The sequence below is a fragment of the Actinoplanes sandaracinus genome, from assembly GCF_030009775.1.
In the GTDB taxonomy this organism is placed as follows: domain Bacteria; phylum Actinomycetota; class Actinomycetes; order Mycobacteriales; family Micromonosporaceae; genus Actinoplanes; species Actinoplanes sandaracinus.
In genome coordinates, this window is the sequence record NZ_JASCTH010000005.1 from 115,343 (window position 1) to 230,685 (window position 115,343).

99 protein-coding genes and 1 pseudogene (2 of these 100 running past the window's edge) are annotated in these 115,343 nt (G+C 70.3%); 49 read left to right on the plus strand and 51 right to left on the minus strand.

Annotation, left to right across the window (positions count from 1 at the left end):
- The 16 genes from QLQ12_RS09260 to QLQ12_RS09335 all read right to left on the minus strand — a co-directional run.
- Positions 1–644, minus strand: partial view of a sugar phosphate isomerase/epimerase family protein gene (locus QLQ12_RS09260; RefSeq protein ID WP_282758639.1) — the 5' portion only. 367 nt of this gene lie to the left of the window's left edge; the window shows 644 of its 1,011 coding nt (coding positions 1–644); the start codon lies at positions 642–644; its stop codon lies beyond the left edge, outside the window.
- 245 nt (positions 645–889) lie between these two features.
- Positions 890–2,995 (minus strand): ThuA domain-containing protein, encoded by a 2,106-nt coding sequence (locus tag QLQ12_RS09265; protein WP_282758641.1) that lies wholly within the window; start codon positions 2,993–2,995, stop codon positions 890–892.
- Positions 2,996–3,015: 20 nt separating this feature from the next.
- Positions 3,016–5,823 (minus strand): PQQ-dependent sugar dehydrogenase, encoded by a 2,808-nt coding sequence (locus QLQ12_RS09270; RefSeq protein WP_282758642.1) that lies wholly within the window; start codon positions 5,821–5,823, stop codon positions 3,016–3,018.
- Between the two features lie 220 nt (positions 5,824–6,043).
- Positions 6,044–7,114 carry a polyprenyl synthetase family protein gene (locus tag QLQ12_RS09275; RefSeq protein ID WP_282758643.1) on the minus strand — a complete coding sequence of 357 codons (1,071 nt, stop codon included), beginning with the start codon at positions 7,112–7,114 and terminating at the stop codon, positions 6,044–6,046.
- Entirely contained in the window at positions 7,111–8,505 is a 1,395-nt protein-coding gene (locus QLQ12_RS09280) for an alkaline phosphatase family protein (protein ID WP_282758951.1), read from the minus strand. Before QLQ12_RS09280 ends, QLQ12_RS09275 begins: the two co-directional genes overlap by 4 nt.
- Positions 8,499–9,641, minus strand: coding sequence for a metabolite traffic protein EboE (eboE, locus tag QLQ12_RS09285; protein WP_282758645.1), 1,143 nt, complete (start codon positions 9,639–9,641; stop codon positions 8,499–8,501). Before eboE ends, QLQ12_RS09280 begins: the two co-directional genes overlap by 7 nt.
- Entirely contained in the window at positions 9,641–10,492 is an 852-nt protein-coding gene (locus tag QLQ12_RS09290; protein ID WP_282758647.1) for a TatD family hydrolase, read from the minus strand. The genes eboE and QLQ12_RS09290 overlap by 1 nt, the downstream gene beginning before the upstream one ends.
- 18 nt (positions 10,493–10,510) lie before the next feature.
- Positions 10,511–11,101 carry an EboA domain-containing protein gene (locus QLQ12_RS09295; RefSeq protein ID WP_282758648.1) on the minus strand — a complete coding sequence of 197 codons (591 nt, stop codon included), beginning with the start codon at positions 11,099–11,101 and terminating at the stop codon, positions 10,511–10,513.
- 11 nt (positions 11,102–11,112) lie between these two features.
- Positions 11,113–11,943, minus strand: coding sequence for a sugar phosphate isomerase/epimerase family protein (locus QLQ12_RS09300; protein ID WP_282758650.1), 831 nt, complete (start codon positions 11,941–11,943; stop codon positions 11,113–11,115).
- Positions 11,940–12,794: an SCO3242 family prenyltransferase gene (locus QLQ12_RS09305; RefSeq protein ID WP_282758651.1), complete on the minus strand. Its 855-nt coding sequence runs from the start codon at positions 12,792–12,794 to the stop codon at positions 11,940–11,942. The genes QLQ12_RS09300 and QLQ12_RS09305 overlap by 4 nt, the downstream gene beginning before the upstream one ends.
- Positions 12,791–13,939, minus strand: a complete 1,149-nt coding sequence (locus tag QLQ12_RS09310) for an inositol-3-phosphate synthase (protein ID WP_282758652.1) — start codon at positions 13,937–13,939, stop codon at positions 12,791–12,793. The genes QLQ12_RS09305 and QLQ12_RS09310 overlap by 4 nt, the downstream gene beginning before the upstream one ends.
- Positions 13,940–14,203: 264 nt before the next feature.
- On the minus strand, positions 14,204–15,379 hold the full coding sequence (locus QLQ12_RS09315; RefSeq protein ID WP_407651451.1) for a Gfo/Idh/MocA family protein: 1,176 nt from the start codon (positions 15,377–15,379) through the stop codon (positions 14,204–14,206).
- A gap of 55 nt (positions 15,380–15,434) precedes the next feature.
- On the minus strand, positions 15,435–16,496 hold the full coding sequence (locus QLQ12_RS09320; RefSeq protein WP_282758655.1) for a substrate-binding domain-containing protein: 1,062 nt from the start codon (positions 16,494–16,496) through the stop codon (positions 15,435–15,437).
- 93 nt (positions 16,497–16,589) lie between these two features.
- Positions 16,590–17,699 carry an ABC transporter permease gene (locus tag QLQ12_RS09325; RefSeq protein ID WP_282758657.1) on the minus strand — a complete coding sequence of 370 codons (1,110 nt, stop codon included), beginning with the start codon at positions 17,697–17,699 and terminating at the stop codon, positions 16,590–16,592.
- Positions 17,696–19,252, minus strand: coding sequence for a sugar ABC transporter ATP-binding protein (locus QLQ12_RS09330; protein ID WP_282758658.1), 1,557 nt, complete (start codon positions 19,250–19,252; stop codon positions 17,696–17,698). The genes QLQ12_RS09325 and QLQ12_RS09330 overlap by 4 nt, the downstream gene beginning before the upstream one ends.
- Positions 19,249–20,430, minus strand: coding sequence for an ROK family transcriptional regulator (locus QLQ12_RS09335; protein WP_407651442.1), 1,182 nt, complete (start codon positions 20,428–20,430; stop codon positions 19,249–19,251). Before QLQ12_RS09335 ends, QLQ12_RS09330 begins: the two co-directional genes overlap by 4 nt.
- A 461-nt stretch (positions 20,431–20,891) precedes the next feature.
- Here QLQ12_RS09335 and QLQ12_RS09340 point away from each other — a divergent pair, with 461 nt between their 5' ends.
- The 3 genes from QLQ12_RS09340 to QLQ12_RS09350 all read left to right on the plus strand — a co-directional run bounded on the left by QLQ12_RS09340 (position 20,892) and on the right by QLQ12_RS09350 (position 25,709).
- Positions 20,892–23,681 (plus strand): ricin-type beta-trefoil lectin domain protein, encoded by a 2,790-nt coding sequence (locus QLQ12_RS09340; RefSeq protein ID WP_282758662.1) that lies wholly within the window; start codon positions 20,892–20,894, stop codon positions 23,679–23,681.
- Positions 23,682–23,803: 122 nt separating this feature from the next.
- Positions 23,804–24,391 carry a TetR/AcrR family transcriptional regulator gene (locus QLQ12_RS09345; protein ID WP_282758663.1) on the plus strand — a complete coding sequence of 196 codons (588 nt, stop codon included), beginning with the start codon at positions 23,804–23,806 and terminating at the stop codon, positions 24,389–24,391.
- A gap of 172 nt (positions 24,392–24,563) precedes the next feature.
- On the plus strand, positions 24,564–25,709 hold the full coding sequence (locus tag QLQ12_RS09350) for an alkane 1-monooxygenase (protein WP_282758664.1): 1,146 nt from the start codon (positions 24,564–24,566) through the stop codon (positions 25,707–25,709).
- 78 nt (positions 25,710–25,787) lie between these two features.
- Here QLQ12_RS09350 and QLQ12_RS09355 read toward each other — a convergent pair whose 3' ends face one another.
- Positions 25,788–26,675, minus strand: a complete 888-nt coding sequence (locus QLQ12_RS09355) for a Gfo/Idh/MocA family protein (RefSeq protein ID WP_282758665.1) — start codon at positions 26,673–26,675, stop codon at positions 25,788–25,790.
- Between the two features lie 44 nt (positions 26,676–26,719).
- Complete coding sequence (locus QLQ12_RS09360; RefSeq protein ID WP_282758666.1) at positions 26,720–27,928, minus strand: ROK family protein; 1,209 nt, start codon at positions 27,926–27,928, stop codon at positions 26,720–26,722.
- Between the two features lie 367 nt (positions 27,929–28,295).
- Between QLQ12_RS09360 and QLQ12_RS09365 the strand changes: the two genes are divergently transcribed.
- The 11 genes and pseudogenes from QLQ12_RS09365 (at position 28,296) to QLQ12_RS09415 (ending at position 42,396) form a co-directional block, all read left to right on the plus strand.
- Complete coding sequence (locus QLQ12_RS09365) at positions 28,296–29,345, plus strand: zinc-binding dehydrogenase (RefSeq protein WP_282758668.1); 1,050 nt, start codon at positions 28,296–28,298, stop codon at positions 29,343–29,345.
- The gene (locus tag QLQ12_RS09370) at positions 29,342–30,160 is read left to right on the plus strand and encodes a sugar phosphate isomerase/epimerase family protein (protein ID WP_282758670.1); all 819 of its coding nucleotides are present in this window, start codon (positions 29,342–29,344) and stop codon (positions 30,158–30,160) included. The genes QLQ12_RS09365 and QLQ12_RS09370 overlap by 4 nt, the downstream gene beginning before the upstream one ends.
- On the plus strand, positions 30,157–31,476 hold the full coding sequence (locus tag QLQ12_RS09375) for an MGH1-like glycoside hydrolase domain-containing protein (RefSeq protein ID WP_282758672.1): 1,320 nt from the start codon (positions 30,157–30,159) through the stop codon (positions 31,474–31,476). Before QLQ12_RS09370 ends, QLQ12_RS09375 begins: the two co-directional genes overlap by 4 nt.
- Complete coding sequence (locus QLQ12_RS09380) at positions 31,473–33,281, plus strand: amylo-alpha-1,6-glucosidase (RefSeq protein ID WP_282758674.1); 1,809 nt, start codon at positions 31,473–31,475, stop codon at positions 33,279–33,281. Before QLQ12_RS09375 ends, QLQ12_RS09380 begins: the two co-directional genes overlap by 4 nt.
- A 53-nt stretch (positions 33,282–33,334) precedes the next feature.
- A complete protein-coding gene (locus tag QLQ12_RS09385) occupies positions 33,335–34,111 on the plus strand; it encodes an inositol monophosphatase family protein (protein WP_282758676.1) in 777 nt (258 codons plus the stop codon).
- Positions 34,112–34,225: 114 nt separating this feature from the next.
- A pseudogene (locus tag QLQ12_RS09390) lies at positions 34,226–34,997 on the plus strand (transposase family protein).
- A 316-nt stretch (positions 34,998–35,313) separates the two neighbouring features.
- Positions 35,314–35,691: a CU044_2847 family protein gene (locus QLQ12_RS09395; protein ID WP_282758677.1), complete on the plus strand. Its 378-nt coding sequence runs from the start codon at positions 35,314–35,316 to the stop codon at positions 35,689–35,691.
- Between the two features lie 44 nt (positions 35,692–35,735).
- Positions 35,736–38,231 (plus strand): S1 family peptidase, encoded by a 2,496-nt coding sequence (locus QLQ12_RS09400; RefSeq protein ID WP_282758679.1) that lies wholly within the window; start codon positions 35,736–35,738, stop codon positions 38,229–38,231.
- A gap of 10 nt (positions 38,232–38,241) precedes the next feature.
- Positions 38,242–38,919 carry a hypothetical protein gene (locus QLQ12_RS09405; RefSeq protein WP_282758680.1) on the plus strand — a complete coding sequence of 226 codons (678 nt, stop codon included), beginning with the start codon at positions 38,242–38,244 and terminating at the stop codon, positions 38,917–38,919.
- Positions 38,920–39,379: 460 nt separating this feature from the next.
- Complete coding sequence (locus tag QLQ12_RS09410; RefSeq protein ID WP_282758682.1) at positions 39,380–40,642, plus strand: KAP family P-loop NTPase fold protein; 1,263 nt, start codon at positions 39,380–39,382, stop codon at positions 40,640–40,642.
- Complete coding sequence (locus QLQ12_RS09415; RefSeq protein ID WP_282758683.1) at positions 40,639–42,396, plus strand: Hsp70 family protein; 1,758 nt, start codon at positions 40,639–40,641, stop codon at positions 42,394–42,396. The genes QLQ12_RS09410 and QLQ12_RS09415 overlap by 4 nt, the downstream gene beginning before the upstream one ends.
- Before the next feature lie 19 nt (positions 42,397–42,415).
- Here the strand turns inward: QLQ12_RS09415 and QLQ12_RS09420 are convergent, their stop codons facing one another.
- From QLQ12_RS09420 to QLQ12_RS09430, 3 genes are all read right to left on the minus strand, one after another.
- On the minus strand, positions 42,416–43,510 hold the full coding sequence (locus tag QLQ12_RS09420) for a glycosyltransferase (protein WP_282758684.1): 1,095 nt from the start codon (positions 43,508–43,510) through the stop codon (positions 42,416–42,418).
- A gap of 104 nt (positions 43,511–43,614) precedes the next feature.
- A complete protein-coding gene (locus tag QLQ12_RS09425) occupies positions 43,615–44,634 on the minus strand; it encodes an ABC transporter permease subunit (RefSeq protein ID WP_282758687.1) in 1,020 nt (339 codons plus the stop codon).
- Positions 44,631–45,614, minus strand: coding sequence for an ATP-binding cassette domain-containing protein (locus QLQ12_RS09430; RefSeq protein WP_282758689.1), 984 nt, complete (start codon positions 45,612–45,614; stop codon positions 44,631–44,633). The genes QLQ12_RS09425 and QLQ12_RS09430 overlap by 4 nt, the downstream gene beginning before the upstream one ends.
- 187 nt (positions 45,615–45,801) lie before the next feature.
- Here QLQ12_RS09430 and QLQ12_RS09435 point away from each other — a divergent pair, with 187 nt between their 5' ends.
- The 6 genes from QLQ12_RS09435 to QLQ12_RS09460 all read left to right on the plus strand — a co-directional run bounded on the left by QLQ12_RS09435 (position 45,802) and on the right by QLQ12_RS09460 (position 52,643).
- Positions 45,802–46,179 carry a YccF domain-containing protein gene (locus QLQ12_RS09435; protein WP_282758690.1) on the plus strand — a complete coding sequence of 126 codons (378 nt, stop codon included), beginning with the start codon at positions 45,802–45,804 and terminating at the stop codon, positions 46,177–46,179.
- Positions 46,180–46,226: 47 nt separating this feature from the next.
- On the plus strand, positions 46,227–46,637 hold the full coding sequence (locus QLQ12_RS09440; protein ID WP_282758692.1) for a hypothetical protein: 411 nt from the start codon (positions 46,227–46,229) through the stop codon (positions 46,635–46,637).
- Positions 46,638–46,714: 77 nt separating this feature from the next.
- The gene (locus QLQ12_RS09445; protein WP_282758693.1) at positions 46,715–47,242 is read left to right on the plus strand and encodes an NUDIX domain-containing protein; all 528 of its coding nucleotides are present in this window, start codon (positions 46,715–46,717) and stop codon (positions 47,240–47,242) included.
- A gap of 188 nt (positions 47,243–47,430) precedes the next feature.
- A complete protein-coding gene (locus tag QLQ12_RS09450) occupies positions 47,431–48,288 on the plus strand; it encodes a hypothetical protein (protein ID WP_282758695.1) in 858 nt (285 codons plus the stop codon).
- A 284-nt stretch (positions 48,289–48,572) separates the two neighbouring features.
- Positions 48,573–49,331 (plus strand): L-2-amino-thiazoline-4-carboxylic acid hydrolase, encoded by a 759-nt coding sequence (locus QLQ12_RS09455; RefSeq protein WP_282758697.1) that lies wholly within the window; start codon positions 48,573–48,575, stop codon positions 49,329–49,331.
- 462 nt (positions 49,332–49,793) lie between these two features.
- A complete protein-coding gene (locus QLQ12_RS09460) occupies positions 49,794–52,643 on the plus strand; it encodes a glycosyl hydrolase (RefSeq protein WP_282758699.1) in 2,850 nt (949 codons plus the stop codon).
- Positions 52,644–52,737: 94 nt separating this feature from the next.
- Here QLQ12_RS09460 and QLQ12_RS09465 read toward each other — a convergent pair whose 3' ends face one another.
- Positions 52,738–53,889, minus strand: a complete 1,152-nt coding sequence (locus QLQ12_RS09465; RefSeq protein WP_282758701.1) for a glycoside hydrolase family 5 protein — start codon at positions 53,887–53,889, stop codon at positions 52,738–52,740.
- Positions 53,890–54,098: 209 nt separating this feature from the next.
- On the opposite strand from QLQ12_RS09465, the gene QLQ12_RS09470 reads away from it, so the two are divergent.
- On the plus strand, positions 54,099–56,363 hold the full coding sequence (locus QLQ12_RS09470) for an ATP-binding protein (RefSeq protein WP_282758702.1): 2,265 nt from the start codon (positions 54,099–54,101) through the stop codon (positions 56,361–56,363).
- Here QLQ12_RS09470 and QLQ12_RS09475 read toward each other — a convergent pair.
- Positions 56,354–56,791 (minus strand): hypothetical protein, encoded by a 438-nt coding sequence (locus QLQ12_RS09475; protein ID WP_282758704.1) that lies wholly within the window; start codon positions 56,789–56,791, stop codon positions 56,354–56,356. The two genes, QLQ12_RS09470 and QLQ12_RS09475, sit on opposite strands and share 10 nt — an antisense overlap.
- A gap of 227 nt (positions 56,792–57,018) precedes the next feature.
- On the opposite strand from QLQ12_RS09475, the gene QLQ12_RS09480 reads away from it, so the two are divergent.
- The gene (locus QLQ12_RS09480) at positions 57,019–58,020 is read left to right on the plus strand and encodes an NAD(P)H-dependent glycerol-3-phosphate dehydrogenase (RefSeq protein WP_282758705.1); all 1,002 of its coding nucleotides are present in this window, start codon (positions 57,019–57,021) and stop codon (positions 58,018–58,020) included.
- Positions 58,021–58,023: 3 nt separating this feature from the next.
- On the opposite strand, the gene QLQ12_RS09485 is transcribed toward QLQ12_RS09480, so the two are convergent.
- Positions 58,024–58,362: an ArsR/SmtB family transcription factor gene (locus QLQ12_RS09485; RefSeq protein ID WP_282758706.1), complete on the minus strand. Its 339-nt coding sequence runs from the start codon at positions 58,360–58,362 to the stop codon at positions 58,024–58,026.
- A 63-nt stretch (positions 58,363–58,425) separates the two neighbouring features.
- On the opposite strand from QLQ12_RS09485, the gene QLQ12_RS09490 reads away from it, so the two are divergent.
- Together QLQ12_RS09490 and QLQ12_RS09495 are read left to right on the plus strand one after the other, a co-directional pair.
- The gene (locus QLQ12_RS09490; protein WP_282758708.1) at positions 58,426–59,499 is read left to right on the plus strand and encodes a flavin-containing monooxygenase; all 1,074 of its coding nucleotides are present in this window, start codon (positions 58,426–58,428) and stop codon (positions 59,497–59,499) included.
- A complete protein-coding gene (locus tag QLQ12_RS09495; protein ID WP_282758710.1) occupies positions 59,496–60,329 on the plus strand; it encodes a hypothetical protein in 834 nt (277 codons plus the stop codon). Before QLQ12_RS09490 ends, QLQ12_RS09495 begins: the two co-directional genes overlap by 4 nt.
- Positions 60,330–60,374: 45 nt before the next feature.
- On the opposite strand, the gene QLQ12_RS09500 is transcribed toward QLQ12_RS09495, so the two are convergent.
- Together QLQ12_RS09500 and QLQ12_RS09505 are read right to left on the minus strand one after the other, a co-directional pair.
- Positions 60,375–60,803, minus strand: coding sequence for a hypothetical protein (locus tag QLQ12_RS09500; RefSeq protein WP_282758712.1), 429 nt, complete (start codon positions 60,801–60,803; stop codon positions 60,375–60,377).
- The gene (locus QLQ12_RS09505) at positions 60,796–61,266 is read right to left on the minus strand and encodes a MarR family winged helix-turn-helix transcriptional regulator (protein WP_282758714.1); all 471 of its coding nucleotides are present in this window, start codon (positions 61,264–61,266) and stop codon (positions 60,796–60,798) included. Before QLQ12_RS09505 ends, QLQ12_RS09500 begins: the two co-directional genes overlap by 8 nt.
- A gap of 335 nt (positions 61,267–61,601) precedes the next feature.
- Between QLQ12_RS09505 and QLQ12_RS09510 the strand changes: the two genes are divergently transcribed.
- Complete coding sequence (locus tag QLQ12_RS09510) at positions 61,602–62,378, plus strand: hypothetical protein (RefSeq protein ID WP_282758715.1); 777 nt, start codon at positions 61,602–61,604, stop codon at positions 62,376–62,378.
- Between the two features lies 1 nt (position 62,379).
- Positions 62,380–63,768, plus strand: coding sequence for a glycosyltransferase (locus QLQ12_RS09515; RefSeq protein WP_282758717.1), 1,389 nt, complete (start codon positions 62,380–62,382; stop codon positions 63,766–63,768).
- A gap of 57 nt (positions 63,769–63,825) precedes the next feature.
- Here QLQ12_RS09515 and QLQ12_RS09520 read toward each other — a convergent pair whose 3' ends face one another.
- Together QLQ12_RS09520 and QLQ12_RS09525 are read right to left on the minus strand one after the other, a co-directional pair.
- Complete coding sequence (locus QLQ12_RS09520) at positions 63,826–64,803, minus strand: phosphotransferase (protein ID WP_282758718.1); 978 nt, start codon at positions 64,801–64,803, stop codon at positions 63,826–63,828.
- Positions 64,804–64,883: 80 nt separating this feature from the next.
- Positions 64,884–66,017 carry a glutamate--cysteine ligase gene (locus tag QLQ12_RS09525; protein WP_282758719.1) on the minus strand — a complete coding sequence of 378 codons (1,134 nt, stop codon included), beginning with the start codon at positions 66,015–66,017 and terminating at the stop codon, positions 64,884–64,886.
- Between the two features lie 117 nt (positions 66,018–66,134).
- Here QLQ12_RS09525 and QLQ12_RS09530 point away from each other — a divergent pair, with 117 nt between their 5' ends.
- Together QLQ12_RS09530 and QLQ12_RS09535 are read left to right on the plus strand one after the other, a co-directional pair.
- Complete coding sequence (locus tag QLQ12_RS09530; RefSeq protein ID WP_282758721.1) at positions 66,135–67,016, plus strand: hypothetical protein; 882 nt, start codon at positions 66,135–66,137, stop codon at positions 67,014–67,016.
- Positions 67,017–67,162: 146 nt separating this feature from the next.
- Complete coding sequence (locus QLQ12_RS09535; protein WP_282758723.1) at positions 67,163–68,608, plus strand: family 43 glycosylhydrolase; 1,446 nt, start codon at positions 67,163–67,165, stop codon at positions 68,606–68,608.
- 76 nt (positions 68,609–68,684) lie between these two features.
- Here QLQ12_RS09535 and QLQ12_RS09540 read toward each other — a convergent pair whose 3' ends face one another.
- The 4 genes from QLQ12_RS09540 to QLQ12_RS09555 form a co-directional block, all read right to left on the minus strand.
- Complete coding sequence (locus QLQ12_RS09540) at positions 68,685–70,949, minus strand: beta-L-arabinofuranosidase domain-containing protein (protein WP_282758724.1); 2,265 nt, start codon at positions 70,947–70,949, stop codon at positions 68,685–68,687.
- A 270-nt stretch (positions 70,950–71,219) separates the two neighbouring features.
- Positions 71,220–71,975 carry a sulfite exporter TauE/SafE family protein gene (locus tag QLQ12_RS09545; RefSeq protein ID WP_282758725.1) on the minus strand — a complete coding sequence of 252 codons (756 nt, stop codon included), beginning with the start codon at positions 71,973–71,975 and terminating at the stop codon, positions 71,220–71,222.
- Between the two features lie 55 nt (positions 71,976–72,030).
- Positions 72,031–72,447 carry a hypothetical protein gene (locus QLQ12_RS09550; protein WP_282758727.1) on the minus strand — a complete coding sequence of 139 codons (417 nt, stop codon included), beginning with the start codon at positions 72,445–72,447 and terminating at the stop codon, positions 72,031–72,033.
- 70 nt (positions 72,448–72,517) lie between these two features.
- Entirely contained in the window at positions 72,518–73,366 is an 849-nt protein-coding gene (locus QLQ12_RS09555; protein WP_282758728.1) for an AraC family transcriptional regulator, read from the minus strand.
- A gap of 35 nt (positions 73,367–73,401) precedes the next feature.
- Here QLQ12_RS09555 and QLQ12_RS09560 point away from each other — a divergent pair, with 35 nt between their 5' ends.
- Positions 73,402–73,821 (plus strand): DUF6157 family protein, encoded by a 420-nt coding sequence (locus QLQ12_RS09560; RefSeq protein WP_282758730.1) that lies wholly within the window; start codon positions 73,402–73,404, stop codon positions 73,819–73,821.
- Between the two features lie 218 nt (positions 73,822–74,039).
- Here QLQ12_RS09560 and QLQ12_RS09565 read toward each other — a convergent pair whose 3' ends face one another.
- Positions 74,040–74,531 (minus strand): type 1 periplasmic-binding domain-containing protein, encoded by a 492-nt coding sequence (locus QLQ12_RS09565; RefSeq protein WP_328518271.1) that lies wholly within the window; start codon positions 74,529–74,531, stop codon positions 74,040–74,042.
- A 108-nt stretch (positions 74,532–74,639) separates the two neighbouring features.
- Positions 74,640–74,780 (minus strand): LacI family DNA-binding transcriptional regulator, encoded by a 141-nt coding sequence (locus tag QLQ12_RS09570; RefSeq protein WP_282758732.1) that lies wholly within the window; start codon positions 74,778–74,780, stop codon positions 74,640–74,642.
- A gap of 219 nt (positions 74,781–74,999) precedes the next feature.
- On the opposite strand from QLQ12_RS09570, the gene QLQ12_RS09575 reads away from it, so the two are divergent.
- From QLQ12_RS09575 to QLQ12_RS09605, 7 genes are all read left to right on the plus strand, one after another.
- A complete protein-coding gene (locus QLQ12_RS09575) occupies positions 75,000–76,310 on the plus strand; it encodes an ABC transporter substrate-binding protein (RefSeq protein ID WP_282758733.1) in 1,311 nt (436 codons plus the stop codon).
- A gap of 70 nt (positions 76,311–76,380) precedes the next feature.
- Entirely contained in the window at positions 76,381–77,307 is a 927-nt protein-coding gene (locus QLQ12_RS09580; RefSeq protein ID WP_282758735.1) for a carbohydrate ABC transporter permease, read from the plus strand.
- Between the two features lie 3 nt (positions 77,308–77,310).
- Positions 77,311–78,132: a carbohydrate ABC transporter permease gene (locus tag QLQ12_RS09585; protein ID WP_282758737.1), complete on the plus strand. Its 822-nt coding sequence runs from the start codon at positions 77,311–77,313 to the stop codon at positions 78,130–78,132.
- Between the two features lie 5 nt (positions 78,133–78,137).
- Positions 78,138–80,036, plus strand: coding sequence for a glycoside hydrolase family 127 protein (locus tag QLQ12_RS09590; RefSeq protein ID WP_282758738.1), 1,899 nt, complete (start codon positions 78,138–78,140; stop codon positions 80,034–80,036).
- A gap of 298 nt (positions 80,037–80,334) precedes the next feature.
- A complete protein-coding gene (locus QLQ12_RS09595) occupies positions 80,335–80,640 on the plus strand; it encodes a trypco2 family protein (protein ID WP_282758740.1) in 306 nt (101 codons plus the stop codon).
- Positions 80,641–80,652: 12 nt separating this feature from the next.
- Positions 80,653–83,442 carry a tetratricopeptide repeat protein gene (locus QLQ12_RS09600; RefSeq protein ID WP_282758741.1) on the plus strand — a complete coding sequence of 930 codons (2,790 nt, stop codon included), beginning with the start codon at positions 80,653–80,655 and terminating at the stop codon, positions 83,440–83,442.
- Positions 83,443–83,497: 55 nt separating this feature from the next.
- Complete coding sequence (locus tag QLQ12_RS09605) at positions 83,498–84,037, plus strand: alpha/beta hydrolase (RefSeq protein WP_282758742.1); 540 nt, start codon at positions 83,498–83,500, stop codon at positions 84,035–84,037.
- 44 nt (positions 84,038–84,081) lie between these two features.
- Here QLQ12_RS09605 and QLQ12_RS09610 read toward each other — a convergent pair whose 3' ends face one another.
- Together QLQ12_RS09610 and QLQ12_RS09615 are read right to left on the minus strand one after the other, a co-directional pair.
- A complete protein-coding gene (locus QLQ12_RS09610) occupies positions 84,082–84,345 on the minus strand; it encodes a hypothetical protein (RefSeq protein WP_282758743.1) in 264 nt (87 codons plus the stop codon).
- A 59-nt stretch (positions 84,346–84,404) separates the two neighbouring features.
- Entirely contained in the window at positions 84,405–85,406 is a 1,002-nt protein-coding gene (locus QLQ12_RS09615) for a heme-binding protein (protein ID WP_282758745.1), read from the minus strand.
- A 342-nt stretch (positions 85,407–85,748) separates the two neighbouring features.
- Between QLQ12_RS09615 and QLQ12_RS09620 the strand changes: the two genes are divergently transcribed.
- Positions 85,749–86,096, plus strand: coding sequence for a hypothetical protein (locus tag QLQ12_RS09620; RefSeq protein WP_282758746.1), 348 nt, complete (start codon positions 85,749–85,751; stop codon positions 86,094–86,096).
- Positions 86,097–86,420: 324 nt separating this feature from the next.
- Positions 86,421–86,861 carry a hypothetical protein gene (locus tag QLQ12_RS09625; protein ID WP_282758748.1) on the plus strand — a complete coding sequence of 147 codons (441 nt, stop codon included), beginning with the start codon at positions 86,421–86,423 and terminating at the stop codon, positions 86,859–86,861.
- 75 nt (positions 86,862–86,936) lie between these two features.
- Here the strand turns inward: QLQ12_RS09625 and QLQ12_RS09630 are convergent, their stop codons facing one another.
- On the minus strand, positions 86,937–88,052 hold the full coding sequence (locus QLQ12_RS09630; RefSeq protein ID WP_282758749.1) for a glycosyltransferase family 39 protein: 1,116 nt from the start codon (positions 88,050–88,052) through the stop codon (positions 86,937–86,939).
- Positions 88,053–88,480: 428 nt separating this feature from the next.
- Between QLQ12_RS09630 and QLQ12_RS09635 the strand changes: the two genes are divergently transcribed.
- Entirely contained in the window at positions 88,481–88,954 is a 474-nt protein-coding gene (locus QLQ12_RS09635; RefSeq protein WP_282758750.1) for a MarR family winged helix-turn-helix transcriptional regulator, read from the plus strand.
- Positions 88,955–89,211: 257 nt separating this feature from the next.
- A complete protein-coding gene (locus QLQ12_RS09640) occupies positions 89,212–90,357 on the plus strand; it encodes a PQQ-dependent sugar dehydrogenase (RefSeq protein WP_282758751.1) in 1,146 nt (381 codons plus the stop codon).
- Between the two features lie 13 nt (positions 90,358–90,370).
- Here QLQ12_RS09640 and QLQ12_RS09645 read toward each other — a convergent pair whose 3' ends face one another.
- The 3 genes from QLQ12_RS09645 to QLQ12_RS09655 form a co-directional block, all read right to left on the minus strand.
- A complete protein-coding gene (locus QLQ12_RS09645; RefSeq protein WP_282758752.1) occupies positions 90,371–91,090 on the minus strand; it encodes an SDR family NAD(P)-dependent oxidoreductase in 720 nt (239 codons plus the stop codon).
- A gap of 73 nt (positions 91,091–91,163) precedes the next feature.
- Positions 91,164–91,793 carry a class I SAM-dependent DNA methyltransferase gene (locus QLQ12_RS09650; protein WP_282758753.1) on the minus strand — a complete coding sequence of 210 codons (630 nt, stop codon included), beginning with the start codon at positions 91,791–91,793 and terminating at the stop codon, positions 91,164–91,166.
- A gap of 77 nt (positions 91,794–91,870) precedes the next feature.
- The gene (locus tag QLQ12_RS09655; RefSeq protein WP_282758754.1) at positions 91,871–92,530 is read right to left on the minus strand and encodes a DUF402 domain-containing protein; all 660 of its coding nucleotides are present in this window, start codon (positions 92,528–92,530) and stop codon (positions 91,871–91,873) included.
- Between the two features lie 130 nt (positions 92,531–92,660).
- On the opposite strand from QLQ12_RS09655, the gene QLQ12_RS09660 reads away from it, so the two are divergent.
- From QLQ12_RS09660 to QLQ12_RS09670, 3 genes are all read left to right on the plus strand, one after another.
- A complete protein-coding gene (locus QLQ12_RS09660; RefSeq protein ID WP_282758756.1) occupies positions 92,661–93,155 on the plus strand; it encodes a MarR family winged helix-turn-helix transcriptional regulator in 495 nt (164 codons plus the stop codon).
- A 72-nt stretch (positions 93,156–93,227) separates the two neighbouring features.
- Complete coding sequence (locus QLQ12_RS09665; protein ID WP_282758757.1) at positions 93,228–93,857, plus strand: DsbA family protein; 630 nt, start codon at positions 93,228–93,230, stop codon at positions 93,855–93,857.
- Positions 93,854–94,357, plus strand: a complete 504-nt coding sequence (locus tag QLQ12_RS09670) for an MBL fold metallo-hydrolase (RefSeq protein WP_282758759.1) — start codon at positions 93,854–93,856, stop codon at positions 94,355–94,357. Before QLQ12_RS09665 ends, QLQ12_RS09670 begins: the two co-directional genes overlap by 4 nt.
- Positions 94,358–94,501: 144 nt before the next feature.
- On the opposite strand, the gene QLQ12_RS09675 is transcribed toward QLQ12_RS09670, so the two are convergent.
- From QLQ12_RS09675 to QLQ12_RS09700, 6 genes are all read right to left on the minus strand, one after another.
- On the minus strand, positions 94,502–95,122 hold the full coding sequence (locus tag QLQ12_RS09675) for a DedA family protein (RefSeq protein ID WP_282758761.1): 621 nt from the start codon (positions 95,120–95,122) through the stop codon (positions 94,502–94,504).
- A 108-nt stretch (positions 95,123–95,230) separates the two neighbouring features.
- Positions 95,231–96,430: an FxsB family cyclophane-forming radical SAM/SPASM peptide maturase gene (locus QLQ12_RS09680; protein ID WP_282758762.1), complete on the minus strand. Its 1,200-nt coding sequence runs from the start codon at positions 96,428–96,430 to the stop codon at positions 95,231–95,233.
- Positions 96,431–96,722: 292 nt separating this feature from the next.
- The gene (locus QLQ12_RS09685; protein WP_282758763.1) at positions 96,723–97,610 is read right to left on the minus strand and encodes a class I SAM-dependent methyltransferase; all 888 of its coding nucleotides are present in this window, start codon (positions 97,608–97,610) and stop codon (positions 96,723–96,725) included.
- Positions 97,611–97,718: 108 nt separating this feature from the next.
- Positions 97,719–98,645 carry a DUF1295 domain-containing protein gene (locus QLQ12_RS09690; protein WP_282758765.1) on the minus strand — a complete coding sequence of 309 codons (927 nt, stop codon included), beginning with the start codon at positions 98,643–98,645 and terminating at the stop codon, positions 97,719–97,721.
- A 119-nt stretch (positions 98,646–98,764) separates the two neighbouring features.
- Positions 98,765–99,604 (minus strand): ammonia-dependent NAD(+) synthetase, encoded by an 840-nt coding sequence (gene nadE / locus QLQ12_RS09695; RefSeq protein WP_282758766.1) that lies wholly within the window; start codon positions 99,602–99,604, stop codon positions 98,765–98,767.
- A 33-nt stretch (positions 99,605–99,637) separates the two neighbouring features.
- A complete protein-coding gene (locus QLQ12_RS09700) occupies positions 99,638–101,074 on the minus strand; it encodes a cellulose binding domain-containing protein (RefSeq protein WP_282758768.1) in 1,437 nt (478 codons plus the stop codon).
- A 173-nt stretch (positions 101,075–101,247) separates the two neighbouring features.
- On the opposite strand from QLQ12_RS09700, the gene QLQ12_RS09705 reads away from it, so the two are divergent.
- Positions 101,248–102,099 (plus strand): phosphotransferase, encoded by an 852-nt coding sequence (locus QLQ12_RS09705; RefSeq protein WP_282758770.1) that lies wholly within the window; start codon positions 101,248–101,250, stop codon positions 102,097–102,099.
- Positions 102,100–102,120: 21 nt separating this feature from the next.
- On the opposite strand, the gene QLQ12_RS09710 is transcribed toward QLQ12_RS09705, so the two are convergent.
- A complete protein-coding gene (locus QLQ12_RS09710; RefSeq protein ID WP_282758772.1) occupies positions 102,121–103,815 on the minus strand; it encodes a sigma-70 family RNA polymerase sigma factor in 1,695 nt (564 codons plus the stop codon).
- A gap of 498 nt (positions 103,816–104,313) precedes the next feature.
- Here QLQ12_RS09710 and QLQ12_RS09715 point away from each other — a divergent pair, with 498 nt between their 5' ends.
- From QLQ12_RS09715 to QLQ12_RS09725, 3 genes are all read left to right on the plus strand, one after another.
- Positions 104,314–105,939: a glycoside hydrolase family 27 protein gene (locus QLQ12_RS09715; RefSeq protein ID WP_282758773.1), complete on the plus strand. Its 1,626-nt coding sequence runs from the start codon at positions 104,314–104,316 to the stop codon at positions 105,937–105,939.
- Between the two features lie 39 nt (positions 105,940–105,978).
- A complete protein-coding gene (locus tag QLQ12_RS09720) occupies positions 105,979–107,331 on the plus strand; it encodes an endo-1,4-beta-xylanase (RefSeq protein WP_282758775.1) in 1,353 nt (450 codons plus the stop codon).
- Between the two features lie 85 nt (positions 107,332–107,416).
- A complete protein-coding gene (locus QLQ12_RS09725) occupies positions 107,417–107,839 on the plus strand; it encodes a GNAT family N-acetyltransferase (RefSeq protein WP_282758776.1) in 423 nt (140 codons plus the stop codon).
- 30 nt (positions 107,840–107,869) lie between these two features.
- Here QLQ12_RS09725 and QLQ12_RS09730 read toward each other — a convergent pair whose 3' ends face one another.
- From QLQ12_RS09730 to QLQ12_RS09745, 4 genes are all read right to left on the minus strand, one after another.
- Entirely contained in the window at positions 107,870–108,733 is an 864-nt protein-coding gene (locus QLQ12_RS09730) for a carbohydrate ABC transporter permease (RefSeq protein WP_282758777.1), read from the minus strand.
- On the minus strand, positions 108,730–109,698 hold the full coding sequence (locus tag QLQ12_RS09735; protein ID WP_282758778.1) for a carbohydrate ABC transporter permease: 969 nt from the start codon (positions 109,696–109,698) through the stop codon (positions 108,730–108,732). Before QLQ12_RS09735 ends, QLQ12_RS09730 begins: the two co-directional genes overlap by 4 nt.
- A 5-nt stretch (positions 109,699–109,703) precedes the next feature.
- Positions 109,704–110,999: an extracellular solute-binding protein gene (locus QLQ12_RS09740; RefSeq protein ID WP_282758779.1), complete on the minus strand. Its 1,296-nt coding sequence runs from the start codon at positions 110,997–110,999 to the stop codon at positions 109,704–109,706.
- 677 nt (positions 111,000–111,676) lie between these two features.
- Complete coding sequence (locus tag QLQ12_RS09745) at positions 111,677–112,780, minus strand: ricin-type beta-trefoil lectin domain protein (RefSeq protein ID WP_282758781.1); 1,104 nt, start codon at positions 112,778–112,780, stop codon at positions 111,677–111,679.
- 499 nt (positions 112,781–113,279) lie between these two features.
- Here QLQ12_RS09745 and QLQ12_RS09750 point away from each other — a divergent pair, with 499 nt between their 5' ends.
- Both QLQ12_RS09750 and QLQ12_RS09755 read left to right on the plus strand, forming a co-directional pair.
- On the plus strand, positions 113,280–114,398 hold the full coding sequence (locus QLQ12_RS09750) for a GH12 family glycosyl hydrolase domain-containing protein (protein ID WP_282758782.1): 1,119 nt from the start codon (positions 113,280–113,282) through the stop codon (positions 114,396–114,398).
- A gap of 171 nt (positions 114,399–114,569) precedes the next feature.
- Positions 114,570–115,343, plus strand: partial view of a cellulose binding domain-containing protein gene (locus tag QLQ12_RS09755; protein ID WP_282758783.1) — the 5' portion only. Its footprint extends 627 nt past the window's final position; the window shows 774 of its 1,401 coding nt (coding positions 1–774); the start codon lies at positions 114,570–114,572; its stop codon lies beyond the right edge, outside the window.

Sequence of the window (115,343 nt, forward strand, 5' to 3'; positions counted from 1 at the left end):
ACGAAGTGCGACGGGTCCCAGTTCAGGCCGAACTCGGGCCGGTTGCCGATCGCCTCCAGGGTCCGTTTCGTGGTCCAGTAGTCGTAGGCGATCTCGCTGGGGTGCACCTCGTGCGCGAACCGGACGCCCACCTCGGCGAAGACGTCGAGGATCGGGTTCCACCGGTCGGCGAAGTCGGCGTAGCCACGGTCGATCATCGCCGGGGGCACCGGCGGGAACATGGCCAGTGTGTGCCAGATCGACGACCCGGTGAAGCCGACGACGGTCCGCACGCCCAGCTTGGCGGCCGCACGGGCGGTGTCCTTCATCTCCTCGGCGGCACGCCGACGGACGCCCTCGGGCTCGCCGTCTCCCCAGATCCGCGCCGGCAGGATGTCCTGATGACGCTCGTCGATGGGATGATCGCAGACGGCCTGCCCGACCAGGTGGTTCGAGATGGCGAACACCTGCAGGTTGTGTTTTGCCAGTTGCTCGCGTTTGCGGTCGACGTAACCGTCGTCGGCGAGGGCCTTGTCGACCTCGAAGTGGTCGCCCCAGCAGGCGATCTCCAGGCCGTCGTAACCCCACTCCGAGGCCAGCCGGCACACCTCGTCGAACGGCAGGTCGGCCCATTGGCCGGTGAAGAGGGTGATCGGTCGCGACATGTTCTCACTTCCTCGCGGGTGTCCCGGGAAACGGTGTGCGGGATTCCGGTGCCGATGATCGGCGGGGCGGCGCGAGGGACCGCCCGGGCACGACGACACGGTGGCGGGGATGGCGGCGAGGTCGTGCCGGGTGGGTTTGCGCCTCCCACCCGGACGCCGGTCCGCGTCCGCGTTCGTCACGGACCACTCTAGGCAAAGTCCCGTGCCGGCGGAAGGCAGGCCGCGGCACGGGACTCACGATTTCGTCAGGCGCGGTTCCACTGCTGGTTGGCCGCGCCGAGGCAGTCCCAGATGTGGATCTGCCGGCCGTTGTCGGGCTTGGCCTCGGAGACGTCCAGGCACCGGTTCGACTGCGGGTTCCGCACGGTCCTGTCGCTCCGCACGCCCCAGTTCTGCGCCGCGCTGCCGTTGCAGGTCCACAACTGCACCTTGGTCCCGTTGGCGGTGCCACCACCGGCCACGTCGAGGCACTTGTTCGACGCCGGGTTGCGCCACACCTGCCCGCTGACCGCCCAGACCTGCGCGGCCGACCCGTTGCACGTCCACAACTGAATCCTCGTGCCGTCGGCGGAACCTCCACCGGCGACGTCCAGGCACTTGCCGGCCAGGCCCACCACCGGGCCCGGGCCGCCGCCACCGCCCGAGGCGGTGAGGGTGAAGTCGTCGACGTCGAAGAGCCCGGTGCCGGTGCCGGTGAAGGTGAGGTAGAGGTTGTGGGCGCCGGACGGCACGTGGGACAGGGCGGTGGTGACGTCGGCGTAGGTGCTCCAGCCGCCGGTGTTGGGCACCGCCAGCGAGCCGAGCAGAGGGCCCGCCGGCGAGCCGGTCCGCACACCGATGGCGCCGCCGGCCCCGCCGGAGACGACCCGGGCCCTGACGGAGGTGACCCCGGTGAGGTCGACACCGTTGTAGGCCGCCCAGTCGCCCGGGTCGACGTAACCGAGGGTCTGGCCGTTGTTGGCACCGGCCTTGGTGAACGCCTGGACGCCGTGGGCGGAGCTGAACGACTCGGCCTGGACGGTCCGGGTCGGGCCGCCTCCGCCGAGTTCCTTGATCCGGATGTTGCGGAAGGACACGTCGTCACCGTCGCCGTGGTTCTGCAGGCCGATGTGGCCGTCCAGGTTGCGGGCCGGATCGGTGTTGGTGAAGTCGTTGATCTTCACGCCGTTGAGGAGCACCTGCAGCCGCTGGCCCTCGACGAGCAGCTCGTAGGTGTTCCACTCCCCCGGCGGGTTCAGCGCCGCGTCGCGAGCGGCGGCGTTCGCGCCCTGGAAGCTGTAGACGGCACCGGTGGTGCGGTCGGCGGCGTCGGTGGCGTCGATCTGGATCTCGTAGCCGTTGTTCACCGCCGACCAGGGGTCGCTCGACGGCGGGAAGCCGATGAACACCCCGGAGTTGTCGTCGCCGGCCATCCGCCAGTCCAGTTTGAGGGAGTAGTCGGTGTACGCCTTCGGTGAGTACCAGAGCATGCCGAGCCCGCCGACCGAGGTGAGGGTGGCGTCGCTGTTGGTGAAGCTGCCCGGCCCCGCCTGGGACCAGCCGGAGGTCGAGCCGTTGTACAGCGTGGTGTAGCCGGTCTCCGGCCGGCAGTCGGCCTTGGCACGCCCGGCCGCGTACCGGATCCCGCCGAGCAGATGGCGCCGGAACGCGGTGTCGGCGTACGACTCGTTGGTGTGCCCGCCGCCGGTGTAGAAGGACCGGCCGGAGTCGAGCGTCTTGCACCAAGCGTGCGGGTGGTCGGCGCCCATGGCGCCGCCCGAGTAGGACCCCTCGTCGAGGGTCGCGAGCACGTGGGCGGTGCTGCGGGCGTTGGTGCGGTAGTCGTACCACTCGTCGGTGCGGGTCCAGGTCTGCGGCAGGTGGGCGGTGGCGGCGTGCGCCCGGTCCTCGACCTTGACGGTCGCCTGCTGGATGGCCGGGTGGGAGGCGAACCAGGCTCCGACGAGCTGGCCGTAGAACGGCCAGTCGTATTCGGTGTCGGCGGCCGCGTGGACGCCGGCGTAGCCGCCTCCGGCCCGGATGTACGACTCGAAGGCGGTCTGCTGGGCGCCGTTGAGGACGTCACCGGTGGTGTTGAGGAACACCACCGCCTCGTACTGGGCGAGGTTGGCGGTGGTGAAGGCGGCGGCGTCCTCGGTGGCGGTGACGGTGAAGTCGCCGGCCGCCGCCAGGTCCTTGATCGTCTGGATGCCGGTGCCGATGGAGTCGTGGCGGAAGCCGGCTGTCTTGGAGAAGACCAGGACGTCGTAGGCGGCGTCGGCGGCGGTGGCGGAGGTGGCCGGTACGGTGCACGCCAGGGTGGTCAGCACGGCGGTGGCCGCGCCGAGGAGGGTACGGATTCGTCTGCGCACGGGGATTCCCCTCAACGGGATCAGGGCAGGTTCCACTGCTGGTTGGTGGCGGCGAGGCAGTCCCAGATGTGGATCTGCCGGCCGTTGTCGGGCTTGGCCTCGGAGACGTCCAGGCACCGGTTGGACTGCGGGTTGCGCACTGTCTTGTCGCTCTGGGCGACCCAGTTCTGCGCCGCGCTGCCGTTGCAGGTCCACAACTGGACCAGGGTGCCGTTGGCGGTCGCGCCGCCGGCCACGTCCAGGCACTTGCCGGACGACGGGTTGCGCCACACCTGCCCGCTGACCGACCAGTTCTGCGCGCCGGTGCCGTTGCAGGTGTAGAGCTGGATCTTCGTCCCGTCGGCGGCGCCTCCACCGGAGACGTCCAGGCATTTGCCCGCCAGGCCCACCACCGGGCCCGCCCCGGCCGAGGTGGTGAAGGTGAACGCGTCGACGTCGAACAGCGCTCCGGCGCCGCCGGCGAAGGTCAGGTAGAGGGTGGTGGCGCCGGGCGGCGGGCCGGTGATCGCGCCGGTGACCGTGGTGAAGGTGTCCCAGCCGCCGGTCACCGGCACCGTGGCCGAGCCGAGCACCGTGCCGGTGGCCGAGCCGGCGCGGATCTGCAGCGTGCCGCCCGCCCCGGCGGAGGAGACCCGTGCGGTGAACGACGTCGCGTTGTTCAGCCGGTAGGTGTCGAAGGAGATCCAGTCGCCGTTGCCGATGTCGCCGACGGTCCGGCCGCCCTCGGCCGTGGTCTTGGTGAAGACGGTGACCCCGGAGGCGTTCCTGTAGTGCTCGGCCTGACGGTGCCGGGGCCGCAGGATGTGCTGGGTGTGGGTGGTCAGGCCACCCGCGTCGGTGTACTCGGCGTCGAACACCGCGAAGATGTTCGCCGCCGCGTCGTGCTCGCCGTCGATCGGGATGGTGAGCGAGCCGGAGCAGCCGGTGGCCGAGGTGATCTGGTGACCGTGCTGGTCGTGTCCAAGCACGTAGGTCATCTTGACCCTGGAACAGTCGATCGACGGCTCCTCCGGGTCGGTGACGGTCACCCGGTAGGGCACGGTGTCGCCGAAGGAGAAGAGCTGTCCGTCGCCGGGCATCGAGATGCCGACCGCCGGCGCCGTGTTGCCGACACCGATCTGGACGTCGTCGGTGCCGGTCGCACCCTGCGGGTCGGTGACGGTGAGCGTGACGTCGTACGTACCGTTGCCGGTGAAGGTCTTGGTGGGGTTGGCGGCGGTGGAGGTGGTGCCGTCACCGAAGTTCCAGGCGTAGGTCAGCGCGCCGCCCTCGGGGTCACTGGAGCCGGCGGACGAGAACCCGACCGTCAGCGGCGCCTGTCCGGAGATTCGGTTGGCCGTGGCGTTCGCCGTCGGGCTCCGGTTGCCTCCGCCGACGTGGTCGTACCGGTACAACGCCGAGTTCTCGTCGCCGTTGAAGTAGCCGGTGCCGTAGTCGAGCACGTAGAGGGAGCCGTCCGGCCCGAACGCCATGTCCATGACCTGCTTGCCGTTCCAGTCGAAGGTGGCGATCTCGCCGACCGCGCCGTCGCCGCCGACGTGGATCGGCTTGACCCATCCACGGCCGAGCTCACCGGCGAAGAAGTGGCCCTCGAACGACTGCGGGAACTTGGTGGCAGACGGCGACGCGGCGTTGTAGCGGTAGACCGGGCCGGCCATCGGCGACTCGGAGCCGCCGCCGAACTCCGGCGGGCTGCCGGTGTCACCGGCGTAGCGGATCCAGGCGGCCGAGGCCCGCGGAAGCCTGCTCTGGCCGGTGTTGCGGAACGAGTTGTTGACCGGCCCGCCCGCGCAGTCGTGCTTGGCTCCGGCCGTGCCGGTGGCGAAGTTCCATTCCGCGTACGTCTCGGTCGCGGTGTTGGCGCCGGTGCAGTAGGGCCAGCCGTAGTTGCCCGGTCCGGTCACCCGGTTGAACTCGACCTGGCCGCTGGGGCCACGGGCGGAGGTGGACCCGGCGTCGGGCCCGTAGTCGCCGACGTAGACCACACCGGTGGCCTTGTCCACGCTCATCCGGAACGGGTTGCGGAACCCCATGGCGTAGATCTCGGGCCTAGTGCTCGCGGTGCCCGGAGCGAACATGTTCCCGGCCGGGATCGTGTACGAGCCGTTCGCGGCGACCTTGATGCGCAGTATCTTGCCCCGCAGGTCGTTGGTGTTGGCGGCGGTGCGCTGCGCGTCGAAGGCCGGGTTGCGGTCGGCGCGTTCGTCGAGCGGCGCGTAGCCGTCGGACTGGAACGGGTTGCTGTCGTCGCCGGTGGAGAGGTAGAGGTTGCCGGCGGCGTCGAAGTCGATGTCGCCGCCGACGTGGCAGCAGATGCCGCGGTCGGCGGGGACGTCGAGGACCTTCGTCTCGGCGGAGAGCTTCCAGTCGCTGGTGAGCGTGAACCGGGAGAGCCGGTTGACGCCCTGCCAGGCGGACCAGTCGCTGCCGGTGCTGGGCGCGTCGCCGGCCGGGGTGCTCAACGGCGGCGCGTAGTACAGGTAGATGTGCCGGTTGGCGGTGAAGTTCGGGTCGACGCCGACGCCCTGCAGCCCTTCCTCGTCGTGGGAGTAGACGGCCACGGCGCCGACGACGGCGGTGTTGCCGCCGCTGTCCGTCCGGCGCAGGGTGCCGTTGCGTGCCGTGTGCAGCACGGAGCGATCCGGCAGGACGGCCAGCGTCATCGGCTCGCCGACCTCGGGCTCGCCCTTGGCGAGGGTGACCTGCTGGAAGTCGGCCGCGTGGACCGGATGAGCGCGCGCCGCCGCGGGGAGGCCCACGACGGCCGACGCGGCCAGCAGCAGGGAGGCGGCGACTGCCCGCCACCGGAACGACGATGGGGATGGCATAGGGATACGACCTCTTCCTGACTGGGACAGATCCAGGCAGGGCGCGCGCCGTCGCGCCGGATGCTCTGGCGAGTTGCCGACACCGCCCATGGGGAACCGCGCCGCCAGTTCACCTCGACGCAACATTCCGGTGTTGTGCCGGAAACAGTAAGGACTTCAAACAGAAGTGTCCATACTTTCGTACGCCCTATGTCGACTTTTGTCGATGGGAGCAAAACGCTCAGCTCTGCCGGTTGACGGCCCCGTCAGCCAGGCGCGCCAGGTGGGCCGCCACCTCCTCCGGCACCGGCGCCTCCGCCAGCGCCGTCAGCGCGGCGCTCAGGCGGGTCTCGATCAGCCGCTCGGTGCCGTCCCGCGCGCCGGTGTCGACGATGATCCGGCGCAGTTCGGCCGCGCCGTCCTCGTCGAGGCCGGGGCAGCCGAACAGCTCTTTGATCCGCGCCGCCTGCGCCCGGGTCGCCCGGTCCCGGGCGAACGCCATCATCACCGTGCGCTTGCCCTCCCGCAGATCGTCGAGCACCGACTTGCCGGTCACCGCCGGGTCACCGAACACGCCCAGCACATCGTCGCGCAACTGGAAGGCGTCACCGAGCGGATCGCCGAAGGACGCGTACGCCGTCAGGAGGTCCTCACCGGCGCCGGCCAGCGCCGCACCGATCTGCAGCGGACGGGTCACCGTATACCGGGCCGCCTTCATCCGGATGACGGTCAGCGCGCTGGCCGCCGACCCGTCGCCGACCCCGGAGACCAGGTCGAGGTACTGCCCGGCGATGACCTCGGTGCGCATGCCGGCGAAGACGGCATACCCCCGATGCACCTGCTCACGCGCCAGGCCGCAGTCGTGGAACATCTGATCCGCCCATGCCGCGCAGAGATCCCCGCAGAGCAGGGCCGTGTTGCGCCCGTACCGGGCCGCGTCACCACGCCAGGACGAGCGGGCGTGCCGGTCGGCGAAGAACTGGTGCACCGACGGCTCACCTCGGCGGCGCTCGCTGCCGTCCATGATGTCGTCGTGGATGAGCGCGAACGCGTGGAACAGCTCCAGCGCCGACGCGGCGGTGATGATGGCCTCGGTGTCCGCGCCTCCCGCGCTGCGCCAGCCCCAGTAACAGAACATCGGGCGCAGCCGTTTGCCGCCGGCGAGCACGAAACGGTTCAGCGTGCTCGGCAGTCCGCGCGGCGCCCCGTCCGGCCAGCCCGGCCCCTGCTGCCGCAGGAACTCGGCGAGCCGGGCGTCGAAACGGGCCCGCAGGTCCGCGCTGTCGAGCGGGCGGGCGGCGAGCTGGGTCACGGCCCCGTCCTCTCCAAGCCGGCCAACTCCAGCAGCAGCGCCTTCACCTCGGTCGCGGCGAGCCTGGAGCGCTCGCCGGACGCGTCCGAGCACAGCAGTACCGGCGCGTCGGCGGCATCGTCCGGCAGCCGTCCGTGCGAGCCGCGTACCGCCCGGGCACCCGCGTCGAGACCCACCACGTTCATCAGGTACCGCAGGCCGAGCTTCTTACGGGCCAGCGCGATCGCCGCTCGCCGCTTGGCCGCCGCCGGACCGGACGGGTCGAAGAACAACTCGGCCGGGTCGTAACCGGGTTTGCGGTGGATGTCCACCAGCCGCGCGAAGTCGGGAGCGCGGGCGTCGTCGAGCCAGTAGTAATAGGTGAACCAGGCGTCCGGCTCGGCCACGAGCACGACCTCACCGGAGCGCGGATGGTTCAGGCCGTGACGGCGCAGGCCCTCGGCGTCGAGCACCTCGGCGACACCGGGCAGGTCGGTGAGCAGCTTGGCGACCTGCGGCACGTCGGCCGGCCGGCGGACGTAGACGTGCGCGATCTGATGGTCGGCGACGGCGAACGCCCGGGACGTCCACGGGTCGAGATATTCCATGCCGTCCTGGGTGTACACCCGCAACAGGCCCTCGGCCCGTAACGCCCGGTTCACGTCGACCGGGCGCTGGACCGCAGTGATGCCGTACTCGGACAGCGCCACCACGGTCGCGCCCCGCGCGGTGGCCGCGCGCAGCAGCGGATCGAGGACCGCGTCCAGCTCGGCGGCCGCCGCGGCGGCCCGGGGATCCGCCGGGCCGTAGCGCTGCAGGTCGTAGTCGAGATGAGGGACGTAGACCAGCGTCAGGTCCGGGTCATGGGCCGCCATCACCCGCTGCGCGGCCTGACAGATCCACCGCGACGAGGCCAGGCCCGCGCCCGGACCCCAGTAGGAGAACAGCGGAAACGTGCCGAGCGCCCCGGTGAGCTCGTCGTGCAGCTCCGGCGGATCGGTGTAGCAGTCGGGCTCCTTGCGGCCGTCGGCCCGGTAGATGGGCCGCGGGGTGACGGTCCAGTCGACGTCGGCGCCCATCGCGTACCACCAGCAGATGTTGGCCACCGTGAAGCCGGGGTGGTGGCGGCGTGCCGCCTGCCAGAGCTTCTCCCCGCCGACGAGAGCGTGGTGCTGACGCCACAGCAGCACCTCCCCCAAGTCCCGGAAATACCAGCCGTTACCGACCACACCGTGCCCGGCCGGTGTCTCGCCGGTGAGCAGCGTCGCCTGCGCCGAGCAGGTGACGGCGGGCAGGACCGGATCGAGACGCGCCGAGAATCCGCGGTCGGCCACCGCCCGCAGCCGGGGCATGTGCGCCAGCAGCCTCGGTGTCAGCCCGACCACGTCGAGGACGACCAGCTTGTTCATGATCCCGCCTCCGCGAGCCGGCTCAGCACGTCACGGGTGTACGCCAGTTCACCGGCGATGCCGTCGGCCAGTTCCGCCGGGCTGCCCGGCCGGCGGCCGGGAGGCAGCACGTCCCAGGTGTACGTCTCGACGTCGAGGTGGTCGCACCACGGCTCGCCGGCTGTCATCAGGTCGCGCAGCGCCTCCTCCAGCACCGGCGTGGTGCTCGACAACGGGGGCGCCGGAGCCACGTGCAGGGGCACGTGGAAGTGCACCCGCCACGGCCCCGGCAGCTCTTCGGCGAGGGCGATGTCCAGGTCGTCGGCGCTGCCGCCGGTCGCCGAGCGTGTCTGGTGCAGGAAGCGCGGTTCCGCGTACTGGCGCAGCACCTGCCGGGCCGCTACCGGATCGGCGACCTCCAGAGCGGCGCTGACCTGTACCTTCACGATCGGCAGGCCGGCCTGTGCCAGGCGTTTCAGGGCCGCGGCCGGCTCCTCCCAGGCGCACGCCAGGTGCGCGAGGTCGAGGCAGACGCCGAGGCGGTCGGTGTCCACGGCGGCCAGCAGGCCGGACGCCTGGCCGGTGGTCTCGACGACGCAGCCGGGCTCCGGTTCGAAACCGACGCGGACCGTGCGCCCGGTCTCCCGCTCCAGCTCGGTGAGGCCGGCGGCGAGCCGGTCCAGCATGCGCAGCGCGGCCTCGTGCCGGCCGGGCGGCCAGGGATCGCGCCAGGCCAGCGGCAGCGTCGAGATCGAACCGCGGTCCACGTCGCCGGGCAGCAGGTCGACGAGCACCCGGGCCAGGTCGAGGGTGTAGTCCAGCCGCTCGGTGGTGGCCCAGTCGGGATGGTAGACGGCGTGCTTGACCACCGGGGCGTGGAAGGCCTGGTAGGGAAAGCCGTTGAGCGTCACCACCTCGAGCCCGCGCGCGTCGAGTTCGGCCCGCAGCCGCCGCCGGGCACCGGCGTCGCCGGCCAGCGCGGCGGCGGCCGGGGCGGCCAGCCAGAGTCCGAGGCCGAGCAGGTCGGCCCCGAGACGTTCGCGGACCGGGAGCGCGAACGCGTCGAGCTGCTCCACGATGCCGGGCAGGTCCTCAGCCGGGTGCACGTTGGTGCAGTAACTCACGTGCACCAGCCGGCCGCTGCTGTGCCGCAGCCGCATCAGCTACCACCCCGCAGGATGGAACTGCCCTGGAAGCTGACCTCGCCGGTGGCGGCCTCGGTCAGGTCGAGCCGCCCCGACTGGCCGAAGAACTCCACCGGGTTGCGCCATAGGACCCGGTCCACGTCGTCGTCGCCGAACCCGGCGGCGAGCATCGCCTCACCGGTGCGCCGGGTCAGCAGCGGGTCCGAGCGGCCCCAGTCGGCGGCCGAGTTGATCAGCATCCGCTCCAGTCCGTGCGTGCGCAGGATCTCGACCATGCGCGACGGCGACATCTTCGTGTCGGGATAGATGGAGAAGCCCATCCAGCATCCCGAGTCGTGCACCGCGCCGACCGTCACCTCGTTGAGGTGGTCCACGACGACCCGGCCGGGCGCGATGCCCGACTCGGCCACGACCGCGAGGGTACGGCGGACGCCACGCGCCTTGTCCCGGTGCGGGGTGTGCACGAGCGCGGGCAGTTCATGTTCGACGGCCAGTTTCAGCTGGACGACGAAGGCCTCGTCCTCCTCCCGCGTCATGGCGTCGTACCCGATCTCGCCGACCGCCACCACCGAGTCCTTGTCGAGGTAGCGCGGCACCAGGTCCAGCGCCTCCCGGCAGCGCGGGTCGTTGGCCTCCTTGGGGTTGAGGGCGATGGTGGCGTGGTGCCGGATCCCGAACTGGGCGGCCCGAAACGGCTCCCAGCCGACGAGCGAGTCGAAGTAGTCGGCGAACGAGCCGGCGCTGGTGCGGGGCTGGCCCAGCCAGAACGCCGGCTCGACCACGGCCCGCACGCCGGCGGCGGCCATGCGCTCGTAGTCGTCGGTGGTCCGTGACGTCATGTGGATGTGCGGGTCGAAGATGCGCATCGAACCTCCAGAAATCAGTCAGGTGGACTGGCGCAGCAGCGGGAGGGCATCGGGCGGGAGCCGGCGGCCGGCGGCTTCGCGCTCGTCGCGCAGTGCGGCCGTCATCGCCGCCAGCTCGTCGTCGGCCCGCTCGGTCAGGCCGTGCACCACCGACAGCGGAATGCCCATGAAGACGCATTTCAGGACGGCCTGCCGCCAGGCGGCCTGGTCCAGGTGCCGCGCGTACGGGCCGAGGGCGGCGGCGACCAGGCGGGTGTCGTTGGTGCGGACGGCGTCGTGCAGCAACGGCGCCGCGTCCGCGCCGATCGGCAGCAGGGGAAGGGCTTTCAGGACGGCGAGCTTCTCGCCCGCGTCGCCGTGCCGGTACAGGTCGCCGATGTACCGGCGCAGGTCGGCGGCCGGCAGGGCGAGCAGCAGCAGCGCCCGGGCCGCCTGGTCGCCGGTCCAGCCCGGGACGTGGGGCAGGGCGGCGCGGCCGCAGTGGCGGCCCGCGGCGGCGAACAGCCGGGTGATGCTCGGCGGATCGTCGCCGACGCGTTCCACGCCGGCGGTGAGCCAGCCGTCGCCGGGAGAGTCCTTCAGCGCCGTACGAAGCGTGCCGGGGTCCATGGCCTGTCCCTTCACCGAGCGGCTTGGAGGAACCGGAGGGAGTCGGCCGCAACGGCCGGAGCGGCGTGCGAGTGGCGGGGCAGTTCCACGGCGACCAGACCGCGGTAGCCGGCCGCCTCCAGCGCCGCCAGCACGGGCGGGAAGTCGATCTCGCCGGCGCCGAACTCCAGGTGCTCGTGCACTCCCCGGCGCATGTCGTCGATCTGCACGTTGACCAGGTGATCGGCCACCGCGGCGACGCAGTCCGGCACCGGGTCGGGCTCCAGGCAACGGCAGTGCCCGATGTCGAGCGTGATGCCGAATCCCGCCGGGTGACCGAGGGCGTCGTGGAGCCGCCGCCAGCCGGCGATGTCCTCGACCAGCATGCCGGGCTCCGGTTCGAAGCCGACGATCACACCGCGCTGCTGGGCGGTGGTGACGACGCCGGCGCACCCGTCGACGAGCCGCCGCCACGCGGTCGCCTCGTCGACGGTGTCCGGCCGCACTCCGGCCCAGAACGAGACCGCCTCCGCACCGAGGTCGGCGCCGATCGCCACGGCGCGGCGCAGGAAGTCGACGCGCAGGTCACGGTCGTCGTGCAGCAGCGTGGGCGCGTGTTTGCGCCATGGGTCGAGCAGGTAGCGGGCCCCGGTCTCGACGACCACCGACAGGCCGAGACGCGCGAGGCGCTTGGCGGTCGCGTCGACCCGGCGGGCCGCTCCTCTCGCGTACGGATTGAGGTGGCCGTGGTCGAGGGTCAGCGCCACACCGTCGTAGCCGAGATCGGCGAGCACGGCGAGCGCGTCGGACAGGCGGTGGTTGCCGAACCCGTTGGTGCCGTAGCCGAACCGCAGGCCGGTCATGTCGGACTCACCGCCCTGGCGAGCCGTGCCGCCGCCGGCGCGAGGACCGCGGTGGCCGCGCCGGCGGCCACCGCGCCGGTCGCCGCCGTCAGGGCGCCCTGCAGGACGGGGAGCGTGGTGATGCCGGCCGTGACCGCGTCGCGGACCCGTGCCGCGGTGGGATCGGCCGCCGCCCGGGCCTGCGCGGCGCCGTAGCGGGTCACGTACCAGGCGGCCAGCGCCGCCGGCACGAGCCCGGGCCGGCGAGCGCCGGTGGCCGCGGCCAGCGCCGCCGTGGCGGCGAGGGTGCGTCTCGGCAGCGACGGTGACGCCCCGTCCACCTCGCGGCGGGACAGCACCGTCACCGTGTAGGTGTGCGCGGCGATGGTCAGGGCCGCGGGCAGGACGGCGCGCGGCCGGCTCCGCCAGCCGCCGCCGGTGCCGAGCAGCACGTCCAGCCCCCGGCAGGCGGCCATCACGGCCGGTCCCGCCGCGGTGTTCTTGACGCCCAGGTCGTACGCCCAGATCGCGCCGGCCAGCGACAGCGCCACGGGAAGCTGCCGCCGCCCGCCGGCGACCGCGGCCACGGCGACACCGGCGGCGGTCAGGCCGACCGCGAGGCCCGCCGCCGTGGCCGGCGACACCCGGCCGGACGGGATCGGCCGGTGCGGGCGTTCCGCCGCGTCGACATGACGGTCGGCGAAGTCGTTGGCGGCCATCCCCGCCCAGTAGAGGCACACGGAGGCCCCGGCCATCGCCACCGTGCGCGGTCCCAGGACACCGGCGGCGGCCGCGCCGGCGACGACGTCGCCGGGCACGGACAACGCGGCGGGCGCCCGGGTGAGCTCGACGAGATCCCGCCAGCCGGTCATGCCGGCGATCCCGGGCCGAGCCGGGCGGCGAACGCGGTCAGGGCCCGCCACTGCTCGGCGAACCCGTGCGCGACGTCTCCGATCGGATCCTTGAAGAAGAAGGCCAGGTCGGTCAGTGGTCCGGCGTGCCCGGCGGCGTGCGCGGCCCCGGTGAGCCGGGCCAGGTCGAGCACCAGCGGCGCGGCCAGCGCCGAGTCACACCCGTGCCAGGTGAACTCCAGGCGCATGACGGTGCCCAGGAACCCGGAGAAGGTGACCAGGTCCCAGGCGGTCTTGAAGTCCCCGATGTCCTCGACGTACTCGATCCGGACCGCGCCCTGCGGCTGATAGCCGAGGGTCTCGGACAGGACCCGCTGTTTGCTGGCGCTCTTGGCGGCGTTGGCGCCCGGATCGGCCAGGTTGGCCCCGTCGCCGCCGCCGAGCAGGTTGACTCCGGACCAGGTGCGCACCTGCAGGTGGCGGTGCGCGAACATCGGCGCGAGCACCGATTTGAGCAGGGTCTCGCCGGTCTTGCCGTCGTTGCCGGCATAGGGCAGGCCCCGGTCGCGGGCCAGTTCCTCCAGGGCGGGCAGGCGTGCCCCGGTTGAGGGGGTGAAGTCGACATACGAGCAGCCGGCGGTGAACGCCGCGTACGCGTAGAGGGCGCTCGGTGGCAGGACCGTCTCGCCGCGCCGCAGGGCCGCTTCCAGTTCGGCGGCCGTGGCGTGGGCGGGGTGCGGCGCCGGGGCGGCCTCGGTGGACGACACGTTGATCACCACCACCCGGTCGAGGGCGTGCCGGCGGCGGAAGTCCACCAGGTCGGCTTCCAGCAGCGCGGCGGTCTCGGCCTGTGTGGCGCCGGCCGGGACCGGCCGGATCTCGGCGTCGACGCCGGTGAGGTCCGGGTGCAGCGCGCTCACCAGGGCGGCGGGCAGGACGCCGGCGGCGGCCAGTTGTTCGGCCTTCTTCGTCACCGGTGTGGACACCAGGTCGTGGCCGCCGAAGACGAGCTCGCCGAAACCGGCGAGGCCGGCGGCGCGCACCTCGGGGAGCTCCGTGACGCACCCGGTGGCCGGCATCAGGCCCGCGCGCAGCGCATGTGCTCCGACGATGCTGGTCACCGCGACGCTGCCGCGCCCGCCGACCAGCCAGACACCCAAAGTCATGCCAATCCTCCGTAATCGCGGCCGCGGCGATGGTGGACGTGCCGCCCGCCCGTACGCCGCAGTCGGCGGTATTCAGTGCCGCCGCCGGATCGGCGGCGCACGGGACGGGCGGGCAGGAGAGTCGAGGCCGCCCGGCGCGGGTCGGGGAATCCCGTCCGATCCGCGGCCGGCGGCCACCGGAGGCCGTCGACCGTCCGGACGGCGGGGCGCAACCGCGTCCGGACCCTCGCGGAAACGACGGCCGGTGGAATGAGGGTGTGCGGGTCAGGCAGCGATCTCGGTCAGAACCGGCTCCACCTCCGACCACATGGAGCCCAGCGCCGCGGAGCGCTCGACGGCGTCGAGGACGAGTTGCACCTGCAGCGCGTCGGCGAACGAGGGGGCCACGTCCGCACCGGTGGCGATCGCCTCGATGAAGTCACGGGCCTGGTGGGTGAAGGAGTGTTCGTAGCCGATGACGTGGCCCGGAGGCCACCAGCCCGACATGTACGGGTGGTCGGGCTCGGTGACGAGGATGCGGGCGAACCCCTGCTCCGCGGACGGGCGGGTGGCGTCGTAGAACTCGAGTTCGTTCATCCGCTCGAAGTCGAAGACCACCGAACCCTGCGAGCCGTTGATCTCCACTCGCAGACCGTTCTTGCGGCCGGTGGCGAACCGGGTGGCCTCGTACGTGGCGATCGCTCCCCCGTCCAGGCGCGCCAGGAACAGCGCGGCGTCGTCGACGGTGACCGCGCCGGTGCCGCTCAGCCCGTCGCCCGTCGCCGCGCTCAGGCCACTCGACGCGGCCGGCAAGGGCCGTTGTTTGACGAACGTCTCGGTCAGCGCGCTCACTCCGGCGATGCGCTGACCGGTGACGAACTGCGTGAGGTCGATGATGTGCGCACCGATGTCACCCAGCGCGCCGGAGCCCGCCCTGTCCTTCTGCAGCCGCCAGACCAGCGGGAACTGCGGGTCGGTGATCCAGTCCTGCAGGTAGACCGCGCGTACGTGCCGGATCTCGCCGATCCTGCCGTCGGCGATCAGCCGGCGCATCAGGGTGACGGCGGGCACCCGCCGGTAGTTGAATCCACACATCGATCTGACTCCGGCGGCTTCCGCCGCAGCCGCGGCGGTGGCCATGGCCCGCGCCTCGTCGATGGTGTTGGCCAGCGGTTTCTCGCACAGGACGTGCTTGCCGGCGGCCAGGGCCGCGATCGCGATCTCGGCGTGGCTGTCGCCGGGCGTGCAGACGTCGATGAGATCGATGTCGTCACGGTCGATCAGCGCTCGCCAGTCGCTGGTGTGCTCCTGCCAGCCGAGCTGGGCCGCCGCCTCGGCGACGCGCACCTGGTCGCGGCCGCAGATGGCCGCCATCCGGGCCCGCAGCGACAGGTCGAAGACGCGGTTCACGGTACGCCACGCCTGTGAGTGCGCGGTTCCCATGAACGCGTAGCCGACCATGCCGATGCGCAGCTCCGTGGTCTGCGTGGACAAGATGGGTCTCCCCCCGTGCTTTTCAGAACCCGAGCTTGAGGTATGTGCTCGCGTTCTCCTTGGTGATGGTCTCGGAGGCCAGGACGATCTCCTTCGGGACCTGCAGCTCGACCAGGTCGGCCATGCCCTTGCCCTGGCCGATGAGGCGAGCCAGCGAGATGGCCGACGACGCCATCGACGGGCTGTAGGTGACGGTGGCCTTGAGCGGGCTCTTGTCGGCCTGGATGTCCTCCATCGCCTTCTTGGAGCCGGCGCCGCCGACCATGACGAACTCGGTGCGGCCGGCCTGGTTCGCGGCCGCGAGCACACCGATGCCCTGGTCGTCGTCGTGGTTCCAGAGGGCGTCCATCCTGGGTACGGCCTGCAGGAGCTGGCTGGCCGCCCGCTGACCGGTGTCCACGGTGAACTCGGCCGGCACCCGGCGCTGAACCGTGAAGCCCGCCGCGCTCAGGGTGTCCGCGAAGCCCTTCGAGCGCTCCTGGGTCAACTCCAGGGAGTCGATGCCGGGGATCTCGCCGATGATCGGGCTGCTGACGCCCTTGGCCTTCATCTGGGCGATGATGTAGGTCGCCGCGGCCACGCCCATGCCGTAGTTGTCGCCCTTGATCTGGGTCCGGTAGGCGCGGGCGTCGGGGAACGCCCGGTCCAGGTTGACCACCGGGATGCCGGCGGCCATCGCCTCGAGGCCGAAGGCGTTGAGTTCCTTGCCGTCGTGGGGCAGCAGCACGATCACGTTGGGCTTCTGCGCGATCAGCGTGGACAGCGCCGCCCGCTGGGCCGCCGCGTCGGCGCCGGCCTCGACGGATTTGAACTCCACGTCGGAGTACGCCGCGGCCTGCGCCTTGGCGTTGCTGGTGATGGCCCCGATCCAGCCGTGGTCGGCCGCTGGGGCGGAGAAGCCGATCACCACCTTCGCGCCGGGGGCGGCGTTGCCCGCGCTGGCGCCACCCTCGGCGGGCTTGATCTGCGCGTCGGGCGCCTTCGACTCGTTGCTGGTGCACGCGGTGAGGAGGGTGCCCGCGCCGAGTGCGGCCCCGCCGAGCAAGAGGCGGCGCCGCGACAGGTCGCGACTGCTCTGGATCATGATTTCTCCTGAATTATCGGTAAGGATGGGGCGATGGAGGGTGCACGGAACCCGGCGTCCGTCGCGGGGACGGTCGCCTGGGAGGCCGGGAGCTCAGGTCTTGTTGCGGCTGAGGAACTGGCTGACGGCTTTGAAGCGGAACTGCTGCACCAGGACCGCGGCGATGATGATGCCGCCCTTGACCATGTTCTGAGCCTCGGTGGACAGCCCGTTGATGGCGAACAGGTTCGTGATGGTGGCGAAGATGATCACGCCGAGGAGCGAGCCGACGATCGTGCCCCGGCCGCCGCTGAGCAGCGTCCCACCGATGATGGCGGCGGCGATCGCGTCGAGTTCGTAGAGGTTGGCCATGGCGGCCTGGGCGGAGGTGCCCTGCGAGGTCAGCATGATCGCGGCGATGCCACAGCAGAGGCCGGACAGCCCGTACAGCAGCATGGTGTGCCGTTTGACGTTGATGCCGGCGAGCCGGGCGGCCTCGACGTTGCCGCCGACCGCGACCGTGCGCCGGCCGAACGTCGTGCGGTTGAGCAGCACCCACCCGACCGCGGCGACCACCGCGAGGATGTAGACCAGCAGCGGGATGCCGAGCAGCTTGTCGGCGGCGATGCCGTTGATGAGCGAGCTCTCGGACATCTGCGTCTGCTTGTCGGAGATCTCCGCGGCCAGGCCGCGGGCGGCCACCAGCATCGCCAGGGTGGCGATGAAGGGCACCAGCTTGCCGTACGAGATGAGCAGGCCGTTGATCAGGCCGACCGCCACCGCGACGGTGATCGCGGTGAAGACCATGCCGCCGGCGCCGTAGCTCTGCGTAGCGACCGTGGTGGCCCACACCCCGGCCAGGGCGACGATCGCCCCGACCGACAGATCGATGCCGCCGCCGATGATGACGAAGGTCATCCCGACCGTGACCACGCCGATGACCGACGCCAGCTGGAGGATCGACAGGATGTTGTTCCAGACCCAGGTGGAGTTGCTGTAGAGCTGCGGCTGGGTGACCGCGCCGATCGCGATGAGGGCGACCAGCACCGCGACCAGCACGAGGTTGCGTTTGACCGATTCGCCGGCCTCGCCGCCCCGGCTCGCACGGCGGCCCTTGAGGTCGTCTGGTCGTGGGTGCCCGGCGGCGGTCTGCGCCGGGTCCACCGGGGGCGACTGCGCCGGGAGGCCGGCGGCGGCGGTTCCCGTGCCATCGCTGAGGGTCATACCGGGGCACCTTCCATGAGCGACCCCGCCATGACGAGGTCGAGGACCGTGTCTTCGTCGAGTTCGGTGGCGGGCGCCGTGCGGATCACACGGCCCTCCCGCATCACCAGCACGCGGTCGGCGAGGCCGAGGACCTCGGGGACCTCGCTGGAGACCAGCAGCACGCCGACGCCGTCGGCGGCCAGGCGGCGGATGACCCGGTAGAGCTCGGCACGGGCGCCGACGTCGACCCCGCGGGTGGGCTCGTCCAGCAACAGCAGCCGGGTGTCGCCGAGCAGCCACCGGCCGACGACCACTTTCTGCTGGTTGCCGCCGGACAGGGTGCGCACCGGACGGCCGACGTCGCCGGGCCGCAGGTCGAGCGACTGCGCGACGCGGTCGGCGGCCTCGCGTTCCCGCCGGGAGCTGGTGAACCCCAGACGCGCGAGTTGCGAGAAGGTGGACAGGGTCATGTTGCGGTAGATCGGCTCGCCGAGCAGCAGGGCCTGGCTCTTGCGCTCCTCGGGGGCCATCCCCATGCCGGCGCGGACGGCCGCGCCGACGTCGCCGCCGGCCAGCCTCCGGCCGGCGACCGTGACGGTGCCGGCGTCGGCGCGGCGCGCCCCGTAGATGGTCTCCAGCAGCTCCGAGCGCCCGGAGCCGACGAGGCCGGCGATGCCGACGATCTCGCCGGGCGCGACCGAGAGGGAGACGTCGGTGAACTCGCCGGCCCGGCTGAGCCCTTCGACGGCCAGCAGCTCGGCGCGGTCGGCCGGTTCATCGGGCCGGGGCGGGAAGACGTACTCGATGGAGCGTCCGGTCATCCGGCTGACGAGCTCGCTGGTCGGGGTCTGGGCGGCGGGCAGGTCGGCCGCGGTGGTGCGGCCGTCCTTGAGGACGGTCACCCGGTCGCCGATCGTACGGATCTCCTCCAACCGGTGGGAGATGTAGACGACGGCGATGCCCTGGGCGGTCAGCTCCCGGATGATTCGGAAGAGGTTCTCCACCTCGTCGTGGGCCAGCACGGCGCTCGGCTCGTCCATGATCAGCAGGCGTGCCTCGTGCGACAGCGCCCGGGCCATGCTGACGATCTGCTTGCCGGCCGCCTGCAACCGGTGGACCGCGCGCCGCGGCGGGATCTCGCCGTGGCCGAGCCGGTCGAGGATCTCGGTGGTGCGGGCCGCCATGTACTTGCGGCGCACGAAACCGGCCCGCCGCGGCTCGTGGCCGAGGAAGACGTTCTCGGCGACGGACAGGTCCTCCACCAGGTCGAGTTCCTGGTAGATGGTGGCGATGCCGGCCTTCATCGCGGCCTGCGGGTTGGCGAACGTGATGGGACCGCCGAGCCACTCGACGGTGCCGGAGTCGGGGCGGTGCACCCCGGACAGCACCTTGATGAGTGTCGACTTGCCGGCGCCGTTCTGCCCCAGCAGGCAGTGCACCTCGCCGGCACGGACCTCCAGTTGCACGCCGTCGAGAGCACGCACGCCCGGGAACGTCTTGACCACGTCGGTGAGCCGGAGGACGACGTCGTCGTGTCCGGTGGTCGCGACGCCGGCCTCCGGCGCGGTCACGACGCCTGCTCGAACGCGACGTGGCTGGCCAGCACGGCGGCCCCGGTGACGCCGGCACGGGCGCCCAGCTCGGACAGGACGACCGGGAGGTTACCGGTGGCGAGAGGGAGCGAACGGCGGTAGACCGCGCTGCGGATCTCCGCCAGCAGGATGTGGCCCAACTGCGCGAGCCCTCCTCCGATAACGATCATGGACGGGTTCGAGAAGCTGACCAGCGCGGCGAGCACGGAGCCGATCCGGTGCCCCCCCTCGCGGATGAGCTTGATACAGGCCACGTCGCCCTCGGCGGCGCCGTCCGCGACGTCACGGGCGGTGAGCGGGCCTCCGGCGGCGAGCCGCTCGGCGAGGGCGGGCGAGGCGCCGGAGCGTGCGGCCGCCAGCGCGTCACGGGCCAGGCCGACCCCGCTGAACAGCGCTTCCAGGCAGCCGACGTTGCCGCACGAGCACATCGGACCCTGGGGGTCGACCTGGATGTGGCCGATGTCCCCGGCACAGCCGTCGGTGCCGCGGTAGACATCGCCGTGTAGATGGATGCCACAGCCGATGCCGGTGCCGATCTTGATGAACAGGAAGTCGTCGACGCTGTGCGCGACTCCCCCGTGCCGTTCACCGATCGCCATGATGTTGACGTCGTTGTCCACGACGGTCGGACAGCCGTGCTCACGGGTCATGAGCTCACGGACCGGGAAGCGGTCCCAGCCCGGCATGATCGGCGGGGAGACGGGAACACCGTCGCGGAAGCTGACCGGTCCCGGCACGCCGATGCCGATGGCGTCGAGCCGGTCGTAGACACCGTCCGCCCGGGCCTTGGCCAGCAGTTCGTTGACGCGGTGCAGGATGGCCTTCGGCCCGGACCGGATGTCGGCCGCTTCGGTGTAGGCCGCGACGGGCTCCAGCCGGCCGTTGGTCACCTCGACGTCGATCGAGCTGGCGCCCAGGTCGACCGCGGCGAAGTGCAGGCGCGGGTGCAGTTCCACCAGCGTGGACCGCCGCCCGCCACGGGAGGCGGCCATGCCCGCTTCGGCGACGTACTCGGCCGCGACGAGACGTTCCACCTCGGCGAGCAACCGCGGCCGGGTCAGCTCGAGACGGTCCGCGAGCTCGGCCCGGGAGATGGGCCCCTCGTCCCGCAGCATCTGGAGCAGCCGCAGGTAGGGGGGATCAACCGTCGTGCGCACGCGCAACCTCCGGATTCGCACGCCGTCGGCGTGGTCGTGGTGTCACATCGCGGTAATCGATGTGTTACTTGGGCCACACAGTAGAAGCCATCGATGGACGTGTCCATAGCTTCAACATGATCCGCACAAACTTTTGTCTCCGACGGCAAAAGAGGAATCGCGGTGTAGCCGGGTGCCCACATGCCGTCACCCGGAGGCCTTCGATCGATACACAGCGACCGTCTTTGCCAAGAGTCCGCGGCAACAAAGTTCTCGATCAACAAAACTTTTGCCCCTTACTGTAAAAGTTCTTTCGAATATCGATGGGCTTCTAGACGCTTCCATCGACGATCACTACCGTTTCCGCCACAACACGATCGTGTTGCGGGCACATGACAGCCCGTCTCCTCGCCGCAGCTCCCCGCGTCCCCCGGCGCTGAATCGGCGTGCCCAGAACCTGTCGCACCCCTAGGAGTGACCGGATGGCCCAACTGCGTCACCGCTTGTCCCGCCTGTCCGCCGTCGCCCTGCTGGCCGCGGCCCTGACCGGCGGCGTGCCGGCCGGAGCCGCCCACGCCCGGCTCGCGCCCCAGGAGCCCGGCGTGACCCTGCGAGTCTTCGACGTCCAGACGCCACTGACCAGGATCTGCACGCTGAAGCCCGCGCAGACGCCCAACATCGACAAACTGATGGCCACGATCAACTGGTCCGGCGCCGACTTCGGCATCGAGGACCACTTCGTGGCCCAGGCTCTGGCCAACCTCACCGTCCCGGTCACCGGCTCGTACACCTTCCGCCTCAGCAGCGACGACGGATCGCGTCTCACCGTCGACGACGTCGTGGTCGTCGACCACGACGGCCCGCACGGCACCACGGCGAAGGACGGCGCCGCCGAACTGACCGCCGGCGTCCACCCGTTGCGGATCGACCACTTCGAGCGCGACGGCGGCCAGCAGCTCACGCTGGAATGGCGACGACCGGGCGCCTCGGCCTTCGAGGTGGTGCCGAGCTCCGCGCTCAGCACCGAATCCGGCGTGGTCCGGGTGACCGCTCCCGGCCGCAAGGAGTGCGAGCAGGCCGGCGACACTCCCGGGGACGGACTGCCGCTGACCGGCGTCCATCCCGGCTACAGCCTCACCAGCCTGCGGCCGGCCGGCTTCGAGCCCCGGGTCACCGGAATGGACTGGCTGCCGGACGGACGGCTGGCCGTCCTGACCTGGGGCGGCTCGGACGACTCGGGATCCTCGGCGGCCGGCGAGGTCTACCTGCTCGACAACGTCACCGGCAGCACCGGTCCCGGCAGCGTCTCGCTGAAGAAGATCGCCGGAGGACTGAAGGAGCCGATGGGGCTCAAGATCGTCGACGGAGTCGTCTACGTCTGCGAGAAGGCCCGGCTGACACGGCTCGTCGACGCCGACGGCGACGAGGTCGCCGACCGGCTCCAGACGGTGGCCACCTGGCCGTACGGCGGGAACTTCCACGAATTCGCGTTCGGCCTGCTCTACGACGCGCCGAACTTCTACCTGAACCTGTCCGTCTCGATCAACTACGGCGGCAACACCACCGATCCCCAGCCGGCGCCGAACCGGGGCACGACGATCGAAGTCAACAAGGACACCGGAGCGATCTCGTACGTCGCCGGCGGTCTCCGGACGCCGCACGGCATCGGCTGGGGCCCGGAGAACGGCGTGTTCGTCACCGACAACCAGGGCGGCTGGCTGCCCTCGTCCAAGCTGGTGCACATCAAGCAGGACCGGTTCTTCAACCACTACACGAACCCGGCCGGCCCGTTCGACGCGAAGCCGGTGACGCCGCCGGCCCTCTGGATGCCGCAGAACGAGATCGCGAACTCCCCCAGCACGCCGGTCCTGCTCAAGCAGGGCGTGTTCGCCGGGCAGATGCTGATCGGCGACGTCACCTACGGCGGCCTCCAGCGGGCCTACCTGGAGAAGGTCAACGGCGAGTACCAGGGCGCCCTCTTCCGGCTCACCCAGGGCCTGGAGGCCGGCGTGTCGGAGGTCAGCCTGGGACCGGACGGGGCCGTCTACGCCGGCGGGCTCGGCGCCGGCGGCAACTGGGGCCAGACCGGCAAACTGAAGTTCGGGCTGCAGAAACTCACCCCGAACGGGAAGAACACCTTCGACATGCTGGCGATGCGGGCCCGGCCCGGCGGCTTCGAGATCGAGTACACGTCCCCGGTGTCCACCGAGACCGCCAACGCGCTCGCGGCGAAGTACACCGTCAAGCAGTGGCGCTACCAGCCCACCACCGCCTACGGCGGCCCCAAGATCGGCGAGCAGGCCCTGGCCGTGACGTCCGCGAGCCTGTCGGCCGACCGGAAGAAGGTCACTCTGGCCATCGCCGGACTCAAGCCCGGGCACGTGGTGCACCTGCGCTCGCCGCGTCCCTTCTCCAGCGCCACGGGCGAGACGTTGTGGAGCACCGAGGCGTGGTACACCCTCAACGCGCTGCCCGGCGTCACGCCGCCGGCCCCGAACACCTACCAGGCCGAGGAGGCGGCGAACCTCGGCGGCGCGGGCGTGAACACCAACCACGCCGGCTACACCGGGTCCGGTTTCGTCGACGGGTACGGCACGCCTGGCGCGGCCACCACGTTCACCGTCACCGCCGCCACCGCCGGCGCCTACGACGTGGCGCTGCGTTACGCCAACGGCCCCGACCCGTTCACCGGCACCAAGAAGATCAGTCTCCACGTCAACGGCGTCAAGCTCCGCCAGACCGCTCTCGCCGACACCGGAGCCTGGGCCACGTGGGCGCAGAAGACCGAGAGCGTGCCGTTGAACGCGGGAGGCAACACCATCACCTACCGGTACGACAGCGGCGACGACGGTCACGTCAACCTCGACGCCATCACGATCAGCGGCGGCGTCGGCCCGATCAGAGGCATCGGCGGCAAATGCGTCGACGTCGACAACGCCGGCACCGCGAACGGCACCAAGATCCAGCTGTGGACCTGCAACGGCTCCAGCGCTCAGCAGTGGAGCCGGGTGGGCGCCACGCTGCAGGCTCTGGGCAAGTGCCTGGACGTGGCCGGCAGCGGCACCGCGAACGGCACCAAGGTGCAACTGTGGACCTGCAACGGCAGCGGCGCGCAGGTGTGGCAGCCCCAGCCCAACGGCTCGGTGCTGAACCCGCAGTCCGGCAAGGTGCTCGACGCCGCGGCGGCGGCGACCGCGGACGGCACTCAGATCCACATCTGGGCGTACGCCGGTGGCGCCAACCAGCACTGGGTCCTCAGCGGCGCATCCTGACCACGCCGGGCGCCGTGCGGCCGCGCGGCCGGTCAGCCACCTGCTCCGGGCGGCTGACCGGCCGCGAGTGCCACGGCCGGCCGGCGCCCGCGCCGCGGCCCGTTGGCTAAACTGCGCCTGCCATGGAGATCGCCCCGTCCTACCGTGAGTCTCAGCGCGCACGGCTGCGTGACGCGCTGGTCAGCGCGGCCCGTGAGCTCACCGTCACCAACGGCTGGAACACCGTGCGCATGGTGGACGTCGCCCGGGCCGCCGGGGTCAGCCGGCAGACCGTCTACAACGAGTTCGCCGGCCGCGACGGGCTCGCCGAGGCCATCGCCGTCCGGGAGATCGAGCGGTTCACCACCGCCGTACACACCGCACTGTCCGCCCACGGCGGTGACGTGCGCGCGGCCGCCCATGCCGCCGTTCTGCACACGCTGCGGGAAGCGGCCGACAACGCACTGGTCCGCGCCATCCTGACCAGCTCGCGCGGCGGCGACGAACTCCTGCCGTTCCTGACCACCCGGTCCGGCACGGTGCTGACACTCGCCGGCGAGGTCATCGCCGCGTGGGCGGCCGCCCATCTGCCCGGCTCGGACCCCGCGGCGGTGGCTTTCGCCGGCGACTCGGTCATCCGGCTGACGGTCAGTCACATCATGCTGCCCTCGGCCACACCCGAGGCGACCGCGACGGCGCTGGCCGACGTGTTCGTCCGCCTGCTCGCCTGAGCCCTCCCGGCCCGCCGCCCATCTCGCCTGAGCCTCCCGGGCCCCGCCGCCCACCTCACCTGAGCTTTCCCGGCCCCGCGACCCATCGAAGCTCTACGTTTTATGGATTCCATTTTCGCTGCTCAGAAAACATCTTCTTGACACAGGATGCCTTCGTGTAAAGCATATTGCCATGGACGTCGCCGTGACACCGTGGCGCGACACCAAGCGCCCGCTGTGGCCACTCGCCCTGGTGGTCCCCGCCCTGCCCTTCATCGCCCTGCTCCTCGCCACGGCCACCGGCTCGCCGTGGGCCTGGTGGCTGACGCCGGTCTTCATCCTCGGCGTCATCCCGGTCATCGACCTGCTCATCGGCGACGACCGCGCCAATCCCCCGGACGACGCGGTGCCCGCCCTGCAGGCGTCGCCCTACTACCGCTGGATCACCTACCTCTTCCTGCCCGCGCAGTACGCCGCCCTGGTCATGACCTGCGTGGTCTGGTCCGGTGATCCCGGTGTGACCGGTGGCGCCGGACTGGTTCTCACCGCCGGCCTGGTCAACGGGATCGCCATCAACACCGCCCACGAGCTCGGCCACAAACGCGAGAGCGTGGAGCGGTGGCTGTCCAAGATCGCGCTCGCGCCGACCGGGTACGGGCACTTCTTCGTCGAGCACAACCGCGGCCACCACGTCCGCGTCGCCACCCCGGACGACCCGGCCAGTTCACGCCTCGGCGAGAGCTTCTGGCGATTCTGGCCGCGGACCGTCGCCGGAAGCCTGCGCTCGGCCTGGCACCTGGAGACCTCCCGGCACCGGCTGCGCGGGCGCAGCCCCTGGCGGCCCCACAACGACATCCTCAACGCCTGGGCCATGACCGTGGCGCTGTTCGCGGCCCTCGTCGCGGGGTTCGGGCTCCAGGTGCTGCCGTTCCTCGTGCTGCAGGCCGTGGTCGGGTTCTCCGTGCTGGAGGCGGTCAACTATCTGGAGCACTACGGTCTGCTGCGCCGCCGCAACGCCGCCGGCCGTCACGAGAAGGTCGACCCCCGGCACAGCTGGAACAGCGACCGGCTCACCACCAACATCTTCCTGTTCCAGCTGCAGCGGCACAGCGATCACCACGCCAATCCGCTACGCCGCTACCAGACCCTGCGCAGCTTCGACGTCTCCCCGCAGCTGCCCGCCGGATACGCCACCATGCTGTTGATCGCTCTGGTCCCGCCACTGTGGCGGCGCGTCATGGATCCACGCGTGCTGGCCCACTACGGCGGGGACGCCAGCCTCGCGAACACGTCGGCCGGATACCGTCCGCCGCACGCGCCCGGCGGCGGCGCCGCCTGACACCGTTTCACCGGAGACGTCCCGTCGCCGGCGGCGGGACGGGTGATCACCACCCGCCGGGCCGGGGCGCGCCGGTCATCAGGGGTCCGTGCGGCCGATCCGGTCGAGCAACTCCTGCAGCATCAGACCGCGGCGCACATCGAGGGGGTGCGGCACACCGGAGCGCACGGCGGCGGCGAACTCGGCACGCAGCACCGGCCAGCACTGCCCGTGATCCACGGCGCCGAAGTCGAGCGCCAGGGTCCCGGCCGGGCCGAACAGCTCGATCCCGGCCCGCGACGATGCCAGCCCGACGGCGCCGGACAACGACATCTGGCTGACCGCGCCGTGGCGGTGCCGGCAGGTCAGCTCGATCCAGCGGCGGCTGTCGCCGGCGGCGCGCACCTCCTCGATCGGCCCGAGGGCGGCATCGGCGAGGTCCAGCAGGTGAGGGCCGAGGTCGTACAGGGCGCCGAGCGTCAGCCGCCAGCCGGTCGCCATCGCGCCGCCCAGAAAGGCGCCGTGCAGGTAATGGGTTCTGGCGCCGGCCGCCTCGAAGGCCGCCGCCGCGGCGAGGAAGGCCCGGGTACTCGGGTGGTAGCGCTTGGTCAGCACGAGCTGGGTGACCACGCCGTGCTCCGCGACGGCGTCGGCGAGCGCCCGCGCGCCGCCGAGATCGAGGGCGAGCGGCTTCTCCAGCAGCAGCGCCTTGCCGGCCCGCGCGGCGCGGGGCGCGAGCGCGGCCTGCACGTCCGGCGGCACGGCGAAGGCGACGGCCTCACACCGTTCGAGGAGTTCCTCGTACGACACGGCGGCGTGCGTGCCCAGCCGGCCGGCGAGCCGGGCGGCGGCTTCGCCACGGCGCGCCCAGACGGCGGCGAGCCGGGTCTGCGGGCCGGCGGCGAGCACCGGCCCATGCATGGTCGCCGCCCACGGCCCGGCGCCGACCAGCCCCACCTCGACGGGCGTCCCCGAGTCGGCCTCCATGCCGGACATTCTCCACGCGAATCCCCCGTGGGGGCGTCGACGGATCAGCAGGTCACCGGTTCGGAGGCGGGCATCGTCCGGGCGAGTTCGGCGTCCACGGCGGCCGGGGCGTACACCTGGTCGACGACCATCGCGTACCCGCCGATCACCGCCGACTGGGTGCCCAGCCGGCTCGTGCTGACCTCCAGGTGGCGCGTCGAGCGCGGCAGGGCACTCTGGTAGAGCACCTCACGCACACCGGTGACGAAGTGGATGTCGGCCAGGTCACCGGCGATGACCAGCACCGCGGGGTTGACCAGGCACACCACCGTGGACAGCACCTCGCCGACGAGCTTGCCCGCCGTACGCGCCAGGTGCACCGCCTCAGCGTGCCCGGACCGGATCCGCTCGACGAGCTCGGCGCCCGAGGACGTGGGTGTGCCGGAGGCGGTGAGCCGCTGCGCGAGCGCGAGACCGCTGGCCACCGCCGCCAGGCAGCCGTAGAGGCCGCACTCGCACCGGGCCTCGCGATGCTCGTACAGCCGGATGTGGCCGATGTCGCCGGCGCCGCCGTCGATGCCGCGGTAGACCTGCCCGTCGATGACCACGCCGGCGCTGATGCCGGTGGCCACCTTCACCAGGACCAGCGCCGGGCAGTCCGGGTAGTGGACCGCCTGCTCCCCCAGCGCCATCAGATTGGCGTCGTTGTCCACGTAGACCGGCCGGCGCCAGGTGCGCCGCAACCGCTCCGCGATGGGGTATCCGTCCCAGCCGGGCATCATCGGCGGCTGGGTGACCATGCCGGAGTCGAACTCCACCGGGCCGGGCACGCCGACACCGATGCCGCGGACCTGCCCGGCGTCCCATCCGGCTCTGGCCAGCACGCGGCGGAACGCGCCGTCGGCCCAGGCCAGCACCGCGTCGGGGCCGGTACCGATCTTGATCGGCTCGTGCTCCTCGGCCAGGGGCTGACCGCCGAGGTCCACGACCGCGGCCCGGGCGTGGTTGCCGCCGAGGTCGGCCACCAGCACCACGCCGTGCCCGGTGTCGAACTCCAGCAGCTCGGCCGGCCGGCCGCCGGTCGACCCCTCGACGCCGCAGGCACGCAGATAGCCCGCCGCGCGTAACACGTCGATGCGCTGCGTGGTGGTCGAGCGGGACAGGCCCGTGTAGCTCTGCAGCTCGCCCCGCGTCCGGGCGCGCCCGGTACGCACCAGCCACAGCAGGTGCCCTGCCGAGTTCTGGTTACGGCCCCATCTATCCGTGATCGGCACAGACCGTCAACCCTTCGTTCCGGAGGTGCTCGACGGCCGAGCGGATGGTCAGGACAGGTACGGCGGAGCAGACGTTCATGATGCGTAGCGTAAGCAACCCCGATGCGCCGGGTGACCGGGTCGCGTGCGCCACGCCCACCGTCCGGCACGCTCCCGACCAGCGCGGACGCGCACGCTGGGCACTGTCGCAGGTGGTCATGACGAGGTTCGGCGGTGGCGCCGCCACCAGGTGCGCGGGCGTTTCAGCCCGATTTCACCCACCGGTGCGGCGACTATTGCCCGCTGACCAGACATAAGTGGCTCGGAGATTCGACGTAACATCTCGCGTTTTGCCGCGCGACCGAGGTTAGTGCGATGAAATGTCCGAGTGTCCCAGACAGTGCAGATCACCTCTCCGCATCACGTCGAGGTGATCGATCAGCCCTCCCCGGAACTGCGCGCCGGTCAGGTGCGTGTGTGCACCACCTACTCCGGAATCTCGGCAGGCACGGAGCTGACCGCCTACCGCGGCTCGAACCCCTACCTCAACAGGTCCTGGGATCCCGACCTGCGGATGTTCGCCGAGGACGCCGTCGGGCTCAGCTATCCGGTCGCCGGGCTCGGCTACTCCGAGGTCGGCCAGGTCGTCGAGGTCGCCCCGGACGTCGCCGACGACCCCGGCCTCCCGCCGGTCGGCGCGCACGTGTGGGGCATCTGGGGTCACCGCGGCGAGGCCGTCCTGCCCGCCGAGAAGCTGCGCGGCTGCGCCGTCCCGGCCGGACTCGACCCGATCGCGGCGACCTTCGCACGGGTGGGCGCGGTCGCTCTCAACGCGGTGCTGGCGGCCGACATCCACCTCGGCGAGACCGTCGCCGTGTTCGGGCAGGGCGTGCTGGGGCTGCTCACCACTCGACTCGTGCGGCTCTCCGGCGGTACGGTCGTGGCGGTGGACGCGGTGCCCGGCCGGCTGGAGAAGGCTCTGGAGTACGGCGCCGACACCGTCCTGGACGCGCGTGACGGCACGGCCGCGCAACAGATCCGACGGCTCACCGACGGCCGTGGAGCGGACGTGGCGATCGAGATCAGTGGCTCGTACCCGGCGTTGCACGAGGCGATCCGGGCGGTCGCGGTCAACGGCCGGGTGGTGGCGGCCGGCTTCTACCAGGGCGACGGTGTCGGGCTGCGTCTCGGCGACGAGTTCCACCACAACCGCATAGGGCTGATCTGTTCGCAGATCGGCGGGGTGCCACCGGCCGTCGTCGGGCGCTGGGACCAGATCCGGCTCAACCAGACGTTCCTGCGGCTCGCTTCGGATCACCAGATCGACCCCGCCGGACTGGTCAGCCACGTCATTCCGGTAAGTGAGGCGGCGGCCGCCTATCGGATGCTCGACCGCAGTCCCCACGAGGCACTCCAGGTGGTGTTGACGTTCTCATGATCAAGATTTCGTGTCAGGAGCAGTTGCTGCCCGGGCAGACGCTGCAGGAGAAGTTCGAGTTCGCCCGGGACGCCGGCTACGACGGCATCGAGCTGCGTGCGCGCGGCGACTTCGCGTTCCGGGATCGCCTGCCCGAGCTGCGCCGGGCGGCCCGCGACGGGATTCCCATGCCGTCGGTGTGCGTCGACATGTCGCACTTCTTCGCCGCCTTCGACCCCGGTCTGCGCCGCGACGCCCTCGACCAGCTCACGTCGCAGCTGTCGGTGATCGCCGAGGTGGGCGGGCCCGGCGCGGTGGTCTGCACCCCCGCCTCCTGGGGCATGTTCTCCCGCCGGCTGCCGCCGTTCGAGCCGCCGCGCGGTGAGCGTGAGGACCGGATGGTCCTGCTGGAAGGCCTCACCGAGCTGGGCGAGCACGCCGCCCGGGTGGGTGCGACGCTGGCGCTGGAGCCGCTCAACCGGTACGAGGACCACATGGTCAACCGGCTGGAGCAGGCGGTCGACCTCATCGACACGGTGGGCCTGCCGTCGGTGAAGGTGCTGGCCGACACGTACCACATGAACATCGAGGAGGACGAGCCCACCTCGGCGCTGGTCCGGGCCGCCGCGCACCTGGGCCACGTGCAGGTCAGCGACTCCAACCGCTTCCAGCCGGGCGCCGGGCACCTCGACTGGGCGGCTCTGCTGGGCACCCTCGACGCCCTGGAGTACCAGGGCTACCTGGCCGTCGAGTGCCGGTTGCGCGGCGAACCAGCCGCGGCCGTCGCGGCGATCCCCGGGTTCCTGCGCCGCCACGATGTCGGTGTGCTGGTATGACGACGGCCTGCGTTGCGCGGCGGCCGCTCCTGGAACCGGCCGACGCTCTGGACCGGGCCGCCCGGCGGGTGCTGGCCACGAACTGGCGGCGGCACGCCACCGTGCCGGCCGCCCGGCTGTACCCGCATCAGTGGAGCTGGGATTCGGCGTTCATCGCCATCGGGCTGCGCCACCTGTCCCCCGCCCGGGCGCAGCGTGAGCTGGAGTCCCTGTTCGGCGCGCAGTGGCGTGACGGGCGCGTGCCGCACATCGTGTTCGAGCCGCATGTGCCGGCCGACGCCTACTTCCCCGGCCCGTCCTTCTGGCGTTCCACCGCGACGCCCGGCGCACCGGCGGTGGCGACCTCCGGCATCGTCCAGCCGCCGGCGCACGCCCTCGCCGTCTGGTTGACCTATCGCGCCGACCCGGCGACGGCCCGCGCCCGCGGGTTCCTGCCCCGCCTCTACCCGCGGCTGATCGCGTGGCACCGCTATCTCACGACCCGGCGGGACCTGACCGGCAGCGGGCTGATGTCCGTGGTGCACCCCTGGGAGTCGGGGATGGACAACAGCCCGGCCTGGGACGCGCCGCTGTCCCGGGTGACGCCGGTGCCGCCCGGCGAGTTCACCCGCCGCGATCTCGACCACGCCGCGGCCGCCGAGCGGCCCACCGACGCCGACTACGGCCGCTATGTCCGACTGGCCCGCGACTACCGTGACGCCGGATACGCCGACTCGCTGCGGGGGCACGGCTTTGCGGTGGAGGACCCGCTCTGCAACGCGTTGCTGGCCGCCGGCGAGCACGCGCTCGCGTCGATGGCCACCGAACTGGGCCGTGACCCGCAGCCGCACCGGGCGGCCGCCGCCCGGCTCACCGACGCCCTGACCGCCACCCTGTACGACCCCGCCGCCGGCATCTTCTTCCCCCGTGACGCGCACACCGGCGGGCACATCCGGTCGTACTCCGTCGGTGGTCTCATGCCGTTGATCGTGCCGGGTCTGCCGGTCGCCGCCGAGCTCGTCGAGACGGCGCTCGGCGACCGGTTCCGGCTGCGGGAGGCATGCCCGGTGCCGTCGTACGACCTCAGCGCCGGCGACCACGACCCAAGCCTCTACTGGCGCGGGCCCGGTTGGGTCAACACGAGCTGGCTGCTCTGGCACGGGCTGCGCCTGCACGGTGAGGCGTCACTCGCGGACGACCTGCGTCAGCGCCTGCTCGGCCGGGTCCGGGACGCGGGCTTCCGGGAGTACCTCGACCCGATGACCGGAACGGGCCATGGCGCCGACGAATTCAGCTGGACGGCGGCGCTGGTCCTCGACCTGATCCGGGCGCCGTGAGCGGACACTCGGTGGTCGCGGGCACCACCTGCCTGCTCACCGCGGGCGCCGGCGCCGATGTCACCGGCTCCAGCACGGACGGCTTCTTCGTCGACGACTGCCGTCACCTGTCCCGGCTGGTGTTGCGCGTGCCGGGGCCACCGTTGCGGGTGCTGCGCGGCGACCCCGGCTCCACGGTGTACGCACCCGACACCGGCCGCCACGCCGACGCGCCGTACGCGATGGTCCGGCGCCGCCGGGTCCTGCCGGGCCGCCTGATCGAGTCACTGGAGCTGACCAGCTTCATCACCACACCGCAGACCATCGATCTGGGGTACGAGCTGGCCGCCGACTTCGCCGACCAGTTCGAACTGCGCTCGGCGCGGACGTTCGACAAGTCCGACGCGATCCGCGGCGTGGACTCCTCCGGCGGCCGGCTGATCTGGTCGTACGCCCGGCGAGGTTTCACCCGCGCCACCACGGTCGACCCGGTGCCGGCCGCCGAGCTCACCGGCGACGGCCTCCGGTGGTCCGTGCCGCTGCCGCCGCGTGAGTCGGTGACGCTCGAGGTCACCGTGTCGGCGTCACCGCCCGCCGATCCCGCCGGCCCCGCCACCGCCGGGCGCGTCCCCGCGGTGGCCCGCGACGACCTCGCGCGGTGCGTACGCCAAGGGCTCGCTGATCTTGATGCTCTGAGCATGCCGGCGCCCGGCGTGCCCGGGGCGGTCGTGCCCGCCGCCGGCGCGCCCTGGTTCCTCACCGTCTTCGGCCGCGACAGCCTGCTGACCTCGCTGTTCGCGGTGCACCACCGGCCGGGGCTGGCCGCCGGCACGCTGCGGGCGCTGGCCGCCGCACAGGGCCGGGTCACCGACGAGTCCCGGGTCGAGGAGCCCGGCAAGATCATCCACGAGACCCGGCGGGGCGAGCTCGCGACCACCGGCGAGGTGCCGTACGGCCGCTACTACGGGTCGGTCGACGCGACACCGCTGTTCCTCATGCTGCTCGCCGCCTATCACGAGGTGACCGGCGACGACCGGCTCGCCGGAGAGCTGGAGCGGGCGGCGCGGGCCGCCGTCGGCTGGATGCTCGGGCCGGGCGGCCTCACGAGCGGCTACCTGCGCTACCGCACCGACCTGCCGGGCCTCGTACACCATTGCTGGAAGGACTCGGCCGACTCGATCGTGTTCGCCGACGGCACGCCGGCCGCCGGGCCGATCGCGGTCGCCGAGGCACAGGCGTACGCCTACCGCGGCCTCCTGGGCGCCGCCCGGCTCGCCGCCCGGGTGTGGGACGACCCGGCCTGGTCGGCGACGCTCACCGCCACCGCGGCCGCTCTGCGCGACCGGTTCGCCGCCGACTTCCGCCTGCCGGACGGCTTCGTGGCGCTCGCCCTCGACGCGCACGGCGCCGCGGTCGACGCGCCGGCGTCCAACGCCGGGCACGTGTTGTGGTGCGGGCTGCTCGACGACGACTGGGCCGCCACCGTGGCCGGGCGGCTGGCCCGCGACGACTTCTTCTCCGGCTGGGGCGTGCGCACGCTGGCCGCCGGGCAGGTCCCGTACCACCCGTTGTCCTATCACCGCGGCGGAGTGTGGCCGCACGACACGGCGATCACGGTGGCCGGTCTGGCCGCCGCCGGCCACCGCGCCGAGGCGGCAGCCATCGCCGACGGGCTGCTCGCCGCGGCGTCCTACACCGAGGGCCGGTTGCCCGAGGTGATGACCGGGCTGGCACGCGAGCGTGGGTGCGGTCCGGTGCCGTACCCGCATTCCTGCTCGCCGCAGGCGTGGGCGGCCGCCGCTCCCCTGCTGCTGCTGACGTTGTGAAACCGCGCCTGCGACGGCCGCGTCCGGAAGATCCGTCCGATAACGTACCGATGATGGATCGAGATCTCGTCGCGGCCCGCGACCTTGCCACCACCCTCGCGGTTCAGGCCGGCCGGCTGCAGCTGGAGCGACGCGACACCCTGAAAATGGGCGCGCCGAAGGCCCACGCCAACGATGTCGTCTCCGACGTCGACATCGCCAGTGAACGCCTGATCGTGGACGCGGTCCACGCGACCTGGCCCGACGACGCCGTCCAGGCTGAGGAAGGGCACGGCCGGGAGGGCACGAGCGGCTGGATCTGGGTCATCGATCCGCTGGACGGCACCCGCAACTACATCAGCCGCACCGGCCCGTGGTCGGTGTGCATAGCGCTCTACCACGAGGACCGCGCCAGGATGGCGGTGGTGCACGATCCCGCCGCGAACGAGACGTTCAGCGCCCTCGACGGTGGTGGGGCGTTCCTCAACGGCGAGCCGATCGCGGCGTCGAGCGGGCCGCCCCTGCACGAGGCCCTCGTGGGCGTCAGCTTCCAGCCCAACCCACGGACCAAGGACCGCGCGGGCCGGGTGATCCGGGAGTTGCTTCCGCTGGTCGGCGACATCCGCCGGCTCCCGGCCGCGTTGAACCTCGTGTACCAGGCGGCCGGACGGCTGGACGGGGGCCTGGCCCTCGACACGAACCTGTGGGACATCGCCGCCGGCGCGCTGATCGCCCGCGAGGCCGGTGTGGTCCTCGGCGGGCACGGCCCGGACTTCTCCACCGAGCTGACCATCGGCGCGGCGCCGCCGCTGTGGCCCGCCCTGTCCGAACGGGTCCGCGCGGCCGCCTGAGGAGGAGCGGCGACGCCCGCGCCGCATCTGGAACGGTCTCAGATCCCGCCCATACTCCCGCCGCCTAACCGAATCCATCGAAAAAATATCGATGCCATAACCGGGATCCTGGCCCTGCTGACCTACCCGTGCAAGATCTCGGTGCTTAGCTGGATCCTGAACCACCTCGCCGACCGCATCAGCGCCCACCGCAAGCAGAGCCTTTCCGCTGGCGGCGTCTCGATCTCGGCCGCAAGGCTCTGGTCACCCTGGCCTATCTGCGGAACGGCGACACCTACACCCGCCTCCGGTTTCGAGATCGGCATCACCACCGCCTGGCGCTACGTCCAAGAAGCGATCCTCCTGCGAGCAGAGCCGCCGACGACCCGGACACGGCGATGCGGCGCATCCGAACCTTCGCCTACGCCATCCTGGACGGCTCTGATCCGACCGGCCGCGTCGCCGGCCAGAAGCCCTACCGCTCCGAAAGCATCAGCACCATGGCGTGAACGTGTAGGTCATCGCGGATGCCGCCGGCCGCCTCGTGTGGGCATCACCGACGCTGCCAGGCACGGTCCACGACCCGACTGCCACCCGCACCCACGGCCTCCTCGAGGCGCCAATCAGGACGGACTTGATGACCTTCGCGGACAAGGGCCATCAAGGCGGCCAGAGTAGCGTGCGAACGCCGTTCAAATGGCGCCGCTTCAGGCTGAAACGGTCACACCGACAGAAGGCAGTGAATCGGGCGCACCCGAAGATCCGCGCCCGCGCCGAACGAGCGACCGCCACCCTCAAGAACTGGAAGGTCCTCGCCACGCTGCGTTGCTGCCCATGCCGACCGACCGTGATCGCGCAAGCCATCCTCTTCCTGCACCACGTCGAATCCAGCCACTACGCAGGATAGAAACGCTCGAAGTCAGCACCATTCTTTCGGAATTCAGATGCGGCATTAGCAACTGCGTCCCATATCAGGGCCACATGCATTCTTCTACATCCACTCGCACAGAACAGTAGCTCAGGAACGCTAACTTTGCGGCGACACGCCAAACGTCCATCCAATATGGACAGACGAAGCCTACTACCGACAGTCACGCCTCCGGGTACGCACTGTCAAAAATCCGACTAAAACAATCTAAAGGCGTCGATGTCGTGGATGATTAGCTAGGAAACAGCGCAAGAAGTACGGCCAAGTCCGATCAATAAGACTTGCAGGGGGATTAGTGCTACTGCCCGCCGAAATTAACGGCGTAGAGGTACTCGTCGAAGTCACGAAAAGTGCAGGCAGCGAGCCCACATCAGGGTTTCAACGCAGCGCCGAGAAGATCTCAGATCTTTTAGACCGCGCTCAGATAGTCATCGAAGCGATCGCAAATTCAATTTCTGAAACAGGACAGCGAATAGCCCAACAAGCAAGCCAGGCAAATCAGATCGAAATTCAATTCGGGCTGAAGTTCTCTGCGCAGGGAAAGATCATCATCGGCGCTTCCACGGCGGAGGGATCCCTCGCCGTGAAGATGATTTTCGCACAACAGCCTCGAACGGATTCCGATGAGTCATTTGAATGGCATGCTTCGAATGACGGCAAGGGGGAACAATGACTCGTAGTGCTTCTAGGATCGATCCGCGGTCTTTCTTGGGGCGCGTGCTTCATCCCAGCCACGGACCGGTCGGCACCTGTTTTCAAGTCGCCGAGGGCTACTTGGTGACCGCAGAGCACGTTCTGAGGCAAATTTCTGCAGATCAGGTGGACTCGGAAGTATGGATCGAGCCAATGTCATCGCCCACGGCGCCCCCGTTGAGGGCCATCGTACTGGCCACCGACCCGAAGAACGATTTGGCTCTCCTGCGGTCAAACGACGACCTACCCGCAAGTGTGCCTTCTCTAGCATATTCCGATCCTCAGCGAAGTGGCACCGAATTCACGTTGGCCGGTTATGGCATCGTTCCGGAAGCCGACGGCGAGGAGGCGCGGTTTAGATTTCTTCAGACTCAAGGAAAGTGGCAGGGAAGCGCGAATCGGATAGATGGTAGCGAAGTCGCAATCGCTACCGCCTCGGGAGCCGTTCAAGGAATGAGCGGCTGTCCGGCAATCCGCGACTACGACCAGACCGTGATCGGCGTCTTGAGTGGACGGTACACGTCCGAGGACGGATGGAATCAACATCGCATCTGGGTCACGCGCGTCGAGGCCGTTGAAGCCCTTATCAGCCCTTACGTCAAAGTCCCGACAGACCGAAGCGGAGGTACAGATTCCGCTACCCGAGAGAGCTGGCTCGATGAGTCTCCCATCGACCGTCAGCGCGTACTTGAGGACGTCTGCTACGTCGGTGACGACTGGACGGAAGAGTGGCAAAAGGCGAGCAATGCACTGAAGGAATCTAGCGTACTCATTGTGGTGACAACTGGCGGCGCTGGAGCAACAACGTTCGCGGAACGGTTGCTGGCTGAAAACACTCCGACCAGCACGCGTCTCACGCACGTCGATCCCGGTGACTGGGACGAGCCAGATGCCAAGCTGATACCTCGACGGGCCAAGTACGGTGCCGTATTGGATCTTCGAGATCCGGAGCACGATCGCCCGACCGAAGCATTTCTGCGAGGTATCAGCAAGCTGGCGACCTGGAACAAGAATATGGAGTCTTATCTCGTCATCACGGTCCGAGATGAGCTATGGCCCGGCTTCGCAGCAAAAGCGATTGATGGATTCCTTACGGTGTATCTTCGCAGGTCTCCCGACCCACTGAAGGTAGCAAAGAGATACATCAGCGCGAGAGCTCCACGAATCCTTTCCGCGTTGGACGAGGAAGTCGTAGTCGAGCACCTGCGCAGACGGAACGCTGTCCAGACTATGACAGCCGTCGAGAGAATCCTAAGACTATTCGAAATATCCGTACAAAATGGCAACACGGCAATTCTTCCAACCGCTCTGGAAATCGCTGATGCAATTGACGAGCATCTCGACGAACTCGACATCATGTTTGGCGAGCGTTCATCGGCAAACGGAGCACTCAATGCTCCGCCTCACCCTTCCGATAAAACGTCATTCTTGAATCCCGAGGACCGCTGTCTACTGATTGCCCTTGCATGTCAACCACATGTTCATCTTTCGAAGCTTGAGAGCAATTCCGACCTCCTGGAGAAGAGGCTGCGCGGATCAGGTTTCCAGGCACGTGAGGATGGAGCAGCCTTTTCGGCCCTCACAAAGCCTGGGTTACGGGGTCGACTGAAGAGCATCAAAGCAGTGCGCAGCCCAGGGGACGTCGTCTCACTGAAACGAGAGGGGTTAGCTGAGTCAGTCATCGCTTACGTATGGGAAAACTATCCGAAGGTCCGCCATCCGATAACGGCATGGCTAATAGAGTCGGCAGCTGAAGACAGCGAACGCGAGAAGGCTGTCGGAAACCTCCTCGCCACAGTCGTACAGAGTCGGCAAGACGTCGACTTCTTAAAGAATGAAATCGCATCGCAAACTCGAAAAAATAATCGGCCGAAAATTCTGCAGGAGGTGCTGACTCGAGCACTTGAAGATTCACACATGCGACGCCGATGTGAGAGATTGCTGTACGACTGGGCGGTCCAGTCCGACTTTCAAGGCATTGTGGTCAAGGTCGCAACGAAGATGCTCTATGGACCTCGCAAAGACATCGCCCTGAAACGCTTACAACGCGTTGCTGATCACACCACCTCTGACACACTCCAATCCACGATAGTAGAAGTTTTCCGCACTCTCGCCGATGACCCTTCCTCGTCCGACTGGTATCTGGACAAGATCAGCTCCTGGTTCACCAAGAGCCCGGACAGCCGGGCATCAGGCCTAGCGTTTATGGCAATCTTGCAGAGTGAAACCAGAGGCTTCCGATGGCTGATCAGCGAAGAGGCACAATCGGATAAGGTCGACCGCATGCTAGGACGACTGATTGCCGACCCCAGCCTGAACGAAGCCATCGTTCGGATGGTTCATCACGCGAGTCTAGATGGTGCAATGTACCCGTATGTGATTGAGCGGATCGGCAGAGCGGTTAGGGAGAGCGGTACATTCATGCTATTGATCGATCTGTCCGCCCGTCTTCGCGAGGCGGGACGCGAAGGCGGACGAGATCCGATCGCCGACCTCGGCAACCTTTTGAGGTTCCAATAGGAGCACCCCCTTGACACTCTTGCCCCGCAGCATCAGCCTGCAAGCGGCCGAAAGATTGCGATGCCCGTCGGCTACTCCCGGATTAGATTTCGAGGTGACGTTCTCGGCGCGATATCGGGCAGGTCGGACCCCCCACGAGAACCTCGACAGTCTGGTACGACACACATTGGTCGTCGAGGCCAGGCGAGAGGCTGAGAATTGGGATCTGGATGAGCAGACACACTACGCTGACGCCCTGAACGCCCAGCTAGGAAAGTCGAGCCGATGCCACGAGGGATACTACACCCGACTCACCGCCAAGGCGGTTGTAAATGTAAGCTCACAGGCACGTATGGCTGCCATACAGCTTCGGGACGACAAGATCCGATTGGAACGCCTTCAGCGACTGAAGGGCGCTTTGTACACCGACCCCGGATTAGTTGCGATCGACTTTCTGGACCGCAATCCGTCGCTCACTATCACCGATACGGATCTGGCGCGATTTCGCAAACTCGCTCACGATCTGAAGCATCATGAACAATGGTGGTGGCCGGTTATGACAGCCTGGAGCGACCTTGCGCTGAAGACAGAGTCGCCTGAAGCAGCCTCACACCTGATGGAGATGCTGAGACAGGCGATACTCCAACTCAACCGTAAACTCGCCGAGTCCTACGGCATCGTTTCCAGCAAGGACCCATTTTCATCGTGATGGTACAGGCCCCAGCATAGGCTGGGGGCCGCTATCGGCGACATAGAATGAGGCTTCCGGTAAAGACCGTAACCGGCCAAGATCAGAGGCCCCAACCGGGATCCTCGCTGTGCTGTACTATCCCTGGTTCGATTCCGTTGTCCGCCGAAGCCTAAAACATCTGGCGGACCTCATCCGCCGTCAGCGAGAAAGTGGCGATTCCGCTGGCGGCGGCTCCATCCCGTTCGTCGAGCCCTCGCCGTAGCCAACCGCCCTCGCGAAGATCCCGGCTAAGATGCGCTGCTGCCCACGCTCGGCGACCGCAGTCGTGCAGGTCGGCCCTGTCCTGCACCATCGCTAAGCCGGCCGCTAGGCAGGATGAACTGGCTAGTTGATCGGCGATGCGGTTCGCATCGGATTCCACGAACATTGCGCCGTCGGCGGCCGTACCCTTGGCGTACGCACGTCCCCGGAGCGCCTCATGCATGATATCGCTGGTCCGCCGTTGCTCTTGACGGACAACCCGGTCACCGGCCGGGGGGACGACCAATTCGGATTCGGCACGCACGGGCGTGTTCTCTGCGACGCCATTCAGGCGACCGTCCACCTGCCCCTGACCGTCGGTGTCTTCGGGCCGTGGGGAACAGGCAAGTCGAGTTTCCTGAACATCTGCCGCGAGATGTTGGACCGGCGCGGCATTCCCACGATCGCCTTCAACCCGTGGAAGTACGACGACAAGGAAGCGATCTGGCACGCGCTGATCCAGACGATCCTCACCGAGATCGCCGGGGAGCCGGACGAACGCCGCCAGGATCTGGTGGCCAAGGCCAGGCGTCTGAGCAGCACCGCCACGTGGCTTCTCCTGCGCCACGCCGCCGCCCCGCTGAGCGCGGGTCTCGTCGACGGCGACGACGTGACGGCGGCCCGGGACGCCTGGCAGGCCAGAGGAGTCGAGAACTACCGGCACATCAACCATTTCGAGGCCGACTTCGCCGACGTGGTGCGGACCTTCGTCGGTGACCGGGGACGTCTCGTGGTGTTCGTCGACGACCTGGACAGGTGTCACGGCGACACCGCCATCGCGGTGCTCGACGCCCTCAAGCTGTTTCTCGGCGAAGCCTCCTGCGTCTTCGTGCTGGCCATGGACTTCGATGTCATCTCGACGGCGGCCGCGAAACGCGTCGACGGCGATCAGGCGCGCGGGCGTCAGTACCTCGAAAAACTGATCCACTTCCCCTATCACCTGCCGGAGGTGCGGTTCGAGGCGGTATTCCGGCAACTGCAGGATTCCGTGGTGGGAGACCTCAGCGGGGATCCGGCGCTGTGGCAGCTCGCCGAGGACGCGTTCGGCGACAACCCGCGCCGGATTCGCCGATTCGTGTCGGCGCTCAACCTCACAGCGGCGACGCTCCGGTTGCATTCGCGACCGAGCAGGGACCGGCTGATGCAGGCGGCGATCCTGCTGGCGCTGCGGATGCGTTTTCCCGATTTCTTCCGGCGGGTCCGAGCGAATCCGGCGGTGTGGGTACGGCTGGACGAGGCCGCCCGCACGCAGAACAACTCCGGGCTGCGCCAGGACGAGGTGGAGCTGGCCACGGCCGAACCCGCCTTGTCGGATCTCCTGCTGAGGATCACGCCCGGTGACCGCAGCGGGTGCTCGTTCCCGCCCATTCCGACGAAGGCGCAGATCGAGGTCGTCACGCAGGTCCTGACGGTGACCGGCGGGCCGGGCGACCAGTCATGACCGCCGAGCCCCGTTATGCGATCGGACTCGACATCGGCGACGGCGAAAGCTGCCTCGGATGGGCTCCGCTCGACCGCTCCGAGCCGACACGGATCTATGCGCGGCCGCGCTCCGGGGAACGCAGCATCGTGACGGCCATGGCGCAGTCGCCGGCCGGCGCGTCCCGACGGCTCATCGGCGACGAGGCCGTGACCAGCCACGGGGCGACCCACTTCAGCGTCAATTTCAAGGCGGCGCCGGACGTGCTCTGCTCCGGGACCCCGGATGCCGTCTGCTTCGCCCAGTCCCTGCTGACGGAGTTCCGGGAGCACCACCCGGAGGTCTTCACCGATGGCGTGGCGTTCGTCGGGCACCCGGCGGGGTGGCCTGCCGAGGCGGTCGACGCGTACGGCCGGCACCTCGGCCTGCTGGGCCTGCCGGTGCGGCTGATGCCGGAGTCGCAGTCGGCGCTGCTGCACGTCCGCGACCGGGGTCGTGACGAGACGCGACTCGAACGGGTCCTGATCGTCGACATCGGCTCGTCCACGACCGACTTCACGATCGTCGAGGACCTCTCACCGAGGAACCTGCCGGTGGGCGCCACTCTCGGTTGCCGGCAGATCGACGAGCAGCTCGCCGCCCTGGTCCGGACCACGCTGCAGCACGACGCGGCGCTGATGGAGGCGCTGACCGCCGACGGCGGCCCGGATTTCCTGCTCCTCGCCTGCCGGTGGGCCAAGGAGGCGCAGTTCTCCGGCGTGTCCCGACGGATCATGGACCTGCGCGAGTCGTGCGAGGAACGCTTGCGGCCGATCGTCGCGACCGCGTGGACGTGGCTGCTCGATCTCGAGATCCCGCAGATGGTGGCGGCGCCCGGCGGCTGGGGCGACGGCTTCCGTGCCGTGCTGACCGAGGTGGCGGACCTGCTCGGCGACCAGCGGCCGCACCTGGTGGTGCTCACCGGAGGCGGCTCGCGCATGCCCCTCGCCGACTGGTTGAGCCGTGAGGTCTTCCCCACCTCCATGGTCGAGCACGACGAGGATCCGCAGTTCGCGGTCGCCCGCGGGCTGGTGAGCAACGGGCAGCATCGGGCCGCCGTCGACCGTTTCCGGCGTGACGTGACCGGCCTGATACGGGCTCCGGAGACCGAGCGGATGGTCCGGGCGGAGGCGGTGCTGGCACTCGACAGCATGAAGGACAAGGTCGCCGTCCAGGTGCTGGAGGCACGCGCCTCGGCCGCCGATCTGGCCAACCACATCAAGTTCGGCATGTACGAGGCGACACAGGCGCTGGCCGACTCCCTCGCCTACTACCTGTCGATGCGGGTGGAGAGGATCTGCCGGCGGCACGGCGTCCCCGATCATCGGGTGCGCCTTGAGCTGACCCTGCCGGACCTGTTCACCGATCGGCTGGACCGCGTTCTCGAACGCGTCGACAAGGCCGAACGATTCACCGAACACAGCACGCCGGCGGTACTGGGTCAACTCGGTGTGCCCCAGGAAACGGTCAGCCAACTCTTCAGCTCGGCTCTCGAACGAATCAGAGCGAAGTTCGCCCCGGCCGTGAACCCGGAGATGGCGACGTTCGCGATCGGCGCCGTCACCAGCGGCTCCGGCTGGGCCGCCGATCGTGCCGCGCGAGCATGGATCCAGCGCATGCTCCGCCTCGGCGAGTACTCACCGGAAGAGCTCGACCGGATCACCGCCGAGGTGATGGCCGCCATCGCCGAGCAGACCAACGACCGAGCCCGCGACCTGGAACGCTGGCTGGCCTGAGCCGCCGCCGTCGGCGTGGTCAGCCGTGGACGAGCCTCTCCAGCGCGGGAACCACCGCGGCGGGTTCCGGCATCGCGGCGATCTCCGCCGCGACCTCCCGGGCCGCGGTGCGCAGCGCCTCGTCGGTCAGCAGGCGGTTCAGATGGACCGCGGTGATGGCCTTCGCGGTGACGGCCAGGCCGGCGCCGCGCCGCGCCAGCAGTTCGGCGTTGTGCTTGCGGTCGCCACCGCCGGGGGTGGTCAGCTGCGGCACGCCGGCGGCCAGGCCACCCAGCACGCTGCCCGCGCCGGAGTGGTGGATGAACGCCGCCGCGTGCGGGAGCGCCTCGTTCAGGGGCACCCGGCCGACGGTCCGTACGTTCGGCGGAAGTCCGCGGCGGGCCGTCGAGCGGACCAGGACGAACTCGGCGTCCACCTGTGCGGCCGCGGCGATCACCGCGGGGCCGGGGTCGCCGAGGTCCGGGCCGCTCAGTGTGCTGCGGCTGACCAGGACGCGGGGACGCTCGCCCGGGGTGAGAAGCCACTCAGGGATGGGGCCGCCGCCCGAGAACGGCACCGGCCGCATCGCGACCGTCCCCGGCGCGGCGCCGGCGCGAAGGCTCGGCGGTGTGACGGCGATGGTCAGCTCGGGGGCGGGGATGTCCAGTCCGGCCATGGCGCTGCTGGCCGTCACGGCCCGGAAGAGGTCGGTGGCCGGCCACAGGGTGTTCTCCTGCAGGACCGAGGGGATGGCCAGACGCCCGGCCACCACCGCACCGGCCTCGCTCAGCGACTCGAAGACGATCAGGTCGGGGCGTTCCCGCTCGGCGAGCGCCTGCAGCGGGCCGACCAGTGCCAGGTTGGCGCGGCCGAAGATCTCGCCGACCATGGCGTGACCGGCGACGCCCCGCATCTCGGCACGAGCGAGACGCGGATGGCGTACGGTCACCCGGAGCGCGCTCCGGGGCAGGCTGAAGGCGGCCCCGATGTCGGCGGTCCGCAGTCCCAGCACGTCGGGAGGGAAGCCTCCACCGGCCAGGATCACGTCATGCCCGGCGTCCCGGCATGCCGCGGCGAGCGGGATCAGCGGCAGAAGATGACCTTGCAGCGGGACGGAGACGAACACGATGCGCATGCCGCGTTCTATCACGCTTCGGCTGAGGTGTCGCTGAGTCCGGGCGGTCCTCAGGCGGCGCGCCCGGGGGCCACCCGGCATGGGTGACCCCGGGGGGCGCCGGCTCAGGTGATGTCGCGCTTGCGCATCGTCCACATCGCCGCCATCGTCACGAGGCCGACCACCGCCAGCATCGCGATCCCGGCCATCTGCCAGGTGATCACCATGGAGGGCGGCTCGCACCCATTGACCGCGGAGAAGTCACAGGGCGCGTTGTAGTCCAGGACCTCCCACTCCTTCTCGAGCCAGGCGATCCCCCAGAACGGGAGCAGGTACGCCTCGGCGAAGCGCACCCGGGCCACCTGCAGCACCACGGCGAGACCGAACTGGAACACCACGATCACGCCGATCGCCGCACCCAGGGCCATGGCCGTGTGCCGCCCGATGGAGGCCAGGCCGAATCCGATCATCCCCGCGGCCAGCACCAACACCATCCCGCGCAGCTCCAGCAGACCGATCGACTGCCAGGCGCCCGAGGTCATCTTCGCGGTGGTGCCGCGCATCGTCGCGATCACCCAGAACAGGCCCGTCCATACCGCGCTGAGCGTCACCGTCAACCCGATCAGGCTGACCACCAGGGCGGCCAGCTTGGTGCTCAGCACCTGGAGCCGCCGGGGTCGCCAGAGCAGCAGGTTCATCATGCCGCCGCTGTTCCACTCGGCGCCGATGAAGGAGGCCCCGACGACGAACGCCACCATCGCGAGGATCGCGGCGAGAGTGGTGACCATGCCCGGGAAGTTCTCCCGGAAGTCGAACTGCGAGGGCATGAAGTCCTGGATCTGGACGTCCTCCCGCTGCAACTGGCCGAGCTGGTCGCAGGTGAAGCCCTCACCGTACTGCTGCTTCATCTGCTCGGGGGTGAGCGACTCGCACCGCTTCTTCTCCTCGGCGGCGTAGCCGGTCTGCTCCTGGAAGTACCGGTCAGCCTCGGCCTGCGCCTGCGCGATCACCGCAGGGGTGGGCTTCTCGTTCGACACGAACATGCCGATGGCCACGGCGACCAGCACGAGCACGGCGCCCAGCACGAAATACCGGCTGAACCGGCGCTTGGCCAGACGGCGGGTCTCCGCCTTGAACAGGCTCACTGTCCCCATCCGTTCCCGGCCGTAGCCGCCACGTCGTCCACCTGACGGTTGGCTCCCTCCACCGGGGCGGTGCCGGTGAGCTGAAGGAAGACGCTTTCGAGATCCACCGTGACCGGCGTCAGCTCGGACACGAAGATCTGATGACCGGCCAGCAGCCGCGTGATCTGTGCCGGTCTGCTCGCGTTGCCGACGATGAAGTGGTCCTGTTCCAGGGTCACCTCGGCGCCCGCCGCCCGCAGCGCCTGGGCGGCGCCGAACATGTCGACGCCGGGTTCGAGCCGCACCTTCACCTTCGTCGAGCGGTGCTCGGCGAGGACTTCCGCGACCGAGCCGGCGGCCACCCGGCGGCCCGCCGCGATGATGGTCACCGAGTCGCAGATCAGCTGGATCTCGGCCAGGATGTGGCTGGAGAGCAGCACGGTCATCCCGGAGTCGGAAAGGGTGCGCATCAGGGTGCGCATCTCCCGGATGCCACCCGGGTCCAGGCCGTTCGCCGGCTCGTCCAGAATCAGGAACTTCGGCTCCTTGAGAAGCGCGGAAGCAACCGCCAGGCGCTGCTTCATGCCGAGCGAGTAGGTCTTCACCCGCTCCGCGGCCCGCTCCCGGAGGCCGACCACCTCGAGTACCGCGTCGACCCGGCGCTGGTCGACGCCGCCGGCGTCGGCCAGCAGGGACAGCGTTTCGCGTGCGGTGAAGTTGCCGAAGAACTGCGGGCTCTCCACGATCGCACCGACGAGACCGGCCACCTCGGGCAGATGCTGCGGAACCTCCCGGCCGAGAATCGTCATCCGGCCCCCGTTGGGCTTGATGAGCCCGAGCAGCGTACGCAGGGTGGTGGTCTTGCCGGATCCGTTCGGCCCCAGGAAGCCGTGCACCTGCCCGGCTTCCACGACCATGTCGAAGCCGTCGAGCGCCTTCCTGGCTCCCTTGCGGCTGCGATACGTCTTCTGCAGCCCTGATATCTCGAGTACGGCGGTCATTCGCCGCACCTTAGATGATCAGGGCAACCTCTGCGTACGATCCACCCGTTTCACCGGGCCGAGCACCTGCCGCCGCCCGCCGCACCGGCATCGGCGCCCGCGACCTCGCCCGCAGCGCCACCGTGGGCCTGATCCGCCGGTGCGGTTCGGCGGCGCTCGGGTGGCGGGCCGGAGTCATGCTGAACAGGTGCGCTTCATTCTGAACGTCCTGTGGTTCATCTTCGGCAGCGGCTTCCTCCTGGCCATCGGGTACGGCGTCGCCGCGTTGATCTGTTTCGCCCTGATCGTGACCATCCCGTTCGGTGTGGCATCGCTGCGCCTGGCGGTCTACTCGCTGTGGCCGTTCGGCCGCACCGTCGTCGACCGCCGCGATGCCGGCGCCGCCTCCGGCATCGGGAACATCCTGTGGCTCGTCCTGGCCGGCTGGTGGATCGCCCTGGCCCACATCACCGCCGGTGTCGCCCAGTGCGTGACGATCATCGGCATCCCCTTCGGCATCGCCAACTTCAAGCTCGTCCCCGTCGCCCTCTGGCCGCTCGGCCGTGAGATCGTCGATCTCGACTGAGGTCGCCGACGGCCGAGCGCGAGACTCGAAGATCGAGGAGACGTCCCATGCCGGCGAAACGTGGAGCCCTGTTCCAGGTGTGCGGCGCCATGGCGGTCGCGGTGCTCTCCGCGGTGGCGTGGTTCGCCTGGCTGGGCTGGGACGACGAGTACCAGACCGATCCGGCCACCGGTGTGGCGTCCGGGCCGTACCAGGTGTGGCAGATCGCCGGTTGTGGGGTTTCGCTGTTGATCCTGCTGGTCGGCGCCGAGCTGGCGGGCGTGCGGGCGCTGCCGGCGTCGGCGGCGCTGACTCTCGGGTTCACCGGGGCGTGGACCATCGATGCGGCACGCTCGGACGAGACCGGCCTCTTCGGGGTCGGCGCCGTCATGCTGCTGGCCGGTCTGTGCGTGGGATCCGCCCTGGTATCCGGGGCCGTCATCGGGCTCCGCGACCGCCGGGGAGCGCGCCGTTCCTGACCGGTACGGCCGGGACCGAATACACCAAACGATCTTCCAGCACCGATATTGTTGCCGCCGGCTGAGACGATCTCCACATGGAGCGAGTCGATAGTCGCGTTGTCTATGAGAACCCCTGGATGGTCGTTCGCGAGGACGAGATTCGGCGTCCTGACGGAACCCCGGGAATCTTCGGCGTGGTGGAGAAGCCCGACTTCGCGCTGGTCCTGCCTCGCTGGCAGGACGGGTTCTGGCTCGTCGAGCAGTTCCGCTACCCGGTCGGGCGGCGTGCCTGGGAGTTTCCTCAAGGTAGTTGGGGGCGTGGCGCCAGTGGCGACCAAGCCTCGCTCGCGCGTCAGGAGCTTGCCGAGGAGACCGGCCTGCAGGCCGCGTCCCTCACTCATCTGGGCCATCTGTTCGAGGCTTACGGTTTTTCGACCCAGGGGTTCGATGTCTATCTCGCGGAAGGACTCACCGAAGGGGAGCCCGACCGGGAACCGAGTGAGCAGGACATGATCCACCGAGCGTTCACCGACCAGGAGATCGATGGAATGATTCTGTCGGGGCAGATCGTGGACGCGCCGTCGTTGGCAGCGCTGACTCTCTTCCGGCTCCGGCCGGCCTGACGGGAGGCCCGTACTCCTCGGGTCTGTTCTCATGCCGCGAGTCGCGCGCTGCTGGGCGTGACGGCTTCGGCGAGGTCGGCGGAAGCGCTCGGCCGCCGGGTTCCGCCGGTTTCCCATCACACCGATACGATCATGGCCGACTCGGGGAGTGATGGAAGACGTTGGTGCGCACGCTGCGATGCCGCCGGATGGCAAAGCTCCCGGCTCTGAACGACGCGGAGCACCTCGTTGCGCTGAACGCCACCGTCGACGGCCGGCTGGTCGCCGTCTCGGCGTGTGGTAGCCGGCGCAGCCGACTACCCGACCTGCGGGTACGAGTTCACCTGCACGAAGCCGGGGACGACTGGCGTCCGGTGGAACTGACCGGTGTGACGATAACGCCGGACGAGGTGGACCTGCTGCCTGACGGAAGTCTCCTGCTGGTCCAGTCCCGATGCGTCCGCCGGCCGTTCGAGCCGGTGCCGGACAACGCGCAGGTGTTCAGCGCGTCCGGTCAAGCGCTGCGGTCGTTCCGGGTCGGTGATGGCGTCGAACACCTCGCCGTCGACGAGCCGGGCACCATCTGGGTCGGTTACTTCGATGAGGGCATCTACAGCGGGGATCCGCTCAGCGCCGGCGGTCTCACACGGTTCGACGAGTTCGGTCGGCAGCTGTGGACCTACTGGCCGCCATCCGGATTCGGTCACATCGCCACCTGCTACGCGTTGAACGTGGGTGCTCGCACGACGTGGGCCTCCTACTACACCGACTTCCCGCTGGTCCGGATCACCGATACGAAGGTCAGCCCCTTCCCGCCGGGCCCGGTCCGCGGAGCGCAGGGCGTACTCGTCCACGACGACGTGGTGATCTTCATCGGCGGGTACGGCACGCCGCACCGGTTGACCGAGTGCCGACTGCGCGACGGCACCATCGTTGAGCACGGTCCGGCCGCCCTCACCCCGTTGCAGAAGATCAACCTCGTCAGCACCCGCGGAAGCCGCCTCTACCTGCGAACCACCCATGCGGTCTTCGAGGCCGACCTGGCCGAATCGTCGCCGCAGCGCTGACCCCTGACCCACTTCGAACACCGCTGCCGGACCGGTTCTTGCTGGGATCACGTCAGTGACGCCGCTGATGCCCGCCGAGACGTTCGGTGACGAGCCGAGGCGTGCTCACTCCGGACTGGGCACTTGACGCGGCGAGAATCATCTCTTTGACTGGAGACGTCATCTTGCAGCGCCGGTCGGTGGTGGAGCGCGCTGGTCAACCCCGGGCCACACGGGGGCGTCCAGCCATGGTTTGCACCGAGTGCTCGGCGTGCCCGCGTGGTCCCGACTCGAGAGGGACCACCATGAGCGACACCACCGCTGCGGGGCCGTCCGCCCCGCCGCAGCAGGATCAGCCGCAGTACGACCCCACGGACTGGACCCCGATCATCGAGCGGGCGTTCTTCGCACGTCTGCTGGAACTGCTCGGATCCCGTGCCGACACCGCCTGGCCCCAGCCCGTCGACGAGTTGGTGCGACACCGGCTCGCAGCCCTCGATACGCGGATCGGCCCCTTGGTCGCCACCACGATGGACGCGGCCAACTCCAGGTTCACGGCGCTTGCCGTCGCGGCGTATGACGTCGTCGAGCCCGTGTGCGGCCCCACCGAGACGGCCGCGATCGTGGAGGACTGCCTCAACAGCCCGCTGCGCGAGGACATCCTGGCCGGTACCCGCGGCATGCTCGATCACACCGACGACCCCTTCACCGCTCTGGTCGCCGCCAGCAAGCAACGCGAGCAGACCTACTTCGGCCCGTCGTTTCATTTCGAGCGGCCCGTCGACGATCACGACACTTACGTCCTGGACGTGCGCCGCTGCCTCTTCCACGACGTGCTGGTCGCGGCCGGACGGAGCGAACTGCAGCCGATTCTGTGCCGCTTCGACCTCAACTGGGCCGACGCCATCGAGCCGGCGCGCCATCACCTCAGGTTCGTGCGGCCGGTGACGTTCGCCAGCGGCTCGACGTGCCGCATGCTGTTCACCCGCGAGGAACATCTCTCCGGGCTGATCGCCGAGCCCGCTCATGCGCACACGGCACAGCAGGCGGCGGCCGCGGATTGAGCCCTCCGGGTTGAGTCAGCGTGGGCGGCGCACCGCTCGCGGCGTCCCTCTGCCGAGGCCGGTATCCCCGGCGGAGGGACGTCGAGCGGGACACCCCAGGCGCGGGCGACCCGGCGCGGAGAATCCCACACGCCTGCCGCGTCGAATCCCGTCACACCGGCTCCGTCCGCTCGGTGGGCGTTCCGATCGGCGTCACCGCGACGGTGGTCGAGGCACCAGGTCGAGCGAGCAGTGCGGCCCAAGGACCACAACTTGTGAACCGGTGCTCACCAGGCACTCCACGAATCCCCGTTAATCGACATTAACCGATTGGAAACATTGACCGAACCGCGTGGAGACCGCTAGCGTCTCGATCGAGAGAGCGCTCTCTCAGCACGCCGCAACCGGTTCCGGCCGACTGCTCTCCGGAGGCGGAACCCGCCCGTCCGCGCCCCGCTCCCCCATTACCACCGGAGGTCGTCCATGCGTTCATCCTCCACACCGCCGCCCGTCACCGCTCTCACCAGCCGCAGCCGCACCCGGCTGGCCGGGCTGGCCGCCGCCACCGTTGTCGCGGTCGGCTCGGGCATCCTGGCCGTCGCGTTCTCCGGTGCGGCGAGCGCCGGCACGATCGGCGCCGGCAGCTACACCGAGACCCTCCCGGCCGGCGCCAAACTGCCGTCGGGCTGCGGTTCGGTGTCGACCAACCCGCGGGAGAACGTCACCACGAACGCGCCCAGGGGCGGCGTGCCCACCAACGACTGGTGGTCGTCGCTGCTGTTCAAGAAAGGCGACGACTGCAACTTCTCGCAGCCCCTGTACGCCCACCCGGTCGCGTACCGGCCGGTGGCCAGTGGGCTGGGTCTGTCGTACGAGCAGACGCCCGCCATCAGCGGCAGCCCCACCGGCCTCGGTGAGTACCACTACCCGTACGCGCAGAAGGTCGTCGCCGGTGTCGCGGGTTTGAACGCGCCGAAGGCGCTGGTCGACGGCTGGACCGACTGGACCGTCACCCCGTCGTGGAGCGACGGCGCCCGCACGTTGAAGGCCACCATCGGCCACGGCCTGCCGCTGAGCTACTTCCAGGCGACCGGCGGCGACGCGCTGCTGACCGTGACCGGACCGCCGACCGCCTGGTCGAACAGCGGCAACCGGCTCGGCTTCTCGATCGCCGGCCAGGACTATGTGGCGTGGGCGCCGGCCGGTGCCACCTGGAGCGCGAGCGGCAACACGTTCCGCTCGAACCTCGCCGGCAAGGGCTACTTCACCGTCGGCGTCCTGCCCACCACATCGGCCACCAGCGTCGCCGACAAGCTCGCTCTCGCCGACTCCTGGGGCCGGTACGCACACCACCATGTGACCGGCACCCGGGTCGCCTACTACTACGACCAGGCGAGCGGCGCGGTCGAGACGACGTACGGCTTCACCACCACCGCCCGTGAGGGCAACGGCTCGGGCACGGTCATCGCGCTCTACCCGCACCAGTGGCGTCACCTGACCGGCTCCACCCCGGCGGCGCAGACGTACGTCTCGCCCCGCGGCCGCATGAAGATCGTCACCGGCACGCAGTTCAAGACCGCGATGAAGTACACCGGGGTGCTGCCGGAGATCCCCGCCGTCGCCGACAGCGGCGGCGCCGACCTGACGACGATCACCGGCTACCTGAACGCCGAGCTGAACAACCCGGCCGACTTCCGCGGTGACGACACCTACTGGACCGGCAAGGGCCTCGGCCGCGCCGCCCGGATCGCGGAGATCGCCGATCAGCTGGGGATCGTGACGGTGCGCGATGCCGCGCTCAGAATCATCAAGACCCGCATCACCGACTGGTTCACCGCCACCGCCGGCAAGACGTCACGGGTCTTCTACTACGACAAGAACTGGGGCACCCTCATCGGCTACCCGGCGTCGTACGCCTCCGACGAGGACCTCAACGACCACCACTTCCACTACGGCTACTACGTGGCCGCGGCGGCGACACTCGCCAAGTTCGACCCGGCGTGGGCCTCGAACAGCCAGTACGGCGGCATGGTCGACCTGCTGATCCGCGACGCCAACAACTACGACCGTGGCGACACCCGGTTCCCGTACCTGCGTGACTTCGACATCTACGCCGGCCACGACTGGGCGTCCGGGCACGGCGCGTTCGGGGCGGGCAACAACCAGGAGTCGTCGTCGGAGGGCCAGAACTTCTCCAACGCCCTCATCCAGTGGGGTCAGGCCACCGGCAACAGCGCCGTGCGCGACGCGGGCGTCTGGTTGCACACCACCCAGGCCGCGGCGATCAACGAGTACTGGTTCGACGTCACCGGCGAGAACTTCCCGAGCCAGTGGGGCCACAACTACGCGGCCATCGTCTGGGGCTCCGGTGGCGCGTACGCCACCTGGTTCAGCGGCGAGCACGCTCTCGTCGTCGGCATCAACATGCTGCCGATGACCGGTGGCCAGCTCTACCTGGGCGACCACCCGCAGTCGGTGCGCGACACCTACGCCGAGCTGGTCCGCAACAACGGCGGGGAACCGCAGCAGTGGCGCGACATGCACTGGCAGTACCTCGCGCTCGGCGACGGCGACGCGGCGCTGGCGAAGTTCCGGGCCGGTGGCGGCAACTACACGTCCGAGGAGGGCGAGAGCAAGGCGCACACCTTCCACTGGATCCGCAACCTCGCGGCCCTCGGCACGATCGACAAGACCGTCACCGCGAACCACCCGCTCGCCAAGGTGTTCACCAAGAACGGCGCGAGGACGTACGTCGCCTCGAACATCACCGGCAGCGCGCTGACCGTGACGTTCTCCGACGGCCGCACCATGAATGTCGCCGCCGGCAAGACCGCCACCACCGGCGCCCTGACCTGGAGCGGCGGCAACGCCAACGGTGGCGGGGTGGTCACCCCGCCGTCCAGCAGCCCGCCGCCGAACTGCACGACCGGTCCGTTGCTGTCGCAGGGCCGGCCCGCGACCGCGTCGTCCACCGAGAGCGCCGCCTTCCCGGCGAGCCACGCGGTCGACGGCAATGCCGCCACCCGCTGGTCGAGCGCCTTCGCCGACCCGCAGTGGCTGCAGGTGGACCTGGGATCGGTGCAGACCCTGAGCCGGGCCGAGCTGACCTGGGAGGCGGCGTTCGGCCGGGCGTACACCATCCAGACCTCGGCGGACGGCGCCGCCTGGACCACCGCCGCCACCGTGACCGACGGTGACGGCGCGGTGGACGCGCTCCCCCTCTCCAGCAGCGCCCGCCACGTCCGGATCAACGGCACGACCAGGGCGACGCCGTACGGCTACTCCCTGTTCGAGTTCAAGGTGTACGGCGCCTGCGGCACGGCGGTCCGGTAAGGATGGACGACGGCCGGGAGCGGATGCTCCCGGCCGTTCTCCCACCATGTCGGCCCGGATCCACGGATGCCGGCCGGCACACTCCGCTCGGAGATCACTGTTGAGTGGCCAGGTGGCCCTTCAACCCGGCGCCGAAACTGGTCGGGGTACCGGTGTGGTCCTTGATGAGAGCCGGGCCCTTGACGCAGTCCCAGGTGTTCCAGGTCCAGCCCAGATAGCCGACGCCGTGCGCGTCGGCCCACCTCATCAGCGTGTCGATGAATGCGTGGCCGCAGTCGTTCTCGCCGATCTCGGTGATGGTCAGCGGAACGACGGCCGCCACCGGCGCCAGTTGGCTGTCGAAGCAGGACACGCTGTTGCAGGCGTTGAAGTTGTACACATGGGCCGAGGCCGCGAGATTGCCGGTCGGGTCGACCGGCCGGTACTGCAGCCATTGCCTCAGGTCGTTCGCGTAGGTGAGCCCACCGAGCAGGATCACGTTCGTCGCCCCGGTCGCCCGGACCGCGTTCACCAGCGTCTGGAAACCAGCCACCTGGTATCCGATGCCGAAGCAACTGCCGCCGTCACGCCAGCACCGCCACGCGCCGGGCTTGTCGAGGGTGAGGGTGGCCCAGTCCGGGTAAGGCTCGTTGAAGAGGTCGAAGAGCACCGCGTCGTTGCCTTTGAACATGGTCGCCACGCTCGTCCAGAACGTGGGCGTGTACCGCGCGTCGGGCATCGGTTTCTGGCAGATCGCCTTCTCCTCCCAGCAGCCCGCCGAGAAGAGCCCGTAGCTGCCCCAGCTCCAGTGCAGCTCCAGAATCGGATTGATCCCGTTGGCCACGAGCAGGTCCACGTAGTCCTTCACCGACTGCTGGTACGCGGCCCCGCTCACCCCGCCGGCCGGCACGCTCGCGGTGCCGAGCCAGCACTCCTCGTTCAGCGGCACCCGGACGGCTCGCACGTTCCACGACCGCATCGCGCTGACCGAGGACTGGTCCATCGGACCGTCCCACATGCCCTTTCCCTGGATGCAGGCGAACTCGCCACCGGACCGGTTCACACCCAGTAATCGGTAGCTCGCCCCGGTCTGCGTGACCAGCCGGTTCCCGGACACATGCAGGGCGGGTGCGGGCGCCGGCCGGTCACTGCTCGCGGCCGGCGCGGCCGCGGCCGGTCGCGCCGCGGGCAGACCCGCGACCACCCCGCCGGCCAGCAGGAGCAGAAGCACGGCGAGGGATGCGAGAGTCGGGTGTCGCTGTGGCATCAGGTGACTCCAGGCACGTGATCAAGAAGGTGGCGACACGCTATCTCACGTATGTCGATGCTTCAATCTGCGTCCCGGGCAGAGGCTCATACTCACCCGACGACACCGAGGCGCGGCGTCCGGACAACGACACTTGCCACGGCCGGAAGTGAGACGGATTTCCGTTACTGTGCCTCGTAACGCGCCGCAGACCCGCCGGAGGAGCTCGCTTGCCGACAGAGGACGCCAGCCTGTCGGACCTCGGCGAGGCGCTGCGCGAACTGCGCCGCCGGCAGGCCCGCCGCGACGGCGAGCGGCAGCTGACCTACCGCGAACTGGCCGAGCGGACCGGCTGGTCGCACGGCATCATCGGGGAGTACTTCGCCGGCCGGGTCCTGCCGCCGACCGACCGCTTCGACCTGCTGATCCGGCTGCTCGGCGCCACCCCCGCCGAGCAGGGCGCCCTGGCCACCCTGCGCGATCAGGTCGAGGAGCAGCGCCGGCGCGGCGACCAACGGCCTCGCGAGCTGCCCGCCGCCGGGTCGGGAATGGTCGGCCGCGACGCCGAGCTGTCCGAGCTGGACGCCATGCTCACGGGCAACGCCCCGGTCGTGATCAGTGGAATGGCCGGGATCGGCAAGACGACCCTGGCGTTGCACTGGGCGCACCGGATCGCGGCGCGGTTTCCGGACGGTCAGCTGCACCTGAACCTGCATGGCTTTCATCCGGAAGGTGCCATGTCGGCGGGCGAGGCGCTGAACACGCTGCTCTCCTCGCTGGGGGTCGCCGCGCCACGGATCCCGCAGGATCTCGAGGCCCGGGCCGGGCTCTACCGGACTCTGCTGCAGGACCGGCGGATGCTGGTGATGCTCGACAACGCGGCCGACGCCGAACAGGTCCGCCCGCTGCTCCCCCCGGCCGGCTGCCTGGCCCTCGTCACCAGCCGAGGCCAGCTCACCGGCCTGGTCGTCAGCGAAGGCGCCCGGCCACTGAGCGTGGACGTGCTCGCGGTGGACGACGCGCGGCGGCTGCTCGCCGAGCGGCTCGGCGCCGGGCGGGTCGAGCGGGACGCGGCCGCGGTCGAGCGGATCGTCACGGCCTGCGGGCGGCTGCCGCTGGCGCTGGCGGTGGTGGCGGCACGCGGGGCGCTCAATCCGGCGTTCAGCCTCGACGACATCGCGGGTGAGTTGGACGGGTCCGGCGCGACGTCGGCGACGGAGACCCTCGCCGACGTGCGGACCGCGTTCTCCTGGTCCTACCGGCTGCTGCGGCCGGATGCGCGGCGACTGTTCCGGCTGATCGGGCTGCACCCGGGGCCGGACCTCACGGCGCCGACCGCGGCGGCACTCGGCGGACTGGGCGTGACGCGAGCCGCGGCGATCCTGGCCGAGCTGGCCCAGGCCCGGCTGACCGTCGAGCACCGGCCGGGGCGGTTCGCGTGCCACGACCTGCTCCGGGCGTACGCGGGCGAGCTGTCGGAAAGCGAGGACCCGGCGGCGGACCGCCGGGCCGCCGTCGACCGGCTTCTGACCCATCTCGTGCACGCGGCGGGGGCGACGACGCTGGTCTTGGACCCGTTGCGGAAGCCGATCGGGATTCCGGCGGGTGAGCCGCCCGCCACCGTGACCCGGCCGGCCGACGAGGTCGCCGCGATGGGCTGGTTCCGGGCCGAACACCGGGCGCTGCTGGCCGCCCTGGACCTCGCCGTCCGCACCGGGCTGGACCGGCAGGCGTGGCGGCTGGCCTGGGGCGTCGTGGTCGCCCTCGAACGCGACGGCGGCTGGCAGGACTGGATCGCCGTGCAGACCACGGCGCTGCGGGCGGCGGAGCGGCTGGGCGATCCGGCGGCGAGCGCGTTCTCGCACCGTTCGCTGTCGGTGGGCTACGCCCGGCTGGGGCGGACCGCGGAGTCCCGGGCGCACGCGCTGGCCGCGTACGAACTCTTTCTTCAGGTGGACGACCCGGCCGGTGCGGCGGTCTGCCAGCACGCGCTGGCCTTCACCTCCGAGACCGAGGGCCGCTGGGCGGAGGCGATCACACACGCCGAGCGGGCCCTCGCGCTGTTCCGGCGGGCGCACGACCCGGTCGGGCAGGCACGGGCGCTGAACTCGGCCGGGCTCTACCAGGCCGAGCTGGGCGATCACGACGCCGCGCTGGACAGGTGCGGGCAGGCTCTGCGGTTGCAGCTCGGCATGGGCGACCTGGGCGGGGCAGCGGCGACGCTGGACAGCCTGGGCACGATCCGGCACCAGCTCGGCGACCACCCCGCGGCGATCGGCCACTTCCGGGAGGCGCTGGCCCTCTTCGCCCGGCAGGGCGACCGGATCGGCCAGGCCGACACGCTGGGGCGGCTGGGCGAGACGCAGCGGGCTGCCGGCGACGTCGCGGCGGTGCGACAGTCGTGGCAGCAGGCGGTCACCCTGCTGGAAGAGATCGGCCACCCCGGTCTGGCCGGCGCCCGGGCCCGTCTCGCCGCACTGGACCGTCAGTCGTAGAGGAACCGCGGACCACAGCAGACGATCAGGAACGCCACGGCCAGCAGGATCGGGACGATGAGCGCCGGGCTCTGCCCCACCGGCCGGCCCGGTCGCAGCGGCCGGCCGAAGCGGTTGCCGATCCCGGGCGGCGGCCCCGCGTCGTAACGGGGCGGCGGCAGCCGGTTGATCCGGGCGAGCTGGCTCGCGTTCATCAGCAGGGCGATCAGCCCGGCCGGCGCCGGGATCCCCCACCACCCGGCGACCAGGGTGAACTTCTGCTGCTCGCGGAAGACGGCCAGCCCACAGTCGCGGCAGAAACCGCCGGACCGGGTCCGGACATGGAAACCGATCAAGATCACCACCACGGCCCGGAAGGAGGCGTACGCGGACGGGCCGCCGCCGCAGACGTCACACGAGACGATGGGCGCCGTCCGGGATGTCGTCACGATGTCCTCCGAGAGATCGGTGTCAGAGGAGAATCGTGGCGGTCCAAAGCCGGGTGGGCACGCGATCCTGGACATGGTTGGACAGCCGGCCCGCCGCGAGTCGGCCGGCGACAGCGCCCACAAAGCTTCGCCGCCACCGTATTGTCAACTCGCACCTGGGGCGGCCGTCCACCGCCGTGCCGTGCCGAGCAGGTCGGGCGGGGTGCGCGCCGAAGGAGAGGGAAACCATGCGGATCACCGTGCTGGGCGCGGGTTCGTGGGGTACCACGGTCGCGTCCGTTCTCACCCGCCGGGATCACGAGTCGCTGATCTGGGCGCGCAGCCCGGCCACGGCTGACGAGATCAACGCCAAGCACACCAACGAGCGCTATCTCGAAGGTTTCCCGCTCCCCGGCCGGCTTCGCGCCACGGCCGACCTCGCTGAGGCGGCGGCTCACGCGGAGTTGCTCGTCGTCGGCGTGCCGACCGGGGCGTTCCGCGACACTCTGGTGCAGGTCCGGCCGAACCTGCACCCCTGGATCCCGGTGGTGAGCCTCAGCAAGGGTCTGGAGCGCGACTCACTGCTGCGGATGACCGAAGTGATCAAGGAGGTGTTGCCGGGGCATCCGGCCGCCGCGCTCACCGGCCCCAACCTGGCCAAGGAGATCATGGCGGGCATGGCGGCGGCCACGGTGATCGCGACGGAGGATCTCACCGTCGCCACGGAGATCCAGCGGGTGTTCCGGCGCGGCCTGCTGCGCGTGTACACCAACCACGACGTGATCGGCTGCGAGGTCGGTGGAGCGCTGAAGAACGTCGTGGCGATCGCCACGGGCATCGCACAGGGCCTCGGCGTCGGCGACAACACCCGGGCCGGGGTGATCTCCCGCGGGCTCGCCGAGCTGACCACGCTGGCGGTCGCGATGGGAGGCGAGCCGAGCACGCTCGCCGGGCTGGCCGGGATGGGTGACCTCGTGGCGACGTGCATCAGTCCACAGAGCCGCAACCGGCACGTCGGCGAGCAGCTCGGGCGGGGACGGAGCCTGGACGACATCCTCGCCGAGATGGGGCAGGTCGCCGAGGGGGTCAAGACGGTTCACGCCGCGGTCCGGCTGGCCGACCGTCACGGGCTGGCCATGCCCATCACCCGCACGATCCATCGTGTCGTCACCGGCGACATCACCGCCGAGCACGCCTATGGCGGCCTGCTGCGTACCCACCCGGCCGGACACGAGTCCGACCCCGGGTGACGGTCAGCCGTCGGTGATGCCGTCGCACGGGGCGTCCGGCGCCGGCGGGCAGCAGCAGGCGAGGTAGCTCTGCAGTTCGGCCAGCCGGGCGCCGATGGCGGCGGGGTCGGCCCGGTACCGCACGAGTCTGCCGTCGCGGGTCGCGGTGACCAGGCCGCCGCGGCGCAGGATGGCCAGGTGCTCGCTGGCGGTGGACTGGCCCATGCCGCAGCGGTCGGCGACTTCGCCGACGGTGAGTTGCCGTCCGCCGGCGAACAGCAGCATCACCTGCTGCCTGGTCTCGCTGGCGAGGGCTTTGAGGAAGTCCTGGGATGCCCCGTCGAGGGGTGGAGGTTCGGTCATCGGATATCAGTCTGCCCCACAACAACGTTTCGTCTTTTCCCGATGTGACGATACATTGCTCGCATGACGTCCGTAGATCTCGTTGTCATCGGCGGCGGGCAGGCCGGTCTGGCCACCGCCCACGCCGCGCTCCGCCGCGGGCTGCAGCCGGTGGTGCTGGACGCCGCGGCCCGGCCGGGTGGCTCGTGGCCGTCGTACTACGACAGCCTGACCCTGTTCTCCCCGGCCCGGTTCTCCGCGCTGCCCGGCATGCCGTTCCCCGGCGATCCGGACCGGTACCCGCTGCGTGACGAGGTCGTCGACTACCTGACCGCCTGCACCGCCGCCCTCGACGCGGAGGTCCGCCACCACAGCCGCGTCGAACAGGTCACCGCCGACGGCGACGGGTTCACCGTCACCACCGTGGACGGCACACCCGTCCGGGCCGCGACCGTGGTCGCGGCGAGCGGCGGTTTCGGCACGCCGTACCGGCCGGCACTACCGGGCCTCGACGGGTTCACCGGCACGGTGCTGCACGCGGGGCGGTACCGCACCGCCGAACCGTTCACCGGCGCGCGGGTGGTGGTCGTCGGAGGCGGCAACTCGGCGGTGCAGATCGCGGTCGAGCTCGCCGCGGTGGCGACGGTGAGCATCACCACCCGGAGACCGCTGCGATTCCAGCGGCAGCACATCCTGGGCCGCGACTTCCACTGGTGGCTCGCCCGCACGGGCCTCGACACATCGCGGTTCGGGCCGCGGCTGGCGAGCGGGACGGTGCCCGTGATCGACGACGGCCGGTACCGGGCGGCGATCCGCGCCGGCCGCCCCGACCACCGTCCGCTGTTCCGGCGGCTCGACGGCGACCGGGTGGTGTGGGCCGATGGCGCGACCGAGCGCGTGGACGTGGTGCTGCTGGCGACCGGGTACCGCCCGCACCTGCCGTACCTCGTCGGCACCGGCGCCCTCGACGAGCACCACGCCGTCCTGCATACCGGTGGAGTGTCGACGACCGTGCCCGGACTCGGGTTCGCCGGGCTGGAGCGCCAGCGCAGCTTCGCCTCGGCCACCCTGCGCGGTGTCGGCCGGGACGCCGCCCACGTGCTCGACAGCCTGGTGCGCCGTCCGGGACGGCACGCGGCGGCACGGATGGCACGGTGAGCACCGTCGCGGTCGCGGCGCTGCTGATCGCGTCGATGCTGGCCGTCGGCACCGCCGCGACAGTGGACGACTTCCGCGGTCTCGCCGCCCGCCGAGGACTCGTGGTGAGCGCGGTCGTGATCAACGTGGTTCTGGTACCGGGGCTGGCCGTCGTGCTGGTGACCGCGGCCGGCCTCCGGCCGGAGGTGGCCCTCGGCGTGTTGCTCGCCGCCGCCGCGCCGGGTGGCGGCACGGGCGCCCTGCTCACCCTGCACGCCCGCGGTGACCTGGCGATCAGCGCCGCGTTGCAGGTGCTGCTCGCGCCGATCGGGTTGGTGGCGGTTCCGCTGTGGGCGACGGTGGCCGGTCACGAGGTGATCCCGTCCGGCACCGCCGGGCCACTGCTGATCGGCGGTGGGCTGCTCGGACAGGTGGCGCCGCTGGCCGTCGGCATGTGGCTGCGCCGGTCCCGCCCCGAAACGGCGGCACGGGCGCACCGGATCGCGCGCCGGGTGGCGGACGTGCTCCTCGCCGGCCTGGTCCTCTACTTCGTGACCACGGGGGTGGGCCGGTTGCCGCAGGTGGGATGGGCCGCGGTGGCCGTGATCGCGCTGCTGGTGATCGCCGCCCTCACGCCGGTCGCCGTCGCGTGGCTGGGCGGGCCCGCTGAGCGGCGCGCGGTGGCGATGACGACCGGGGTGCGGAACCTGACCCTGGGCTTGTTCTTCGCGGACGCGGCATCGCCGACGGTGGTCCTGACGGTGCTGGCGTACGGCCTGATCATGTACGCGGTGTGCGTGCCGGCGGCCTTCGCGGCGCGGGGATGGCCGGCACGCACCCGAGAATCGTGACGCCGTCAGCGAATACCCCCATGGGTACCGGGTGAGCGCCGCCGGTCAGCCGTGATGGCGGGTGTGTTCGCCCGAGGGGACCGGGCCGGGTACTGACGGGCCCTCCCCCGCGCCGCGCAGTGCCGGACCGATCACGACGGTCGACAGGGCGAACATGGCCGCGAAGCCGGCGACCGCCAGACCCGGCGCCCACCAGGTGCGGAACCGGCGGCGCAGTCGCAGCAGCATGGGCAGCATCGCGGCCAGGCCGAGCACGCCGAACAGCACGGTGCCGCCGATCCCGGCCAGCAGTGCCGTGCCGGCGAACAGGCCGACGTGGTGCAGCAGGTGCGGAGCCAGGCCCATCACGCCACCGAGCACCGCGCCGAGGCTCCACCGGCGGTCGCGACGGGCGGGCCCGGGGCCGCCGCTGGAGCGATCCGCCTGGTCCCCGGCCGGCACCGCCGGGCAAGCTCCGGCCCGGCGCTCAGCCATGGGACGCCGTCCCCGCGCCGCCCGGCCCGGCCGCGGCCTCGACCAGCGTGGTGAGCGCGTCGATGACCGCCGGGCGCTGCTCGGCCGGGATGTTGCGCAGCAGCTCCGCGAAGCGGGCCGCGCGTGCGGCGGCGAGTTCGCCGGCGGCCCGGCCACCGGCCGGGGTCAGCTCCAGCCACACCAGCCGCGCGTCACCGTCACGCTCGGCGCGGCGCGCCCAGCCCCGATTGATCAGCTGGTTCACCAGGCGGCTGACGGTGCTCTTCTCCAGCCGCAGCCGCCGGCCCAGCTCGGTCTGTGTCAGCGGCCCGTCGCGGTCGAGCTCACCCAGCGCGTGCGCCTCGGAGCTCGGCACCGGCTGCCCGCACGGGGTGCGGTCGGGCTGATGCAGCCCGAACGCGCGGACGAACGCGCTGATCCGGCCTTGCAGTAGCAACGCCTGGTCGAGATCGTCACCTGACATGGTTCGACCGTACAACCATATGGTTCGACCGTACAACTAATTGACACGGACGGTCGCCGACGGGATGTCAGCGCCTCCTTCTTGCCGGCGTCGCCGGCGGTGGCGGCGATCAATCCGCGGGCGGGGCACGGCCGGACGGGAGCTGGAGCCACGGTCCGCCTCGCGGGCTTGAGACAAGGATCATACGGTCGGACATCGATGTCGGCCGGTTCGTCAGTGGACCGTCCACCTCGGCTTTGAAAGGATGCAGACCTCGCCAACGGATCGGGGGAACCGTGGCAAGTTTGGGTGTGGTGATCCCAACGCACCGCGGCTCAAGCCTGCTCGATCGCAGCATGCGCTCGCTGGCTCGGCAGACGCTGACGCGCGACGTTCATGTCGTCGTGGCCGTGAACGACACCCGTGCCGACAGTTACGACCGCGCCGTCGACCTGGCGCCCGCGCTTCGGGCCGGGGGCGTGACCTGCACCGTCATCCGCACTCCCCCGGGCCGGTCCGCGGCGTTGCGGGCCGGCGACCGCCTGCTGCCACCCGGCCCCCGGCTCTACCTCGACCAGGACGCCGCGCTCTCGCCGGGCGCGGTCGCCACGCTGCTCGCGGCGCTGGCCCCCGGGACCGGGGTTCATTTCGCCGCGCCGGTATTGCGTCTCGCCCCGGCGCGGAGCGCGGTGACGCGGGCGTACTACCGGATCTGGCGCGAGCTGCCGTATGTGCGGCGATCCCCGGCGACCTTCGGGGCGTACGCCGTCTCGGCCGAGGGCCGGTCGCGCTGGGACGAGCTGCCCGACATGCACTCCGACGACAAATGGGTCCGGTGGCACTTCGCACCGGACGAGCGCCTGGTGGTCCCCGCCGAGTGGTACGAGGTCGTCGCGCCCGACGGCCTGGCCGACCTGGTCCGGGCGCGGCGCCGCTACCGGCGCGGCAACCGGGAGCTGGTGGGTCTCGCGGCGCAGCCGCCCTATCCGGACGACCACATCCGTTACCGGGGAATCGTGCGATCGCTGCTGGCCGACCCGGCGGCGTGGCCGTCCGCCGCCGTCTTCCTGGCCGTGCACTCCGCCAGCGGGCTGACGCCGAGCTGGCTCGGCCGCCGGGCGCGCGGTGACTGAGGTGGGTGGACGGGTCGATGTGGTGGTCCCCGCCCACAACGAGCAGGCCCTGCTCGGGGCCTGCCTGAGCGCGGTCGTCGGCGACTCACGCGGTCTGGACGTCCGGGTCATCGTGGTGGCGAACGGGTGCGACGACTCCACGGCGGACATCGCCCGCGCGGTGGGCGAGCGGGCCGCGAGCAGCGCCGGTGTCGAGGTCGTCGTGGTCGAACTGCCGGCCGCGGGCAAGCCGGCAGCACTGAACGCGGCGAACGGCCACCTCCGAAGCGTCCCGGTCGTCTACCTCGACGCGGACACGGTGATGACCCCCGGCACGTTGAGCGCTCTGCTGGCAGCGATGGACGCGGCCGTCGGCCCGGTGATGGCGGGACCGAGGCCGATCCTGGTCCGCCCCGGTGACCGGCTGAGCCGGGGTTTCGCCGCCGTCTGGTCGCGCCTGCCGTCGGTGCGGGGTGACGTGATCGGCGGCGGCTGCTATGCGGTCAACACTCAGGGCCGGCAACGGTGGGGCGCCTTTCCGGACCTGATCGCCGACGACGCCTACGTCCGCTCACTGTTCACCAGGGACGAACGCGTGGTCGTCGACGGCGGCGGCATGCTGCTGGTCCTGCCGGAGGGGCCGGAACTGAGCCGGGTGCTGGCACGATGGCGTGACGGCAACGCCGAGTTGGGCGAGTCCGCGTCGCCGGCCGCGGGCGGTGGACGCAACGCGCGGGCGGTGCTCGCGGCGCCCGCGCTGTGGCGTCACGTCCCCGCCTTCCTCTGGGTGCAGGGGACCAGCCGGCTGCGCCGCCGCGAGCGGTGGGCCCGGGCCGACGGCGTACGAGCGCCGGCGCCCGCCTCTCGCCCCGATGACCTGCCGGATGACCTGGTGGTGGTCGGTTCGGAGTCGAACGCGGTCGGCGAGTTGCGCGCCCTCGCCGTCCGGTTTCCCGCGGCCGGGCTCTACGGCGGCCCGACGGTCCGGCGGCCGGCGCTGCGGCGCGCGATCGCCTTCTGTCTCGGGCTGACCACTCTGGAACGGCATGCCCCGGTGGTCCTCGTCCAGCGAGCCCTGCTGCAGCGGCTCGGTGGCGCCGACGCCCGTTTCGGTGACCACGGTGCGGTGACCGACCTGTGCCTGCGTGCCGCCCGGCAGGGGATCACGCCGGTGTCCATCCCGATCCGGCCCGCATGGCCACAGCCGGACGTCGTGAGCGTCCTGCGGGACGAGATCCTGCTCCACCGCGAGCACCTGCCGGCCTGGGCCGGCCGGCTCGCCTGCCGCGCGCTCACCCTCGGCGTGCGCCTCAGGGCGCTGGCCCGGCCCACGCCGGTGTGGACGACCGCGTGGCGGCACCGAACCGAGTGGGCTGGCACGGCCCGGCGCTCCCAGCCGGCGGTCCGGTAGCACGCTGTACAGACGACGAGCCGCCGTCGAGGTCGAGCCGGATGAGTGGGGGCCGCGTCAACGGCGAGCTGACATGCGCGATTCAAGCCACCTCAGGATGTGCAGCCCCTGTTGTCGTTGCATGCGGCGCAGCCCTGGCAGGCCTGGCACGTCCGGAAGCAGTCCCTCGCGCCAGGCCCGCCCGGCCAGGCCCGCGAGCGCCACATTCACGTGGTCGGCTGGTGCGTCAGTCCACGGGGAACGCCGCAGTATGTCCTCGGGATTCTGTCCGCACAGGGCCAGATCCGGGATCAGCCGCACCAGGTCCAGCCACCCCGGCGCTGTCCACAGGTGGGTCCAGTCGACGATCCGGAGCTGTCCGTCCGGCTGCCGGATCACATTGTCGCGGCGTAAGTCGCCGTGATGCAGCGCGGTATCAGCAGCAAGTGCGTGCGGCCAGCGGCTCTCCAGTTCGGCGAGCACTGCCACCGGCACGTCGGCGGGCAGCGACAGCCCTCGCAGATGATCCACCCGGATCGGGGCATCGACATCGTGGTCGGCGCTGCGGCTCAACGCCTGCCAGGTGCCGAGCAACGGCATGAACGCCTCCGCGTAGGCAGACGTGCCGATCACCGGGCACGGATCCATGACCTCGCGCATACGTTGCAGGACTCTGAAGAGTTCCGGCTGGTCAGCGCTGTTCCACCACGTCACTGTCTCGCCGTCGACGACTTCGTGTGCGGTCACCCGCCAGTCGTCGACCGCCGCGAACCCCACGAGCCGGGGAGCTATCTCGCCCACGGCCTCGGTCAGGACCGCACCGGCTTCCACCGCCTCACCGAGACCGTCGCCGACGGGCGCGGCTTTGACGAACATCCGCGCGCCGGAGCCGCCGATGACAACAGACGCGATGGATCGAGTGAATCCGGCCGGAGCGGCGCGTTCGGCGAGGATCGGGCTTCCCAGTATTTCGGACACCGCAGCCCGCACCGCGTCAGGCGCGTCTGCCAGCGACGGTCGTTGGAGCATCGCCTTGTCATCGTCGTCATCGACCATCGCGCCACGCTATTGCGGCCCAGTTCGGCCGGTTCGACCCGGGCGGCGGGCCGCCGCCGCGCACGACGTGAACGGCAAGCTCAGGTCACCCGGTCGTCCCGGAGTTCGCGCACCAGTGAGGACACGACGGCCTTGAGGCTTCCGCCGTTGGCCGCCGCGACCCGGAGCTGCCGCTGGTAGCTCGCGCCGCGGTCGACGATGTCGCGCACCTTCTCCAACTGCGCCGAGCAGTCGAGTGACGCGGCGATCGGCGCGAGCGCCGGCAACAGTTCTTCGAGGTCCTTGGTGACGAGGAGTTCGTCGCCGGCCGGGTTCTGGATGATGATCGCCTCCATGCCGTAACGGGCCGCCCGCCATTTGTTCTCGCGGACGAACCACGGCTGGAGTCTCGGAACGTCACGGCCGGCGTCGAGTTCCCGGGAGAAGTGTTCGGCAAGGCACTGGGTCAGCGCCGAGATCGCACCGATCTCCCGCACGGTGGAGATCCCGTCGAACGTGCGCACCTCGATCGTGCCCCATCGCGGGGAGGGACGGATGTCCCAGCGCAGTTCGTTCAGCTCCTCGATGACGCCGGTGTGCCGCAGGTCGGCGACCATGGCCTCGTACTGCGCCCAGTCGGTGAGCTGCGGCGGCAACCCCGCGGTCGGCAGTTGCTGGAACATCAGCGCCCGGTTCGACGCGTACCCGGTGGTCTCTCCCGCCCAGAACGGGCTCGACGCGCTGAGCGCCTGGAAGTGCGGCAGGTAGGTGAGCAGGCCGTCGATGATGGGCATCACCTTGCGGCGGTCTTCGACCGCGACGTGCACATGCACGCCCCAGATCATCATCTGCCGGCCCCACCACCGGGTCCGGTCGATGAGGGTGTCGTACCGCGGCTTCTCCGGGGTCACCTGCTGCTGGAACCACTGGCTGAACGGGTGCGTGCCCGACGAGATCAGGTCGACGCCCATCGGTTCCGCGATCGTGCTCACGCGCTCGACCAGGCGGGTGAGGTCCGCGATCGCGTCCCGGACCCGATGATGAGGCGCGCTGACGATCTCGACGGTGTTGGTCAGCAACTCGTTGGTGACGTGTGGAAACGCGTCCGCACGACCGAGCCTCGCGAGCAGTTCCGGGGCGGCGGGGGTGAGCTCGCCGCTGCGCCGGTCGACACAGGCGATCTCCCATTCGATCCCTAGACGCGATCTGATCGATGGGGCGAAGTCGATACCCATGGGCCAACTCTACGAACGCCGGGCGGCAACCGCGCCCCGGCCGGCATCGGCGCAGCGCGGTGGCGCGGGCGGATTACATTCCCTGCGGTGATCGCAACGAGACTGAGAATCACCGCTGTGACCGTGACCGTCGCGGCACTCGGCATGACCGGATGCGCGGCTCCGGGAACAACGGTCCCCCCGGCGGCGGCCTCCCCGAGCGGGCCCTCCCCCGACGCCCATCAGGCGCTGCGGGATTCCGTGTCCGCCCTGCGAACCGGCGACTACAGTTTCACGCGGACGGGCGCCGACTCGGTCGCCGACATCAGGCGGGGCTCTCTTCGCCTGCCCGGCAGCGTCCTGCTGGAGTACGCGGAGACGGCCGCGACCATGCGTGTCGACGGCGCGACGTACCTGCGCTATGCCCTGCACGGAACGGGCGAGTTGCGTGAGCAGTACCTGCAGTACTACAAGAAATCCGTCAAACCGGAACAACTACGCGAGCTCGAACAGATCTATACCTTGCTGGACGGCGCCCGCTGGGTCCGCGCCGACGAGAAGCGGCTGACCGAGGCGGCCGCCGTCGATGAGCAGAGCGGCCTGGACTACATGGCCGCCATGCCCACCACCGAGAAACCGGACGCCACCGGAGCGGGCAGCCTGATCGCCGCGGTGACGAGCGCCGAGCGATCGGGCGAGGCGATCACCGGAACGCTGGACGCCACCAGGAAGGACCCGGAACTGGAGCTGCTGTTCAGCGACCCGGCGTACCTCTACGGGCCGGGAGCCAAAGCCATGCCGTTCCGGGCGACGCTCGACGATCAGGGCCGGCTCACCGAGTTCACCGTCACCATGCCGAGCCAGCAGATGGCCTCGCAGCCGCCGGACCCGGTCGATCCGGAGCCGCCTCTGGTGATCACCATTTCGGGGTACGGCGCGACCGAGCCGCTGAGCGCGCCGAAAGACGCCGCCACCCTGCCCACGCTCGCCTACGACCTGCTCGCCAGAGACACCGACTGACGGCGTGCCGGGGTGAGGGCCCGGGGGGCCGATTTCGAGGATGTTTCTTGACGAGACGCCGGTGCGACGTGCATGTTAACGATCACACCGTGCGGCACGTCACTGCCGCGCCTTCCCCCCGTCCCCCGCCCATAAGGATGTCATCGATGGGTCTTCCCGCTCGATTCCATCGGAAGCTCACCGTCGTGCTGGCCATGACGGTCGTGCTCCTGGCAGCGTTCGCCCCGCCGGCGTCGGCACAGTTCATCAGCGTGCGCAATCCGGTCATCTCCCAGCGCGCCGACACCGCGGTGTACAAGCACACCGACGGCTACTACTACATGACGGCCTCGGTGCCCGACTACAAGCGCCTCGAACTGCGCCGCGCGACCACCCTGCAGGGCCTGGGCAGCGCGCCGACGGTCAACGCGTTCGTCGCGCCGTCCAGCGGAGCGCTCAGTGGCTGGATCTGGGCGCCCGACATTCAGTACATCGACGGCGCCTGGTACATGTACTTCTCGGCGTCGCCCGGCACCGCGCGGTTCGATCAGCGGCTGTACTGGGTCCGCAACACCTGCGCCAACCCGATGAGCTGCTCGTGGAGCGCGCCGCAGCGATTCAACACCGGCTGGGAGTCGTTCCAGCTCGACCCGGCGTCGTTCGTCAGCCGCGGCGTCCGCTACTTCGTGTGGGCGCAGGACAGCCCGTCGACCAACTTCAACAGCCACATGTACATCGCCCGTATGAACGGCGCCACCGGGATCACCGGAACCGCGGTGGAGATCGCCCGGCCGACCGTCAACTGGGAGAAGGAGGGCGTGGCCGGCGTCGTGGAGGGCCCGTCACCGCTGGTGAAGAACGGCCGCGTCTACATCGCGTACTCGGCCTCCGCGACGGACTCGCGGTACAAGCTCGGCCTGCTGTCCTCCTGGGACAACGTCGACCTGCTCAACACCGCATCCTGGTACAAGCACCCCAACCCGGTCTTCCAGACCGCCAACGGTGTCTACGGTCCCGGCCACGGCAGCTTCACCGTCGCCGAGGACAACACCACCGACATGCTCGTCTACCACGCCCGTGACTACGCCACACCGACGCCGGACGCGCTGACCGACCCCAACCGGCACACCCGCATGCAGCAACTCCTCTGGCGCGAGAACGGTGACCCGTTCTTCGGCCAGCCGATTCCCAGCACCGTCGTCAATCCCGGCATCCGGGGCCAGCACAGCAACCGGTGCGTCGACAACTACAACCGGGACACCACACCCGGCGCGCTGGTGCGGCTCTACGACTGCAACGGTGGCACCGCCCAGCAGTGGGAGCTCAACTACAAGGCGGGCAGCTACTACGAGATCCGTAACCGCAACACCGGCACCTGCCTGGACGACCTGAACGCCAGCACCGCCGCCAACGCGGACGTCGGCCTGCACGCCTGCAACGGATCGACGGCGCAGCAGTGGACCGTTCAGGATCGCGGCAACGGCTGGATGTCGCTGCGCAACATCGCCGGCAACATGTGCCTCGACAACTACGAGTGGAACGCCGCCAACGGCGCTCGCCTGTCCCTCTACCCCTGTAACGGCACAGCCGCCCAGCTCTGGCGCCTGGGCTGAGCGTCCGCCGGGGCGGCGGTACGACCGCCGCCCCGACGGATCCGTTTCGCGCGGCGACGACCGCGTGACCCCGGGATCAGGCGGGTGTCAGGCGCCAGAGGTTGTCGGCCGAGCCGTTGTCGGAATCCTGCACCACCTGGGTGCCGCGGGCGGTCCCGCCGTTGAGGACGGCGAGGAGTTTGCCGGTGTGCACATTGCGGATCTTGTAGGTGCCGTTGCCCTGGTCGAGCAGGGTCCAGCGATGGTCGGCGGTGCCGTTGTCGTCCCATTGCAGGACGCGGGCGTTGTCGGCGGTGGACATGTTCTCCACGCCGAGAACCTTGCCGCTGTTGAGGTTGCGGAAGCGGACGGCGGCGCCGTCGGTGATGCGGATCCAGCGGTGGTCGGCGGTGCCGGTGTCGTCCCAGGTCAGCGCGAGGCCACCGTTGGCCGTGGACATGTTCTGGATGCCGAGGACCAGGCCGGTGGCGGCGTTGACCAGCTTCCACGTGGCCGCGGCGGCGGTGGACCAGTAGACGGTGTAGTTGATGCCGTGCGCGTCGTGGAACGGCACGAGATTGACGGAGGCGCCGTTCGCGGTGGCGGTGGTCCGGGTGACCGACGAGACGTTCAGCGACGGCAGCGCGCTGAGAGCGGTGTCGCCGTAGTTCCCGGCCAGCACCATCGGGCCGTACGTGATCGCCTGGACGTCGGGGTTGTCGGGCGCCGGGCGCAGCACCACCCGCATCGGCAGCTTCACCGTGATCGTGTCGCCGGCGGCCCAGGTCCGGGTGATCGTCGCGTAGCCGCCCGATGCGGGCGAGGACGTGATGGTCCCGTTGACGGCGATCGTCGCCCCAGTGGTCCAGGACGGGATGCGGACCCGGATGGCCCACGAGCCGCTCATCGTCCCGGACAGCGTCAACGTGGTGGTGTCACCGGCCGGGAAGGTGGTGGCCTGGGTGACCGTGATGCCGCGCTGTGACCAGTCGAGCGTCGACGGCACGAACAGGTTCACCGTCAGGGTGGTACCGCTGCGGTGGTAGACGGCCTCCATCAGCCGGGTGTTGACCTCGACGCCGGTGCCCTGGCAACACCAGAAGGTGGTGTAGTCGGTGCTCCAGGTGCCGCCGCCCCATGCCGGGCCGACCCCGCGGCGGCCACCGGGCTTCAGCGGGGTGAAGTAGGTGACGTGGCCGTGGCTGTCGGCCGGGTTCTGAGCGCCGATCACGTGGTTGAGCAGGGCCTGCTCGTAGAAGTCGAAGTAGGCGGACCGGTTCGGGTCGAGCAGCCACAGCTCGTGGGTGAGCCGCAGCATGTTGACCGTGTTGCAGTGCTCGCACGTGTCGTTGGTCAGGTAGGAGGCGATCGCGTTCGGTGCGCGGAAGTGCTCGGCCTGACTGTTGCCGCCGATCGCGTACGTGTGGGCGCCGACCGTGATGTTCCAGGCGTTGGCGGCGATGTCGCGGTACCGGGTGGCGCCGGTGGCCTTGTACTCGCGGGCGGCGCCGATCCACTTCGGCACCTGCGTGTTGGCGTGCAGCCCGGCCAGCGCGTCGGTTCCGGCGGCGAGCGGGTTGAAGACGGAGGCGTGGTCGAAGCGCTGGGCGACGGTCAGCCAGCGGGCGTCGCCGGTCTGCTGGTAGAGGTCGGTGAGCACGGCGTTCATGCCGCCGAACTCGGTGCCGAGCATGGCCTGCATCTGGGCGGTGGTGAGCCGGGCGGTGCGGGTGTCGACCCAGGCCGCGAGCGCCAGCAGGACGGTGCGGGCCTGGGTGTTGCCGATGTAGCGCCACACGTCCAGCAGCCCGGCGAGGGTCTTGTGGATGCAGTAGTACGGCACGTTGCCGTTGCTCAGGGTGCGGTTCTCGACCGCGGTGATGTCGGCTTCCGGGAAGCCGGACAGGTACCCGTTCGCGGCCTGGCATCTGGCCAGTTCGGCGACCATGTAGTTGGCCTTGTCCCGGCAGACGGTGTCACCGAGCACGGCCCAGGCCTGCGCCCACGCGGTCAGGAAGTGGCCCTGCACGTGGGAGCGGAACGGGAAGGACGGCGCGTCCCAGCCGCCGTTGGCCGCGGCGCCCCCGGTGGACCGGCCGTGATTGGCGCGGAAGACGTAGAGCAGCCGGTCGACGTCGACGAACCGCAGGTAGTTGAGGGTGCGGGTCTGGTTGTCCAGCAACCGGCCGGCGGTCAGCCGCACCTGGCCGAGGTCGAACGGGTAGGCGGAGACTCCCAGATCGGCGCGGACCGGTGGGATGACGGCCGCGGCGGCCGGGGCGCCGCGCAGCAGGGCGGGGCCGACCGCGCCGGCGATTGCGACGCCGAGGACGGTGCGGCGGGAGACGGGGAGCGGGGACATTCGGCTAAGCCTCCGGGACGACTCGGGCGAGGGCGGCGGGGGAACGCCGCTTCTGTGATCGCTAACAGCCGCAAGCCGACTCGTCGGCGGGCGCCGTGGCATGGCGAGAGGCGGCGCTGCGTAGGCTCCGGCCGGGAACCGGGACGCGGAACGGCACGACGCGGGACGAATTGCCGGGTGTTATCGCTCACACTTTGGTTGCTGCAGATTGAAACACCGCGATAACACGACTGTCAACGCATCGACGACGCCGCATCGACGGGCGGCGGCTCAGGTGAGCAGGAGGACCCCGGCGACAGCCGCGGCGAACACCACGATGGTCCAGCGCAGCACCGCCGCCGGCAGCAGCCGCGCGATCCGGGCGCCCACGAAGCCACCGACGATGGTGCCCGGGACGAGCACCGCGACGACCGCCCAGTTCACCGGGCCGAACGCACTGTAGATCAGCACCGTGGTCAGGCCGACCACGGCGGAGAACACGTTCTTGAGAGCGTTGAGGCGTTGCATCGTCTCGTCCAGCACCAGTGCCAGCGCGGCGACCAGCAGCACACCCATCGCCGCGTTGAAGTAGCCGCCGTAGACGCCGCACAGGAACACCGACAACTGCACCAGCACGGTCGTACGGCGCGGGGAGTTCGTCTTCGGGTGCCCGGCCATCGCCCGCAGCCTGTCCTGGAAGGCCAGCATCGCGGCGGCGGCCAGCAACAGGAAGGGCACCACGATGTCGAAGACCGACCGCGGGGTGAACAGCAGGATCCCGCTGCCGCACAACGCGCCCACGACGATCGTGGGAATGATCGTCCGTATCCGGCGCCGTTGACCGGCCAGTTCGGGGCGGCTGCCGAGGGCGCTCGCGGCATAGCCCGGAGCGACCGACAGCGCGTTGCTGACGTTGGCGGCGACCCCCGGCAGGCCGAGACCGACCAACAGCGGGAAGGTGATCAGCGACCCGCCACCGGCGATCGCGTTGACGGCACCGGCCACCAGACCGCCGCCCAGGAGGATGAGCCCCTCTCCCGGTGTCATGACCCGCCCTTCCCGCCGCCCGGTGAACAGCCGGGGAGACCGGCCGTCGATGTGCCTAGTCCTGGTGCTCCCGGACCTTCTCGACCGGCCAGCCGATGAACTCGGCGACCTCCTCGGCGTCACCGGACAGGGCCCAGTCCTCGATCGCGTTGGCGAGGCCGTCGGGCAGTCCCTCGGTCACGACGTACGTGAGGCCGGCGTCCTCCAGGACGCGGTCGTAGTGGATCCACCTGTCGTCGGGATCGAGTTCCTGGCCCGCGGCCAGGAAGCCGCCGGGGCCGTCGTTGCCGGCGGCGAGGATCTCGTTGGTTCGCCAGTCGACGATGTCCCAGGCGGTCTCGCCGATCTGACCGCCGGTGACGATCCGGTTCCCCTGGGCCTCCAATTCCGAGATCCGCTCCCCGATCTTCTCGTTGTCGGCACGATTGGCTTCGAGCGCGTTCTGGATGTGGGTCTTCACAAGGTCGGTCATGGCGGTCCCCCGATGATCATTTGGTGGCGTCGTGGAGCATACGTGCGCCCGCGGCCCGGGCACACGGACCTCACGGCGTGGTGGAACGAGCAGTCCGGTGCAGGGCGCGCACGTACTCGCCGGGTGTCCGGCCGACGGCCGCCCGGAACTCGTTGACCAGGTGCGCCTGGTCGGTGTAGCCGAGCCGGGTCGCGATGTCGGCGGCGCCGGACGCGCCGTCGACCGCGAACTGCCGGGCCGCCTCCTGCAACCGCACCCACCGCCGGACCCAGGCCGGACCGTGCCCGATGGTCTCCCTCAGGGCCCGCTGGACGGTCCGCGCCGATCGGCCGGCGGGCAGCGGGTCGCCGCGGTTGATCGCGTCCACGGTCTCGTTCGCGAGTCGTTGCCGGCCGGTCAGCGGCCGCTCGGCGGTCATCTCGCTGATGATCTCCGTGGCCCGGGCGATCCGGGTCGCGGTGTCCGGCGCCGCGGCGACCGCGCGCAGCAACGCGTACAGCCGGGCGTCCAGGGCGGGACCGACGGCTAGGGTCCGGTCGGCGACCGCCTCCGGGGTCAGGTCGCTGACCACGGCGAGCCCGGCCGGGCGGAGCCGGATCGCAAACCCGGCGCCCCAGCCGGCGATCTCGCGGGTCCACGCCCGCCGGTGCACACCGGTCACCACGAGTTCGGCGGGAACATGACCGGCCTCGACGGTGAGGGTGACCGCCGGGTCGGTGAGGATGCGCTGATCGATGCGTTCGCCGCCGGGCAGGTTCCACGCCACGGTCCAGAAGTGGTCGACCACCTCGCTGATCGCCGCAGAGGCCGGATAGGTGGTCGCCGCGTACCGGGCGAGGTTCTCCGGATGCAGGACCCCGGACCGGTCGGTCCGCCCGATCGGTTTTCGCGTGCCGGGAATCCTGTCGCGAATCTCCAATACCCTCCCCCGTCGTCGCGGCCAGCATGACGGGCATGCACAGCACCAACTACGTCAACACTTTCATCCAGGTCGCCGAGGACTGCACGGCGGTCGCCGCGTCGGTCCCCCCGGAACGGGCCACGGCCAGCGTCGCCGAGCTGACGTTCCGGATGATCGCCGAAGCGCCGTACCAGCACACCTCCGACGACGTGGTGTTCACCGTGTGGGCGGACCGGCGTGGGGTGCCGGAAGCCGACCGCGCGGCCGCGCGGGAGCAGTTCTTCGCCAAGGGCCAGCCCTGCCTGCGTTCCAGCGACCTCGGCAAACGGTACGGCTGGGGCTTCCACTTCGACGCCGCCGGCCGGGTTGCGCTGATGCCGGTGGGCTCCGCCGAGTACGCGCGACTGGCCGCCGGCCAGGCCCCCGACGGCACACCGGTCTCCGTCACCCGCGCCATGCGCAGCCGCCGCTGATCCCCGCGCCGCTGATCACCTCGCGGCGGGCGCCGGAGACGACGCCCAGGACGTACGCCGTGGGCGGCCCCTGGCGGTCGCGTCCCGCCCGTCTCGTCCCGGCCGTCTCAGGACTGTGCCAGGCGCGCTCTCCCGAGCCGCCTCACCGGGTCCCAGCATCGGTGAGCTGCGGCGAGCGCCGTGCCGCGCCGGGTGATCGCGGGTGAGCTGGAACCTGATCATCGGGAGAGCCTAGAACGGGCGGGCCCGCGACGGGCCGCCCCGTTCGGGCATGGCGGTGGCCCGTCCCGGCCTCGACGGCCGCCGTTCACCGTGGCATCCGTATCGGGCCGGACGAGGTGGAACACCACTCGGCCGGAAGCCGCCGCGATCCGCCGACGACCGCATCTGATCAGATGATCGATCGCCAACCGCCCACCGCCGACATTGTCGGTCACCGACGACAGATCAGCCGGATCATCCGACGGCGCATACGCATACACCACCGGCACCGGCAACTCCCCCAACGACAACCGCGTATCCGGCCGGGCACCCACCACGATCAGACCATCGACCCGCCGCGACAACAACGCCCGCAGATGGTGCTTCTCACGGATGGCGTCACCCCGCGCATCACACAGGAACACCGACGTCTGATCCGAACCGAACGCGTCCTCCGCACCCATCAGAATCGGAATCGAGAACCGCCCCTCCACATCGGACGTCAACAACCCGACCGTACCGCTGCGCTGGGTGATCGGGCCCTGCGCGAAGGTGTTGGGTGAGAACGAGAGCTGCTCGGCTGCCTGGATGACCCGTGCTTTGTTCTCAGCACAGACCTACGGCCGGCCGTTGAGCGCTTTCGAGGCGGTGGCGACCGAGACGCCGGCCAGCCTCGCCACATCACGCGGGGTGACATCGCGGTGGACCTCGCCCGCCGGCTTGCCGGCCGCCGACCCTCTTGACAACAAAATCTCCATCACATTACGTTTTCGAAAACGTTTTCGGCACTCGAAGCCTCAGGCAAGCCCTCGCTACCGCCCTGAATGGATCCCTTGCTCACGTGCTCATTCGCGTGGAAGGACAGCGGCCAGCCTAGCTCACTCAGCGGTAACTCCGAAACATCCGTCCGAAACCACACACACCGTTGGGCACGCTCGTTCGGCGTCCGCGCGCCTGACAGCTCAAGGAGGAGCACAGTGAGAACACGGATAGACCGCGGCGTCCGCAAGGCGGTCGCCTCGGCGATGGCTCTGGGACTCGTGGCCGCGCTCGCGGCCTGCGGGACCGACGACAAAGCCGGCGGCGCGACGGCGCCGGTGACCGCCGAAGGCGTCGACGACGGCGCCGAACTGACGCTGTGGACCCGGGCTCCGCTGGAGCTGCAGGCCAAGGCGCTGGTGGAGGCGTACAACACGTCGCACAAGAACCAGGTGAAGCTGACCATCGTCCCGAACGACGACTACGTGGCGAAGGTCGGCGCCGCGGCCGGCAGCAAGAACCTGCCCGACCTGTTCGCCGCGGACATCGTCTACGTTCCCAACTTCACCGAGGCCGGGCTGTTCAGCGACATCAGCGAGCACATCGGCAAGCTGCCGTACGCCGACAAGATCAATAAGGGACACGTCACGGCCGGCACGTACGAGGGTAAGAAGTACGTCCTTCCGTTCGTCCTCGACCTGTCGGTGATGTTCTGGAACAAGGCCCTCTACAAGGAGGCCGGCCTCGACCCGGAGAAGGGCCCGGCCACCCTCGACGAGTTCAAGTCGCAGGCCCAGGCCGTGCAGAGACTCGGTAAGCCCGGCACCTACGGCACCTATTTCGGCGGCAACTGCGGTGGCTGCAACGTCTTCACCTGGTTCCCGATGATGTGGGCCAGCGGCGCGGACGTGATGGACGCCGAGGGTAAGGAGTCCCTGCTCGACGGCCCGGCCGCGCAGAGGGTCTACAGCACCTGGCGCGAGCTCCAGGCCGCCGGGGCGATCGCGCCCGGCTCGAAGGACGAGACCGGAGCCACCTGGGTCGCCGCCTTCCAGGAGGGCAAGATCGGCGTGATGCCGTACCCGGCGACCCTGCTGCCCACGGCCGCCAAGACCGTCGACGTCGGTGTGGCGCCGATCCCGGGGGCGACCGCGGGCACCGGCTCCACCTTCGTCGGTGGTGACGGCATCGGCATCTCGAAGGACTCGAAGAAGCACCCGCAGGCCTGGAACTTCCTGTCCTGGCTGACCTCCGAGGCCGCCCAGGTCGACGTGCTCGCCGCCGGCAACAGCACGGTCGCCCGCAGCGACCTGACCGCCAACCAGCACTCGGCGAAGGACCCGCGGGTCGCCACCATCAACCAGGTGGCGGGCGCACCGCAGAGCCGGACACCGGTCGCGAAGAACTTCCAGCAGGCGTTCAACGCCCCGGGCAGCCCCTGGGTGACCCTGCTGCGCAACCAGGTCTACGGCGACGCCGGGACGCTCGCCAAGGACAACGCCGCCGTCACCGGCGTGCTCGGCCAGTGACGACGGCACGGCGCCGGGACCGCAGGTCCCGGCGCCGTGCGCCGACCGACTCGCGGAGGAACAACGCGACATGCCACCGACCCCGACCCTGACCGCCGCTCCGGACGGCGTCGCCGCATCGCCCGCCGCGCCCGGCAGGCGGCCGCGGCGACTGTCCCCCGCCCTCACCGGCTGGGCGTACGCCACGCCGACCGCCCTATTCGTACTGATCTTCTTCGTCGCGCCGATCCTGCTGGTGGCACAGATGTCGGTCTCCGACTGGGGACTGTTCACCGGCGACCGCGGCCTCAACGCCCCGGAGAACTTCACCAAGGCCGTCGGTGACCGGCTGTTCTGGCCCGCGGTCTGGTTCACCGTCAAGTACACCGTCGTCACCACCGTCATCCTGCTCGCCCTGGCGCTCGGGCTGGCGCTGGTCGTGCAGGAGTCGAACCGCTGGACCGGGTTCCTGCGCACGTCGTTCCTGATCCCCAGCGCGCTCGGCCTGGCCTCCGCCTCGCTGCTGTTCTACGCCCTCTACTCGCCGCAGAGCAGCCCGCTCGGCTTCCTCGGCGTCGAGTCGTTCCTCGGCACCCCGGCCACCGCGCTGTGGTCGACCGTGACGCTGATCGTGTGGCGGTTCGCCGGCTTCTACATGCTGCTGCTGCTCGTCGGGCTGCAGGGCATCTCCGGCGACGTCTACGAGGCGGCCCGGCTCGACGGCGCGAGCCGGTGGCAGACCTTCCGGCACGTGACGCTGCCGCTGCTGCGGTCGTCGCTCGCCCTGTGCACCATCCTCTGCGTCACCGGGTCGATGCTCGCGTTCGACCAGTTCTACCTGCTCACCAAGGGCGGGCCGGACAACAGCACGATCACCATCGTCCAGTTGATCTACAACATGGCGTTCTTCGGCCAGAACAACCTCGGCCGGGCCGCCGCCCTCTCGATCCTGGTGCTCGTCGCGCTGCTGATCGTCAACGTCCTGCAGTTCCGCGGCCTGCGCGACAAGGAGAGCTGACCGGTGTCCCGCACCCTCATGCTGCGTACCCCGCAGCACGTACTCACCGGTGGCCTGGCCATCGTCTTCCTCTTCCCGCTCGCCTGGGCGGCGGTGGCGTCGGTCAGCCCGCAGCCCGGCACCGCGCAGATCTCCGGCTGGGGCCTCGGCAACTACCAGACCCTGGCGAACTACCAGGCCGGCGTCGTCCAGTACCTGATCAACTCGACGGTGGTGTCCGGGCTGACCGTGGCGGTCACCCTGGTCGTGTCGGTCCTCGGCGGGTACGCGTTCGCGCTGTTCCGGTTCCCCGGCCGCAACCTGCTGTTCCTGATCACCCTGGCGATCCTGATGGTGCCCTACGCGACCCTGCTGATCCCGCTCTACGTGCTGCTCAACGAACTGGGCCTGCAGGACTCCCTGATCGGGCTGTCGCTGGTGCTGGCCATGTTCCAGCTGCCGTTCGCCACCTTCATGATGCGCATCTCGTTCGAGGCGATCCCTGCCGAGTTGCGGGAGGCAGCGCTGATCGACGGCTGCGGATCGTTGCGAGCGCTGCGGCACGTCCTGCTCCCGGCCGTCAAACCGGGCCTGATCACCGTCGGCCTGTTCGCGTTCCTGGCCGCCTGGAACGACTTCATCACGCCGCTGGTGCTGATCAGCGACTCCGACAAGGCGCCGCTGCCGCTCGCCGTCGCCAACATGCGCCAGCAGGTGATGGGCATCGTCGACTACGGCGCCACCGAGGCCGGTGTGGTCGTCCTGGCCCTGCCCTGCGTCCTGCTCTTCCTCGCACTCCAACGGCATTACGTCCGCGGCTTCATGTCCGGCGCACTCAAAGGTTGAAACACGTGACGATCAACGAAGTACAGCCCACCGCTCTCGCTCTCGACTGGCATCGGCGGGGCGGCACGCCCGCCGTGCCGAGCCAGGGCCGGCTGCGGCCACTGGGTCTGCGTGAGGTCACTCTGCGCCCCGGATTCTGGCAGCGCCGGCAGGACGTCAACCGCTCCGCCTCCTTCGCCCACATCGAACGGTGGCTGGAACGCGCCGGATGGCTCGGCAACTTCTCCACCGAACCGGAACAACGCCGCGGCCGGGAGTTCGCCGACAGCGAGATCTACAAGTTCCTGGAGGCGATGGCCTGGGCGAACGATCCCGCCCTCGAGGACCGGTACCGGGCGATCGTCCGCCGGGTCGCCGCCGCCCAGCACCCCGACGGCTATCTGAACACCCATTTCGGCCGGCCCGGCCAGCGGCCCCGCTACAGCGACCTCGAGTGGGGTCACGAACTCTACTGCTTCGGGCACCTCATCCAGGCCGCTGTCGCCCGGGCCCGCACCTTCGGCCACGACGAGCTCGTCGACGTGGCGATCCGCGCCGCCGACCACGTCTGCGACGTCTTCGGGCCCGGCGGCATCGAATCGGTCTGCGGGCACCCGGAGATCGAACCCGCCCTGGTCGAGCTCTACCGGGTCACCGGCAACGCCCGCTACCTCTCGCAGGCGGCGCTGTTCGTGGAACGGCGCGGCCACCAGGTGCTCGCCGACATCGAGTTCGGCCGCTCCTACTTCCAGGACGACATCCCCGTACGCGAGGCCTCGGTCCTGCGCGGTCACGCGGTCCGGGCCACCTATCTCGCGGCCGGCGCCGTGGACGTCGCCGTGGAGACCGGCGACACCGGCCTGCTCGCCGCCGTCACCCGGCAGTGGAAGGCCACCGTCGCCCGGCGCACCTACCTGACCGGCGGCATCGGCTCCCGCCACCAGGACGAGGCGTTCGGCGACGACTTCATGCTGCCGCCCGATCGCGCCTACTCCGAGACGTGCGCCGGCGTCGGATCGATCATGCTGGCGTGGCGGCTCCTGCTCGCGCACGGCGACCCCCGTTACGCCGACCTGATCGAGCGCACCCTCTTCAACGTCATCGCCACCTCACCGTCCGACGACGGCACCCGCTTCTTCTACACCAACACCCTGCACCAGCGGGTCCTCGGCACGTCACCGCCGGCCGACACGCTGGTGCCGCGCGCCTCGTCGACCCTGCGCGCGCCCTGGTTCGAGGTCTCCTGCTGCCCCACCAACCTGGCCCGCACCTTCGCCAGCCTCGCCGCCTACATCGCCACCACCGACGACGACGGCCTGCAACTGCACCAGTACACGGCCGCCACCGTCGACACCACCCTGCCCGACGGCCGCCGGATCGGCGTGGAGATCGACACCGACTACCCGGTCAGCGGCCGGATCGCCATCCGGGTCACCCACTCCCCCGGCACCCCGTGGACACTGAGCCTGCGCGTACCGCAATGGGCCGCCGGGGCGACCATCGACGGCCTCGCGGCCGCCCGCGGCCTGATCCAGCTGCGCCGCGACTTCACCCCCGGCGAGACCATCGTCCTCGACCTCCCGGTCCGGCCCCGGCTCACGGCCGCCGACCCCAGGATCGACGCGGTACGGGGAAGCGCCGCCGTCGAACGGGGCCCGGTCGTCTACTGCCTGGAATCGGTCGACCTGCCCCCGCACATCTCCCTCGACGCGCTCCGGCTCGACCCGTCGATCACCCCGGCGGACCGCGACGGTGCGGTGGTCGCCGCGGCGCGCCTCACCGCGCTGCCCGACGAGCAGTGGCCTTATCCGGCGCTGCCGGACCCGGACCGGACAGCCGAGTCGCTGCCGGTGACGCTGCGCCCGTACCACGATTGGGCCTCTCGCGGCCCGTCCACCATGCGCGTCTGGCTGCCGACCACATAGACCCCGGGGCCGCGCCCGCCGCGGCCCCGCCCCCGCCCCCGGCCCACCGGTCGACGACGAAGCGGGTCGTCGCCGCTCAGCCGGTCAGAGGGGCGGACGTTCATCCCGCGATCCGCATGATAGGCATGGAATGACGCCCTTGCGGAGAGGCGGCTCCACCGCAGACGGCTTCCCGCGGATGGAGTAACCCGTTCGGGTGGATGAGTTGAGCTTGAGATGTTGGATTCACGACTGGCTGCAATGAGATGGGACTCTAAGCTCCGACGGCCCCCTGAGTTTCGCGAACGAGGAGAAATCTATGGTCGGGCTCGAGCTGGCTTCGACGGTGGCGGCTCTCCGCCAGGAACTCGCCCATGCCGTCGCCGCGGCGGAGCATGAACAATTCCACTTCCCGGTCGGTGCGATCACGGTTGAGTTTCAAGTAACGGTCACCCGGGAGGCTGAAACCAATGCCGGAGTGAAATTCTGGGTCGTCGAGGCCGGCGCCGCCGGCTCCCTCAGTCGTGAACAGGTGCACACCGTCACGGTGACGCTCGAGCCTCCGGTCGATGGAACCGGTCAGCCGGTCAAGATCTTCGGTAGTTCCGACGTCAAGGGCGAATGATCGAGTCCGGCCATGGGTGCACGTGTCACGAGCGACCAAATCGTCGAGGTGTTCGCCGAGTGGAGCGACGGCGGATCCACCCACTACCGGCATGGCTCCGGGCTTCTGGTGTCTGGCGCCCTCGTGCTCACCGCAGCGCACAATCTGGGAGGGTCGGCCTGCCGACTGACGGTACGCAGCGGCAAAGCCGAATACGATGCCCGGGCGCTCGCCGCCGGCGACGACAAGACTGAAACGGACATTGCGGTACTGCAGATCGATGATCCGAGCTTTCGGCGGATCGCGCCCACAGTGGAGTTCTATGCGGTCGACCGGGTCCATCTGAACCAGATCTCCCAATGCAAGGCCGTAGGCTTTCCGCGGTTCGGCGTGGAGGTGCTCGAGAAGGCCGCGGACGGCAGTGATCGAATCCGGCGAGAAAGCGTCCAGGTGAATGGGTCGATCAGCTCCGGGTCCAACCTCAAGAGCCAGCTACTGACCCTGCTCGTCGGCGACGACCGGCCGGATGAGTCTTATCGATCGCAGCGAACGGGCGGTTTCTACCCGTCGTCCTCCGGAAAAAGGTCTGAGGGTAAAGGGATCGACAGCCGATCGTCACCCTGGAGCGGCATGTCCGGCGCCGCTGTGATTGTCAAGGACCCGGCTTGGGGGGAAGGTGTCATCGGACTCGTCGTCGAACATCCACTGAGTCGTGGTGCGGCCGCTTTGACCGTCGCGCCCATCGTGAACATCGACACCGCCTTCGGTCAGTCGGCACGCCACGTCTGGTCCCTCCTTGGCGTTTCCGACGCCACTCGCCTTTCCCGTGTTCCGTCGGAAACGCGACTACCCGTACAGCGCCGCAGCGTCGATATCGACGTCGATCCGCCCCTATCGGATTTCACGGGGCATACCGCGAGCCTACGACAACTCACGGATGCCGTGCTCGGTGAGCTCGCGCTCGGTGGTCGGCCTGTCGTGGTGATCGCCGGAATGGCGGGGGTGGGTAAGACCACACTGGCCACGCACGTCGCGCATGAGCTCGACGACAGATTCCACCATGCACGGATCGTGGTGCGCCTCCATGGGAAGGAGGCCGACGAGGCCACCGTCACCCGCCATCAACAACGCGTTCTCCGCGCCTTCGGCGTCAGCGACGATAGACTCCGGCAGGCGAGTGGTCACCCCGACGACCTGAACGACCTCTATCTCAGCATGATCGACGCGGGTCCGAGCCTGGTGATCGTCGACGACCCGGCAAGCGAGCAGGACGTCCTCAGGTTCGCTCCTCGACGGCCGGGCAGCGTCCTGATCGCTACCAGCCGAACAACCCTGTCCGACCTCGACGGCGCGGTTCACGTTCTGCTGAAGCCGTGGAGTGAAGGCGCGTCGTTACCCTTCCTCGTCAGTCTCCTCGGCCAGGAACGCGTTGCCGCCGAGCCGGAGGCCGCGAGGACGATCCTGGCCGCCACCGGTGGCCTTCCCCTCGCTATCCGGCTGCTCAGCGCGTTCGCCATCAGCCCGGCTGGTGCGCGGATGTCCCTCAAGGAGATTGCTGGCACGATAGCGGAGGAAGAGACAAGGCTAGATAGATTCAGTCGAAAGGGGCGCAGCGTGCATGCGACCATCTTCGTCTCCTACCGTCACCTGACCCCCTCCACGGCCTCCTTCTTCCGGCGCATCTGCCTTCTCGGCGTACCCGACCTCTCCCGGGCCCTGGTCACCATGGCTACGGACACCTCTGGCGTCGAAGCGATCGCCGCCCTGTCGGAACTCATGGACGCTCATCTCCTGGAGCACGTGCGTGGAGATCGATATCGCATGCATGACCTGGTTCGGTTGTTCGGTAGCGACGTGGCCCGAGCCGAGGAAAGCCCGGCAGCCATCGCCGACGTCCAAGAACGGTGGAGGCGGTATTACGCCGAGGAGGCCGCCCGCTGGGACAGCGAGCTGACCTCCGAAGGAGAACGCCTCTCTCCGGCGGCCCTCGACTGGTTCGACATCGAAGAAGCCAACATCAAGGCAACCCTGGTCGCGGCCTCCGCGGCGCAGGATTGGGAGACCGTTTACGGTCTGGCGGCACGCCTGCGTCCGCCGCTCGCGTATCGGGGTCGCTTTCGTGAATACGCCGAGGTGGCTCGGGCGGGCATCGAAGCGGCCGAACAGGGACAGTTCGTGGCCCAGGCGGTCGCCATGATGGTCCACCTCGCCGAAGCGCGCCGCCATAGCGGTGACCCGGAGGGAGTAGACGATCTCTACGAGCGGGCCGAAGGCCTGGCAGCCGCAGCCGGCGACGTGGCCAAGCAGACCTGGATCGGCGTGCACCGAGGTGACTTCGCACTGGAACAGGGACGGGGCGAGGACGCCGTCGACCACTACGACCGCGTGGACGAGATCTACACGGAACGGTCGGACAACGCGGCCCGGGTCTGGGTCTCGGGACACTACGTCGACGGCTACCTCAGCCTGGGGCGCACGGCACAAGCCGTCGAGCGAGGCGAACTCGCGGTCGAGCTGAGTCTCAGCCTGGACGACCCCGCCGAGGCCGCGTGGGCACACAAACATCTCGCGCGAGCGCTGCAGGTGGCCGGCCAGTACCCGGAGGCTATCGGCCACATGACGCAAGCGCTGGAGCATGCGGAGCAGACCGGAGATCTCGGGGCGCGTGTGGACTGTCTTCGCCGGCTGGGATGGATCGCCCGCGACGCGGGAGACCGCGATGCCGCTGAGGACTATCTGGAGCAGGCGTTGCAGGGCGCTGAGGCGCTGGACATCAAACACCTGATCGAGGAACTCGGCGCCGATCTGCGCAACCTACGTTGAGTGTGCCTCGGGGCATGGAACGAGAGTCACCACCGTCCATCGCTATAGTCGCCGGATGATCGCTGGAGTCATCGTCCCCGGGCGCGGTTACGGTCCGCAGGCCCCTCTGCTCGACCTCGCCGGTGCGGCGCTGTCCGACCGCGACATGCCAGTGGAGACGGTGAATTGGACGGTCCCGGACGGCCTTCTGGACATCGGGCCGGAACCATTCGTCCGAGCGCACGTCTCCGCGGCGCTTCACCGGTTGGCGAACTCGGCCCCCACCACACGGCCCGTGATCATCGCGAAGTCGCTCGGCACCCACGCCGCCATCCTCGCGGCCGAGCGGCAGCTCCCGGCGATCTGGCTCACGCCGCTTCTGCATATCGAGGTCATCGCCGAGGCGATCGGCCGAAACCCGGCGCCGGCGCTTCTCGTCGGGGGGACCAGCGACCCCAGCTGGCTCCCCGACATCGCCGCGGCAACGGGCAAGAAGGTCGTCGCCATCACCGGCGGCGATCACGGCTTGCGTCCGCCCGGGCCACTACGGGCCTACACGCACGCCCTCGGCGACGTCGGCACGGCGATCGAGGAATTCCTGTCCCGGCTCCCGTGATAGCGGTGCGCGGGGGCAGGAGGCCCGCAGGCCTCCTGCCTTCGTCACATCACCTGTCGCAGCGCCAGCGTGAGCAGTCCCAACCCTAGGACGACCAGGATCGCGGCCCGTCGCCAGCTGCCTCGCGGCGTGGTGGTCACGTACTCCGCCAGCTGCTCGTACGCCTGCACGCTGCCCGCCGGCGAAAGACCGCTGACGTACTTCACCTCCGACATCGGCGACGGCGGCGACACGTCGTGCTCGGTACCGGTCGGGGGTACGCGTGGCGGCAACCGGCGGTACCGGCTGCCATCGGCTTCGTCATCCACGTCCGCCATCGTCGCAAGCGCACTCCACTCCCGCGCACCGGCAGCGCCGGCGCGGCCGGTCAGCTGGGCATCCGGGCGTACGACGCGGTGTTCACCTGGTCTGAGACCTTCTCCATGGTGTTGATGCTGACGTGCGGCCACTTGATGCGGCCGGGACCGCCGTCCGTGCGCGCGAAGAAGTCGAGCTGGACGACCTGGACGTACTGCAGGCGAAGTTTGGTGTGGCCCTCCTCGTCCTCGATCTCCTGAATGAAGAACGTCGCCTTCATCTCCGAGGCGTTGGCCTGCTTGACGATGAACGGGATGTTGTTGATGCCGCCGTGCTCGACGGTGGTGTCGAACTCGAGAACGGTGGTCTGCTTGATGTTCACGCCCTGATTCGCCGCCTTGAGCAGCGCCGTCGGATCGGTGGGGTCGAACAGGCCCTCGAACGGGTTCTGGTGGAAGTGCAGGTACGGCGCCAGGTACGGATTGTTCTGGAGGTCCTGGTTGACGCCGATGGGCAGCGAGTTCACCGTCGGGATCACCGGCGCTCCGGCGTCGACCCGGCAGTTACCCAGGGCGAGGGCCGCGTCGCCGTGCGGGATGGTGGCCAGGCGGGCGATGGTGGGGCCGCCGTCGGTCCGGTTGGTCATGTTGAGCAGCAGCCCGGGTTCGTGGTGGATCGCGAGGTCCGGCGGGCCGGCCAGCCCGCTCCGCGGGAAGTCGTCGGCGGCGGTCTGCGCGATGGCCTGCTCATAGTCGATCGTCACGATCAGCTGGTCGGTGTTGGCCGGCACGCTGAGATCGACCCCGCGGTTGGGTACGGCCTTGTCGACCAGCTGGAACTTGAGCTCCTCGTTGAACTGGTTGACGAGCAGGCGGTAGGGCGGCCCGTTCTGGCCGGCCGCGAGGGAGAACGGCAGAGCGATCATGTTCCAGCCACGTCCGGGTAGGTGGGGCTTGTTCGCCCACGTGCCGGGCAGCAGCTCGAAGGGGCCGAGATCCGGGTCTCCGGTTCGCGCGGCCTCCAGGTGCCGTCCTTCGCGTTCGAGACGTTCGATATTCGCACGGCCAATCACAAGCGGCAGCCTTTCCACGGCGTTGAGAAACGCATTCATATAGCGGCCGGGCGGATCCGGCTCTCTTTCATTAGAGCGAGTTCGCGATTATTTGATACGCGACTCGCGGAAAGATTCGACGGACGGCGAGTCCCGGCGTTCACGTCCGGGTGGCGACGTCGGCGCTGCGGCGGTGCCGGGCCCGCGAGACCGGAACAAAAGGCCCGTGGTGAAGATCACAACCACTGTCTCGCGACCACTGCGGCATGTAGACAGTCGTGAGTGCCTCCGGGGTCCGGAGGCAGCATTCCTTCCATCACGACGTGGGTCGACAGCAGCAACGGGGGCAACATGCGTAGATCGATGGGACGAGTAGCGGTGGTGGGCCTGGCCCTCACCGGGGTCACCGCGCTTCTGGCGTCACCGGCACTGGCCGCCGGCAACAGCGCCGTCTGCCACAGCGCCAGCATCTGCAAGGTGTCGGCCTCCGGATTCCCCGGAGGAACGATTTCGGTCGACGCCGACGCGTCCGCCAGGGGAACGGGACGCTGGATCCTCACCGGCCCGATCGGTTACCGCTGCAGTAAGGACTTTCCTCAGCACGGCCCGGTGCGTTCGTGGAGTTGCGCCAACGCGCCCGCCGGCAGGTACACCGCTCAGGTCACTCCCGATCAGGGCCTGCACACCTTGAAAATCGGGATCCGCTGGTAACAGCGCGGAACCAACGGTGGGGTGGCCGGATCGGCCACCCCACCGTGACCGCGTCCGTCCGTCAGCGCGCGCCCGCCGGGAACGAACCCGGCAGCGGGGCGACGACCGGCGGCATGCGCCTCGGTCCCTCGTCCGGGAATGCGAACACGAGCGGCTCTTCGCGCAGCCGGGCGACGATCCGCTCGAACCGCGCGGCCGGATCCTCCTCGGTGAAGGCGCGGTACCGCTCACCGACCCGGCCGCAGCACTGTGGACGGTCGCAGATTCCCGCCCCGCCCCGACGAGCCGCGCCCGCCCGGGGGTGGGGCAGGCTAGGTTGTCCGGGTGAGTTCTCTTGAAGAGGTGGCGAAGCGCGACGGCTGGCGATGCTGGGTGTGCGACGAGCCGGTCGACGCCGACATGCCGGTGAACGACCCGCGTGGCCCCAGCGTCGACAGCCGCACCGCCGACCGGAAGGCCAAGGTCGCCGAGCGGCTCGCGCACCGCGCCTGCAACACCCGCAAGGGCGCGGTCAAGGTGGTCATCGCCTGGCCGGACCGCCTGCACGTGGTGGAGCCCGCGCCGCTGATCGCCGTCGCCGAGCGCCTCGAGCGCAAAGGCGGCCGTGAGCTCGTCGCCCGCTGCCCGAGCCGGAAGGACGCCCAGGAGGCGGCGGACTGGCTGGTGGACCGGTTCTCCCGGCTCGCGCCCGGACTGCCGGTGACCGCGAGCGTCGACCCGGGCAGCGGCCAGTTCCTGGTAGCGCTGGCCACCGGCCGGCGCTGACCCGGCCGCACGGCACGGTCTCCGGTCAGCTCGCCTGGCCGGAGCCGAACGGCAGCCAGCCCGCCGAGGCGAGCGTCAGATCGCCTGGCCGGAGATGAACGGCAGCCAGCCCGCGTACCAGCCGGAGAGCAGCGCCATCGTGCCGAGCACCACGATGAGATCGCGCTTGGAAGCGCGAGCCAGCAGGATGGCCGGCACGAGAAGCACCGGGAACGCGGGCAGCAGATGCCGCCCGGTCATCGACATGTGCGCGCGCGACCCGGTGGACAGGATCAGCGTCACGAGCGCGAAGAGGGTCAGCTGCCACGGCGCGCGGCGGACCGTCAGCAGGAGCAGCACGACGAACCCGGCGAGGATGAGCAGGGACAGGACCCGGATCGGTTTGGCGGCGTTGTCGTCGTCGACCCCGATCACGATGTCGGTGACCATTCCCCAGAGGTTCTCGCCGTAGTCCCAACGCGCGCCGAACGTGCTGTCGTGGACGCTGAAGTACCGCGACAGGCCGCCCAGCCGGGCGGACGCCCAGGCGAGGTAGGCCAGAAGGCCCGCCGGGGCGAGCAGCATCGCGGCGTACGGCCGCCAGCCGCCGCGCCGGGAGACGGCGGCGATCAGGGCGGCCAGGCCCACGGTGCCGATCAGGGCGGCCGCGGTCGGTCTGCTGAGGCCGCTCACCCCCGCCAGGATGCCGGCGATCAGCCAGCGTTCCTTGAGTACGGCGTACAGCGCCCAGGCGGCCAGCGCGGTGAACAGCGATTCGGTGAACGCGCCGTTCTGTGTCATGGCGGCGGGCGCGACGGCCCACACGGCGGCGAGCATGACGCCGACCCGGTGGCCGTGCAGATGGCGGCCGATGGCGTACATGCCCCAGGCGGCGGCGACGGCCGACACGAACGAGACGATCAGGCAGGCCGTGACGGGCGAGATGAACGGCAGGTACGTCAGCGGACGGGCCAGCCACGGGTAGAGGGGGAAGAACATCAGGCGCAGCTCGTACGGCACGCCGTCGGCGTCGACCGCGCCGACGGGACCGCCCAGACCGCTGCCGGCGATCTTCACGTACCACCGCGCGTCCCACGACACCAGCGCGTCCAAGTACGAGGTGAAGCCCCGCCACTGGTTGTTGATCGAGCCGTCCGGGTAGACCTGGCGGCCCGGGTCACGGGCGTGCGCGAAGGCCCCGAGAACGTACATGACCTCGAGGCTGAGCGCGCGCAGCAGCAGGTACAGCCCGATCGCGGGAGCCGCGGAGAAGGCTGCGCCGCGGAGCCGGGACAGCGGCCCGCCGTGGTTCGCCCGGTCCGCGGGCTCCGTTGCCGGAGTGTCGTCCTCCGCGCGGGTCGGGGCGACGTGCGAAATGGGAGTGTCCTTTCTGTTCCGGGGCCGGCGAGGGCCCGGGAGCGCTCCCGGGAACAGCCGATAATTCCATCGATCGATACCGCCGCAAGAGGCTATCGCATCGGTACGAGCTCGTGGTCCCGCAACGGCGACACTGCCCCCGCAAGCCCGAGCCGGCCCTGTCCGCCCCGGGACGGTGTGGCAGACCGCTCGCACCATCCGGGCCGTCGTCGGCCGGCGGCTACGATGACCGGCATCGTCGGCGCTCAGAGGGAGTTGACCACATGAATTCCGGTTCCGTGCCCGCGACCGCTGATCCGTCCGTCGCGGAGGACGCCCTCGCCGCGCAGCCGATCGGTTACTGGAGTGGCGCCGTGCACAGGGCTGTCGTCACACGGCTTCGTGACGCGATGGCCACCATCGACGTCACCCAGCCACAGTGGTGGACGCTCACCCGGGTGGACGCCGGCGGCGGGCTCACCCGCGACGAGGTCACGACGCACCTGGAAGACGTCGCCGACACGCCGCACGACGTGCCTCGTGCCGTCGATCAACTCCTGCACCGAGGCTGGATCGCCGCGGACAACGCCGGGCGGCTGGGTCTGACCGACGACGGGCGAGCCGCTCAGCGCCGGATCAGGGCGCTCGTGACCGAGGTGCGGGCGCAGATTCATGAGGGCGTCCCGGACGAGGAGTATGTCGCGGCGCTCAAGGTCATCCGCCGGATGATTTCGAACCTCGAATCCGCCGCCCGCTGAAAGTCCGGCCCAGCCGGACGGCCCGGTGAGCGTGAAGCGGGTGCGGTGTGGTTTCAGGAGGTGGCGGCCCTGGCGCCGTCGAAGCGGGCCTGAGCGAGCAGGGCTCGTCGGTGCGGCGAACGCCGTGAACACATCGCGGCTTCCGTGGAACCTTCTAGCCTTTCGCGGTGTCGTTCCTATGAGCCCACATGTCGGTGGCGTTCCGCGGGCCACGGTGTCGCGTCGATTCGCGGAGCCCACGTTGTCGAAGGAGAAGCATGCGCCACACCTCGGTCCGGTCAGCACTGGTGATCGTGCTCGCGGCCGGAGTCGCCGCCTGCGGCAGTCCCGCCGCCGCGCCGGCCGGCGGGGCTGCCGCGTCCACACCGGCCGGCGGCGTCGCCTCCGGCCCGGCCGGCGTTGCGACGAGCACCGCGCGGAGCTCGCCGTCGGCGGCGCCCGACCTGGCGTCGCCTGAGGAGATGGCGCGCGGCATCGACGTACCGTGGGGGCTGGCCTTCCTGCCGGGAGGCGAAGCCCTGATCGCCGAGCGTGACACCGGCCGGGTGCTGCGCCTGGCCCCGGGCGGCCGGCCGGCGCTGATGCGCCAGGTCGCCGGCGTGGACAGCGGCGGCGAGGGCGGCCTGCTGGGTCTCGCGGTCTCCCCCGGCTTCGCCACCGACAATCTGGTGTACGCCTACCTGACCGCGGCGAACGACAACCGCGTCGTCCGGTTCCGGCTCGACGGCGGCGGCCAGGAGGTGGTCTTCGACGGGATCGCGAAGGCGAGCTTCCACAACGGCGGGCGGATCGCCTTCGGGCCGGACGGCATGCTCTACGTCGGCACCGGCGACGCCGGCAACACCGCCAGTTCGCAGGACCCGGCCAGCCCCAACGGCAAGATCCTCAGGATCACCCCGGACGGCGATCCGGCGCCCGGCAACCCGGCCGCGGATTCGCCCGTCTACAGCCTCGGCCACCGCAACGTCCAGGGCCTGGACTGGGACCCCGAGGGCCGGCTGTTCGCCACCGAGTTCGGTCAGAACGACCTCGACGAGGTCAACCTGATCCGCGCCGGAGCCAACTACGGCTGGCCCCAGGTCGAGGGCGAGGGCGGCACCCAGGGCGGCAGATTCACCAATCCCCTGGTCACCTGGCCGGTTCGGGAGGCGTCACCGTCCGGCATGGCGATCACCGCGGGCACGGTCTACGTCGCCGGACTGCGCGGCGAGCGGCTGTGGACAGCGCCGCTCGACGGCGACCGGCTCGGCACGCCCACGGCCCGGCTCACCGGGGCGTACGGCCGGCTGCGCACCGTCGAGGTGGCCCCGGACGGCGCCCTCTGGCTCACCACCTCGAACACCGACGGCCGAGGCGACGTACGCGACGGCGACGACCGGCTCCTGCGGTTCCCCGCCCGGTAGGCGCCGGGCCCGCTCAGCCAGCGACGTGGGCCGCCAGCGCGGCGAGGAGCGCGTCCTGGAAACGGCGGTCCCGGGCCGCCGGATGCGGGTCCCGCCGCTGCTGGTGGTGCCAGTACCCGCCGCTGGTGAGCGCCTCGGGCTCGTCGCTGGTGACGAGCCACTCCTGGGTGAGATGCCCGAGCCGGAGATCGTCCGGGGCGCCGGGCCCGCCCATCTTCGTGGGCACCCAGCCGGGGTCGACGGCGTTGCTGCGGACGTCGGGCCGGATCCGGGCGACCGCCAGGGCGAGGGCGGTGACGAACAGTTTGCTGTCGGAGTACGACCCCGCCGCCTGGCCGTTCCCGCCCAGGCCGGCGACGTCGGGCCGTCCGCCGAGGTGCATGCTGCTGCTGAGATAGACGAGCCGCCGGGGGCCTTCGACCAGGACGGTCAGCAGGTACGGGGCGACGACGTTGACCGCCATGATCAGCGGACCGGTGTAGACGCCCGCGTTGTGGATCACCGCGTCGCATCCGCCGAGCCGGTTGACCTGGTCGGCGATCGACCGCGTCTGGTCGAGGTCGGCCAGGTCCCCGGTGACGGCCGACGCGCCCTGGTCGATGAGGTCTTTCACCGCGGTGAGCCGCTCGGCGCCGCGGGCGTGGACGATGACGTCGTGCCCGCCGCCGAGCAGGGTCTGCGCGGCCGCCCGGCCCAGGCCGTCCGCCGAGCCGGTGATGAAGATGCGTGCCATGGCTTCCTTCCGCCGCCCCTGCCACGCCGCGGTGTCACGGCCGGCGACGCTCAGGGCGCTCCGTCTCCGCCGATCATTCCGGACACTTCCGAGCGAGCAACCAGAGGTAGCCGACCTCGTGACCGCCTTCCGTCTGCTTCTCGATCGCGTCGCGGACGATCTCGAACCCGGCGCCGGTGAGCAGTGCCCGGGTGGTGTCCGGGTCGTACGAGCTGAAGTACATCGGCGCGCCGAGCCAGTTCGCCACCGTGCCCGGCTGATCCTCGATCTCCACGCAGCACAGCAGATATCCCGAGGCCGCCAGCCACCCGTGGATGAGCTGGAACATCTCCGGCAGCCGTTCGCGCGGCAGGTGGTCGAAGGTGTAGAAGGCCGTCACCGCCGCGAAGGTTCCGTCCGGGTGCCGCAGGCGCAGGATGTCGCCGGTGCTGAACTCCCCGCCGGGAACGTTCGCCCGCGCCAGCTCGATCTGCCGGGCGGAGACGTCCACTCCGGTGAGCCGGTGCCGGCGGGCGATGCGCTCACCCGCCGGCAGGCCGTTGCCGCAGCCGAGGTCGAGCACGTGCGCCGCGTCCGGCAGCCGCGTGAGCAGATCGTCGAGCCAGGCCAGGCGGGGCCACGGGGCGTCCCGCTCCAACGCGGCGTAACTGTGGGCGACGGCATCGTAGCCTCGTGCGACGATCTGCTGTGGCTCTTCCGTCATGAGGCTCCCCTTCGGACCGTGCGCTCTCCGTCTTCATCTCAGCCGTCGCGACGGTGATCGGCAAGGCCGGGCCGATCTCAGGTCCGGTGCGGGCTCAGGTCTTCGGACCGCCGGGCGGGTGGCCTCGCCGACTCCCACCCGGCGGGCAGGCGCATCGACGGCCACGCCGGATCCGGCTGGAAATCGAGGTGGGCGCCGTCGAAGGGAAATTCACCGGCTTCGGCGAGCGTGATGAGCCGCTCGCCCTCGGCTCGGATCGCGGCGGCCGTGGAGCCGTCGAAGTACAGTGGCCGGCCGGTGCGGGCGGCCAGTTCCTCCTCGTCCTTCCACTGCCAGCGGCGGTCCGGCGTAACCCAGATGTCCAGCACCAGATCAGTGGTGTCGACGCCGTCGGCCCGCCGAGTGAAGGGCGTTTCCAGGTTCACGTACCAGCCGACGAAGCGGCCCTGCTTGACGAACCACCAGACGGAGTGCCAGGCATCGGGTGGCATCAGCACCAGGATGTCGTGGTCGCGCCACACCTTGGGCACCAGGCGTGGCTGCCGCATCTCGTCCTGGGGAAGGTCGTGCAGCGTCCTGCCGTCGGCGTCGACGAGAACAGCGAATTCGCTGCCGGCCGGCATCCAGAGCAGGAGGCCCGCCGCGTCGTCCCGGACCACCCGCATCGGTTTCACGAACGTGTACCGGGTGGCTCGGAAGCACCTGCGCAGCAGAATCTGGCCCGGGAGGAACGGCATGGCCGGACCGTAGCGATCGATCGCCACCGCCCGAGCGCGCCCGCGGCGTGGACTGCCGCTCCGGCCGGGGTGGGCGGGGGCCGTTATGGTCGGCGGGTGATGGCGGCCAGGCAGGGTGAGGGTGCGGTTCGTGGACGGTGACGGGGAGGTCGGCTCGGCACGGCAGGCGGCCGAGGACGGCCTGGTGGTGACGTTCGGGCGGCTGCTGGGAGTGGCGAACCGCCTGGAGTACCTGGTGGGCCGGGCGCTCGAGCAGGAGTGCGGGATCAGCCACCTGATGTACGAGGTGCTGCTCATCCTGGGCCGGGCCGGCGGTCCGGGGCTGTCGATGTCGGCGATCGGCCGCGCGCAGGTGCTGACCACCGGTGGGGTGACCCGCCTGATCGACCGCATGGAGGCCGCCGGGCTGGTGGAGCGGGCCGAAGATCCGGGTGACCGGCGCGGGCGCCTGGTCCGGTTGACTCCGCTGGGTGAGCAGACCGCGGTGCGCGCCACCCGGCTGCACCGCGACAACCTGCGGCGCCTGCTGGCGGACCGGCTTCCGGCCGAGCACTGGGACCGTTTCGCCGAGGACGTGCGCGTGCTGAGCCGCGCGGTGGAGAAGGAGGTTCCGCGCCTGCGATAGACGTCACCCTTCGACTTATCTGACATCTCAGTTACTGTTTCGTCAGGTAAATCGTTGGAGGGTGAACGGGTCATGCGCCTCATCTACGTTTTCGACGCCTACTGCGGCTGGTCCCACGGCTTCTCGGCGACTCTGCGGCAGCTCACCGCACGTCACCCCGGCCTGCCGGTGGAGGTCGTCTCGGGCGGCCTGTTCACCGGCGCCCGCCGGGTCCCGGTCCGCGAGTTCGGTTACCTCCAGGGCGCCAACGCCCAGATCGCCGAGGCGACCGGCGCCGAGTTCGGCGCCGCCTACGAGCGGCTCATCGCCGACGGCTCGTTCGTCATGGACTCCGAGGCCGCCGCCCGCGGGGTCGCCGCGCTGCGCGAGGCGGCGCCGCTCCGGGCGGCCGACCTGGCCGTCGCCCTGCAGCACGCCTTCTACATCGACGGCCTCAGCCTGTCCGACCCCGCCACCTACCGGACGGTCGCCACCCGGACCGGCCTCGACGCGCAAGCGGTCGCGGCAGCGTTCACGCACCCCCGGTCGGCGGCCGCCGCGGCGGCGGACTTTCAGCGCTCCGCGCGGCTCGGCGTCGTCGGCTTCCCCACGCTTCTCGCCGCGCACGGCGACACCACCACCCCCCTCGCGTACGGCCACGCGAGCGCCGCCCAGATCGAGGCACGCCTGGCCGCCCTCACCCACTCCAGGAGACTCCCGTGAGCACCCTCGACTTCCACGTCTTCGACCTCGACTTCCCCGTCGGCAGCAGGAACAAGACCGCCACCCTGGTCACCGGCGAGACCGACGCCCTGCTCGTCGACGCCGGTTTCACCCGCGCCGACGGCCACCGCCTCGCCGCCGCCGTCCTGGACTCCGGCAAGCGACTCACCACCATCGTCATCAGCCACGGCGACCCGGACTTCTACTTCGGCGCCGAAGTCCTCGCCGACACCTTCGGCGACGCCACGATCGTCGCGACACCGCCGGTCATCGAGCACATCCACCGCTCGTACGACAAGAAACTGAAAGCGTGGGCGACCGTCGGCCCCAACCTGCCCACCCGGCTCGTCGACATCACCCCGTTCACCGGCGACCTCACGCTGGAGGGCCACCGGTTCGAGCTCAAGGGCGGCTCACCGCAGCTGCCCGCGATTACCTGCTCGCCTTCGAGGAGGAACTGGCCAAAGCCGCCGACAGCGCCACCCTCACTCAGGCCCTGACCAGCCGTTTCCCCGACCACGGCCTGCTGATCGCCGCCCAGATCGGGGCCAAGGTCGCCACCGGCGAGATGACCTGGGGCTGATCGGCCTCACCCGGGCCGGCGCGCCGTGACCGGCCGGACACCTCACCGGGCGTCGAGGACTTCACGACGACAGGCTGTGATGTGCCGCCACCGGCTCGTGGCCGGGCACGACCGCCGCGGCCCCGCGCCGTTTCTCGACGATCGCGCACACACCGGCCAGGATCGTGCCCAGCAGGAGCCCGAACGCCGCGCCCAACAGTGGTGAGCCGGCGAACGTCGCGCCCGCCAGGCGGCCCAGGCCGATCGTGTAGACCGCCCAGCACACGCTCGCCAACATGCTGAACAGGTGGAACCGGCCCACCGGCAACGACACCGAGCCGGACGTCATGGTGGAGGCGGTGCGCCCGTACGGAAGGAACCGGCCGATCAGGAGCGCCGCTCCCCCATATCGCAGCAGTGCCCGCTCCGCTTTCGCCCTGGCCACCGCGACCTTGCCGGCGGTCGCCCGGGCACCGGCCTTGCGGCCCAGCAGGTAGGCCGCCCGGTCACCGGCGACCCCGCCGACCACCACGGCCGCGCCCAGAGCCAGCAGGTGGGGCGAGCCGGTCGCGGACATCGCGCCCAGGCTGATCACCAGCGCTTCGGACGGCACGACCGGAACGACCCCGTCGACGGCCACCGCCACCGCCACGATCAGGTAGAGCCACGGCGAGCACAGCACCGACATCAGGTGTTCCAGCACGCCGTCTCCTTCCCGCTCCGGTCTCTCGACCGTACGGATCAGCGAGACGCCGCTCTATGGTGCCAGCACGCCGGTCCATGGTGGTGCCAACCCCACCCCCTCCGACCATCATTCTCCTCCCGCCCTGGTCACGGCCAACCCGCTCGCGACGCGACGGCGCACGTGACCGATGAATCGCTGAAGGGCCACGCAGTACACGGACGGGTTCCGGAATCCCGAGCCGGCCCGATATCGATGGGCGTAATGGCCGCCCCCGCAGACGTTGTTGACCGGACACTTCCGGCAGATCTCCGACAGCGCGGAAACGCCGATCTGACGCGCCACGATGCCGGGATGCGTCAATACGTCGTCGAAGGAGTCGGTGTCGACGTGCCGGCCGGTCGCGCAGGCGCCCGGATAAGCCGATTTCAGGGCGTCCACCTGTTCGATCGCCCCGTCGGACTCGATCACCGCGAAGGCGGCCGGACTCGTGCCCAACTGCTCCGACCGGCTCGCGCCACCGAGAACCAGACTCATCGCCTCCTCGAAAAGGCGCACGCTCGTCTCGCAATGCTCGGCGTCGTACCACCGGTCGAACATCGCGATCAGCCAGTCGCCGTAGCCCGCCACCGGGCCGGTCGGCGGCACCGACCAGTTGGCGTGCGGCAGCAGGAGATCGATGGCCGGCGGGGCGTACGCGAGCAGCGCCTCATAGGTGGCGACCGGATCCGTGCGAGGGTCCACCGTGCACAGGACACCGGCATAGGACGAGCGATACGCGGCCGATCCGAGCCTGGTCAGCGCCGCGTGAACGCCCGAGGCGCTGCCGGTGCCGTCACGACGGCGCCGGCGGCGGTCGTGGTCGGCCGCGGAGCCGTCCAGGCTCACCCCGATGCGCACATGTTCGGCGTGCAGCAGGTCCAGAACCGGACCGTCGAGCAGCAGCCCGTTGGTCTGCATCCCGATCTGGACGCGACACAAGCCGTCCAACTCCGAGCGCAAGTCCCGGATCAGGGCGGAGAGCATGCGAGGACCGGCGAGCAGAGGCTCACCGCCGTGCAGAACGATCGAGACATCGCCCAGCCGGTGAAGGCGAACGTGGTCGGCGATGCGGGCGAAGGCGGCACGCCACGTCTGCGGGGCCATCACCCGTGGCCGGTCCCGCCAGCTCTGGTCCGCGAGTTCGTAGACGTAGCAGTAGTCACAGGCCAGATTGCAGCGCTGATGCACCTTGAGAATGAACTCGCGCAACGGCGTCGGTCGCCAGCCCGCCGCCCGCAGGTGCTCGACATGGAGAAGTCGGTGCGGCCACGGCGGGTCGCCGGTCACCCGGACCCGCCGCCGGCGAGAGCGAGCCGGCCGGCCGGTTCATGCGCGGTCGAATCAACTGGCCCGGCGTCCCTGCCGTCGCCGCCGGCCAGATGATCGGCAGCGGTTGTCATCAGTCGCCCTCCCGTGTCGCGGACGCAGCCATCACGAAAGTCACGGCGCCTTTGCCGAACCACCATGCGATCGATACTGCTCTGTCGGCTCACGGCCGGGCTTGGAAAAACCACGACCGGTCAGCCGGAACCCGAGAAACACCATACGTGCCGCCGGGAGCGCGTTCCCAGCACCACTGTCACGCCGACTCGGGGTCCCCGTGAACCGCGCCTCGCCACTCGACCCGACCACCACGAAGCTGGTCTTGGCGGTCAGCGACACACCCGGACGCGAGCAGGGCAGCGGTGGGAAGCGCCAGCCGGCCCTGCGCGTCACGGTAGCCGGTGGTGTGCCGGTCGTACTGGTCCCGGATACGGCCGACGGTGGCCGGGTCCTGGCGTCCCATCAGCACTCCCGGTAAACCGAGACCGTTGGCCGGGCCGCTCCACCACGACTCGGCGTCGGTGTGATGGGTCCAGGTCAGGATGTCGCACCTGACGCCGGTCAGTCCCGGCTGATCCAGCAGACCGGCCAGCCCGTCACGGGTGCGGGGGAAGTCTCGATCCGGCGCGACCCTGGGCAGATCCGTGGGGCGCTCGACCCCGGCGGCCTCGAAGATAGTGGTCCAGAGCCGCTGGGCCGGCGGCGCGGGGTGGGGCCAGATCGTCACGGCGATACGGCCGCCGGGACGCACGACGCGGCACAACTCCCGGACGGCGGCGGCCGGGTCGCCGACATGGTTCAGGACGAAGTTGGCCACCGCCGCGTCGAAGGCGCCGCCGGGGAACGGCAGCTCGGGCAGCGCCGTGTGGTGGAACTCGGCGGCGGGAGCCCGGCCGCGCGCCAGTTCGAGCATGCTCGGCTCGGCGTCGACGGCCACGACCCGGGCGCCGCGGGAACACGCCAGGGCGGCGACGGTGCCGGTCCCGGTGCCGACGTCGAGCAGCCGGTCACCGGCGACGACACCGGCGGCGTCCAGCAGCGCCCCGGCCGGGTGGGCACAGAGGGCGGCAAAGCTGCCCTGGTACGCCGCCGCCCGCCCGGCCCAGTGCGCGCGCTCGTGTTCGTCGAAGGCTGTCGTTGTCACTGGTTCCGGTGTCCTTCCGCCGACTCGCTTGATCAACAAGCTAGCCGACCGTGACCAGCCGCCCGGAAACCCACGCACCGGAAGATCGCATCCCCGGCATCTCACCGGTCACCGTCCACGCCCGGCCGGCCAAGGCAGCAGGGCCGGAACCCGGCGCATGTGCTCCGCGTACGCCGGGCGGCGCGCCAGAGACCGCTGGTCCATCATCGGAACGCTGACGAACACGAACAACAGCACCATCACGACCGGGCCGAGGACCGTCCACCACCAGTCCGGCGCCGCGGCCACCCCGAACAGCCACATCCCCCACCAGAACGTGATCTCACCCAGATAGTTCGGGTGCCGCGAGTACCGCCACAGACCTCGGTCGATGATCCGGCCCCGATGGGCGGGATCGCGGGTGAACCGGCGCAACTGCCGGTCCGCGGTCGCCTCGATCACCACGGCCGCGCCGGTCACCACCACCGCGGCCACGTCCAACGGCCCCCACGGCCTGCCGGCCACCGCCACCGCGGGCCACACCGCGAGCAGACCCCCGAACACCACGAGCGTCGGCATCACCTGGACGCCGGTCAGGTTGATCAGCCACCACGGCAGCCGGCCCGGCCGCTGCTCCCGCAACCGCACGTAACGCCAGTCCTCGTGGCTCAGCCCCCGCCACGACGACGCCCAGTTGGCGGTCAGCCGAACCGCCCATGCCACCACCAGCGCCAACACCGCCGCCTGCCGCCCCGTGACGTCGCCGGGCGCCCCCAGCACCCACGCGGCCACGATCACCGGCGGGGCGACACTCCAGTACGGGTCGTAGACGCTCGCGTTGGCCACCGCCACGCTGACCGCGAACACCACGACGGTGGCGACGAGATCGGCGTAGAACGTGACCAGCAGCGGATGCGGACCGCGCACGGCGGCGGCCACGGCCCACGCGGCAAGGCCGGCGGCGACGTAGCCGACCGTGACGACGGCGAACCCGACGGGCCGCGAACCGGCCGCCAGGCCACGGCCCACCTGATAGGCACCGCCACCGGTTGACATAGGACAGAGGGTAGGCCCGGATCACCGCCGCGAAAGCGACCTGCCAACTCGGACCAATCCCCCACCCCACCGCGGATCACCCTCCCGATGACCGGGGTGCCGAAGACCTGCCCCCGAGGTCAACGCCACCAGGTGTCGAGCGGAGTGACGGGAACGACCCGCTTGTGCCGTGTCGCCAGATAGGCCGCCTCCACTTTCGCCGCCACCTCGGGCGCGACGTCGGCGCCTTCCAGGTAGTCGTCGATCTCCCGGTAGGACAGGCCGAGCGCCACCTCGTCGGGCAGGGCGGGCCGGTCGTCCTCGAGGTCGGCCGTCGGCACCTTCTCCCAGGTGCTCGACGGCGCCCCCAGCTCCCGCAGCAGCGCGGCGCCCTGCCGCTTGGTCAACCCGGTCAGCGGGGTGATGTCCACACCGCCGTCGCCGTACTTGGTGAAGAATCCCGTCACCGCCTCAGCGGCGTGGTCGGTGCCCGCGACGAGGAGACTCAGCTGGCCGGCGATCGCGTACTGGATCACCATGCGTTCCCGGGCCTTGATGTTGCCGCGAACGAAGTCGCGCAGCCCGGCCTCGCCGTCGAACAGCTCCCCCGACGCCCGCGCCACCTCGGCGGACACGGCGTCCGCGCCCGGCTTGACGTTCACCTCCACCGACCGGTCCGGGCGGATGAAGGCCAGCGCGATCTGCGCGTCCTGCTCGTCGGCCTGCCGGCCGTAGGGCAACCGCACCGCGACGAACGTGGCCTCGCGCCCCTCGGCACGCAGCTCCTCCGCCGCGAGCTGGCACAACCGGCCGGTCAGGGTGCTGTCCTGACCGCCGCTGACGCCCAGCACGAAGCCCTTGGCCGGGGTCGACCGCAGGTAGTCCTTGAGGAAATCCACCCGCTCCCGGATCTCGACCTTGGGTTCGACGGCCGGCTTGACACCGAGCTCAGCGAGGATCACATCCCGTAGATTCGCCACCCGAGTACTGTACCGGCGCCGTTGCGGAGCACCTCACCAGTTCAGCGGCAGCCCCTTGACGAAGGACGTGACGCTCCCGGCGAGGATCCCGTGGTCGCGCAGTGACGGATGCCAGTCGCAGCCGAGCAGGTCGAGCCCGAGGGCGCTGCCGTAGTTCAGCGAGTGCACCGCGTCGTCGCCGGCGGCGTTGCGCTCGGCGACGAGCTGCTCGATCGACGTGGTCAGGGCGGTGTTCAGGTCGGGATAGGTCAGCACCAGGTGGGTGTCCGGGCCGTACCGGTCCCGGAGCTTGGCGAGGAACTCCTGGTAGGCGTTGCGGTAGTCGGCTGCCAGCGCCCCGGTGTCCGCCCACGGCTCGCCCGGGTTGAGCGCGGTGGAGAAATCGTTGATACCCAGGCCGATCACGACGACCTGCGGCTTCCACCAGGCCGGGCGCTGCCACACCGCGGTGTCGACAGCCTGCAGGGTGCGGTCGTAGTAGGTGCGGTAGTTCGTGCCCGCGTTCCCGCCGTTGTAGTTGCGGACCATGCCCATGCCGGACCAGGCGTTGATCTGGTAATCGGCGCCGAGGCCGCGCGCGGCGAGGGCGCCGAAGCTCCGGTCGGCGTTGGTGTTGCGGTCGACGCCGCCGGTGCCGGTGCAGTCACGGACCGCCGACATGTTGCCGTACCCGGCGGTCCAGGAGTCGCCGATGAACTCGATCTGCCGGCCGCGGGCGGCGGGTTCGCCGAGAAGGCGGCCACCGGGGCCCGCGACGAATCCGCCGAACTGCCCGGCCGACCAGGGGCTCTCCGTGCGTTTGGCGAGGCGCACGGTGTGCTCACCATTGGCCAGACCGTTGATCCAGTGGGTGGTCCGGCCCGGCTTGACGAGGGTGACCGGGGCGTTGCCGTCGATCTGGACGTCGTAGTCGTTGACGGCGTCGTCGAGGACGATCCCGATGCCGGAGCCCTGGAAACGGCCCTCGAAGTAGGTGCCGGGCCAGGTGTACCGTACGCCGCCGCCCTGTTCCTGAACCCGGCCGACGGTGTGCGCGTGGTCCAGGACGCCGTCCGGCGGCGTGGTCGTGCCGGTGGCGCAGGAGACGGTCGTCCCGGTCCCGCTTCCGGTCGCGACGAAGCCGAAGGTGACGGATCTCCCGGCGCCGAGCGTGCCGTTGTAGCCGGCGTCGGTCACCGTCACCGTGCCCGTGGCGCCGGTGTGGACGCCGTTCCAGAGCGAGCCGACCGTGGCTCCCGCCGGCAGGGTCATCGTCACCTTCCAGCCGTCGATGGTGGCGGCGCCGCTGTTGGTCACCGTCACTTCGCCGTGGAAGCCGCCGTTCCAGCTGCCGGCCGTGCGGTAGGCGGCGGCGCATGTCGCGGCGGAGACCTCGGCGGCGGCGGTCGCGGCGCCGGGCACGGACATCGCCCCGGTGGCGAGGACGACGGCGCCGAGGACGGCGAGCCGGTGCGGGCGTGGGCGGTTCATGCTGGCCGCTCCTTTGTGAAGGCGGGAGTGGGAGCGCTCCCGAAGCCGATCATACCCACCCAGTGATAAGAATCAATGGCTTAGCCACCCACCACACCACCCCTAAAGCATCCTAGGAGGATAGCCTGGATCCGTGCCCGCGGCCGGCGGAGACGGGGTCCATGGAGGACCGGATGCTCGATCCGCTGCACGTGGTGGTCGGTCTCGCCGCGAGCGAGCTGAGCACCCCGCTCACACTGCGCCACGACCACTCGTGGCCGCATCGCGAGGCGACGGTGGCCGAGGTTCTCGACGCCGGCGGCACCCCGTGGATCGTCAAGCAGGTGCGAGTCCCCGAGGCCTTCACCCGGGAGGTGCGGGCACTGCGCGAGTGGGCGCCGCGGCTGGGCGAGGGCATGGCGCCACGGCTGATCGCCACCGTGCCCGGCAGCTCGGTGATGGTCATGGACAAGCTGCCGGGCCGGGCCGGGAGCGCGTCGACGGCCGCGGAGTTCCACCAGGCCAGCCGTCTGCTGCGCCCCCTGCACGAGGCGGAGCCGGCGACCGCCGACGCCGGCTATCCGGCCCGCGCGGCCGACAGCGTCGATCGATGGATCCAGCGGGTGCCCGGTGTGGTGGACGCGGCGGACCTCGACTTCGTGCGCGCCCAGATCAGGTTGCTGGAGACGATGCCCGATGTGCGCAGCGGCCCCATCCACAACGACTACCAGCCACGAAACTGGCTCACCGACGCCGGCGCCACGGTCCGCGTCATCGACTTCGGCAAGTCGAAACGCGACGTCCAACTCCGCGACTTCGAGCGGATGTGGTACCAGGAGTGGCGGCACCGCCCCGACCTGCGAGAGGCGTTCTTCGACGGGTACGGCAGGACGCTCTCCGACGGCGAGGAACGGGCGCTGGCCTGTATCGGCGCCGTCGGCGCCCTGACGACTGTCCTGTGGGCGCGCAGCCATGGCGCCGAGTCGTTCGAGCGGCACGGCCGCCGGATGCTGGAGCTGCTGCGCGGGCGCGGGCCGGCCCGCTGAGCGAGCGTCCCGGACCGCCGCTCAGGCCGGCGCCGGACGGAACCGGAACGATGTCCCGGCGTGGAAGGCGGCGCTGCCGTCGGTCTGATCGACCCACAACTCATCGCCACGGTGGTGCAGGAACCAGCCCGGATAGTTGGACGCCTCCAGGGTGACGGCGCCGTCGGTGGCGCCTTCCCCGAGGCAGAACGTGGCGTCGCCGCGGAACAGCGGCGTGCCCTGGTCGGCGTCGAGCCGCAGCCGCCACGAGGCGTGCCGCAGGTAGCGGCCGTTGTCCGCCCGGAAGGAGAAGCACCGGGGATCCGCGAGCCCGGCGACCGCGGTGAAGGTGGCCCGGCCGCGAACGGAGTCGTCGCTGCCGGGCCCGGCCGGCGCCAGGACACCGAGGTCACCGGCGGTCATGACGAACAGGCCCGGCTCGGCGGCCGACTCCACCGAGATCCGCCGGCCCGGCGTCAGGGAGACGGCGCCGGTCGCCGTGGGGCGGGCGGTGGTAGAGGTGGTGGTGGCCGGCGCCGGGGAGCCGGAGGTCCTCGGCGGCGCCGGGGACGGCGCCGCCGCTCGCGGGACCGGCGGGGACGGCGCCGCCACGGGCGGGGCCGGCGCGGGCGGTGTGGCGGCCGGCCAGGTGGTCGCCGTGACGGCGGCGCCGGTCGCCAGCGCCCCGGCGGCGACGGTCGCGGCGATCGGATGCGCCACCAGGGACTGCAGAAGCTGCGCGAGAAGCCCGGCTTTCACACCCGCGCCCGCGGTCGCGCCAACGCCCGCGCCCGCGGTCGCGCCAACGCCCGCGCCCGCGGTCGCGCCAACGCCCGCGCCGGCGGTCGCGCCAACGCCCGCGCCGGCGGTCGCGCCCGACGCCGCCGTCAGTGCGGCCGGCCCGATCTCGGCGGTCTTGCCCAGCACCGCGGTGGTCAGCCCGATCGGCACGGGCAGCAGGACGGCGAAGCCCGGGAGCAGACGATCCGCCGGCACGATCGCCGAGGCCGATCGCCGGCAGGTGGCGCAGGAGCGGGTGTGCCGGGCGAGCCGTTTGCGCCACAGCGGAGCCGGAGCGCCGTCCCAGCCCGCCGCCGCCGTGTCGAGTCCGGGGCAGCGGGGGCGGGCGTCCAGGGCGGCGACGATCTCCCGGCTCGCCTCGAGGTGCCGGCGCATGCGCTGGATCCGCACTCCGGTGTGCGCGACACCGGACCCGAGGGCGGCGGCGACCTCGGAGCGGGTCAGTTCACCGGCGACCTCCAGCAGCCACAGCGACAGCAGCGCCCGATCGCCCGGATCGAGCCATCGCCCGGCGCGCACGACCTGACGCCGTTGCGCCGACAGGTCGGCCCGCAGCGCGGTCAGGTCCTCGATCTCCAGGCCCGGATCCGGCAGAACGCCCGCCTCGTCCAGCGGGGCGGCTCGTCGCGCGCCGGCCGCCTGGCGATGCAGGTGGGTGCCGATCTGGTTGACCGTGATGGCGACCAGCCAGGAACGGAAGCTCTCTGGTTGACGCAGTGCCGGGAGCTGCCGGAGGGCGCGCACCATGACGTCCTGGACGACATCGTCGGCGTCGGGGTCGGCGTCCAGGACCCGCCGCACGACGGTGTGGACCAGCGGAAGACTGGCGGTGACGAGCTCGTCCACGGCATGCCGGTCACCCGCCCGGGCCGCGGCCACGAGGCTCGTCTCGATCGGGACGTCGACGCGCACCGTCACCTCACCGTCGCGGGACATTTTCGCCAGTCACGACGTAACAAGGTGCGCGAGAGAAGGCATCCCGTCAAGAGCGGGCTTTATTCGCCCGGCCGACCATCCCGCACGGCCCGTCATAACAAAAAAGAGCAAAGATTTTTCCGGTACGGCCCATCGGCGGCGCATCCGGCAACAGCAGCCGCTTCGCCGGAACTGTTATGTGCGGTTATCCGCCGAAGTCGAATCACCGCCGCCTAATATTTTCGCGGCTCTCAGGACATCGCTTCACGGCACGCGACCAGGGGATATCCGGCGGCCTTGCCTGGTGAAACGATACATGGGATCCCGGGCGGCGCGAGCCATCGAAGGACGCCACTTGAATGAACGGAAACATTCTGGCAATGTCTCCATTCCAGGGTGTTAGCGCTCTCATATCCCCACACCGCAGTTATCACGACCGTGGTGAAGTGCGCTTTCCTGCTGTTATCGACGACGCCGTGACCCCCGGCGGCGGCAGGCGCCCGGAGAGGAGACACCGGAATGAGACGACTGAAGACCGTGTTCGCCGCGGTGACCCTGCTGCTGTCGGGTGCGCTGACCGTTCTCGCCGCACCCGCCGCACAGGCACTCGACAACGGCGTCGCCCGTACCCCGCCGATGGGCTGGAACAGCTGGAACGCCTTCGGGTGCAATATCAACGAGACCCTGATCCGGCAGATGGCCGACGCCATCGTCAGCAGCGGAATGCGGGATCTGGGTTACCGGTACGTCGTCGTGGACGACTGCTGGTTCAACCCGAACCGCGACAGCGCGGGCAATCTGCAGGGCGATCCCACCCGGTTCCCCAGCGGCATGAAAGCGCTGGGTGACTACCTGCACAGCCGGGATCTCAAATTCGGTATCTACCAGGTCCCGGTGGACAAGACCTGCGCCCAGTACTTCGGCAGTTATCCCGGCGCGACCGGCAGCCAGGGCCACGAGGTCCAGGACGCCCGGCAATTCGCGGCCTGGGGCGTGGACTTCCTGAAGTACGACTGGTGCTCACCGAACGGCACCATCAACGATCAGGTGAACACGTTCGCCAAGATGCGCGACGCGCTCGCCGCGACCGGCCGGCCGATCGTCTACAGCATCAACCCCAACAGCATCCACGCCAAGACCGGCCCGCTGCGCAACTGGGGCGACGTCGCGAACATGTGGCGCACCACCGAGGACATCACCAACGCCTGGGACACCGGTCAGACCAACGGCTACCCGATGGGCATCCAGAACATCGTCAACGTCACCGTCCCGCTCGCCGGATACGCCCGGCCGGGCGCCTTCAACGACCCGGACATGATGGAGGTCGGCCGCGGCGGCATGACCGACACCGAGATGCGCAGCCATTTCGCCCTGTGGGCGATGATGGCGTCCCCGCTCATCGCCGGCAACGACGTGCGCTCCATGAACACGGCGACCCAGACGATCCTGAAGAACCAGAACCTCATCGCGATCAACCAGGACACCCTCGGTCTGCAGGCGACCCAGGTCACCGGCGACGGCGGCCGCCGCGTGCTGGCCAAGCGACTCGCCAACGGCGACGTCGCGGTCGCCCTGTTCAACCAGTCGAACAGCACCACGACGATCTCCACCACGGCCGCGGCCGTGGGCAAGAGCGGCTCCTCCTTCACCCTGCGCGACGCCTGGACCGGCGCCACCACGACCAGCACCGGCGCCATCAGCGCCAGTGTTCCCGGGCACGGCACGGTCGTCTACCGGCTCAGCGGAGGGACCACCACACCGCTGCCGACCGCCACGAGCCTGGTCAGCGCCGCCTCCGGACGCTGCCTCGACGTCCCGGAGAGCGCCACCGCCAACGGCACCCAACCGGTCGTCTGGGACTGCAACGGCGCCGCGAACCAGCGCTGGACCGTCGACGGGCAGCGCCTGCAGGCGCTCGGCAAGTGCCTGGACGCGCCCGTCAACGCGACCGCCGGGTCGAAGGTCCAGCTCTGGGACTGCTCCGGCGCGACCAACCAGCAATGGACCGTGAACGCCGACGGCACCATCCGCGGCACCCAGTCCGGACTGTGCCTCGACGTCGACCGCAATCTCACCGCGAACGGCACCAAGGTCCTGCTGTGGACCTGCACCGGTGCGGCGAATCAGCGCTGGTCCCGCGCCTGATCCTGCTGCGAGACCCCCATCTGGCAGAAAGGTTCCGACATGCCCATCCCCCGAGGACGTTCCCTGCTGCTCACGGTCGTGGCCGCGGGCGTCGCCGCCGCCGCGAGCATCGCGGTGATCGGTACGGCCGAGGCCGCCACCACCCTCGGCGCCTCGGCCGCGCAGACCGGCCGCTACTACGGCGCCGCCGTCGCGGCCGGCCGGCTCGGCGACGCGACCTACACCGGCATCCTGAACCGGGAGTTCAACTCGGTCACCGCCGAGAACGAGATGAAGTGGGACGCGACCGAGCCGGCCCAGGGCCGATTCACCTACGCCAACGGCGACCGCATCCTCAATCAGGGCATCGCCATGGGCGCCAAGGTCCGCGGCCACGCCCTGCTCTGGCACCAGCAACAACCCGGCTGGGCCCGGTCGATGTCCGGCGCCGCCCTGCGCAACGCCGCCATCAACCACGTCACCCAGGTCGCCACCCATTACCGGGGCAGGATCCACTCCTGGGACGTGGTCAACGAGGCCTTCGCCGACGGCGGCAGCGGCGCCCGGCGCGACTCGAACCTGCAGCGCACCGGCAACGACTGGATCGAAGCCGCCTTCCGCGCCGCCCGGGCCGCCGACCCGGGCGCCAAACTCTGCTACAACGACTACAACACCGACGGCGTCAACGCGAAGTCCACCGGCATCTACAACATGGTCCGTGACTTCAAGGCCCGCGGCGTCCCGATCGACTGCGTCGGCTTCCAGTCCCACCTGGGCACCGGCATCTCCGGCGACTACCAGGCCAACCTGCAACGCTTCGCCGACCTGGGCGTCGACGTGCAGATCACCGAACTGGACGTCGCGCAGGGCGGCAACCAGGCCAACATCTACGCCACCGTCACCCGGGCCTGCCTCGCGGTGGCCCGCTGCACCGGCATCACCGTCTGGGGCATCCGCGACAGCGACTCCTGGCGCACCGGCGAGAACCCCCTGCTGTTCGACAACTCGGGCAACCGCAAGGCGGCGTACAACTCGGTGCTGAGCGCGCTCAACGCGGGCGGCCCGACCAGTCCCGGCCCGTCGCCATCGTCGCCGGGCCCGTCGCCCAGCACGCCGTCCGGTGACGGTTGCACCGCGACCGTGTCGCTGAACGCCTGGAACGGCGGCTACGTCGCCACCGTCCGCGTCACGGCCGGCGCCACGGCGGTCAACGGGTGGGCGGTCGGGGTGACGCTGCCCTCCGGGAGCGCCGTCACCAATGTGTGGGGTGCCACCAGCAGCGGCGCCGGCGCCACGATGAGCTTCCGCAACGTCGATTACAACCGGCAGATCGCCGCCGGGGGCAGCATCGAGTTCGGTTTCCAGGGCACCGGCGCGGGTCCCGGCTCCGCATCCTCCTGCCGGGTCGGCTGAGGCCTCGCCCCCAACCCCCGCCGGCCCGGGCCCGGGCCGGCGGGGCTCCGCGTGCCTCTCCCCCACCCCGCCTAGACTCCTCCGGGTGATCGTGCGGATGGCCGGCATGGCGGATGTGGCGGCGCTCGCGGAGCTGCGGGACGTCGCACCCGGCGACCTCGCGGCCTTCGCCGGCTGGCTGGCCGCCCACGCGCAGACGCACCTGCCGTTCGTCGCCGAGATCGACGGTCACGTGGTCGGCGCCGCCTGGCTGCACGTCGCGCAACGGGTGCCGGGCAACGGGTCGCTGGACCGGTGGTACGGCGACGTCCAGTCCGTCATGGTCCGCGAGGAGTGCCGCAACCGGGGCGTCGGCGCCGCCCTGATGGCCGCGATCCTGGCCGAGGCCCGCGTCCGGGACCTGTTGCACGTGACGGTCCACTCCGGGCGCCGCGCGGTCGACTTCTACCTGCGTAACGGCTTCAGCCACCACCGCCAGATCCTGCTCTGGGAGCCGGCCGCCCCCTGATCAAACCTGCCGGCCGCCCGGCGCACCGGGTCAGCCTTTGCCGATCCCGCTGGTGAGCCCGGCGATGAGTTGCCGCTCGGCGAACGCGTAGCACACCAGCGACGGCAGCATGGCGAGGGTGACGTAGGCGAGGATGCGCGCGGTGTCGGCCGAGAACTGCGACTGGAACTGCTGGACACCCAGCGGCAGCGTCCACCATCGGGAGTCGTTGAAGACGATCAGCGGAAGCAGGAAGTTGTTCCAGCTGCCCACCACGGCCAGGATCGAGACGGTGCCGAGGGCGGGCCGGGACATCGGCAGCAGGATGCGCCAGAAGAACCGGAAGGGACCACAGCCGTCCAGCACCGCGGACTCCTCGACCTCCGCCGGAATGCTCCGGAAGAAGGCGCGCAGGATGACGATGGTGACGGGCAGGCCGAACGCCGCCTGCGGCAGCACCACACCCAACGGGTTGTTCAGCAGGCCCATCTCCCGGAGCAGCACGAACAGCGGCAGGATCGCCACCGCGAACGGGAACATCAGCCCGATCGTGAAGATCGTGAACAGCAGCTCCCGCCCGGGGAAGGCGTAGCGGGCGAAGATGTACGCCGCCATGGCGCCGATCAGGACCACCAGGGCCGTGCTGGCGACGGCGATGACGGTGCTGTTGGCCGCCTGCTGCCAGAACGCCGACGAGGTCACGGCTTCCAGGTAGTTGCCGGGCACCCACGGGTCCGGCAGCCCGAACGGGTTGGTGAACAGCTGGCCGCTGTCCTTGAACCCGCCGAGGACGCCGAAGACGATCGGCACCGCGACGGCGGCGCCCACCGTGATGCTCACGGCCTGCAGCACCCCGTGGCGCATCATGCGGGGCAGGTTGCGCGGCCGCCGCGCCGGCGTCGTACCGCTGCTCATCGCTGGTCTCCGATCCTGGTGATCGCGCCGTCGAGGTCGCGGCGGAGGACGAACCGCTGGTACAGCAGGCCGAAGGTGAGGCTGATCAGGAAGATCATCATGCTGATCGCGCTGGCGTAGCCCACGTGGAACCGTTTGAATCCCTCCTGGAACATCGTCACGGCGAGGGTCTCCGACGACCGGATCGGCCCGCCGCCGGTGAGCACCCAGATCATGTCGAAGAGCTGGACCGTGCCGAGGATGGACAGGAACACGCTGATCCGGATGGTGGGGCCGAGCAGTGGCAGGGTGATGTGCCGGAAGGCCTGCCAGGGCCCGGCGCCGTCCATCGCCGCCGCGTCGTGCAGTTCCCGCGGGATCCCCTGGCGGCCGGCCAGGTAGAGGATCGTGTGGAACCCGAAGAACTTCCACGAGATCACGACGAACAGCGAGTACATCACGGTGTCCGGGTCGGCGAGCCAGGTGGCGCCCAGGTCGCCCAGGCCGATCAGCTTGGTGACGTGGTTGGCCAGCCCCTGGTTGGGCGAGAAGATCATGGTGAACAGCACCGCGGTGACGACTTCGGACAGCACGTACGGCGCGAAGAACAGCATGCGGTACGCGCGCCGCCCGCGCAGCGGCTGGTTCAGCAGCATGGCCAGGGCCAGGGAGAACGGAAGCTGGATGGCGAGGGAGAGCGTCACCAGCAGCAGTGCCCGGCGCAGGTCGCCGACGAAGATCTCGTCGACCAGCAGCCGGCGGAAGTTGTCCAGGCCGACGAAGGCGGTGGGCGCGCCGAAGCCGTTCCAGTTGAAGAAGCTGCTGTACCCGGCGATCACGATGGGGGCGAGCACGAGCAGCACGAAGAGCAGTAGTGCCGGGCTCAGGAAGGCGATCACCGTGGGCCACGGGCGCCGGCGCCGCGGGGCGGCCTCGACCGATGGCCGGGGTGGGGCCGGCGCGGGCCGGCGCTCGTCGGTGAGCACTCCGGTCAGCCCTGCTTGGCGGCGGCGGTGATGGCCTGTGCGACCTGTTGCGGCGACGACTTGCCGGCCAGCAGTTCCGCGACGCTGTCGTTGACCTGCTGACCGACCGCAGGCGCGTAGGCCTGGTCCAGGTACAGCTGGAACCCGGTCGAGGCGGAGAGGGTGTCGCCCACCAACTTGAGGTTCGGGTCGGTGACCGCGTCCCCCGCCGCCTTGACCACCGGAAGCACGCCGGCCGTCTTCGCCTCGATGCGGGCGTTCTCCGGCTGGGCGATGAACTTGAGGAACTCCACCGCCTCAGGCGGCGCGTCCTTGCCGACCGCGAAGCCTCCGCCGCCCCCGAACGCGTCGGTGATCTTCCCCTTGCCGCCGTCGACCGCCGGGAACGCGAAGAATCCGAGTTTGTCGCCGAGTCCCTTCTTGCCGGCCGAGTTGTCGCGCTCGACCACCGGGGCCCACTGGCCCATGAGTTCCATGGCCGCCTTGCCGTTGCCCATGGTGGCGGCCTGACCGTCGGCGGTGGAGTAACCGGCGGCCAGATATCCGGTCTGGAACGGCTGCAGGGCGACCAGGTCGGCGAGGTGGGCGCCGGCCGTGACGAAGTCGGGTGCGTCGAAGTTCTTGTCGGCGCCGGCTTGGCGGAGCGCGTCCAGGCCGGCGACCCGCATCGCCAGGTAGGCCCAGTAGTAGTGGCCTGGCCATTTCTCCTTGCCGGCCAGCGCGATCGGGGTGATCTGCGCGGCCTTGAGTCTGCGCACGGCCTCCAGATATTCGGCCCAGGTCGCCGGCGGCGCCTTCACCCCGGCTCGCTCGAAGAGCTCCTTGTTGTACCAGAAGCCGACCATGCCGGTGTCCACCGCCGAGCCGTAGACCTTTCCGCTGACGGTGTAGGCGTCCAGCGCCGTGGGGATCAGCGTGTCGCGCCACGCGCCGACGTCCGCGGTGAGGTCTTTGACCATTCCTGCTTCGGCCTGCTGGGCGAGGACTCCGCCACCCCAGGTGTGGAAGATGTCCGGTGGGTCACCCGCCTGGACGACGGTCGTCAGTTTGGTCTTGAAGGCCTCGTTCTCCAGCGGTGTGATCTCGAAGGTGACGCCGGGATGTGACGCCTCGAACTGGCGGGCCATCTGCGCCCACGCCGACATCATCGGGTCGGTGTTGGCGATGTGCCACCACCTGATCTTCTTTCCGGAGCCTGATTGCCCGCCCTCGTCGCCGCACCCGGCCAGTACGGCGCCGGTAGCGGCGGCGGTCGTCAGAGCGAGCAGCGATCTGCGGCTGAGCCGGATTCGATCCGTCACCGTCAGCTCCCCTTTCGGCGCCCTTCCGGGCGCACGTGAGATCAGCGGCTGGAGTGCGCAGCCGCGAAACTTTCGACGATTGGCAGTCATCATTATCGGTGGCAAGCGGCACGTTACGAGTTCGAGTCAAGCAGGTCAATACCGTCGATCGACCGAATCGATCGCGGACGCTCCCGACGGTGCGGCCGAGCATCTTCGCGGCAATCGTCGGCGCCCGGTCGGCGGCATACCGAAAGTTTCGAAAGCGTGCGGCCTGCCGCGAAGCATCGGCGACGCCCGGTGACGGCGGCGTCCCGGCGACGCGGCACCGTTGTGAGGATGATGCGATTTCGGTAAACACAATGATCGGGAAAAATTGTTACGACGACCACGCCGCTCGAGTCGCGGCCGGCATCGGGGCGTGGGGGCGTGAACCGGCCCGTCGCCGGGGCGCGGGGGGGGGGGGGGGGCGGGGCGGCCCCCCCCCCCCCCCCCCCCCCCCCCCGGGGCGGGGGGGGCGCGCCCCGGGGGGGTTCCCGGTCCGTCCACCCGGGAACCCCGCGCCGATCAGGTTCCGGCGCGGGCCGGCGCCGGTGTCGTGCCGGCGCTGCTGGACACGATCACACCGAAGCCGGCACCGGAACCAGGGGCGAGGCTTTCCGCCGGAAGCCGCGCTCGAAGAGGGCGGCCGGGTGTCGTCAGGCGCGCGACCATCGCTGGCCGGCGGCGCCGGTGCAGGTCCACAGCCGGACGGCGGTGCCGTTCGCGGTGAGGTTGCGGTCCACCTCGAGGCAGAGTCCCGACCGGACGCCGCGGACGGTGCCGTCGTTGTGGAACGTCCACTGCTGGTTGGTCGCGCCACTGCAGTCCCACAGCTGGACCTTCGCGCCGGCGGTCGCGGTGGTCGGCGCGTCGAGACACTTGCCGAGCGCCTGCACGGACTGCCCGGTGAACGTCCACCGCTGGTTGGCCCGGCCGCTGCAGTCCCAGATGATCGGCTGGGTGCCGTTGGCGGTGCTGCTGTTCGGGACGTCCAGGCAGCGCCCGGACGCGCTGCTGACCAGGGTTCCGGTCGTGCCGCCGCCGCCCGGCTCGCCGATCGTCCCGGGAACCGAGCGCAGCGCCGCGTACCAGACCGCCGCCATCTTGTCGTAGCCGCCGGCGGTGGGATGGACGCCGTCGATGAGGTCCGCGGTGGTCAGCGCCGCGTGCATGTCGACGAGGTGGACCCGTTTACCGCTGCTGACCTTGCTCCGCACGATGCCGGGAACGGCGGCGTTGAAGGTGCGGGCGGCGGCCGCCTGTCCGGGCGAGGCCAGCGGGATGATCGTCGCGACGAACACGTCCGCCGCGGGCGACGCCGCCGTGATGCGGTCGATCAGAGCGGACAGCCGGCCCGGCGCACCGGCGACGTTGTGGTTCTGCAGGATGTCGTTGGTGCCCAGGTGCAGCAGCACAGTGCGGGGCGCGGCGGTCCGCATCCACCCGGTGATGTTGGCGTCGACCTGGTCGATCCGCCATCCCGGGTGTCCTTCGTGGTCGTGGTCGCCGAGCGCGGCCGGACCGTTGAACTGGGTGCCGACGAAGTCGTTGCGGTAGCCGGCCGCCGCCAGCCGCCGCCAGAGGCCGATGCGGTAGCCACCGGGAACCTGGGTGCCCTCGGTGATGGAGTCCCCCAGCGGCATGATCCGAACGCCGCCGTTCGACTCCGCCGCCGCCGCGCCGGTCGGCGTGACAGCGCCGGTCAGCGTGAGCACAGCGGTGAGTACGGTCCCGAAGAACCACAGTCTGCTTCTGCGCATGGCGCGCTCCTCTGGGTGCGGCACGAGTCCTCGCCGGTGCGGGCGGGGGACGAGGGATGGGGATCAGATCAACACCTTGAGAGCGTTAACATCTGGAATCCGTAGATTGCCAGAACGTTTCGAGACATTCAAGAAGGAAAATACGCCGAAGTTTTCGATCCGGCTCCCACACGCCACTAAAGATCTCCATCGGGGCGATTGGCCTGCTCAGCACCGTTAAGCAATAGGACCAAAGATAAGCGGCATGGAGGCGGACTCTTCGCAGGCCGCAGTCGTAACAGTTTTCGGGCGACGCTTTTACATTCTTCCGCACCGCCGGGACACCCGAGTGAGCGATCGCCCGCGCCCGCCGCGCACCGGCCCGGCGACGAGCGCGCTGTCCACCCGAAACGATCAACGAACGCCGGAGGCCGAGGCCGCGAGCGACCGAAGAGGCGACGGTCGTCGATGTGTTGTAACGTCCGCCGGGAGCGCTCCCACACCCCGAGAAGGAGCTTCCATGAGACATCCCCTCCGCGCCCTGCTGGCCGCCTGCACCCTGGCCGCCGCGGGCATCACCGGACTCACGCTCGCCGGCCCCGCACAGGCCGACACCCGCATCTGCGACCAATACGGCTCGACCACCATCGGCGGCCGCTACGTGGTGATGAACAACCGCTGGGGCACCACCGCCGAGCAGTGCATCAATGTCACGGGCACCGGGTTCGCCATCACCAGCCAGCAGGGCGTGGGCAACACGAGCGGCGCGCCGGTGTCATACCCGGCGGTCTACTTCGGCTGCCACTACACCAACTGCTCCCCCGGCACCAACCTGCCCATCCGCGTCGGCTCGATCTCCAGCGCGACCAGCAGTGTCAGCTACAACTTCGTCTCCGGAGCCACCTACAACGCGTCGTACGACATCTGGCTGGACCCCGCGCCGAAGACGAACGGCGTCAACGCCCAGGAGATCATGATCTGGTTCAACCGGCAGGGGTCCATCCAGCCGATCGGCTCACGGGTCGGCACCGCCACTGTCGGCGGCCGCACGTGGGAGGTGTGGCAGGGCAGCAACGGCGCCAACGCCGTCGTCTCCTATGTGGCGCCCACGGCCATCGCGAGCTGGAGCTTCAGCGTCCTCGACTTCATCAACGACGTGAAGAACCGCGGCGCCATCACCGACTCGTGGTATCTGACCAGCGTCCAGGCCGGATTCGAGCCGTGGATCGGCGGCGCCGGCCTGGCCGTCAACAGCTTCTCCGCGGCGGTCAACGGCGGCGCAACCGTGCCCTCGACGCCGCCGTCCACCCCGCCCGGCGAGGCCGCCTGCACGGTGACCTACACGACGAACGTGTGGAATACGGGCTTCACCGCCGGCGTCACGGTGGCCAACACCGGGGGGAGCGCGATCAACGGCTGGGCTCTGGACTTCTCGCTGCCGGCCGGGCAGTCCATCACCGGCTCCTGGAACGCCGCCCTGAGCGGGACGTCCGGCGCGATCACCGCCCGCAACGCCGGCCACAACGGCGGCGTCCCGGCCGGCGGCAGCACGTCGTTCGGGTTCCAGGGCACCTACAGCGGGACGTTCGCCGCCCCCACGGGGTTCACCCTGAACGGGAGGGCCTGCGCACGAGGCTGAGCACGCAGCCCGGTCCGGCAGCGCGCCGGACCGGGTTCCGCGAGACCGACATATAACAGTGAGCGCCGCGTACGCACAGAGATCTGTCATTAGACATTGACCGAAGCTCATCGATGGGCGACGATGTGACGCAGCTCTCGTTGGGAGCGCTCCCCTCACTGAGGAGGCCCTGTGCGACAGCGCCCGCATCCGTTCATCGTCGCCGTCATGGCACTGCTGCTGAGCCTCACCGGGTGGCTGCTCGCACCGCCGGCCCGGGCAGCGGCCGGCGACGGCACCCCGCGCGATGCCAACATCGCCTTCTACGGGCGATGGGACACCACCGATCCGGCGGCCGTGGTCCCGCACTTCGCGGGCGCCTACCTCGTCACCGGATTCACCGGCACCCGGGTCGCTCTGCGGCAGCGTGGCGCCATCGACCTGTACTACAGCATCGACGGTGCCGACGACGTCTACCTGCGCAACGTCAACGGCACCGTCAACCTCACACCCACCCCGCTGCGCGCCGGCAACCACACCTTGCGGGTGTCCTACCGGGTCGTCGCCGGGTCGTACCGCGGTGACGCCGTCTTCCAGGGCCTCGTGCTGGACAGCGGCGCCACCACGCGCGCCGTGCCCCGGCCGGCGCGACTGCTGGAGTTCATCGGCGACTCGATCACCGTCGGCACCACCTCCTCGAAGAACGCGCTCACCGCGTACGGATGGCTGACCGGCGAGCAGCTCGCCGCCGCGCACACGCAGATCGCCGAGGGCGGCGCCTGCCTGGTCAGCGCCGCCGACGGCTGCACCGGCATGGCCGACCGGTTCCTGCGCGGCAACACCCCCGCGGGCTCGCCGCTCTGGGACTTCTCGCGGTACCAGGCCGACGCCGTCGTGATCAACCTGGGCACCAACGACGTCGGGCACGGCGTGAGCACCACCACCTTCCAGACCGTCTACACCGGC

Excerpts from the sequence above, each read along its gene's own strand:
- QLQ12_RS09270 (WP_282758642.1), bottom strand. The coding sequence starts at position 5,823 with ATGCCATCCCCATCGTCGTTCCGGTGGCGGGCAGTCGCCGCCTCCCTG.
- eboE (WP_282758645.1), bottom strand. The coding sequence starts at position 9,641 with ATGCGGCTGCGGCACAGCAGCGGCCGGCTGGTGCACGTGAGTTACTGC.
- QLQ12_RS09290 (WP_282758647.1), bottom strand. The coding sequence starts at position 10,492 with ATGCGCATCTTCGACCCGCACATCCACATGACGTCACGGACCACCGAC.
- QLQ12_RS09295 (WP_282758648.1), bottom strand. The coding sequence starts at position 11,101 with ATGGACCCCGGCACGCTTCGTACGGCGCTGAAGGACTCTCCCGGCGAC.
- QLQ12_RS09300 (WP_282758650.1), bottom strand. The coding sequence starts at position 11,943 with ATGACCGGCCTGCGGTTCGGCTACGGCACCAACGGGTTCGGCAACCAC.
- QLQ12_RS09305 (WP_282758651.1), bottom strand. The coding sequence starts at position 12,794 with ATGACCGGCTGGCGGGATCTCGTCGAGCTCACCCGGGCGCCCGCCGCG.
- QLQ12_RS09310 (WP_282758652.1), bottom strand. The coding sequence starts at position 13,939 with ATGACTTTGGGTGTCTGGCTGGTCGGCGGGCGCGGCAGCGTCGCGGTG.
- QLQ12_RS09315 (WP_407651451.1), bottom strand. The coding sequence starts at position 15,379 with ATGGTCGGCTACGCGTTCATGGGAACCGCGCACTCACAGGCGTGGCGT.
- QLQ12_RS09320 (WP_282758655.1), bottom strand. The coding sequence starts at position 16,496 with ATGATCCAGAGCAGTCGCGACCTGTCGCGGCGCCGCCTCTTGCTCGGC.
- QLQ12_RS09325 (WP_282758657.1), bottom strand. The coding sequence starts at position 17,699 with ATGACCCTCAGCGATGGCACGGGAACCGCCGCCGCCGGCCTCCCGGCG.
- QLQ12_RS09340 (WP_282758662.1), top strand. The coding sequence starts at position 20,892 with ATGGCCCAACTGCGTCACCGCTTGTCCCGCCTGTCCGCCGTCGCCCTG.
- QLQ12_RS09345 (WP_282758663.1), top strand. The coding sequence starts at position 23,804 with ATGGAGATCGCCCCGTCCTACCGTGAGTCTCAGCGCGCACGGCTGCGT.
- QLQ12_RS09350 (WP_282758664.1), top strand. The coding sequence starts at position 24,564 with ATGGACGTCGCCGTGACACCGTGGCGCGACACCAAGCGCCCGCTGTGG.
- QLQ12_RS09355 (WP_282758665.1), bottom strand. The coding sequence starts at position 26,675 with ATGGAGGCCGACTCGGGGACGCCCGTCGAGGTGGGGCTGGTCGGCGCC.
- QLQ12_RS09370 (WP_282758670.1), top strand. The coding sequence starts at position 29,342 with ATGATCAAGATTTCGTGTCAGGAGCAGTTGCTGCCCGGGCAGACGCTG.
- QLQ12_RS09375 (WP_282758672.1), top strand. The coding sequence starts at position 30,157 with ATGACGACGGCCTGCGTTGCGCGGCGGCCGCTCCTGGAACCGGCCGAC.
- QLQ12_RS09385 (WP_282758676.1), top strand. The coding sequence starts at position 33,335 with ATGGATCGAGATCTCGTCGCGGCCCGCGACCTTGCCACCACCCTCGCG.
- QLQ12_RS09410 (WP_282758682.1), top strand. The coding sequence starts at position 39,380 with ATGCATGATATCGCTGGTCCGCCGTTGCTCTTGACGGACAACCCGGTC.
- QLQ12_RS09415 (WP_282758683.1), top strand. The coding sequence starts at position 40,639 with ATGACCGCCGAGCCCCGTTATGCGATCGGACTCGACATCGGCGACGGC.
- QLQ12_RS09420 (WP_282758684.1), bottom strand. The coding sequence starts at position 43,510 with ATGCGCATCGTGTTCGTCTCCGTCCCGCTGCAAGGTCATCTTCTGCCG.
- QLQ12_RS09430 (WP_282758689.1), bottom strand. The coding sequence starts at position 45,614 with ATGACCGCCGTACTCGAGATATCAGGGCTGCAGAAGACGTATCGCAGC.
- QLQ12_RS09440 (WP_282758692.1), top strand. The coding sequence starts at position 46,227 with ATGCCGGCGAAACGTGGAGCCCTGTTCCAGGTGTGCGGCGCCATGGCG.
- QLQ12_RS09445 (WP_282758693.1), top strand. The coding sequence starts at position 46,715 with ATGGAGCGAGTCGATAGTCGCGTTGTCTATGAGAACCCCTGGATGGTC.
- QLQ12_RS09450 (WP_282758695.1), top strand. The coding sequence starts at position 47,431 with ATGGCAAAGCTCCCGGCTCTGAACGACGCGGAGCACCTCGTTGCGCTG.
- QLQ12_RS09455 (WP_282758697.1), top strand. The coding sequence starts at position 48,573 with ATGAGCGACACCACCGCTGCGGGGCCGTCCGCCCCGCCGCAGCAGGAT.
- QLQ12_RS09460 (WP_282758699.1), top strand. The coding sequence starts at position 49,794 with ATGCGTTCATCCTCCACACCGCCGCCCGTCACCGCTCTCACCAGCCGC.
- QLQ12_RS09465 (WP_282758701.1), bottom strand. The coding sequence starts at position 53,889 with ATGCCACAGCGACACCCGACTCTCGCATCCCTCGCCGTGCTTCTGCTC.
- QLQ12_RS09480 (WP_282758705.1), top strand. The coding sequence starts at position 57,019 with ATGCGGATCACCGTGCTGGGCGCGGGTTCGTGGGGTACCACGGTCGCG.
- QLQ12_RS09485 (WP_282758706.1), bottom strand. The coding sequence starts at position 58,362 with ATGACCGAACCTCCACCCCTCGACGGGGCATCCCAGGACTTCCTCAAA.
- QLQ12_RS09490 (WP_282758708.1), top strand. The coding sequence starts at position 58,426 with ATGACGTCCGTAGATCTCGTTGTCATCGGCGGCGGGCAGGCCGGTCTG.
- QLQ12_RS09500 (WP_282758712.1), bottom strand. The coding sequence starts at position 60,803 with ATGGCTGAGCGCCGGGCCGGAGCTTGCCCGGCGGTGCCGGCCGGGGAC.
- QLQ12_RS09505 (WP_282758714.1), bottom strand. The coding sequence starts at position 61,266 with ATGTCAGGTGACGATCTCGACCAGGCGTTGCTACTGCAAGGCCGGATC.
- QLQ12_RS09510 (WP_282758715.1), top strand. The coding sequence starts at position 61,602 with ATGCGCTCGCTGGCTCGGCAGACGCTGACGCGCGACGTTCATGTCGTC.
- QLQ12_RS09520 (WP_282758718.1), bottom strand. The coding sequence starts at position 64,803 with ATGGTCGATGACGACGATGACAAGGCGATGCTCCAACGACCGTCGCTG.
- QLQ12_RS09525 (WP_282758719.1), bottom strand. The coding sequence starts at position 66,017 with ATGGGTATCGACTTCGCCCCATCGATCAGATCGCGTCTAGGGATCGAA.
- QLQ12_RS09535 (WP_282758723.1), top strand. The coding sequence starts at position 67,163 with ATGGGTCTTCCCGCTCGATTCCATCGGAAGCTCACCGTCGTGCTGGCC.
- QLQ12_RS09540 (WP_282758724.1), bottom strand. The coding sequence starts at position 70,949 with ATGTCCCCGCTCCCCGTCTCCCGCCGCACCGTCCTCGGCGTCGCAATC.
- QLQ12_RS09545 (WP_282758725.1), bottom strand. The coding sequence starts at position 71,975 with ATGACACCGGGAGAGGGGCTCATCCTCCTGGGCGGCGGTCTGGTGGCC.
- QLQ12_RS09550 (WP_282758727.1), bottom strand. The coding sequence starts at position 72,447 with ATGACCGACCTTGTGAAGACCCACATCCAGAACGCGCTCGAAGCCAAT.
- QLQ12_RS09560 (WP_282758730.1), top strand. The coding sequence starts at position 73,402 with ATGCACAGCACCAACTACGTCAACACTTTCATCCAGGTCGCCGAGGAC.
- QLQ12_RS09570 (WP_282758732.1), bottom strand. The coding sequence starts at position 74,780 with ATGGAGATTTTGTTGTCAAGAGGGTCGGCGGCCGGCAAGCCGGCGGGC.
- QLQ12_RS09580 (WP_282758735.1), top strand. The coding sequence starts at position 76,381 with ATGCCACCGACCCCGACCCTGACCGCCGCTCCGGACGGCGTCGCCGCA.
- QLQ12_RS09595 (WP_282758740.1), top strand. The coding sequence starts at position 80,335 with ATGGTCGGGCTCGAGCTGGCTTCGACGGTGGCGGCTCTCCGCCAGGAA.
- QLQ12_RS09600 (WP_282758741.1), top strand. The coding sequence starts at position 80,653 with ATGGGTGCACGTGTCACGAGCGACCAAATCGTCGAGGTGTTCGCCGAG.
- QLQ12_RS09605 (WP_282758742.1), top strand. The coding sequence starts at position 83,498 with ATGATCGCTGGAGTCATCGTCCCCGGGCGCGGTTACGGTCCGCAGGCC.
- QLQ12_RS09620 (WP_282758746.1), top strand. The coding sequence starts at position 85,749 with ATGGGACGAGTAGCGGTGGTGGGCCTGGCCCTCACCGGGGTCACCGCG.
- QLQ12_RS09630 (WP_282758749.1), bottom strand. The coding sequence starts at position 88,052 with ATGTACGTTCTCGGGGCCTTCGCGCACGCCCGTGACCCGGGCCGCCAG.
- QLQ12_RS09635 (WP_282758750.1), top strand. The coding sequence starts at position 88,481 with ATGAATTCCGGTTCCGTGCCCGCGACCGCTGATCCGTCCGTCGCGGAG.
- QLQ12_RS09640 (WP_282758751.1), top strand. The coding sequence starts at position 89,212 with ATGCGCCACACCTCGGTCCGGTCAGCACTGGTGATCGTGCTCGCGGCC.
- QLQ12_RS09645 (WP_282758752.1), bottom strand. The coding sequence starts at position 91,090 with ATGGCACGCATCTTCATCACCGGCTCGGCGGACGGCCTGGGCCGGGCG.
- QLQ12_RS09650 (WP_282758753.1), bottom strand. The coding sequence starts at position 91,793 with ATGACGGAAGAGCCACAGCAGATCGTCGCACGAGGCTACGATGCCGTC.
- QLQ12_RS09655 (WP_282758754.1), bottom strand. The coding sequence starts at position 92,530 with ATGCCGTTCCTCCCGGGCCAGATTCTGCTGCGCAGGTGCTTCCGAGCC.
- QLQ12_RS09665 (WP_282758757.1), top strand. The coding sequence starts at position 93,228 with ATGCGCCTCATCTACGTTTTCGACGCCTACTGCGGCTGGTCCCACGGC.
- QLQ12_RS09690 (WP_282758765.1), bottom strand. The coding sequence starts at position 98,645 with ATGTCAACCGGTGGCGGTGCCTATCAGGTGGGCCGTGGCCTGGCGGCC.
- QLQ12_RS09700 (WP_282758768.1), bottom strand. The coding sequence starts at position 101,074 with ATGAACCGCCCACGCCCGCACCGGCTCGCCGTCCTCGGCGCCGTCGTC.
- QLQ12_RS09705 (WP_282758770.1), top strand. The coding sequence starts at position 101,248 with ATGCTCGATCCGCTGCACGTGGTGGTCGGTCTCGCCGCGAGCGAGCTG.
- QLQ12_RS09710 (WP_282758772.1), bottom strand. The coding sequence starts at position 103,815 with ATGTCCCGCGACGGTGAGGTGACGGTGCGCGTCGACGTCCCGATCGAG.
- QLQ12_RS09715 (WP_282758773.1), top strand. The coding sequence starts at position 104,314 with ATGAGACGACTGAAGACCGTGTTCGCCGCGGTGACCCTGCTGCTGTCG.
- QLQ12_RS09720 (WP_282758775.1), top strand. The coding sequence starts at position 105,979 with ATGCCCATCCCCCGAGGACGTTCCCTGCTGCTCACGGTCGTGGCCGCG.
- QLQ12_RS09730 (WP_282758777.1), bottom strand. The coding sequence starts at position 108,733 with ATGAGCAGCGGTACGACGCCGGCGCGGCGGCCGCGCAACCTGCCCCGC.
- QLQ12_RS09745 (WP_282758781.1), bottom strand. The coding sequence starts at position 112,780 with ATGCGCAGAAGCAGACTGTGGTTCTTCGGGACCGTACTCACCGCTGTG.
- QLQ12_RS09750 (WP_282758782.1), top strand. The coding sequence starts at position 113,280 with ATGAGACATCCCCTCCGCGCCCTGCTGGCCGCCTGCACCCTGGCCGCC.